Consider the following 115,343-nt stretch of genomic DNA (forward strand, 5'->3'; position numbering starts at 1 on the left):
AAATTTAAACTGGTACAACGAGCTTTCGCCGTGATAAACCGTCAAAGCCCATATGTAGTAAGCCATCAATTTGCCGCTTAATACCGTCCTATATTTTACTTGATTTTGTCATAGAATGCGCAAGCATCCGCTTAATCTCGTTCCGAAGGTAACCTTCGGAATGCAATGCAAGAAGCTCTGGCTTCTGTATATGATGATTCTGAGCTGAAGAACCCGGAGCTTCAGGTATGTATTCCCAATCAGGAGCTTGGGAACGAGTAAAAGGTTATACCATATATGATTTAGGTACAGGTCCTAAATCAAATAAAAAAGGATTATTTTATGGTATGGAAGCAAGAGAGGTTTTTGGTGATCAATAAATGAAATAAGATGAAATGAATCCAAAATATGCAAATACACAGATTATGAAACAAAGCTTTTCTTTTCTCGGAGATTTAGGTTTCGAGATTTCGAGAGAGGAAAATTTGAATTATGGCTCTTATCTAGAATTCATAGGTAATGGATTAAAGATTTATTTAGCCTTTGAATTCAAAAGCTATACATTTTCATTTGATATTTATAAAGGAGAAAACTCAAAATATAGTGACTCAGCTTATGGTAATGATATTATATCTTTTTGCTCTCTAGCAAAAAAATATAATTCTACATATGATTGCGAAACCCTACAACCAGATAATAGTGGTTATAAAAATGCTTTAATGAATAATGTCAATGTTCTTAGAAAATATATAGATAGAGTGCTTTTAGGAGAAATCTGGTTTTGAATAAAAAATTGGTCAATAATTATAACCTAGTACCGCAGCTCTGCTGCGGTACTGACGTTGCAGAACAAAAAATATTATAAGCATTAAGTCTAATAGCTAATAGTCAAGCGAAAATCTTTATTCATGAAAGCCTCAATTCTAACTCTAATAATTTTCTATCTATCAATTCATACACAAGCCCAGGACACTACTTTTGTCGAATTGAGGAATGGTGTGAAATATGAAGGAAAAATAGAGGTCGAGACTCCCTTCTTAAAAAAATCCAGGATTATCCTGAATGACACTACAGTCATTCTTTTGGAGCGTGTTCAACGGTATCAGTCTAAGGATGGATATTTTGTAAGAATAAGTTATGCCGACGGAGATGGCTTTGCCAAACTTATTGAAGAAGGGAATATTGATTTATACATCAGGGAACAGATGACCTATAGTGGGGGATCCTGGATGCCTGGGCCAAATGGTACCTCTACCTATATGCCTGGAGGCGCTGGAATCTCCTCTGTTCAATATTTTTCAAAGAATGGTAGTCGTCTTCAAAAAGCCAGTGCGAGAAATCTAAAAATAGCGTTAGCCGATAATCCCACCAGTATGAGTTATCTGAATAAAAGAGATGGGCTCACTGCAGTTCAGGTACTAGGAGCTATAGCAGGTGTTGCCATTGCTGCTGCTACTTTCTCAGGAGAAATAGATAAAGAGTCTCCGGATTTTACCGGTCTAGTAATAGGAGGGGTTGTCTTTACCGGCAGCATCTGGCTACCTTATTTTGCTAAGGAAGATTTAGTGGATAAAGCCATACAAGAATATAACCGGGTAGAATTACCGTCCAATTAATTCAATCTACGATTCCGAAATACGGAGTCTCGTTCTTTCATGTTAATAATCAACCAAGTAAACCAGAGAGAAGTTGGTCTTACGAATAATCTTAAATCAAAAAAAATCATGCTTAAGAAATCAATTCAGTTATTCTTCGCTATTAGCTTGAGTGTACTACTCATTCAATCCGTAAACGCCCAAAGTGTATGGGATTCCACCGGAACAACCATTTATTATAACGATGGTAAAGTGGGTATAGGCAGTACCTCTCCAACAGGCCATTTCAGTGTGGTAAAGACCGGGACTATTGGGGCCAACGGTAATTTTACGAATGCCTATATATACCTGGCTGATGGAACCAGGCAGTTAGGGCTCGATCCAAATCAAGTATATGCTTCTAATGAGTTAATATTATCAGCTGTTAGTGGCTACATAGGAATGCAAACAAATGGAACAGAAAGGTTAAGAATAAACAATACAGGAAGAGTTGGTATAGGAAACGATGCAGTAGATATTTCGGGTACAGCATTGGACCAACTGGTTGTGGGTAACGGGAGTTCATCACAAGGTATGGTTTTGTACCATGGCAACACTTCTGATGCAGGATATGCTTTTGCAAACACGAGTGGAGCACTTACCGGGCGCATTTTATACAGGGGAAGTAGTGACAGGATTGGTATCCAACACGGAGGGGTGGAAAAAATTACTATTGCAAGCAATCTGGTTAATATAATTCCAAATGCTGTTTTTGATGGAAATGTAGGAATTGGTGCATCCACTCCTGAAGAATTACTTCATGTAAGTTCAGGGACCTCTGGAGATGCTGTCTTAAGATTAGAAGCGGATACCGATAACAGCTTTGAAGGAGATAATACCCGTATTGAAATGTTCCAAGATGATGGAAGTATTGGAGTATATATTGGTTTTGACCAGGATTGGAATGGTGGAGGTACTCAATCAGATAACTTATTTCGAATAGTACCCAGGAGAGCGAATACTAATATAGAGGATGCATTTATCATTAAAACTGAAGGGTCGACAGGGGACGTACAAAGCTATATTGGAATTGGAACCACGGATCCTACCAATGCACTTGAAGTAAACGGCACTATTCGATCTAAAGAAGTGAGAGTAGAAGCCACGGGCTGGCCGGATTACGTATTTCATCCTGAGTATGAGTTGCGTTCATTAGAAGAGATTGAAGCTCATATCAAAGCTAAAGGGCATTTACCGGAAGTTCCTTCAGCCAAAGAAGTAGAAGAAGAAGGGCAGCATCTGGGAGAGATGCAACAACTTCTGCTTAAGAAGATTGAAGAACTAACTCTTCATGTGATCGAGCTGAAAAAGGAAAATGAAGCTCAACAAAAAGAAATTGAAAAATTGAAAGGGAATTGAATTAACGAATGTTTACCTACTACAAAACCGGGAACAATAAAAAGCTTTCCGGTATATAGGTAAGTACTTCAAAAATTTAGTATTCTGTCCCTAATTAATTATCCTGTTTAGTTATATATGAGAGTGATACTTCGTACAGTTTTATTTGTACTTCTGGGTATAGTGCCATTAGCAGTTGTTGGTCAGGAAGGGCCCGAACGTACAGACTCAGCCCTGGTAGCTGAGCGCACCCAATACCTGGAATATCTTTCCGGCATTATTGATAGCAATAGAGTACAGATAGATCTGCAAAATTTACCGGAAGTAGTTTTTCAGAATGTCGAGTCTATAAACCTTGGGGGGATAGACGCCCGGAATTTCTTTAGAGGTCTGAATCGAGAATATGAGGGCTTCAACGTCATTGTTGATAATAGATTGAGTCGGCAAATCACTGTAAGTCTTAGCAATATTCCCCTGCTTGAATTGCTCGTTGTGATATGTCAGGAATATGACTTATCACTCAGCCAAACAGGACAGTTATTCCGGATCAGGGAATACACTGCTCCGGAACCTGTTGAAGTTACTGTTGAACCTATTATTGCTTTTGAAAATGAGTTATTAACCCTGGACCTGGCAGATGTTGAACTGGCTACTTTTACCCGTCAACTTACCGAAGCAACCGGAAGGAATATCATTATAAGAAATGGTGTGCGCGGAGAAATTTCCGGTTACCTGAATCAGGTTGAATTCGAAAACGGGTTAAACCTGTTACTCTCTAATAACGGATTTTCGCTTCGTGAGAAAGACGGGGTATATATTATTGATCGGTTTGGGTTCTCCAGCGAGCAGGAGGGAGGCACATCCAACTTTTGGGTAACTATGGAAGATGGCTTGGTAAATCTGGATGTAGTTAATGCTCCCATCACCGATATAGTGAGAGAAATCGGGTATCAAAGTGATGTAAACATGGTAACCTATGGTCTTCCAACTACTACCATTACAGCCAAGGCCAGTAATCTGACGATCGATCAGGCGCTCACCTATATATTTCGGGGAACGGAATATACCTATAGGAAAGAAGGGGATATGTACGTGCTCGGTGACAAGAGTACAACCGGGATAGCTTCTAATAAACTGATTCGATTGAAGCATATTCGTGCAGATGTGATCGAACCTCTGATCCCGGAGACTATCAAGGCTAACGCGAGTGTACAGGTCATCAAAGAACAAAATGGCCTAATGGTCATAGGTACCAATGATATTATTGTTGAATTAGAAAGCTTTATTGGGCAGGTTGATTTCCCCACTCCGCAAATTATGATCGAGGCGTTGGTGGTGGATGTGAATACCACCGATTTATATCAATTGGGAGTTTCTTTATCGCAAGGTGCGGCTCCGGATAGTAGCTATTTCAATCCCTTTAGTGCAGTGTTCGGGCAAGGTTCTGATCAAATGGGTGGCTTCTCTGCACAAGGAAGTGGCACCGATTTGAATAACGCTTTTGCCGGAAGCGGGAGTTTATTTGGAATCCAAAACCTTGGACGATTACCCAGTAATTTCTTTTTCAAGATTAATGCGTTGGACCAGCAGGGATTGGTTACGGTTCGTTCGCGTCCTCAGATTTCAACCATAAATGGATATACAGCCAGTATTGAAATTGGTACCACTCAGTATTACCTGTTAACCTCAACTACTCCACTCCAATCCCCGAACCAAATTGTAACTCAGGAGTCACAACGTTTCGAAACCATTGAAGCGAATGTGTTACTGGAAATTACTCCGTGGGTAAGTGCTTCTGGTGATGTTACTGTTGAAGTACACCCGGAATTCAACACTCCGGTTGGAACAATTTCTTCTGAAGTTCCACCAACGATTAATAGCAGGGTATTAGATTCCACCGTTCGATTGAAAGACGGAGAAACCATTATTCTTGGGGGGCTGATCCAGGAAAGTGAGACAGAAAATATAAACAAGGTACCTATTCTGGGTAATATTCCGTTAGTGGGGAGATTGTTCAGAAATAAGAGTACAAATCTTATTAAATCCGAGTTGGTGATCTTCATTACTCCTCATGTGTTTTATGGTGATGGCACCGATAATGTGCGTTGGAACCAGCTCAGAGAAGACCTCAACATAGATAATTAAGTAGCTGAGCAATGCTTAAGCTTCCTTTTCTTGAACATACCGTTGTTGGCCTGGAGATTACTTCTGAATTAATCCGATGGGTTGAACTGGATAAGCTCGGGAGCAGAATTACGGAAAGTTCAAAAGGTGAGATACTCCACAATAATGGAGAAGTTTCTTATAAAGGAGCTGTTGAGGAAATGCTTCAGCAAATTAAAGCCGATGCCTTTGTACTAGCACTTTCCATTCCTGATGCTTTGGTGGATGTATTGATTGAGGAAGTACCTTATTCCGAAGAAGAGGAAGAAAATGAGCGATGGGTAGCTGAAAGGGAGAAAGGCCTGTTTCTTTCCTATGAAGATCCTGATGCCGTACTTCTTCAATATCATCTCATTCAAGTGGATGAAGAATCAAAGCGATGTCTGTTCCAGGTACTGGATCAAGGCATTTGCACAAAATATACCTCCGTACTTGAGGAACTCGGGCTATTCCCAAAATACCTGACCGCTGGAGTAGTTGATACTGGCTATGCCCAGATAGCGAATGCGCCGTTTTTAGAAGGGATGTCAGGCGTGGTATCCCGGTCAGGGGACCGGGCATTTTTGCTAAGCTATCAACACGGGTTGGTGCACAATGTATTTGAGTGTTCCGGTTCGTCCGATGAAGATTGGGCCCTGGTCATCCAGGAAGCGGACTCCTATCTAAAAACCGAAGAAGCTTCCTATGATTTAGGTATGGATAGCATCCCTCTCTTTATACCTGCCAGGAATCACCATCTGGATCAATGGGCAGGGCTTGTAAGTCGGTCTCTGGAAGGTTTTGTCATTCCTAAAAGAAAAGAAGCAGTATCTCCGTCCTATATGCCCATTGAAGGAGTGTGCAATAAGACCTTCTATCCCGAACTGGATGCTTTCAATTTTTCGTTGCCCGATCAGCAAAAGGAAGCAGTATTGGCAAATGATAAAAAGGAGACACTTAGACTTAGCATACTGCTTTTTGCTCCGCTCATATTTTTTGCTCTTGTTACTTATGCCTATGGTAAAGTATTGGATTATCGGTTAGTTGAAAGCAACCAGATCATGGGGCAAATCGGGGATAAAATTGAAGAAGTGACGGAGAAAAGAGAGCATCTTGTCGCGACCCGGGATGAATTCCTCAGAGCTCGGAATATGCTGGAAGAAAAAGAATCTTCTGCCTTTCTATTTGAATTGGTAAGCAAACAAATCCCCGATCAGGTATGGTTAACCAAACTGACCACTCAACCGGAATCTACTGGCAACCTGATTCAGTTAAACCTTATGGGTTATGCCCGTTCAGAGCAAGCGGTATCAGGTTTCTTACAGCAATTAGAGCGCGCAGATGAAGTCCGAAGGGCTGGTTTGGTAGTCTCCCAAAAAGAGGAAGAGAACCGAAATGGAAACAGGAACTCTGTTTCAGGACCTTCCACCATTCGATTTGAAATTCAGGTATTGGTAGGCTCATGAATAACCAGTTGCACATACATACCTGGAAGTATGTAGGACTAGCATCTCTACTCGTGTTCCTAGCGCTGACCATTTTTTTAGTGCTTCCTTTTGTAGTAAATACCTATGAAAAGCATGCTGTGTTGAGTACTCAAAATCAGCAAATCGACCTCATGGGGAACTGGCAAACGGAATTGGTGGATCTGAGCGAAAAGCAGACTATTCTGGATGAACGAATGAATGAGATGGTTGTGAATATGCCCGAAGACGACGATTTCTCAGTAGTTCTGGAACAGATCTTCGATAAAGCCAGATCAGCAAATATTACGATAAGCAGGGTTCAGCCCTTAAGCGGAGCAATCAGGGGAGCCTATTTTGAAAGGGAAATCGCGCTCGATTTTTCGGGCAGTTACCACAGTATTGCCAGATTCATAAACCAGGTTGAACAGGGCGGATTGGTTATTGAAACCAAACAACTTGAAATAGACTTGTCCGACTCAAATCAAGGAGCTCTGGAAGGCACCACCACATTAACCATAACCTTGTTGAGGAGTTAGCCTGATGAAAGAATTCCTGGAAACAATGTTTGGTAAAATACTTCTCGCAGTAATTGTAATTGGTGTATGGGGGGTGAATGTGGTGAATTTCTCAGAACTTACCTCTTCCAATACCAGTCCTATTGTACAGCAAGTGCAGTCTGTAGACTTGGATGAACTTACGGTACCCGAAAAAATCGGGTATTCGTACTCGGCCTCAGGAAGAGATCCATTTAGAATGTCAGGGACTGCTCCGCAGACTGTAGCAGCACCTGAACCAGAACCCATTCAGCCCGAGCCTGAAGCCCCTATGCCACGTCTTTCGTTAACGGGTATCATGGATCAAACGGCAGTGATATTAGATGACCAGGGACAGCCCTATTTTGTAGAATCCGGAGAAAGTTTTAGAAATGGTATCCTGGTCATGGCCGTGGTTCGCGACTCGGTACTATTGGAATACAACGATAAAAAATTTACACTGAAATTAAACGACAACTAGAAGAGCTATGAAACACGAAATCAATCAAATACTAAGAAAAGAAGACGGGTTTTCATTAACTGAACTACTTATTGTATTGGCCATTATTGGCATTCTTATCATGATTGCCGTGCCTTTATACCAAAACGTTACTACCCGGGCCAAAACAACCGAAGCCAAAACGCAACTAGCGTTTCTCCATACCTTGCAACGCGTGTACCATTTAGAGCACGACTCTTATGCTTCCGACTTCAGCGCCATCGATTTCCAACATGAGAAAATGATTACCGAAGGGGGAAGAGCTCGTTATCAGATCGAAATTGAAAGTGCCAGTACTACTGAATATGTTGCAACAGCAACTTCCATCATAGACTTCGATAACGATGGTGTTTTTAACAAATGGCAGGTAGATGAAGAAGGGAATGTAGAACAGGTGATCCCGGATTAAGGGTGATCGTTCAACTTTTAATAGCAGTTTTATTATCAGGGGTAGGAAGCTATCTAAGCTTTTTTAAGCCAATGATTTTGTCATCAAATATAGAGGCTAAACCCTCTCGAAACTGGCAATGGCTTGGCACTGTAGTTAGTATTGGGGGCAGTGCTGGAGCTGTTTTTTATTTCTCCCCGGAAACCGTGGTTGAATGGTGCTCATACCTGTTTGTACTGGTTTTCTTTTTTATCTCCGCTGTAGATCTGTATAGCAAAATCATCCCCAATCGACTTCTTAGTATACTTTTTGTTGCTGCTATCCCTTCTTTAGTGTATGAATTCGAAATCGAATGTATCATTTCGTCCATAACCATGTTCGGAGCATTCACCATTCTTAATCTTGGGGTAAACAGGTTTTATAATAAACTGGCTTTTGGCTGGGGAGATGTAAAACTCATTACTATGTTGGCTCTTTTCATGGGGTGGGGAGTGCTAGGGGTAATTTATCTGGGAATAATTATTGGAGGGGTATTCGCGGGGCTGGGACTTTTGACCAAAAAAATTACAAGAGATACCCATATCCCTATGGCTGGTTTTCTATTCCTGGCTTTTGTGTTAAAGGTATTTGGGGTGTACTTCGATTTCTTATAACCCAAAGATCTCTTAACCTCGTTTCGAAGGTCGATCTTCGGAATGCAGATGTTGAAGCTCTAGCTTCAGGCATGTATTCCCAAGCAGGAGCTTGGGAACTAGCTTAACATCGTCATCCCGCACCCCGATGCCCGCCAAAGATCTCTTAAGTCTGTGACTTAAGAGAACAAGCAATGCAAGTCTTTGACTTGCATTGAGCCCACATTACTAAATCATCCCGTACCACCCTCAACATCGTCATCCCGCGCCCCGATGCGGGATCTGTAAGGGAACCAACCGTTGATTTAGCAATAGCCATAGCAACGAATCACGCTTTACAGATCCCGGATCTAAGTCCGGGATGATCGTTAAAAAAAGAGAAGTATTATTTAACCCGATAAGATCCTTCGCAAGTATGCTCAGGATGACCTATAGAAAAGGCCAGCCAGGTCTATGCGCAAGAACAATAAAACCCTACGACTACTTTTAGTCTACGCGTTCTTATCCAAATGCCAGAATTCTCCGCTCATGATACCTTAAGTCCAATAAATCAGGCACATAAAAAATTATTGTTACCGAGTTGGGAGTTTGATTCAAATTGGTTAGTCTATTGCAGAACAAAAATCAAGAAGAAAGAGTAGCCTTTAAGTTTTAAGCGGATATATGTAGCCTCAGAAACGTGGTTAAGAAAGGTCCTGAACAAAAAAAAGTAGTTAAGTCAGGAAGTACTCTTCTTTAGGTTAATAGCAATACATAAAAAAATAGGTTTAAGAAATGAAGAAAGCTCTATTCGGGGTATGCATTGCCCTTTTCGGAATAACTACATCGGTTAATGCTCAAACTCCATTAGATAATTATATAACCAGAGAGCCTGTTACAACTCTGCCAAACAGCTACCCCAAAGGAGTTTATTTAATGAATTCCGAAAGTGATAGTGCCTGGAATTGGCCGATGGATGCAGGTACTATTTTAGGGTTGAAAGCAATGGATACGAACTCAAGACATATACAGCTATTATCTAACAATCTAGGTACCCAGTTTTGGTTAAGAAGTATTGATCAAGGTAATAACGCATGGACGGGTTGGAGAAAAATCCTGATGGATGTAGATGGCAACGTAGGTATAGGAACCACTACACCAGCTTCAAAATTAGATGTGGATGGAGGGGATGTGTACATAGGGAGTGAAGTAGCGGCCAATGGAACAAGAAGGCAGCTAAGAATCTATGGATATGATAATAATGCTCAATTCTATGGAAGGATACACTCAAATTATGATGATGTAAGAAGAACCTTCGACATCAGTACCAATGATGCCACACAGCAGCTCAAAATTGATGCTTCAGCAAATGAAGATGGAAAAATTACCCTAATGCCAGGAACCAATGTAGGAGTAGGTATAGGGACTCTAACAATGGGTTCTCATAAGCTAGCGGTAGAAGGTTCGATTGGTGCTCGAGAAGTAGTTGTGGAAGCAACCAGCTGGCCGGATTATGTATTCCATCCTGATTACGAACTCCGCTCTCTCTCAGAAATTGAAGCCCACATCAAAGCCAAGGGCCATTTACCCGAAGTACCTTCTGCCCGGCAAGTAGAAGAAGAAGGCCAGCACTTGGGGGAAATGCAGCAGCTTCTACTTAAAAAGATCGAAGAGTTGACCCTTCATACCATTGAGCAGCAAAAGCTGATACAGAAACAACAACAACTCCTTGAAGAACATGCTTCAAAAATCAAGCAACTAGAGAATGAGAATTGATATGAAAAATTTAACCCTATGTACACTAATAGTATTGGTAACGAGCAGTTTAGCATCAGCTCAGTGGACCACAAACGGAACTAAAATCTATTATGACGGTGGCAAAGTTGGAATAGGTATGACAGACCCCAATGTTGATTTTCAGGTGAATGGTACGGTAGGAGTTGGGACTCTGAGTTCCAGTTCGAGTGTAGCTGCGGGGCTTTCTATCAGCTACGTTGACGGAGGATCGGGAACCACAACATTCAGACATAGCAGGTGGGGCGGCAATATTTATTTTATCAGAAATAGCTCATCTGGAGATCGTAACCAAGTTTTCTTCGGGGGGAATCAGAACCATAGAATGGAAATATATAATGATACTAACGAGGTTAAAGTACAACTGCACTCTAATGGAGCTTCTTTTTTTACTGGAGGCGATGTAGGAATTGGAACAGAAAGCCCAACCTCACGATTCCATGTATTCTCGACTTCTTCAGCTCTTGCAGAATTTGTATCTGATGGTAGTCATGCCGTTGTAAAGCAAGAAGCTTATTCAGATGCTGCGTGGCAAAGCGGATTTCTTATTCAGCGACGAGCTCGTGGAACAGTAGACATCCCTGAGGCCGTACAATCTGGAGATAATTTGGGTGTTAATGATTATTGGGGATACGATGGAACTAATTTTATACGTACTGCTCAGCTTCGAGTATTTGCTGATGGAACTACTGATACAGAGATAATTCCTACTTCCTTTTCCATAAGGCTTCAAAATGACAATGGCGTACTTGGAGAACGTTTTCGAATTGCAAAAGATGGTAATGTAGGAATCGGTACTACTACTCCGGGCAACAAACTTGAAGTAAATGGAACAGCCCGCGCCAAAGAAATAATTGTAGAAGCTACGGGCTGGCCGGATTATGTATTTCATCCTGATTACGAGCTACGATCTCTTTCAGAAATTGAAGCTTATATCAAAGCTAAAGGGCATTTACCCGAAGTACCCTCGGCCAAACAAGTAGAAGAAGAAGGCCAGCACCTGGGAGAAATGCAGCAGTTGTTACTCAAGAAAATTGAAGAGATGACGCTCCATCTTATTGAACAAAACAAACTGGTTCAGAGGCAGCAAGAGAAGAACGAAAGCCTTGAACAACTCCTGGTTGAGTTGAAAAGGGAAAACGAGGCGTTGAAACAACGCATGGAAAAACTGGAGCATACCAACAACGAGGACTAAGGCTACTTCGGTCAACAACCATAAAAATTTGTCAAGCGGTTATAATTATGAACACACTATCTAAAACACTTAGCATTATCACTCTTTTTGTAGCTGTTAGTGCACATTCAGTACAAGCCCAGGGCACGGGGGAGAGCTCCGTAGATTATTCCGATAACCTGAATGTGGCCTTTCCGTCACCAACGGCTTCTTCCTTCCTGAAGGCAGAAGACATTCCCATAGATATGTACAATGGAACCAGTACGGTTACAATTCCCCTGTACACCTTCAGCAATGGAAAAACCGGGATTCCATTAAATCTGAGCTACTCATCCTCCGGGTTTAGGGTGCAGGAGCGGGCCAGCAGGATAGGCCTGGGCTGGAACCTTCAAATAGGAGGGGCCATTACACGAGTGATGGTCGGCCTGCCCGATGATAACACCGAAGGGACAGGGTATATGGCCAACTCCACGCATCTAAAAAATAACACCATTGATACCTCTCCCAGCAATCATCCCAATTTGACGCTGGCAGAGAAAGAGTTGATGGATGACATGGTTGACGGGGAATACGATACCCAGCCCGATAAATTCATTCTGTCCACGCCAACGGTAAGCGGTGAATTCTTTTACGTGGATTCCAATGAGGGCTTTGTCTTCAAATCCAGGCAGAAAGAGGTAAAGATCGAGTATCATACTTCGGCAGGTAATTCCAATGACATTGACTCCTGGACCATCACCGATGCCAGCGGGATCAAATATACCTTTGACATGACGGAAATTGCTAATAATGTAGCTTCATCCATGTCCAATCCTTCCTCGGGCTTCTACAACAGCGCCTGGTACCTCACAAAAATCGAGCACCCTCAAACCGATAATGACCTTATCATTGAATATGACACCACCAAGTATTCAAGTGATGAGACCTCCTATAATGAATCCATCATCATCTACACTTCATCGGGATTTTGTAGTACCCTGGACAATAATGTGAATACCACTACCTCTTATACCTACCGGGAGACTCCACTACCCAAAAAACTGAAATACGCCAATGACCCGAACAGCTATGTGGAATTCATTTGGGCCACCAGGCAGGATATTACCAGCGAGCGAAGGCTCAGCGAAATAAAAGTAGTCCGCAATTCCAACCTTCTAAAGAAATTCGCATTAACCCACAGCTATTTTACCAATGGTTCAACCCATAAACGGCTTAAGCTGGATGAAGTACAGGAATACGATGTAAACGAAACGAACACGCTCCCTCCATACACATTTACTTATCAGCATGGAGCCATTCCTGATTATGGTTCCAAATCCATGGACTACTGGGGTTATTATAATGGAGCAACACAAAATACCACCTATATCCCCACCACCAGCTATAATGGCTCGGTTATTTTTAACGGGGCCTATCGGGAACCGGACGCCGTCTATTCCAAAACCGGATTACTCACCAAGGTGGACTATCCCAGCGGCGGCTCGGCCAGCATCCAGTATGAAGCCAATAGCTACAGTTATGTAGCCAATACCCTGATCGATACCACCAAAACAGCCGGAGGAGTGAGGGTGTCATCCGTTACCTGGTTCGATGGTATTTCCACCGATAATAATGTGGTAAAAACCTACGAGTACACCATGACGGGTGGCTCGGGCTATTCGAGTGGGAACCTGAACCAGGAACCTACTTATCTGGAATCGGGAAACTATCATATATTTTATGATAGCTCCATTCCCATCAATGTGAACTGCGACTATGTGCAGGTAAAATCTTCGGCCGCTTACCAGATGACCAACCACACCTGGAACCACTTGGGCTACCAGGCAGTAACGGAATTCAATGCGTCCACCAACGAATTTGGGGAAACGATCTATCACTTCGAGAAGCAGCCCTTCCTGGACAAAGGAAACATGATCAAAACAGAGTCGCTGGATGATACCAATGCAAAAATGGCCCAGTCTGAAAACGACTACTTTTACCAAACACAAAGCACCTGGGTACAGGGAGCAACCCCTAATCGGGTGATCAATGTACATGGTTGCGGAGGCTGTTTAAATCCTCAGCGCGATACCATCTACACCTTTGGCGGCTACAGTATTTTCGAACAACTCTCTTACCTGGATGTAAGCAAAGAGCAGATCTACAACGGTACCGCCAATGCGATAACCAAAATCACCGATTACGACTATAACACCACCAGCATGCTGCTTACCAGCAAAACAGATAGCGTGGCTGGAGAAAGCACCTCCAGGTTGACCACCTATGCCTACTACTCCGATGGAAGTAAAAACATTTTTGATTACCCGAGCTCTGTGAGTGTGAAAGAAGGAGGTACTACCCTTAGTTCTATTAGTTACACGTGGGGTACCTTTAACGGAAATGTGCAGGTTGACGAGCAGAAAGTTTGGAATAGCGGAGCCAGCCACATGGTATATGATGCCCTTTCGTATGACAGCCAGGGTAATGTGCTCCAGGCCACCAACGCCCTGGGTGATACCACCCACTTCTACTACGGCAGTGCGACCAATCCCTATTCGCAAGACGGCCTGTACGGGGTGAATGGGGTATATCTAACCGGGATCCGGAAAGTCATGGATAGTTCCGGATGTACCGGTAATGACTTATGCAGCGAAGCCGAATACGACAGTCTTGGTATGATCACCAAAGTGATTGCTCAGGACGAGAAAGAGCAGACCTTTACCTACGACGACTTCAACCGTTTAACCGGGGTATATAATGACGCCGGGCAGCAGGTGAGCGCCCATAGCTACACCTACACCGGAACTAATTTCTCACCCACCAACCCCAATTGGGTAGAAACGACTGGTTACACCGGCAGCGATTCTCGTGTATCCCGCCAGTATGTGGATGGCATGGGAAGATCGGTGCAGACTGTATCCGCCGCGGGTAGCGAAGTGATTATAGCCGCAGAAAGTTTTAACGACCGCGGACTACCCTGGAAAAGCTATAAACCCTTCTCCCGCTCAGGTACGGGTATGAGCTTTGAAACCGTTACTGATTCGGCAGCCAAAGCCAAACATGCCAACCAGGATGCCTTCACCATTACTGAATATGAAGACAGTCCGATGAAGAGGCCGGTAAAGGCCATTCCCTTAGGAGGCGAAACTACCTACGGTTCCGTCACCACTTCCCATAGTATAGAAGCCATTAGTGGCACCTGGTACTCGGTCACCACCACCACCGACCAGGTAGGCAATATCACCAAAACTTATACCGATGGCTGGGGCCGGACCAAACGTACCGTATCCGATTCTTCGGGCATTAATGCCATCACCGACTTTGTGTACAACTCCCTGGATCAGCTTACCGAGGTACGTCCGCCCAATTATCACCATCCGCCCTCAGGCACGGTAGCCGGCGACTGGGTGATTAGCTATAGCTATGACAATGTGGGCAACCTGACCAGCAAAACCAGTAATGATTTTGGCACGGTGAATTATGCCTACGACAAAGCCTACCGGCTACGCTTCAGCCAGGATGCCAACCAGGCCGCGGATGGAGAGGTGGCCTATACCCGCTATGACGAGCTAGGTAGAGTGGTACAAACCGGGATTGCCGATTACTCAGGAAGCTTCTCCGCCTTAGACCCGGATAATACCTACAGTTTTGAAAGCACGGAAGACTACCAAAAAGGAGCCTTTGCCTACGATACCAAGCCTTCTACTTCTTCCTACCCATGGAGTGAATTCCCTACCGAAATCACCAACTTTAGTATGAACGCCACCCGTGCGCAGGGACAGCTCGTGGCCGACATGTATCGCTTTATGCCCGAACCTCTGGAAGCCAATGTAGACACCAGCGGGCTGGGGATTTCCGGAGCCGAAACCTATCGCGCCATTGATACCCTTACGGTTAGTAACACCGATGCCCTATCGGGCAGTGATGTACTGTTTGAAGCAGGACGTATGGTGCTGATCCAGGCAGACTTTACCGCTTTCGATGGATCAGAGGTGGTGATAGGGATTGATGAGAGCCTGGCTGGAACCGATTCGGTAGGGGTGAACGCCCAAACCGGGGCCAACCAGTGGCAGCTACAGCTCTACAGCTACGACAGCGAAGGAAGGCTGGCAGAGAAACAGATACTCACCGGGAGCCGCAGGGATTGGGATGCGACCATTAGCTATGAATACAACCGCCTGGGAGAGCTAACCCGTCGTGAAATAGAAATTGGAGAAGATGTCATCTATCACCATTACGACTATGACGAGTTGGGAAGATTAGCCAGTGTTACCCTGACCGCAGATGGAGTAGCCGATACTGAAATGGCTGAGATTACCTACAGCTATGAAGCAGACGGGAATATTGAAGAGAAACAGTACAAAGGGGGAACCACCTTTGATTACCAGTACGACATTCAAAGCAGGCTCACCCAAATCAATGACCCTGAGGTAAGTAGTCATGCGTTCTCGGCAGCCTACACCTATTTTGATAATGGAAACATTAACGAGGCTGAGTTTTACAATCCCCTAACCAGTTTAGGCTCCGATCATTACCGCTATAAATACACGCATACCTACGACAAGCTGAACCGCCTGACCTCGGCAATCTATAGTAATTATGCCAGCTCTTCCTGGGCAAGCACCGATGCCTTTAAGGTATATTCGCTGGAGTATGATGATCAGGGGAATATCACCAAACTGGGTCGTTATGATGAAACAAGTACCCAGGTCGATCTGCTGCTCTACAGTTATGGGGGAAATAACCGTCTGAGTTCCGTAATGGACCTCATGAGCACGACCAGCGAAACCTGGGATGCGGAAGACGCTACCTATGGCTACGATTCCAATGGGAATATGACCAGTCAGACCGGGAAATTCGACAACCTGATTTACAACGAGTTTAATCTACCTATTCAGATTGAAACCAATACAGGTAGTACCCTAAAAGCCAATTATAATGGGGAAGGAAACCGGGTATTCAAAGAATTTTCCGCAGGAACCTGGACCTATTACATCCGGGACGGAGGAGAAACCCTGGCTACCATTGATCAGGATGGAGATTTAAACCTCAATCTTATTGGAATGGGCACCGAAGGGCAATTACTAGGGGGCGTACTCGATCCGGTGATTGACCTGACCAATACTGTATCTAGCGAATCGGAACCTAACGGTAGTCAGGCTTCGGCAGACGGCCCCATTGGATTATCTGTGTATGCCAGTATTTCTGGTTCTGATTCAGATTGGTATTACTTTGAAGTATTGCGAAGCGGTACGGTAACTATAACCAAAGCTCGAACAACAGCCGAATACGAATCCACAGAATATGATTTAGATTGGGAAGTAGTTAAAAATAGCAGCACTGTTGCAACAGGTACCGGCTCAGGAAGCTTCAGCGTAACCCCAGGGACTTATTATATTAAAATAAACTACCTACAAGGAGTAGCCGACTACTATGACCTCGAACTTTCTGCACAAAGCTCAGCCGAATATGCCACCCGCTACTTCCTAAAAGATCACTTAGGAAGTACCCGGGCTATTGTGGATGAAATTGGTACACACCTGGATAGTTATGATTATTATCCGTTTGGCTTAGAGATGCCAGGAAGGAGTAGCAATAGTGCGAATCCAAATGATAATTACAAATACATTGGGGAGGAACTGGATGATGAGGCAGGATTGGATTTGATGCATCTGAATGCAAGAACCATGGATCCAGTACTAGGGGGGCGATTTTTGCAAATTGATCCATATGCAAGAGAGTTTCCAAACCTTTCTCCGTATAGTTACTCTTATAATAACCCAATTCTTTACAGTGATCCCACTGGAGAATATCCTGATTGTAGTACGAAACAGGAATGTTTAGATACTTATGTTCCTGGAACAATTATTGATAATACTATGGGGTTATTTGAGATTGCGGAAGATGGAAGTATTATTACTCATGAGTTATATGATTATGAGGTAACAACCACAGTTTATTATGCAAGGCCAAATCATTATGGAACAGTACGAGCTTCTGGCCCTGCTTTATTAGGAACTGCTTGTGCTGATACCTGTGTACCTGGTCCAGCCGATGTAGTAGCTACCGGTGTATTTTTAGGATTAGTTGCTGACGCTACCTACAACGCAATTACTTTTGATGCACAAGAGACTTTTTCTATTACCATTCATTCGTATCAGCCCCCTCCACAAGTATTACCTGGTTTCCCAGGAGCAAGAGACGTAGGACGGAGAGCAGGTAGAAAAAGATGGATTGATACAAATGGAGATATACTGGAATGGGATTCTCGGCATGGAGAAGTTGAGGTATATGATAAGACTGGTAAAAAGCATAAAGGGGCTTATGATCCAAACACAGGAGAGCAGAAAAAACCACCTAAAAAAGGGCGCACAACAAAAAAACAATAAATAGGGATCACTATAATGAAAGAAGTATTAAAACATGACGTCCCAATCATTCGAATGCTAGAAGCTTACGAAGGTGTTGGTAAAGATTTAGTATACAAGGAAGAACTCAAAGATATTAAAGAAGATGAATTAGTAGATTTATTTGGATATCAAGAAAACGATCCCCTGTTTTATGATCTTTATGAGGTAAACAGTAGTAATTATGTTTTTTTCCAAAAGAAGGTTACTAGAAAGATAGAACTAGACAAATATTTATATGTGATAGCCTGTTATCAGGCCCCCAACCTAGGGCAAGCATGTGCTTAAAGAACTGGCTCAATCGTTCTCGCTTGGGCCTTTTTTTGTTTAAGAGAGTTGCTGTTTAAGGTTGGCTTTTAGCAGGAAAGCGGAAAGCAGATCGATAACTGTTTGTTTTTGGTCTTCGGGAAGCTGTTGGGTTTTGCTGAACAGGGAAAGGAGTTCGGTATCGGTGATGCGGGCCAGGGCTTGTTCGTGGGGTTGCCCATGAACGAGCTCATCTAAGGATATATCTAAAGCGTTGGCCATCTTATTGGCAATCTCCAACGAGGGTACCGATTTGTTGCGTTCGTATTTGCTCAGATTGGTCACATGCACCCCGATCTGGGTGGCGAATGTGTCCTGTGAAAACCCTTTCTCGGTGCGTACTTGCTTTAAATTTGCTCCAAAATTCTCCATATCGAACATGCTGTTTATGATGCTGTATTTACTGAAAACACTGTGTTAAGATAGATTTTGCCCATCGAAAAAGCTAACAAGGGTACAAAACCAATGTAAATACGCTTGGATGATATAGGCAAAAAGACTAAGTTCACAAGCGAATACGCTAAGTAACTTTTTTTGTATGTCTAGTCTGCTCAATACCCAAAACCCCGAAGCCCCGGTCTTCCAAACTGAAGCACTCACCATTACTGTACTCGGTGGGGTGAAGCTGGGCGGGCTGGACAAGCTGAGGGTAACGTTGAAGATCGAGAAAGAAGGCAGTTCTCTCTGGTTCTGCGTCAGTAGGTATAGCCTTTGATGGGAATGGTGGTCTGGCAGTTTTTACTACAGGTACCTTTGGAGGAGGTCCAGGAAAAGGATATACTACAGGATTAGAAGGAAGCTATTATTATGGTTTAAACAGTGTGCAACAACTTAAAGGTTGGGGAGGACTGTATGGAGGAAGTGCTTACGTAGGAGATAAAGGATTCGGAGTGGAGTTTAATTTTCCAACTAAATTTTTCACAGATCCTTTTCCTGCAGAAAACTCAGGAGAACTCTTAAGAGAAATGGGTATTTCAATTGCTCCACCGAAATATAATCGTGGTAGGCACTTCGGAATATATGCTGAAGGGAGCTATACTTGGTTATATGAAAAAGAAGATTGGGATAATGTGGTTCTCTCTTTAACTTCGAATTTCGGTCTTACTAAGTCACAGGCAAATAGACTTATTAAGACGGCTAAGAAGTTCTATGAAGAGTTACAAAGGAAAGGCGATCTATTTGAGGAACAATTTTCTTCGGAAAATATTCAAAATTTAGAAGAAGGAACTTACATTTGGAACGGAAAAGAATGGGTGAAAGATGACACTGATTGATATTTCTCATTACTTTATTCTAAGTGGTTTTGCAATAACTCTAGTAGCAGGTTTACTACTATATGGGAGACTTTTAACAAAAGCTGGCTTCAAAAATTTAGAAAGTACTTTCAACGATACGTATATAAAGTCTAATTATCCTATACTAGATCGTTTAACAGCTATAGGTCCAATTATATTTTTAATTGGCGTTATAATATTTCTTACCGGTAAGTTTTTAGGGCTTTATTGATGTGCCTACCCCGCTCTAGCGCAAGCGTCCGCTTGTGCAATAAGAAGTTCTGTGGCGGCTTGTGATCCTCCTGAAGAAGATTGCGGGTGGCTTCAGTCAGTAATAAATTAGTCTCGTTTTCAGAACTCGAAGATTTCAAGGGTACTGAATATGAAGATTTATTTATAGAATATACTTATGAAAATGAAAGTGGGGATGAGGTAACTGTTATGGGGGTAGTTGTTCGAGCTGGTCCATTTGAAGATGACTTACAAGAAGGTTTTCTTGAGGCTCAAACCAACTTCAGAGACCATCCTTCTGATATAACAAGTTCAAATTTAATAACTTCGGATTTATCTGATACAGAGTTTATCACTAAAATTTTAGATAATCATAGTAACTATATCGATAGACAAGAAGTTTCAGGAAATAATGTACCTGTCTATTCTTTACCAACTTCTAGTAGGACTTTCGGCATTATCAATGAAGATCTTCCAAATATTTATAATAGTAATTCTTATATAAGTGGAATAATTCGAGCATCAGGAGCAAATCCAATTGAACCGGATGTCAGGACACCATTATATGCGAATCCAGTCCCAAGAATTTTCTTTACTCCCACTATAAACAGATAATTAAAACAATGGACAAAAATTATTTAAAAGTAGCATTGAAATTATATTCAATTTGTGCCCTATTACTTATAATTTTTTTAGGAGTTTATTTTCTTGAAACAGAAAAAGAAATCACTTTAGTAATTGGTAAAACTACTGTCATGATATTTTTTGATATATTATTTTATTTGAATTTAGGATTTTATTTATTCTCCCTAATTAGAACAATAAAGATATTTTACTTTACAATACCTTATTTAGCATCTTTGACTTTCTTATTGCTGAATTATTGGTTTGTTGGAACAATGGTTATTACAGATAAATTTTTATAGCCCTGTTCCTGCATTATTTTTTAGACCAGTAAATGGAAGATAAAATGAATAATGTATTTTCTTATAAATTGTGTTTAAAATATTTATTGAAAAGTTTTTCTTTACTTGCAATATTATATTTGTACATATATTTAGAATTAAATATAAATTTCACAAATATAATTGTTACTAATTTGTCAATTATTTTTTTAATATATTGATAATATTTTCTATTATATATTATATATATGTTATAAAGAAAACAATAAAAAAATATTATTGAATGGTGCTACGACATCAGCATATGGTTATACACTTACATTGAACCAGTTTTTAAAAGTAGCTGGTGCAGTACATCAAGGAAAATATAACGGTGCTAGTACAGTAGCTAAAGTAGTTCTGTTTGGCACTTCATATGGGCCTGCTCCATATTATGGTGAAATTCCATATGCAGGTCGAATGATAATTAATGGTTATAATGCCGGGAGGAATTAATGAGAAGAATGGGTTATATACTTTTAACGATAATCTTTATTGTGATTGGTGTTATAGCTTACTTTAGTTTTACTACACCAAAGCATGAACCAACAGTCCGCCAAATTACATTTACAAGTTCTACAGGGTTAAATGTTTATTTAGTTGAAAAAATTTGGGGTATTAGCTCAGATCATCGTCAAGTAGTATTGACGGAGGTTCCCCAAAAAGATAATGACATATCGAATATAAATTTTACTTACAGTGGTCAACTACCATTTTTGTATAAACAGGTTAAGGATACTTTGTTTATATATGTTCAAAAACCGCTGGAGCAAGAAAGTTCATTTAACGGAAATATTAAGCTAAAACAGGTTGTATTAAATAACCCTGAAATGATGGACTTGCTAATGGTATATGAACAGGAAGGACTTAAAAAATTGTAAGCCTATAACATCTACGATAGCCCCACCTAGTGCAAGCATGTAAGACAAAAAACTGGCGTCCCGAAGGCTTTCGGGATGCCTTTTTTGTTTGGGGCTACTGAATGGCTTTGAGCTTGGTAGCCTTGATGAAGTTGTCGAGGACGTGCAGGATGTGGGTTTTGTCCTCGGCGTCCATCTGGTCAATCTCGTGCAGGCGTTTGAGCATGGCCGGGTCTTTAAGCAGCCCGGAGGTTTGGGCTTCCCCGATCAGATAACCTACGGTGGTATCCAGCAAGGCAGCCACCTTCTTTGCCACCTCAATGGAAGGCACCATCTCGTCTCGTTCGTAGCGTCCGATCACTGAGGTAGAGGTGCTGAGCTGCTTGGCCAGCTCGTCCTGGGTGGTGGAGCGTTCCTTTCGAAGAGCGGCCATACGTTTACCAAAACTATCCATGCGTATTCCTTAAAAGGGTTATTTAAACCGTGCTTTTGCACATGGGGAGCAATGTAAGACACTTTTCCACTTGCTGGTGAATTTGCGGCTTGGACGCCATATCACTATGTCCACAATAATCCTTTGAATATGATTGATCCTGATGGAATGACAGCTGAAGCAGTATTTAATTGGTATGTTAATGAAGATGGAAATATGGTTTATGACTCTAATATTAAAAGCCAAGAAGATTTAGATAATGCAGGAATAAATGGCACATACATAGGAGAACAAGCTCTTGATGTAGATGAAGAAGGGAATTTGATATTTTTAAATTCTGATGGTACTAAAACTTCAACAGCCAAAGAACAATCTAAAGCCGGGGCTATAATGGTTGGAACTCTTGCTATCAGTGGAGCCTTATTAGCTGATGATGTTACTGTTATTGGTATTGCAGATGACCCAGCTATACCTTTCGTACTTGTTGGTGGAGCTTTAGCCGCTGGTGGAGCTTGGCTTTGGGCAAAAGCAAAAGACGCCGGAAAGAATGATCCTCATGGTGATGGGGGTAGAGCTTTTTGCTGGACCTTACTCTATTTACAGAGTAGCTGCCAGTATAAAGGAAGCTAGAGCTTCTGAGATGTATTCCCAAGCAGGAGCTTGGGAACGAGGTTCTTTCTTGATGCAGAGTATGAAGGTCTCAATGATGGTAGTTTGATTGAAGTTGACTATACACTAAAAGCAATTATTGATGATGATAAAATTGATATGCTGAACGTTATCGATGAAGTTTACGTAGAGTTAAAACGTACCAAAAAAAAGAAGGTTTTGCGTGAGTGTGAAAAGATGCGATCAACAGCTAATCAGGAGTGATGATAATGTGTTCTGGCTGTGTTTTAGCCTATGGTGATTCATGGAGTTCGACTGATTTTTAACCTAGTTCCGTAGCTCCGCTGCGGAACCGTTCTGTTCGGGCAGTGCTGAACTCCATTTAACCTCGTTCCGAATGTCCACATTCGGAATGCGGGCGGGAAGCTCCTGCTTCCGGTAGCTGTTTTTAGGAGGAATAAGCTTTGCGGGTTTTGGCATCGCGGAGCATGGCATCGAGGGTATACAGGATATGCTGTTTATCTTGCTCGGAGAGTTGTTGTAACTGGGAAACGCGATTGATCATGGCTTGATCGAGTTGCAGAGGGCTACGGCCTGTCAGCCAATCTAAAGATACGTTGAGGATATCCGCCATATTGGAAGCTACTTCTATAGAAGGCTTCATCTCATCCCGCTCATACCTTCCAATAGCTGGGCCTTTGGTTCCCAATATGGAGGCCAGTTCTTCCTGGCTCATGTTTTTGGTTTTACGGGCTTGGTTTAGGCGTTGTCCGAAACTCATACAGTCTATATAAAACAGGTAAATGCGATTCAATGCGAAAGTATAGAACAAAAAAGTTCAAAACAAAACTTAAGAGTATTTGCATTATAGACACTATCCGTTATCTTTGAAACGAATTAGTTCTATAAACTTTTTTGTATGCCTGATAAAAAAGCTGCTACTCTCGACACGACCAACCCCGAAGCTCCGGTATTTACTACGGAAGATATAACCATTACCATTTTAGGCGGAGTAAAATTAGGTGGACTGGACAAACTCAGAGTTACCTTGAAAATCGAGAAAGAAGAAGCACCCATTCGTCAGAACTTAGACCTCTACCATTCCAGCCAAGTCGGAAAACTCACTGAACAAATAGCAGGCTTATTCGAGTTGCCACAAGAACAGATCACCGAAACGCTGGAAACCTTAACGAGCCAATTAGAAAACTGGCGTATGTCCCAGTTAGAACTCCTTTCCAAATCCAAGACCAAGAAGTCTATCCTTACCGGAACCGAAAAGACGAAAGCGACCAAATGGCTCAAATCCCCGAAGCTGATGGAACGCACCCAGGAATTATTGGGACAAACCGGAATCGTAGGTGAAGAGATAAACCGGCTGCTGTTGTGGCTGGTGATGAGTTCGCGCAAGACCGCCCGCCCCTTACACGCCGTCAGTTTGGCCGCCAGCGGGATTGGAAAAACCCACCTGCAGCAGACCTTAGCGGGGCTGCTCCCGCCCGAAGATGTGCTGGAAGTAACCAGCCTGAGCGGGAATGCCCTCTACTACTTTAAAGGCGACCAGCTCAAACACAAACTCCTTTTGATCGAAGACCTGGATGGGGCCGAGGAAGTACTCTATCCCTTGCGGGAACTCCAAAGCAAAGGGCGCTTGAGCAAAACGGTAGCTGTGAAAGGCCCGAGGGGCACGCTCCGAACGGAGATCCTGGAAGTCGAAGGTCCGGTCAGTGTGGCAGCTGCCACCACCAAAGAGGCCATTTACTCCGACAATGCCAACCGTGCGTTGCTGCTCACCCTCGACGAATCCCCCGAACAAGACCAGCGCATCCTGGACTACCAACGGCGATTAGCTTCGGGAAAAATCGACGTGGACAAGCGAGAAGAAGCACAGCGTATTCTGCGGGCAAGCCAAAGAATGCTGGAGCCGGTGCGGGTAGAAAACCCGTTTGCTGAGAAGCTCGGGCTTCCCGGGCAGGTGTTTACCCAACGGAGGGCGAACCAGTTATACTTAGACCTGATCAACACCATTACCTTTTACCACCAGCACCAACGAGAGCGCAAAGACGAAGCCGTTCAAACGAACCTGGAAGATATTGAGTGGGCGAATCGGTTAGCGACTCCGGTGTTGCTTCGGAAAAGCGATGAACTGAGTGGAGCTTGCCGTTCTTTTTTGGAAGAACTCAAATTCCATTTGAAGCGGAACAAACTGGAGAGCTTCACCGCCAAAGACATCCGCCGTCCGATGCGCATGGCCTATTCCACCTTGAAAAGATACCTGCTCCAACTGCGCCAGTACGGGCTGGTGGAAGTAGCGGGCGGGGACAAGAAAAATGGCTTTGCCTACCAATTAACCGACATCGGCGAATATGAAGCGCTGAAAAATGGAGTGCAAAGCCTGCTGGACCAGGTATTGGAAACGCTCAGAAGTGGCTCGAAGTAGCTCACGGAGAAAATGAGCCACTTAACCCAAGCAATAACAAACAAAATAACCTCCTGAATCCCAAGTAGCTCAGTGGCTCACCAAAACGTGAGAGGGGTAGCAAAAACCATGAACGAATTAACTCCCATGTATAAGCACTCGTTAGAAGCCTTCACCGACTGGCTGGGCGTGTTAGGGTACTCGGAGGCCACCCAAACCGGGGCACCCACCCTGTTAGCGGAGTGTTTGCACTGGCTGCAGGAAAGGGAACTTACCACGCTCCACCACATCAGCCAGGCCCACATCAAAGCCTTTCTCGCCGAGCAGGAAACCCGCCCCAACAAGAAAAGAGGCGGAGGCCTCAGCGCGGCCTATCTGAACAAATACGTGCAGGCATTGAAGTTGTGGAATACGTTCCTGGCTCAGACAAACACCGCACATTTAGAACTCAGTTTAGAGTATTACCAAGCCAATCCCGAACTCCCCACCGTGTTAACTGAACAGGAAATTAAGCGATTGTATGAGGCGTGTTCGGACGATGAATATGGATTAAGAGACCGGGCCATGTTGGGCTTGTATTATGGCTGTGGCCTGAGAAGAAGCGAAGGCGTGGCCGTGGATGTGGCGGACGTGCAGTTTTCCCGTGGCCTGCTCTACGTGCGAAAAGGAAAGGGAAACAAGGAACGCTATGTTCCCCTGGCTGGGCAAGTGGCCGAGGATTTGCGCTGGTACCTGATCGAAGCCAGACCAAAACTCTTAAAAGAACACAAAAGTAGCTCGCTCCTGGTCAGCTATCGGAGCCGCCGACCGCAAGGACAAAGTATTGCCCTGCGTCTGGCTGGGCTGGTAGAGAAAGCGGGTATCCCCAAAGAAATCGGGTTGCACTCCCTGCGGCACTCTATCGCTACGCACCTGCTCCGCAATGGAATGCCTTTGGCCGAAATCCAACGCTTTTTGGGACATTCTTCCCTTGAATCCACCCAGATTTACACGCACCTAAAAGAAGAACTTACCTATGAACTTTGAAGAATTCCTGAGAGAAAAAGGATTGGCTAAAAAGACGGTTCAAACCTATGCGTTTAATGTGAGTTTGTTTACCGAATGGAAACAAGCGGAGCTTGTCGAGGAAATAACGTACTCCGAACTGTTGAAATTTATCCGCTCCCGAAGATCGTTGGGAGAAAGCCGGAACCTCATTGCTTCCCGGCTTACAGCGGTTCGTTGGTGGCTGCGCTGGCAAAAGAGCGAAGGAATGCGAGGCACCAACCCAGCCGAGAATTTGTTTTTAAAAGGACAAAAGAGGCGGCTTCCGCATGATCTGCTGGAAGCCGAACAGTTGGAAGTGTTAGTTGCGGAGTGTTCTTCGAACACTCCGGTTGAATCCAGAAACAAAACCATGCTTAGACTGCTCATTTATCAAGGCATTACCACGGGAGAATTAGAACGCTTGGAACCAGCACATTTAGACTTGGAAAAAGGAACCATTCGGATTCTCCCGACCAAACAAAGCAACGGGAGAACGCTGGAACTCAAACCGTTCCAGGTGTTGGAATTGTACCGTTACCAACTCGAAATCCGTCCCCAACTCCTCCAAGAAAAAGGGTTCGATATTCCAAAGTTATTTATCTCCGCCGGAAGCTCTGACAAACTCGGAAACACCTTCCAAAAGCTCTCCAAGCGACTCAAAAACCAACACGGGTTCTTTACCGGATTTCCCCAGATCAGAGCCAGCGTAATTGCGAACTGGCTCAAAACACACTCCCTTCGCCAGGTGCAATATTGGGCGGGGCACAAGTACGTTTCCTCTACGGAGCGATACTTGCTCGGCGGTTTGGAGTCGTTAAAACAATCCGTCGAACGCTTCCATCCGCTGAAATGAGGGGTTTTAAAAAAGACACTAATTAGTTACCTTTTGCCGTAGACATTATGAGAATACTTGAACCTTTTGAAGATCATTTTTGGGAATTTTACAACGCCCAGTCTGACCCCGTAAAGACGAAAATCGATTACGTGTTGCATCTGGTGATGAGCGTGGAGCGGATTCCCAAGAAGTTCTTTAAGCACATAGAAGACGGTATCTATGAAATACGCATTAAAGTGGGCAGCGATATTTATCGTGTGTTCTGCTTTTTTGACGAAGGTAAGTTGGTAATCCTGCTCCACGGGTTTACCAAGAAAACTCAGAAACTGCCTCGCAAGCAGATAGAAAAAGCCAAACAGTTACGAGGAGCCTATTATGAACACAAAGAATCCTAAGACCATTAACGAACACTTTGACCGCAAGTACGGGAAAGTGGGCACTCCAGGGCGCACTGATTTTGAGCAGAAGGCCGAAGCCTGGTTTATTGCCGAACTGATCCGTGGCAAACGCAAAGAAGCCAACATGACCCAGCAGCAGCTCGCCGAAAAATTGAATGTCAAACGTTCCTACATTTCCAAGCTGGAACGGGCCGTTGGAGATGTCCGAGTGTCTACGCTACGAAAAGTGGTGGAAGAAGGCCTGGGCGGTACGTTACACATTCAAGTAGAACTTTAGTCCTTTCCTAACTCAAAGCCAATACCCCGTCCAACTTTCCCGGATGGTTACATAATGGGTAATTATGGTCAAGGCTTCGCGTAGCTCTCTGACGGGCAGACTCCGCCGTGCCCATAACGCCATTATGTAAAGTTGCCCTGGTTCCTTGCCTTTCCGAACAGCGCCCCGATTTGCCCCAACTTTACATAACCGGCTTATAGGAGAGCGCAGTGAATGCGTGGCCGAGGAGGCCGCCCACCGAGCCAGCCGAGGCCCACATGAACGGATTTACTATAAGATGCGCACGGTTATGTAACAGTTGGAATCCCGACCACTGTCGGGGAGGAGCAATTCCACCCGGTAAGCTCATAAAAGATCAACCACTTTGGGAAAACCTAATTGCATGTAAAGGGCAGATCATCGACCTTGCTATATGCTTGTAAGAGAGGCACATATAAATTTCTCCACCGATTTTATCCCAGGAATGCAAGAGGGTAAAATTTTTTCCTCTTCCCCAAAAAAATGCTCCGACTATTATCCGTTTGGGCTAACTATGCCTGGCAGATCGAGTAACAGTGCAAACCCCAACGACAACTACAAATTCACCGGCTACGAACTCGATGACGAAGCCGGGCTGGATATCTATCATGCCAACGCCCGTGGCTATGACCTGGTAACGGGGAGGTTTAATCAGATTGATCCCTTAGCGGATCAGTATCCTCATCTGAGCCCATACAGTTATGTAGCCAACAACCCGCTCATATACATTGACCCGACCGGAGAGGAATGGTATTACTACCAGGCCGATGGTGCAGACGAAAAAGCATGGCATTACCACGAAGATACTCCACAAATGGATGTTTGGACGGGCGAGTATGATGATGATGGGAATAAAGTAATGGAAGAACAACATGGAATGATCGAGTTATTAGCTTATGATGGTGAAACGCTAAGCTGGCTACAAGAGGATGGATCGGATTTAAGCCTTTGGGCGGTTTCCGGGGTACTAGGGGAAGATGGTCAGACAAACCCGGACGAACAGGGGATCGAAAATGTAGGCCCTATTCCTGAAGGGTGGTATTTAGCTGACCCCAGTCAGATACAAAATTGGGCGGACTTGTCGGTTGCGCAAAAAGCAGCTGCACTTCTTCAGCGCGGACAATGGCCAGGAGGTAAAGTGGCTTGGGGAGAGAATCGCTTGTTTCTCAGTCCTGATCAGGTAGGAAACCGAAGTGGGTTCTCGATTCATGGTGGAACTTTTCCTGGATCAAGAGGTTGTATCGATTTATGTGCAAACGGTACTACGTTCTTTAACGCCTTTAGCAAGCACAACCGTCCTGTTTATCTAAAAGTGAATTACGAAAACTTGAGGAGGAAAAGAAAGAAATGAGTTTTAAAAGAGGGTTCTTAATAATCTTTGAGGTGTTTTTTGTAATTGTTGCAAGCACTCTATTTTATATTCTATTCATAAATTTTATAGGTTTAGGACCATCAAAAATTTACTCTGATAGATTAACTTTCTGGGTTACCTCGATCATTCCGATATTAGTTTTTTTAGGTTCGGCAGGAATGAGCTATTTATTACATAGAAAGCAGAAAAAGCTAGGTAACAAAGCTTAACCTCGTTCCGAATGTCCACATTCGGAATGCGGGCGGGAAGCTCCTGCTTCCGGTAGCTGTTTTTAGGAGGAATAAGCTTTGCGGGTTTTGGCATCGCGGAGCATGGCATCGAGGGTATACAGGATATGCTGTTTATCTTGCTCGGAGAGTTGTTGTAACTGGGAAACGCGATTGATCATGGCTTGATCGAGTTGCAGAGGGCTACGGCCTGTCAGCCAATCTAAAGATACGTTGAGGATATCCGCCATATTGGAAGCTACTTCTATAGAAGGCTTCATCTCATCCCGCTCATACCTTCCAATAGCTGGGCCTTTGGTTCCCAATATGGAGGCCAGTTCTTCCTGGCTCATGTTTTTGGTTTTACGGGCTTGGTTTAGGCGTTGTCCGAAACTCATACAGTCTATATAAAACAGGTAAATGCGATTCAATGCGAAAGTATAGAACAAAAAAGTTCAAAACAAAACTTAAGAGTATTTGCATTATAGACACTATCCGTTATCTTTGAAACGAATTAGTTCTATAAACTTTTTTGTATGCCTGATAAAAAAGCTGCTACTCTCGACACGACCAACCCCGAAGCTCCGGTATTTACTACGGAAGATATAACCATTACCATTTTAGGCGGAGTAAAATTAGGTGGACTGGACAAACTCAGAGTTACCTTGAAAATCGAGAAAGAAGAAGCACCCATTCGTCAGAACTTAGACCTCTACCATTCCAGCCAAGTCGGAAAACTCACTGAACAAATAGCAGGCTTATTCGAGTTGCCACAAGAACAGATCACCGAAACGCTGGAAACCTTAACGAGCCAATTAGAAAACTGGCGTATGTCCCAGTTAGAACTCCTTTCCAAATCCAAGACCAAGAAGTCTATCCTTACCGGAACCGAAAAGACGAAAGCGACCAAATGGCTCAAATCCCCGAAGCTGATGGAACGCACCCAGGAATTATTGGGACAAACCGGAATCGTAGGTGAAGAGATAAACCGGCTGCTGTTGTGGCTGGTGATGAGTTCGCGCAAGACCGCCCGCCCCTTACACGCCGTCAGTTTGGCCGCCAGCGGGATTGGAAAAACCCACCTGCAGCAGACCTTAGCGGGGCTGCTCCCGCCCGAAGATGTGCTGGAAGTAACCAGCCTGAGCGGGAATGCCCTCTACTACTTTAAAGGCGACCAGCTCAAACACAAACTCCTTTTGATCGAAGACCTGGATGGGGCCGAGGAAGTACTCTATCCCTTGCGGGAACTCCAAAGCAAAGGGCGCTTGAGCAAAACGGTAGCTGTGAAAGGCCCGAGGGGCACGCTCCGAACGGAGATCCTGGAAGTCGAAGGTCCGGTCAGTGTGGCAGCTGCCACCACCAAAGAGGCCATTTACTCCGACAATGCCAACCGTGCGTTGCTGCTCACCCTCGACGAATCCCCCGAACAAGACCAGCGCATCCTGGACTACCAACGGCGATTAGCTTCGGGAAAAATCGACGTGGACAAGCGAGAAGAAGCACAGCGTATTCTGCGGGCAAGCCAAAGAATGCTGGAGCCGGTGCGGGTAGAAAACCCGTTTGCTGAGAAGCTCGGGCTTCCCGGGCAGGTGTTTACCCAACGGAGGGCGAACCAGTTATACTTAGACCTGATCAACACCATTACCTTTTACCACCAGCACCAACGAGAGCGCAAAGACGAAGCCGTTCAAACGAACCTGGAAGATATTGAGTGGGCGAATCGGTTAGCGACTCCGGTGTTGCTTCGGAAAAGCGATGAACTGAGTGGAGCTTGCCGTTCTTTTTTGGAAGAACTCAAATTCCATTTGAAGCGGAACAAACTGGAGAGCTTCACCGCCAAAGACATCCGCCGTCCGATGCGCATGGCCTATTCCACCTTGAAAAGATACCTGCTCCAACTGCGCCAGTACGGGCTGGTGGAAGTAGCGGGCGGGGACAAGAAAAATGGCTTTGCCTACCAATTAACCGACATCGGCGAATATGAAGCGCTGAAAAATGGAGTGCAAAGCCTGCTGGACCAGGTATTGGAAACGCTCAGAAGTGGCTCGAAGTAGCTCACGGAGAAAATGAGCCACTTAACCCAAGCAATAACAAACAAAATAACCTCCTGAATCCCAAGTAGCTCAGTGGCTCACCAAAACGTGAGAGGGGTAGCAAAAACCATGAACGAATTAACTCCCATGTATAAGCACTCGTTAGAAGCCTTCACCGACTGGCTGGGCGTGTTAGGGTACTCGGAGGCCACCCAAACCGGGGCACCCACCCTGTTAGCGGAGTGTTTGCACTGGCTGCAGGAAAGGGAACTTACCACGCTCCACCACATCAGCCAGGCCCACATCAAAGCCTTTCTCGCCGAGCAGGAAACCCGCCCCAACAAGAAAAGAGGCAGCGCGCCAGATTATAGATTCGTTAACAAAAAGAAATAGAAGGATACTATTGAGCCAGATAAAGAAGGCACGGGTAACAAAAAAAGTAGAATCGGATTACCAGGTTTGGCAGGAAGGATCGTATCCAAAACAAATTGATACAGAAATAAAGATGACCAACTACCTGCAGTATATCCATTACAATCCAGTGAAAGCTGGTTTCGTTGATAGCCCTGAAGACTGGAGATACTCCTCAATGAGAAATTATTTAGGAATTGAAAGCGATTACCTAAATACGATATGGCTAGACAATCAGAACATGCTAGAGCAAATCCTGATTCTGATTTTAGTTTTAGAATTATTGATAGAGGAGATCCAGGTGGAGATTTCCCTACAGATTTAGACATTAAAGAGCAAAGAGCATTAGATTTAAGAGGTGGACCGAGAAATAAGTCAAACCCAAATGGACAAACTTCTAATAAAAAGAACGTGATTAGGAAAGAATAAAAAGGCTAATTCATGAAATTAATTATTGGTGATATTTTCGAATTTCATATAGGAAAAGGGAATCTAGCCTATGGGCAGATCATCAAGATCCCTGAAAAAAAAGCTTACACAATAGTAATCTTTGAAAAATTATATAAAGTTAGACCGTCAATCGACAAGATTATAAAAGATAAGATTTTGCTTTTCGGAAATACCTTTGATGCCAAATTTTATCATAAGCATTGGCAAGTTATTGCCAATAATTCTTCAAATATAAGTGACATTCAAATTCCATTTTATAAAATAGGAACTGAACCTGTTTATATAGAGAATTTTGACGGAGTAGTTATAAGAGAAGCATTAGAACACGAAGAAGAAATATTAACTTATAGGGAATTTGTTGCTCCAGTAAGATTTGAGTCAGCCATAAAAGCTTATTACAATAAATCAGATTGGGATATTAAGTACAATAGTCTACTATATTCTAATATTCAATATGCTAATAACCGAATAGATCTATGACTATAACCTAGTTGTAGTTGATGATGCAACTGATGCTGTTGATATAACCTAGTTCCGTAGCTCAGCTGCGGAACCGTTCTGTTCGGGCAGTGCTGAACTCTATTCAATGGAGCTCTGCTCCATTTCAGCTAAAAAAGATTGCAAGGACTCGGTCTGAGTTTGTTAACTCGTTCCTAAGGTTTAGGATTAGAGCTTAAAGACCAAATGATCATTGTGTTTAGCCCCCAACATATCCTCCATCTATTCAGCAGATGGACGTGTAACCTAGTTTCGTAGCTCAGCTGCGGAACCGTTCTGTTCGGGCAGTGCTGAACTCTATTCAATAGAGCTCTGCTCCATTTCAGCTAAAAAAGATTGCAAGGACTCGGTCTGAGTTTGGTCTTACCCCATAAAAGACTAATAAATGGGAAGAAGCCGATTTAAATTCCATGAAGAGTATTACCCGTACTTCATCACTTGTTCTATTGTAGACGGGATAATGCTTTTCCATGATCCTCAAGTTGCCTCTATCATTATCGAAGCAATGAACTATATGCAGGAACAATCTTCTGTACGCCTATATGGATTCGTCATTATGCCCAATCACCTACATCTTATTGTAGAATCAAATGACCTTTCCAACAAAATCAGAAAATTTAAATCCTATACAGCGCGCCAGATTATAGATTCGCTAACAAAAAGAAATAGAAGGATACTATTGAGCCAGATAAAGAAGGCACGGGTAACAAAAAAAGTAGAATCGGATTACCAGATTTGGCAGGAAGGATCGTATCCAAAACAAATTGATACAGAAATAAAGATGACCAACTACCTGAAGTATATCCATTACAATCCAGTGAAAGCTGGTTTCGTTGATAGCTCTGAAGACTGGAGATACTCCTCAATGAGAAATTATTTAGGAATTGAAAGCGACTACCTAAATGCGATATACAAGGGGTAGTATATTAGGAGCAGGGCTCCAAGTTGAGTTCCGCAGCGGAGCTACGGAACGAGGTTTAACGAGGTTAGAGTTTCTGAAATGTATTCCCAAGTAGGAGCTTGGGAACGAGGTTTAGTCTTTACATCCTCCATCGCTATCCCGAGCCCCGCTCGACATCGTCATCCCGCACCCCGATACTGAATCAAGTTCAGCACAGGTTGAGGGATCTGTAGGGGAAGCAGCCTTTGATCTAGCAATTGCTTCATCAACGAATCACACTTCACAGATCCCGGATCACGCCCTCCTATCGTCGGGCTGTCCGGGATGACTGGGAAATGGGTTCGAATTACATCGACTTTCCCCTTCAATAAAACCCTGTTAATGCCTATCATAAAAGGTGTTTAGCCCCCAACATATCCTCCATCAAGAACAAGGTTCTGCCCTGGCAACAGTGCTGGTTATCTCCGTCATCATTATGCTGTTTATTGGAGCCATCTTTTCAGGGATTATACTTCAAGGGAGGTTTATACAGCGGGGAGTAGATAACACCAAAGCCTGGTATGCTGCTGAAGAAGGGGTGTTCAGATACCTAAACCTGGAAGCCGAAACCCCGACTTATACATCGAAGGCATTAGTGTCACTTTCGTCTGGAAATACAGCTTCAATTACAGCTATTCCATTTGGAGGATTCTGGGACATCCAGTCGCAAGTATTTATATCCAATCAAACCAAGAAAGTAAGGATGCTCATTGGTGATGAATCCATTGGACTAACCGATGCAGCTATAGCACTAGGAGATAGCACTTCCTCTTTAACCGTAACCGGTACCACCAACGTATTTGGAAAGGTCTATTCCACGAACCAAACCATCAGGGAAGAAGACTTCAAGGGAGTACCGTTCAGGGGAGTAATGGATGCTCCCACTTCATCCCTAAAAGAAGAAGGAGGGATGCCGGAATTCAATACCGGTCTTTTTGAGCTTCAAGAAGAATATTTCGAATCCTTATTCACCAATACCAGGTTGCGTGGCTTCGATTCGTCATTTACCGGCATTAACCCACAAGTAATAACTCAGGATACCCTGTTTTTAGAAGGGGATATAGTGTGGGAATCCAATCAGGAGATCTCCTTAAAAAGAGAGCTTATGGTAATAGTAAAAGGAAACCTCACTATTAATGGACCCTATACTTTCGCTCCCTATTCAAAATTCATTGTGGAAGACACCCTCTTAGTTGGAGGAGTAACCAAAGGAACACACCTGCTATTTTATGCGGGAACATCGTTACAAATCGGAGGTAGTACCCGGTCAGCAGCTCAGGTACTTTCAAAAGGAGAAGTCACAATCAGAGATCAGGCCTATTTACTTTACCCAAGTATGGTGTATTCCTCAAAAGAATTTTCCAATGCCGGAAAAGCAGAAGTGATTGACATCCGTGATCAGTCTGTAGTAGATGGGATGCTTTTATATCCCTATCAACCCAATCCATTTAATCGAGAACAATTGCAGGTACGTATAGGCCAGCAGGCTACCGTTCGGGGAGGGCTTTATACCAGAGGACAAACGGAGCTACTGGGTACGGTGTATGGCAGCGTCTTTACAGATCAGTTCTACTTTTATGAATCCCCAACCAGTTACATCAACTGGTTGAAAGATGTAACCATAGATGTTACCGAACGGCCGGATGATTTTGTGCTTCCGATTGGATTTTCAGATACAACCCGATATTCAATACTGGATTGGAATGTGGTGGAATAAATTGTCACATAACGAAGAGGGCTACACCCTGGTAGAATCGCTTATCGCGATGGCTATTTTATTGGCTGTATTTGTTCCATCCGCGATGTTTTTAACTATGATAGGGAATAACACTTTGAGTAAGGATAAGATTGTAGCCCATAACCTGGCCAGGAATACTATGGAAAGCATCCTTGCTGTCGAAAATGATTCAACAAAAGTGATGGTTACGGAAAACAACTGGTGGGTTAAGCAGGAAGTAACAAAAAGGGATCATCTATATGAAATTAAGGTGGAGGTTTTCAAAAGAGATACCCTCGGCATTCCAAAGGTAACGCTACAAACAGCTCGACTATGGTATTAAAGCATCTGAAAAAAGAAGATGGGTTTACCATTGTGGAAATCCTGGTGTCTATCACCATAGTATCCATTGTTCTTGGAATAGCCGGATCCGTATTCTTTTTCATTAATAAGCAGATGATTGGCTGGAGAGCGAATACAGAGTTTTATTCCAGTTATTCAGCTATTGAGAACAGGGTATTTGAAGATGTCTTATCCGCAACCAATGTAGAGGTACAGGATACCTTGATTGTATTAAATACAGGACTTGAGACGCAGAGAACGTACCATAATCGGAGAAGCCCATTATTAATGAATGGGGCTAATGTGGAGATTTATCCAATGGATACTCTCTTTGTGAACTTTCAACCATCGGTGATACTTTCTGAACAACTTATAAGCTGGCAACTGGTTCAAAGTAAAGACCGGCGAAGTCTTACCCAGGACTATATGCTCTCGTCCAGAAAACCTGTATTATGGAAACCCCTTAAGTAATCATTAATGGCAGGACTTCCTAAAACCATAGCAAAACAACAAAAAGGAGCTACTTCAAAAGGGCTTATGTCCCGGGAGATAAAGCTGCCTTTTATAAAGGAAGTCCCCGAAAAGCTGGTTATTGAGTTTACCCGGAACCTGGCCGTAATGCTTAAAGCAAAGCTCCCGCTGCTCAAAGCGCTGGATACCAGTATTGAGCAGATCAGTCATAAGCGGTTTAAAGAAATTATTGGCCATGTCAGGAAGGAAGTGAAACGCGGAAGAAGCTTATCTCAGGGGATGAAGAACTATAGTTCGGTGTTTGATTCTATTTATATCCAGTTAACTGAAGTTGGCGAAGTTTCCGGGGTTTTGGATGATGTATTATTGCGCCTTTCTAGTTATCAGGAGAAAGCCTATAAGTTAAAGCAGAAGATCAGGATGGCCCTTGTTTATCCTTCTATCATTATCACAGTAGCTATTGCAGCGGTTAGCTTTTTGCTGGTCTTTGTAGTGCCAACTTTTGTAGATATGTACCGGGATTTTGATGCTCAACTTCCCGGGCCTACTCAAATCATCCTCACTGTAAGTGAATTTCTGACCCAAAACCTGATCATCATCCTGTTCATCCTGTTTGCACTGTTCATGCTGTTGCGGTTCCTGGTAAAAACAGAGAAAGGCAATCGTTTTGTAAACATTTTGAGGTTGAGAATTCCTTATTTCGGGACCATGTACTCCAAAGGTTTGGTAAGTCAATTTACCAGTACCCTGTCTACCTTACTTCATAGCGGGGTTACGTTATCAGAATCATTAGAGGTACTAAAGAAGTCCACGTCTAATAGCATTTTGAATCAGGAGATTGCGGAAATGGGTACATCAATCCGCAAAGGGAAGAGTCTTAACAAGTCACTTCATAAGAGTCTCATTTTTCCCATCATGGTAACCCAAATGATTAGTGTTGGAGAAGAAACAGCCAGTCTGGACGAAATGCTCCATCAAGTAGGTACCCTTTATGAAGAAGAAGTAGATATCATGGTTGAAGGCTTAACTTCGGTCATCGAACCCGTACTTATCGTTTTCATCGGGCTTATCCTGGGTGCCATTATAGTAGCGCTATACCTGCCTATTTTTGAGATGGTTAATGTAGTGGGGTAGTCAATGATTCAATGTTCAATTAAGAATGATCAATTAGGAATAGTTTTTCTGTCTTGTCATTTCGAACGAAATGACAAGTTTTTTTTATTCCTAATTGATCATTGAATAATTCTTAATTGAAAAATTGTCCAGCTCCGAACGCTTTTCTCTTTTTTGGTTTCTAAGTAAGTGAGGCGGCCTCAAATAAACTCAATCAAAAAAGAAAAAAAGAATAGGAACACGCTATGAAAAGAGTAGCCCAATTATTCATCATTGCAGTATTTGCGATTACAAGTACCCAGGCATTCGCCCAACAAAGGGGAGAACAACGACGAGCACTGGCACAACGTGCTATGCAGGCTCAGCAACAAAATGATCGTTTGGGTCTGGATTTGACCGACGAGCAAAAAGAACAGATGAAAGCTATCAAGATGGAAACTCAAAAATCCATCCTGCCCATCCAAAATGAACTCCGCGAAAAACAAGCGCAGCTAAGATCTCTTACTACTAGTGAGAATGCTAATTTTGGGAAAGCAGAAGATGTTGTACGTCAAATCGGTGATTTAAGAACCGAACTACAACTCATTCAGCTAAGCAGCCGGGAAGAAATAAGAAACCTCTTGACAGAAGAGCAGCAGCTTAAGTTTGATACTATGCAGGGACGTAAGAACAAAATGAAAAGAACCCAACAAGGACAACAGCTCCGAAAGGGGAACAGGTAAGGTAATTGGGATTATGCTTTTCCAGTCAAAAGCATACTTTCCAACCATGCAAATTAGTAATGCATTGGTAAACGATCAGGTATTAATCACCCGGTTAAAAAAAGGAGAACGGACGGCTTTTAAAGAGTTGGTGGAATCTCTGCAAGACCAGGTGTTTAATACCGCGATTGGCTTTGTACATAATGAAAAAGACGCTGAAGATGTAGCACAAGAAGTATTTATCGAGGTGTATAATTCGATAAACGATTTTCAGGAAGATTCAGCATTAACTACCTGGGTGTATCGGATTGCGATAAATAAATCATTGAATCTGCTCAGGTATAAAAAGCGCAAGAAACGAAGTTGGTTTTTTCAGGCTCTTTTTAATTCAGATGACGATGTAGATCAGCTCCAACAAGATCGTCCATTTTATCATCCGGGAGTAGATTTGGAGAACAAAGAACGATCAGCGATGTTGTTTGATGCAATAGGAAACTTGTCAGAAGCTCAAAGAGTTGCTTTTACATTGAACAAAGTGGAAGGTCTTAAATACGATGAAATTGCCGCTATTATGGAAAGGAGCGCTTCATCGGTTCAAGGCCTCATTCATCGAGCAAAAGAACAACTGAAAAAGGAATTGTACGAGGCATATACATCAGGAAGTATTTAATAGCGAAGTTAAACTTCAAATATAAAAGCTATGGAAAAGAAACATTCAGATATCGAAAAAGAAGTTCAGAAGACCTTAGAGTCACTTGATTCCGTGTCAAGAGCTACTCCTAAGCCATTCTTCTATACTCGTCTTGAAGCTCAACTTGATAAAGGACACCTTGGTGTAGGCAGGTTTTTTGATATGCTTACACAACCTAAATATGCATTAAGTACAGCAGCGTTATTAGTTCTGGCTGTACTCAATGTGACATTCATCATTCAACAAGTTAATCCACAGGACATAGCTGATACCAGTGATGACCTGGAGTCGGTAACAGTAAGTGAATATGAAGCATTGGCTTCACTCACTGTCTTTTATCCGGATGAAGGAGAAGATTATGAAGAATAGAAATAAACTGTTAATCATCGGACTGATTCTAATGATCTTGCTTAACCTGGCGCTTTTGGCCTCTATTAGGATGGGTGATTCGAAAGACGGCAGATCAAAACAGAGAGGGCATAATCGTACTACTCAACCATTCGAAAAAGAGCTAGGCCTTACAGCAGAACAAATTGAGCAGTTTAAAACCTCCAGAGTAGAATATAGAAAACAGGTAGCTGAAGTAAGTAAAACTATTTACAGAACTCGTGGTGAACTGTACAAAAACCTAAAAGCTGGTAATACTGAAAATGTAGATTCATTGGTATCGGTAATTGGTGACGGACATGAGCAGCTGGAAGTATTAAACTACCAGCATTTTACAGAATTAGGTTCGATCCTTACGGAAGAACAGAAACCCGAATTCGCCCAGATTATCAGAAAAATGATGATGTCTGGCCCTGGCAGAAACATGGAAGGTGGACCTCAGCTACAACGAAGACGCGGGAATTGATTTTTTTTGTCATCCTGAGCATACCTGCGAAGGATCTATTGGGGGTTATTACTCAACAAGATTCTTCGGCGGTAGCCTCAGAATGACTTTTTAGTTTTTACTCAGGGAAAGAATTCTAGTATGTTTGGCCAAGTTTTAAAGTAGTAACTCACGTTGATCGATCGTTCACTTCTTACCAGGCAATTATATTCAACGGATGCCTCCATGTACGAGGAGCTACCCGAAGGGGTGGCATTCCCATCAACAATCGAAGACATTCAAAACCTGGTACGTTTAGCAAATGAAAAAGACCTCTCCATAACCGCAAGAAGTGCCGGAACCAGTTTGGCAGGTCAGGCTACCGGAGGTGGGATCATTATGGATGTATCAAGGCATATGACTCACATTCAGTCGATTGATCCCATAGAAAGGACAGCAAAAGTACAACCTGGGGTTATCAGAGACAGTTTAAACCGGAAAACACTTCAGCATAAGCTATTTTTTGGCCCGGATACTTCTACTACCAGTCGATGTATGCTAGGCGGGATGCTTGGGAATAATTCTGCAGGTTCATTTTCCATTAAGTACAAGACGACCAGAGATCATGTAATAGAAATGAATGTAGTATTAAGTGATGGAAGGACTGCTCATTTCTGTCCGCTATCTAACGAGGAGCTTGAAGCGAAATGCAACCTCGATTCTTTGGAAGGGCACATTTATCGCTCGATGGTTGAGCTTTTGAATACACACAAAGAGGACATCAAAAAGTCCTATCCTCACCCCGAAATAATCCGAAGAAATACAGGATATGCCTTAGATAAATTGCTGGAGATGGAGCCTTTTACAGAAGGAGGGCGGCCATTTAATTTAAGTGAGTTATTATGTGGGAGTGAAGGAACCCTTGCTTTAACTACTTCTGCCACACTTAATTTGGTAGAGAAGCCAACCTATCAATTACTCATTATTCCTCAATTTGAGCATCTAAATGATGCCATGGAAGCCACCAAGATTGCGGTGGGATTCAATCCTTCCGCAGTTGAATTGGTTGATCATATTATTCTAGACGCTACTAAGGAAAACTTGGAACAGCAGAAGAATCGATTCTTTCTGGAAGGTTCACCTAAGTATATACTCATCATCCAATTTGATGGGGAGACAAAGAAAGAATTGATCGAGAAGGCTGCTAAGTTTCGGACCTCATTAAAAGCTGAGAATTTGGGGCAGGCATATCCGGTTATTTCGGAACCAGAAATGATGAATAGGGTTTGGGAGCTAAGAAAGGCAGGGCTAGGCCTGCTAATGGGATTAGGAACAGAGTCTCGAACCCCTGCATTTTGCGAGGATACTTCGGTTAGAGTAGAAGATTTGCCAGCTTATGTGAGCGATTTCAAATCATTGCTTGAAAAATATGATACCGATTGTGTGTTTTACGCACACGCTTCTGTAGGTGAGCTTCACTTTAGGCCAATGATTGATACCACTACCAAAGAAGGTATCCAAATGATGAAAGAAATGGCTCTGGAAGTAGCCGATTTGGTCAAAAAATATAGAGGGTCGCTTTCAGGGGAACATGGTGATGGAAGGGCACGATCTCCTTATATAGAAAAGGTACTTGGGAAAGATATGATGCTGGTACTTCAACAGGTGAAAGAAATTTGGGATCCTGATTATATATTCAATCCTGGCAAAATCGTAGATCCGGCGCCCATAGAAAAAGGATTGAGATATTCACCAAAGTATAAGCGGGCAGAAGTTGAAACTTCATTTAGATATAGAAAAGAGGGTAGTTTTGGAAATGCAATCGAGCTATGTAATGGAGCAGGCGTATGCCGAAAACTAGCTGAAAGCGAGGGCACTATGTGTCCATCTTACCAGGTTACAAAAGAAGAAAGAGATTCAACTCGTGGAAGGGCTAATGTGTTTAGACAGGTTTTTTCCGGGGAAGATCCGAATACATTTGCATCCGAAGAGTTAAAAGAGGCTTTGGATTTGTGCCTTAGTTGCAAAGCCTGCAAAAGTGAATGTCCAGCCAATGTAGACATGGCTAAAATGAAAGCAGAATTCATGAATGGCTGGCATAAGACAAACGGAAGTGATAGAAGCGAACGATTCTTTGCGTCAGCGTCATCTCTGTATGCTATTGGATCTGCTTTCCCGGCGATAACAAACTTCTTATTAGGCACTTCTTTATCAAAATTAATGCTAAGTAGTTTTTTTGGAGTAGATAAAAGGAGGGATTTACCCAAATTGGCTAAACAGCCGCTTCATAGCTGGTATAAAAAGCATCAATCTAAGAAAGGTGGAAGCCCGGTAGCATTATTTGTAGATGTGTTCACTAATTATCATGAGCCTGAGATCGCTAAATCGGCCGTTAGTGTTCTTGAGAGCATGGGCTTTCAGGTAGAGTTATGCCCGGTTATGGAATCTGGACGTCCCCAGTTTTCAAAAGGCTTTCTGGATGAAGCTAAAGAAATTGCACATCGCTGTATCTCAGAGTTGGAAGTTTTTTACTCAAATGAGATCCCAATTATTGGACTAGAACCTTCCGAGATTTTAACCTTTAGAGATGAGTTTCCGGATATTTGTGACGATATATATCATGAAAATGCAAAGCGCCTAGCCAACAGCTCATTTACTTTTGAAGAGTTTATTGTAAGCAATTCTGGTTTGGTGCCAACTAAGAATCAGGATAGGAAAATTATTCTTCATGGTCATTGCTATACAAAAGCACTTACTGGAAATACCTCTACCATAGAAGCGCTACAATTGGTAGGCTACGAAGTAGAGGACTTGAAAACGGGTTGTTGCGGGATGGCCGGAAGCTTCGGGTATGAGAAAAACCATTACGATGTTTCTATGGAAATTGGGGAATTGACGGTATTTCCATCTATTCGGGATAAAGAAGAAAGTTCAGTTGTTTGTGCTCCAGGTTTTTCATGCAGGCACCAAATCAAAGATGGTATAGAAGAAGAGGCTTTACATCCGGCCATTCTAATTGCAAGGGCGCTATCACTTTCGTAGTTACTATTTTATGTCTCACCTATGATTTCACATACCCTTGTCATTTCTGTAGATGTTAGGCTCGCCTTCAGTAGCATACTTGCGAAGGACAGGTAATTCATTGACAACCCTGAATACTGGGATTTCATGAATCTATACAACATGACCTCATTAAAAAGCGGTTAGAAATGAATCATGACTCACTGAGTTTAACCAAAACGGTCATCGAATGATCTCACATATACAGAAATGACGAATGCTGTAGTCTAATAAGTTGCCTTTCTACTCAGCTTAACCACAGGTATTTACAACTTCTTTCAGCATCAATGAATTGGCTTTGGTTTATTAATTTTGAACCAATACAGGACAAAATGAAAAAGACTATTTCTTTATTGATACTAACTGCATGCTTTTGGGGAACTGCAAACGCACAATCCCCTGAAATGGAAGTCCAAAAAGTAATCGAAACTCTCTTTGATGGGATGCGCGCGGGCGACAGCTCTATGGTAGCTTCGGCATTTACTCGAGATGCTATTATGCAAACCGTTTTTAAAAACCCTCAAGGAGAAGTGATAAAACAGGATGGAGATTTAGCTGGATTTCTAAATACCATTGCAACACCTCGCGAAGAGATATTGGACGAAAAAATTCTGGATTATCAAATCAAAATCGATGCGGATTTAGCTTCAGCCTGGACTCCATATCAGTTTTATATAGGGGATAACTTCTCTCATTGTGGTGTAAATTCTTTCCAGTTGGCAAAATTGGATGGGGAATGGAAGATTATTTTTATCGTCGATACCAGGAGAAGAGCAGGTTGCCTCGACGAATAGTTGTAAACTAAAGGAAACAAAAAAGGCTTCAATGTTTATTGAAGCCTTTAAACAAACTTAGTAGAAATTAACCAGCATTCTTTTGTGCTTGAATTTCAAGACGAATATCTTGAGCTAATTTCTTAAGATCTTGAAGCCCCTTTCTAGCTCTGGTTCCAGCAGCTTTATTTCCTTTATCGTAAAATTTTTCCATTTCAGATGATACGCTTTCTACTAATGCTTGTAGTTCGCTTACTCTACTCATTATATAACTCCGTTTGTTTGTGTTTATATGAATTTCATAATTAGAAACTGCGATGAAGCTATTGATTCATCTAATCTGAGTCAAATTAAAAAGCGCATTTTTAGCATAAAAAACGAAGTTTTTTTAAAAAAGAAGCACTTTTTGGGCTTGATTTCTTAAAAAATGCTCAAACTTGAGGGTAAAGAGTGCTAATGCTTAAGTGATTGGGAGGTAAAGCTAAAGGGGAGGAGGTCTATTGATAAATGCTCAGAAAGGCTTCCATCAGCATGATAAAGGCTGAACTTATTCATAGGTAGATGTTCAATAAGTACCTGGCGACAAGCACCACATGGACTGCTTACCTCTCCTCGTTTAGTATGAACTGCAATCCGTTCAAAGTTGGTTTTTCCTGCAGCCAAAGCCTTAGAAAGTGCCACTCGTTCCGCACATAAACCCATTGCCCAATCAGATACCTCAATATTAACTCCTTCAAAAAGAGAATTTGCTGTATATAACAAAGACGATACCGGAAAATTGGAATGTTTGGGTACAGCTTTGTCCAATAATGTCATAAGGTGATCCTTTTCAGGGATAGAAAAGGGAGCTTCAATCTCAAGATCGGAGAGTGTAGTAGGGCAGTCGGTTTTGTTAACCTCTAACCCAAACTCATTTTGCCAGAACTGAAATTGGTCAAAAGCTTCATCTGGAATAAAAAGAATTGAGGGTGTTTCTCCCTCACTTAAGCAAATACAGCATGCAGATTGTATTGCAGTGATGGTAAGTGGAAAAGAAACATTCTCTATACGAACACCGGTAAATAGTCCACCTTTATCCCCCTGTACTACACAGGCTTTTGGATTCCCTGAATAAGGAACGTACGAACGGTCTTTTAGAATGCTCCAAATCATTGAGGAGAAATAAAGGAAGAAAATGCTGCATCAGCAACTACTGCTCTGATTCTGCTTATTCGTCTTCCGTATGATCGATTTGGATAAGTTCGGTTAGTAAGTAAAATGATAGTCATATTTTTCTCACGGTCTACCCAAAAACTGGTACCTGTAAAACCAAGATGTCCAAAAGTATCAGAACTGGCGAGCTGGCCTGCTGTAGTAAACCCTTCCGGGCTTTTTCTATCGAAGCCCAGACCTCTTCCGCTTAATTCAGATTGCTTTGTAGTGAATTCGTGTATTATCTCTTTAGATAAAAAGCGTTGGTTAGCATAAACCCCATCATTGAGAAGGAGTGTGGCAAATTTAGCCAGATCGTCCACCGAGGCAAATAACCCTGCATGTCCCGCAACCCCATCTAAGAAATAGGCCCGCTCATCATGAACATTAGCCTGTACCAGCCCTCGATCAAATACAGTATCAATTTCTGTAGGTGGGATTCGGTTAACATACCAACGACTCACATTCCTTGGATTGAAATACGCGCCATACATTCCCATCGGGTAATAGAATTCTCTTCTCATATATCCATCAATACCCTGATCCACGATTAGAGAGACAATTTCAGCGAGCAGTATCATCCCGAGATCGCTATACACATATTGAGTTCCGGGCATGTAAGTAAGAGGTTCATTCTTGATAGCTCGAATTATATCTCTTCTGCTTTTCAAAGAATCTACATAAACCCGGAAAGGAGGGAGGCCGGATTGGTGTAAAAGCATATCCCGAATTGTGATTTCCCTTTTCTCATCAGTGTCAAACTCAGGGATAAACCTCCAAACTTCATCGTCAAGTGAAAGCTTATTTTCATCAACCAGCTTCATTACTGCAGTAGATGTTGATACTATCTTGGTGATAGAGGCGAGGTCGTACACATCGGTATCTTTAACTTCTTTGAGTTTATCATAATCGTGGTAGCCGATCTCTTTCTTATAAACCATTACCCCATCTTTAATAACAGCAGCAACAGCTCCGGGGAATACTGAATCTCGAACAGCATCAAGGAGGATGTCATCTATCTTGAAAAGCTCTTTGGATATCAAACCTACATCCTCAGGTTTGCCATAACGTAGTGTAGTATGATCTATATCTATTCCATCACCCAGATTATACATCTCAGGTATTTGTATGGAAAGCTTTCCCGAAATAGGACTGGCTCCGAAAAGACCTGGGGCAGTATTTCTCATTTGAAGTGAATTATTTGACCATGCCATGATATGAGCATTGGTTTCTTTCAATTCAGAAACCAGGTAAGGATTGCCAAACATAACCAATACAGATGGCTTGTTGATGCTCATTAATCGGTTGAGGAAGGATGATTGTTTGCGAGAAAGCTGGATCGACTCTTGGAAGCTTAATCCAACAAATGAGCCGATAATAATGAGATCGGTTGCTCTGGCTTCATCAAGAATTTCTTGTTCATCGTTGGCATTACTTCGGGTATCATGAACCCTGAATGTGACATCCGGGTGATAGTCTCGAAGTGTTCTCACAAAAGCAGAACCGGTATTGCCATAGTCTTCATCTGAAATTGAAACCAATAGCACTTTCCGGTGAACGGTAGGGTCAATGGGGATGATATCGCCTTCATTCTTCAATAAGGTGATGGATTCACGCGCAATCTTGTCAGCTACTGACTGGTGATAGTTAGTGCTAATGCGGTTATCAAGGTTGTTTAGATCTACCTGATTATCCTGATCAAATAAACCATGCTCCTGTTTCCAGGCTATGATCTTTCGGTACGACTCTTCAATTCTTTTTTCCGAAATCTCATTTCGTTCTACAGCGTCTACCACTTCATTAATTGCAGTGTAGATGTCCGGACTGATGAGCATAATGTCAGCCCCTGCTTTTAATGCCTGAACAACCGCTCTTCCGGGAGAAAATTTTGAAGTAATGCCCTGCATTTCGAGTCCATCTGTAACTACAACACCATCAAAGTCGAGAGAGTCTTTGAGTATTCTTCCCAGGATAGATTCATCCAGTGTTCCGGGGAGATCAGGGTGCTCGCTGATCTGAGGAAAAGAAATATGGGCACTCATGATGCTTGGAATTCCCATATCTATAGCTGCTTTAAAGGGGATTAATTCTACAGAATCTAACCTTGTGTAGCTATGGTCAAGAACAGGGAGTGCTAGATGTGAATCAGTATCAGTATCACCATGTCCGGGAAAATGTTTTGCAGTAGATACGACCCCTTCACTATGAACACCTTGCATAAAGGCGATTCCATAATCAGAGACGATTTCAGGATCTCCCGCAAAAGACCGAACATTAATAACAGGGTTGTCAGGATTGTTATTTACATCCAGAACTGGTGCAAAAATCTGGTGCACACCCAAAGCCTTTGCTTCAATAGCGGTTATTTTACCCATCATAAAGGCATTTCGCTTATCTCCGGTTGCTGCTACTCCCATAGCCGGTGTAAATCGGGTAGTTCCCGAAATCCTCATTGCAGCTCCATATTCCATATCCTGTGTAATCCAAAGTGGGATATGACTAAGTTTTTGGAGCTTGTTGGTTAGCATTGCCTGCCCGTAAATATCACCTCTCATAAAGATAATGCCGCCAATATGCTCACGGGTTACAAGGTCTGAGAGTTCTTTAAATCGATGACTGTCATGATTAAGAAAGCGTCCTTCAACAGGAACAAAAAAGAGTTGTCCTATTTTTTCTCTTAAGCTCGCATTTGCTACCAGCGAGTCAATAAAAGAATCCTCAGAAGAGGAGAGTGTTGTTACTCTGTCATTTGGGTTAGATGCGGTAAGTAATACAGTAAGCCCCATTAAGAAGCCAAGAAAACCTATTTTTTTCATGTAAGAAGTCTGTACGATAAAGAATGCCTGCGAGAATGTACATTCTCAAACTAAACCAACCAATCAATATTGGTTAAAAGTTCAAAAAAAATAGAGAAAAGCGGGAGTTGGTGATTGGTTATCAACCATTAACTAAAGTTGTTTAGCGATGGTCTTACCTTTCGGAGCTCCTTCTCTAATCGCTAGTTGTCCACAACCTGCATCAATATCGTCTCCCCGGCTTCTTCGAACAGTAGCTCTCACATCATTCCTGATCAAGGCCTTTAAGAAATTATCTAAGCGTTCTTCTCGTGCCCTTTTCAATTCAACACCAGCCACGTTATTGTACATGATTATGTTAACCTTACTAGGAGCCCATTTAACAATTCTTGCAAGATTTCGAGCGTCTTCTTTCGTGTCATTAAAGCCATCGAAAAGAAGATATTCATAGGTTATAGGTCGCTCTGTTTTTCTGTAATAGTATCGTACGGCTTCTTCCAGGGCTTCCAGGTCCATAGAATTATTGATGGGCATAATCTTATCTCTTTTCTCGTCACTTGGAGCGTGTAAAGAAATAGCCAGATAAAAAGGCTCAGCATCGTCAGCCAGTTTTTTTATCTGTTTGGTAAGCCCTACGGTTGAAACCGTGATTCTTTTAGGAGATAATTCAATACTGAGCGGATCGGAAATTATGCTCGCTGAATCTACTACTGCCTTGTAATTATGAAGCGGTTCTCCCATCCCCATATACACGATGTTGGTGATCTTTTTACCAAAGCGGTCTTCCGAAATAGTGTTGATATACTGTACCTGGTCAACGATTTCTCCATGTGAGAGATTTCGAAATAAGCCCATTTTCCCGGTTGCACAAAAAGAGCATCCAAATACACATCCAACCTGTGAAGACACACAAACCGTTAAGCGTTTAGCAACACCATCAGGGTAAAAATCAGGAATCAGGACTGCTTCTACTTTATAATCTTTGTCTTCATCATTCAGTTTAAACAGAAACTTAATAGTGCCGTCTTTGGATTCTTGCTGATTGGAAACCTGAATTCTATTTATAGATGCGACTTCTTCCAGCTTTGCTCTAAGCTCTTTAGAAAGGTTAGTCATTTCCTCGAAAGAGGAAGCACCCTTTTGGTAAAGCCACTGGAAGATTTGATTCGCTCTGAACCTGGGCAGACCTAAGCCTTCACAAAATTCCAGGAGCTGAGATTTAGTGAGGGATTTTATATCAGTTTTTGCAGAAGTAGAAATGTTGCTCATATTGCATCAAAGATACAGATATGAGCAACTAAGAGCATGAATTACTTGAACGCGTTAGCGGCTGCTAACAGAATATCGCCGTTTATTCGCTCACGGTGATCAGGGTTAACATATTGGAATTTAACTGTTCCTTCAGTGTCGATAAGAAAAACAGCTGGAGCAGGTAAAATATGGTGATCGTATCCTGAATCCTTTTCTAGGTCTATTCCATATGCTTTGTAGCGCTCCACGGTTTGAGAATCGAGGGTATAAGCAACTCCAAAACCTTTTAGAGCGTCTGCAGGACTATCAGAAAGAAGGGTATAAGTTAGCTCGACATCTGTAAGAGTCTTTTTTAGAGCCTCTGGTCTGTCCACACTAATAGCTAGGATTTGGTATCCCATTTCAACAATTTCTTCTTCGATTTGCTGAAGCTCACCCATATGCCGGGTGCAATATGGACACCAACCGCCTCTGTAAAACACGATCATGGTTGGTTGCTGTGCTGCTAGTTCTCTGAGATTTACATCTTCGCCATCAATATTTTTAAGCGATACATCAGGAATAGTAGAATTGATAAGGATGGGGTTCACTTTTGTAGGAGAATCCGGAATGGTTTGAGCAATACTACTGGAACTCAATAAAAGCGAAAGGATAGTTAGTAAAAGTAATTGGCTAGGTAATTTTATTTTCATTGCCTAAAAGAGTTTATTGATTAATAATAAGTTGCCAAGTTAACCAATACTTAGCTTTACTTCGCTCTCAGAAGGCAAATGTGATAAAAATGTTAGAATTGAGCCGAGGTATATCGACTCAACCTAACTTCATTTGATTAAGCTGCCGCAGCCAGTCGCTCAAGGATTGCAGTCCACCCGTTGGTATGATTGGTCTGCATTTGTTCATTGGGCATGAAATCATGTACTAATTTTACTTCCGTACCACCATCTACCGAATTAAGGGTAATGGTAACCAGTGTATCTTCTACGGCTTGTGAATTCCACGTGAACACAATTTTCTCATTCTCAATTACTTCTTTGTATTCACCGGTATGAGTGTAGGTCTCCTCATCACCAATCATATCAATTTTGAAGCTTCCACCGGTTTTAACATCTGCATCAACAGAAGCACTCCAGCCATCTGGCCCGGCGTAAAACCACTTCTCCATAATATTATTGTCGATTAGTGCTTTAAAAATTGCTGGTTTGTCCGCATTAATCACTTTTGATACTTCAATGGCATGGTCGTTTGGTCGGCTCATAATTATTCCTTTTTTGATTGTTCAATAAATTGTTGGAGCTCAGTCAAACGTGTATCCCAGAATCGTTTATACTCTTTTATCAATGACTCTACTTCATCAAGAGGAGAGACATTCATACTACAGGTGATTGTTCTACCCTTTTTCTTTTTAGTTATGAGGTTTGCTTTCTCCAGTACCTTTAGATGTTTTGAGACGGCAGCTAATGACATATCATAGGGCTCTGCTATTTCATTTACCGTTCTCTCTTTTTCTGCAAGAGACATTAAAATAGAGCGACGGGTGGAATCGGATAAAGCGTATAGTGTTGAATCAAGCATAACATTTAACTGATTGGTTAAATATAAAGGATAGATGCAGAGATATTCAACCAACTGGTTAAATACTTTTCTTAGTATAGAATGTAAAGGTTTTAGAGCCTGGGATTAATCACATTATTGTAGATTGACCCAAACGTAAACTCGATGCCAACGCTGCCACCAAAGCTGTAGGAAGTAGCCTGGTTTCGAAGATTTAATAAGACTTCTTCCTCGGTAGATCCTCCCGCAGGTAGAGATAATTGATCGTTTATAAATGAATATCTTCCGGAGAAGAAGACATTCAAACCTCGAAAAATTCTCATATCTATCCGTGCATCAAATCGGATATTATTTTTTGATAAATCATGGGTGTATGCTTCTGTACGAATGCTACCTTCAACACCTCCCCAGGGCTGGGTAAACTCAGAATCGATTCTAAACTCGTGCTGAAGCAGAAGTTCTTCATCTTTTCCAAAAATTGTGGTTTCTGTATAGTCGAGAGAGGCTATTGTAAACCCATACCGAACGAGTATTTGTCGGCGTGTAAATTCATCATAAGGGAATAGACTAAATTCTACTGCTGGTGCAAATGATAGTCTAAGGTCGATATTATCTTGTGTTGAAGTTCTTGCAGTAGTCCAAAAACCTGCTGACCAATGATCACCAAAACTTTTCACAAGTTGGGTGAAGAAAAACTGACTTTCATTAATGAATAAGTCTTTTGTATCAACTTCTACTCTCACACTATCTCCGGACATTTCGTCCACTACGGTTACGCTATCTTCTCCAAATACAGTTCTTCGGTTGGTGTTGTATCGGTAACCGGATTCAAATTTCCATTCTTCCGTTATTCTATCTGCAGAGACATAGGTGTTAATATTGATCCTGTTTTGTGATTCTTCTCCACTGAAATTTGTGCTGCCACCAATTTCAAATAACCATTTATTCCAGGGATCGTTTTCTGGTGCTTGGGTAGGTTCAATTGTAACAGAGTTATCAAAGTTTAAATCTAATTGGTTAATGATATCTGTATTGAACAGGTAACCGACTAGTCCAAGCTTAATGTGGCTCACTAACTTATTTCGACGCTCTTCCTGGGTATCCGACTCGGGTGAAATGATCTTCATAGTCTCATCATCACCTTCAAAGTTTTTCTGCCCGATGAATTCAATAGTATACTCAACCCCACCGCTACCCGTTCGTTGGTTCACGATGAAAATATGTACATCAGCATCTTCCTGGTCGCGAACAAAGTTTACAAATTCGATCTCTGTTTGAATGAAACTCTCACTACATCCCCGGCAATCAATGAATGCATAAATGGTTTCTTTGTTTGTTTGGGAATATGTGCTTTGAGTAAAGGCTAAAATGAATAAAGCACAGAGTGCGGCTAATGGTAATGATTTACGTTGCAAGACTATAGATGACCAATTAATAGTTAGGAACAGAACTAAAAATTAGCCTTTTTCGATTAGTCAGCTTGTAAAAAGATATTCAATGATTTAGAGTAGCATTTGGAAGGCAGTCATACCCATAATGGCCATTGTTATCCAGAAGCCAATTTTATGAGGTTCACATTTCTGTAGAGCTTCAGGAATCAATTCAGCGAAAACCATCCAGATCATAGCCCCGGCTGCAAGTCCGAGTCCAAAAGGAAGGTATTCTCTAAATGCTTCCACAAAAAGGAAAGCCGGGATAGCCATAATTGGCTGAGGTAAGCTGGAAAAAATACTCCATCCTACAGCTTTTAACGGAGAGGTACCTTTTGGAACCATAACAAGACTGATTGCAAGGCCTTCCGGGATATTATGAACAGCAATAGCAATAGCTATAAAAATTCCGAACTCTAGAGTATTGGCAAAGGAAACTCCGACACTTACCCCTTCAGCGAAAGAGTGAACGGTCATTATCCCCAAAAAGAGTAGCATTTTCTTACTTCCGGCGCCCATTAGGTTTGCCATATCTACTTCAAAATGTTTGTTCATCCATTTATCGGCGCCAATGACGAGAAAGATACCTGCAAGCATTCCTGTCAGGGTCATCCAGTCATTTTCCTGAAACCCTTCAAAAATGAGGCTGTAACTTGCAGATAGCATCAACCCAGCGGCTACAGCATTGGCTTTTCCAAGGAAGGAATCTGAGATATTCTTAATGAAAAAGAAGGGTATGGCACCCAGACCGGTTGCAATGGCTGTGGCAAGCGAATAGATGAATACCTTAAATACGAGTGAGTCTAGAAATTCCATGAGATAGTATCCCATGAATATAGGGGAGTGCAGCGGTAGTTACTATGAGAGCCATGTATTTAGAATCGTATTAAATAGACATAGCCTGTTCGGCAGGAATGTTTAAGCATTACCAGGTCATTCCGCATCTGCTCGTCATGCCGAACTTGTTTCGGCATCTTTGTGAAGCCTATAAAGACAATTATTGACTGGATAATTAGTCAACGTCCTACCATAAGATCCTGAAACAAGTTCAGGATGACCTCAAAACTTGTTTGGGGTACTAGATGGTACCATTATAAAAGAAAATTCCTAACCAAAATTATGCAGCCAAATACCTATACTTGGACACACTCTAAATCTCCAAAATAAACGCTTTGTTAGACGACCGTCGATTTGCGCGCCCTCGAAATAAACTGGTTGAAGAATTAAAAGAAAAAGGGATCAAAGATCATCGAGTGCTTATGGCCATTGGGAAAATTCCCAGGCATGAGCTTATTGATACCGCACTTCATTCGAAGGCATATAATGATACCGCACTTCCGATCGGAATGGGGCAGACTATTTCCCAACCTTATACTGTAGCCCGACAGACTGAGCTTCTTGAGATTGAGAAAGGAAATAAGATACTCGAAATTGGAACCGGATCGGGATATCAGTGTATGGTACTATGTGAAATGGGAGCTAAGGTGTATAGTGTAGAACGACACAACGAATTATATCATCGGGCAAAAGACGCATTAAAAAAACAGAGGTATGCTGCTATGCTAAAATCAGGAGATGGAACCCTGGGTTGGTCGACGTACGCTCCTTATGATGGTATAGTAGTAACTGCGGGTGCACCAGTAGTCCCTGACGACCTTATCAAACAGCTATCTATAGGAGGGCGCCTGGTTATCCCAGTAGGAGACAGCGAAAAACAAATGATGATCAAGATTACTCGCGTAAGTGAGACGGAATATCAACAAGAAGAACTGGATAATTTTAAGTTCGTCCCTTTGATTGGGGAAAAAGGATGGGATAACTAGTGATAGACGAGCATAAGACTGGAAATCAGGACGAGACGACATTTAAGGAAGCCCCCATATTAGCTATAAAAGGCTTTTTAATGGGATCTGCCGATATTGTACCCGGGGTAAGCGGGGGCACTATGGCTCTGATATTAGGAATTTACGAACGGTTGCTGAACGCGATAAAAAGTGTGAATCTGGAGGTCATAAAAAACCTCATCACTTTTAAATGGAAATCTGCTTTTTCAAAAATGCACCTCCTTTTTCTGGTAGTTCTTTTTTCAGGCATTCTTAGTGCGGTGGCTTTTTTCACCAAAGTTGTACCCCTTCAGATTTATATGTTTACACATCCCGAAATTGTATACGGGCTTTTTTTTGGCCTCATTGTTGGGTCTATTTATGTGTTAATTAAAGAACAAACTCAGTTTAGGCTAAAGGAGAGCATTTTTTTATTGGTTGGGATAGGCATAGGCTTATGGGTAGTAAACATGGTTCCATCCGATACGCCCGATCATCCTGCTTTTGTATTCCTGACCGGGGTCATTTCCATTAGTGCTATGATCCTACCAGGAATTTCAGGTTCGTATTTGCTTCTTATTATGAGGAAATATGAATACGTGCTGAGTAATATCAGTCTCATGTGGGGAGAAGATCCAATAACCGGCTTCCTGAATATTCTTCCATTCTTGCTCGGAGCACTTACGGGTATTACTTTTTTCTCAAGATTTCTATCCTGGCTATTAAGTAAGTATAAATCTCAGACTATCTCTGTACTTATTGGTTTTTTGATCGGCTCTCTTTTTGTGATATGGCCATTTCAGCACAGGGAGTTCGTAGAACAAATAAGAGAAGTAGAAGTACTTTCCCTTACGGATGAAAAAGTTATAGAACTGCGCAATAATACTAACGAAAACCTTCCCGAGTTTTCCCGCTTGGGAAACCAGGTTTCAGAATCAACGATCGAAGTTCAAACGGTTAAAAAGAAGTTAATCAAATCAAACCCATACCTTCCGGGAAGTATCGGATCGGACGGTACAGAAACACCAAATGTTTGGGGTGGAATTGTCGGTATGATACTAGGAGGAGTACTGGTTATAGGTATAGACTATCTTAGAAAAAAGGAGACCTAGCATGAAAAAACTAATCTTACCGGTACTATTACTTCTACTAGTATCATTTGAGCTAAAAAGTCAGGATACAGAGCCAGATTCATTAGATGAATATCATCAGTTTTTGTTCAGTCTGATAGATGAAGTGAATGTAGGGATGTATGATAATTTCGTGGAAGCGGTAGATTTTGGTGCCATAGCAGATTTTGCCATTGCTGACTTAAATGTACCTGACTTTGAGAAGCAAGAATTCAGGAGAGGTTTGGTAGATGGGGCGTCACGAGAATTCGCAGAAAATATGTTCGAGGGGGCAGGTCTGGTAGAGTATATCAACTACTTTGAAGAAGAAGGCGATTATTTCATGTTGGTGCGAATATTTGGAGAAGGTGGCCTTAACTACATCAACTTTCAAGTGAACAAAAATGAAGCGGGAGAGTTGAAGATCATTGATTTCTATCCTTATATGTCTGGAGAGTATATCAGTACAACTCTAAATAGGACTGCCAAGATGTTTTTTAGTCAGTCTTCTTTCTTTGAAGCTATTATTGAAAACCTAATTGGGAGTGAGAAAGAGGTTGTACAGAATTTACCTGTCTTGATGAAAATTGGTAATCTTATTGCGAATCAGGCATTCGAAGATGCAAGGCGTGAATATGATGCTTTGCCAGAGGCTGCAAAAAACGATAAGCTTTTTATACTTACCATGATTCAGGCCGCCACGATGCTGGATGATCAATATTACCTCGCACTTCTGGATCGGTATGAAGAAAACTATGCAGATGACCCAAGCTACCCGCTGGTTATGCTCGATTCATATCTACTAAGAGGTAGGATTGAAGAATCACTTGTACTTGTTGATCAATTAGATGAAGCGGTGGGCGGGGATAATTTCTTGAACTACCTAAGGGGTAATGTTGCGATGATTGGAGAGGATACCACTGCTGCTATAAAGTATTATGAGCTAGCCGTTGAAAATGATTTATACTTTGAAGAACCGTACTGGGAACTGGCAGGCTTAGAGGTTGAATTAGGCAATTACGAACAGGCAGTAAAGTATCTAGGTCGATTAAACTTTGTATTCGGGTACTTTTTTTCGGAAGAAGATTTTGATCCGGAAGTAGACAAAGAGTTTATTGAATCAAAAGCCTTCAAAGACTGGGTGGAGACTCAGGAACAATACTAGGCCGGTTATTAGCTAAAATAATTCTGTCCTTCATTTAACCTTCATGTTGTTTGTGCATATATAAATGGATCACAAACAGTACCTAAAGCATGGAGGTAAAAATGAAGATTAGCCGAATACTTGTCCCAACCGATTTTTCAGAAAATTCTGAAGTAGCATTAAAAACAGCAGCCAATTTTGTCGATACCTTTGGCAGTACTGTTGATTTAATACATGTGGTACCTGTGATGCGATATTTCCATGAAAGTATGGAAGCATTGGGAGCACCATTCTCTATTGAAAATAAACTCTATCCTCATACACTTGAAGTGGCTCATGCCAAGATGGAAGCTCTTGCTACAAAGTACATACCCAAAGAGCATAGAGGCCGGTTGCTTACCGTTATCGATCGTAAGCCATCAGAAGCAATTGCCCGGCAAACTGAAGAAGACGATTACGATTTAGTGATTATAGCTGGAAGGGGAGAACATAGCTCTCCTCATATATTAGGTGGCACAACCGAAAAGGTTATTCGTTTTAGCAAGGTTCCGGTGTTCAGAGTGAATGATTCCTTCGACTTTACTGGTACTTCAAACATTGTGGTACCGCTGGATTTCTCAGAAACGTCCTATTCATCCATCATTCCCGCATTTGAAGTAGCCAGAGTTTTGAAAGCTGATTTAAGTATAGTGCACGTGATTGAGCTTTATGCTTCAGATTCTTATATGATTCCGTATGTTCCGGCTGGTGTTGATAATCAACCAGTCTATGAGTCTTTGATCCAAAACCTGGATCAGTATTTGAAAGATCATAACAGGTTGTTATCCATCAAACGGACTGGTACTGTTTTTAAAGATGCATTGATATTGAATGAAGGCGCTAATCAAACGTTAATTTCAATGGAAACCACCATACTTAAAGGAATTACGGTATACCAGGAAATTGTGGATCACATGAATGAACATGGTGATTTGTTAGTAATGAGTACACACGGCCGTACAGGTGCTGCACGCTTCTTGCTCGGCTCTACCGCAGAACGACTTTCTAAGTCTATTGAAAAGCCGGTTTGGTTTACTAAGAAATAGTTATTGTTTGTTCTTTTGAACTTTTGATTTGAGCTTTAAAACTAAAAAAAGTCTTGGGCAGCATTTTCTGAGCGATAATAATATTATCGCCAAGATTCTGAATTCCATTCAAGCTGAAGAATCGGATCGAATTATAGAGATAGGCCCTGGAACCGGAGCGCTTACTAGATGGCTGGTTCAAAAATATAATGATGTTCATGTGATTGAGGTTGATGAACGAGCTGTTGCCATCCTTGAGAGAGAATTCCCAGACTTATCTATCCACAACAAGGATGTACTTAAGGTGGATTGGCAAGAACTTGTTTTAGAGGCCGGTAGGAATTACGTGATCGGAAATCTCCCCTATTATATAACCAGCCCCATTCTGTTCAGCTTGTTCGAATCGCGAACTCACTTTAACGAAGCCATTGTGATGATGCAGAAAGAAGTGGCCCAACGTCTGGTAGCTTCACCATCCACCAAAGATTATGGCATACTTTCAGTGCAAACCCAGTTAATGAGCACGCCAGAATTGCTTTTTGATGTTTCTCCTAATTCATTCAGTCCTCCACCAAAGGTGATGAGTTCGGTAGTACGGCTTACATTTGATAAGCAGTCACTGTCATGTTCAGATGCCATGCTCAAAAGAGTGGTTCGTACTGCATTCAATCAGCGACGAAAGAAACTCAGCAACTCCTTAAAGCCGCTTTTGGGGGATTCTTTCCCTGTAGGATTCAACTATAACCAAAGGGCAGAGGACTGGGCGCCTGACATTTATGCAGAATTGGCTTCTCAATTAGAAAAGTGAACAGGTTGGAATGATTTGGTACGGTACTTGCTTTAAAGGTGCTGAAACTAAAGGGCAATGCCCATCAATTTTAAACACTAACTAAAAATCAAAAGGAGTCATACACATGGCTAGCATCAAACCTTTAGGCGACCGTGTTCTAGTGAAAGCGGACGTAGCTGAAGAAGTAACCAGCTCTGGTCTGTACATACCTGATACAGCTAAAGAAAAACCACAACAAGGTACAGTTGTTGCGGTAGGACCCGGAAAAGTTGAAAACGGGAATAAAATTGACCTAACCGTGAAAGAAGGGGATAAAGTCCTTTACGGTAAATACGCTGGAACTGAAGTAACTCTCGATGGAGAAGAGTTCTTAATCATGCGTGAATCTGATATTGTGGGAATACTTGCCTAACCCAACCCACCCAACGAAATTAAATCAATAACTTAAAACTGAATTAAGAAAACTATGTCAAAGTTAGTTCACTACGATATGGAGGCACGTGACGCTTTAAAGCGCGGTGTTGATAAACTTGCTGACGCGGTAAAAGTTACCTTAGGGCCTCGTGGACGTAATGTTGTAATTGAAAAATCATTTGGAGCACCAAACGTAACTAAAGACGGTGTTACTGTAGCTAAAGAAATCGAGCTTTCCGATAAAGTGGAAAACATGGGAGCTCAGATGGTAAAAGAAGTTGCTTCCAGAACCTCTGATAACGCAGGTGACGGTACTACCACAGCTACCGTACTTGCTCAGGCGATTGTAAGCGCAGGGTTGAAAAACGTTACTGCCGGCGCTAACCCAATGGATCTCAAAAGAGGAATCGACAAAGCAGTTGATGCTATTGTAGCTTCTCTTAAAGAATTGAGCAAAGAAATTGACGACAGAAACGAAATTGCTCAGGTAGGTACCATTTCTGCAAACAATGATGAGTTCATTGGAAACCTAATCGCTGATGCGATGGAAAAAGTAGGTAAAGATGGTGTTATTACTGTTGAGGAAGCAAAAGGAACGGATACTACTCTTGATACTGTAGAAGGTATGCAGTTCGATCGCGGATACCTTTCTCCGTACTTCGTTACTGATTCTGAAAAGATGACTACTGTACTTGAAACTCCTTACATCCTGATCTTCGACAAGAAGATTTCAAACATGAAGGATCTACTTCCGGTACTCGAAAAAGTAGTTCAAACTGGTAAGCCACTTCTTATCATCGCTGAAGACGTAGAAGGTGAAGCACTTGCTACCTTAGTAGTTAACAAGCTTCGAGGTTCTCTTAAAATTGCAGCTGTTAAAGCTCCAGGATTTGGTGACCGAAGAAAAGCAATGTTGGAAGACATCGCTATCCTTACTGGCGGTACTGTTATCTCTGAAGAGCGTGGTTACAAGCTTGAGAATGCAACTCTTGACTACTTAGGTCAGGCTGCGAGCGTAACTATCGACAAAGACAACACTACCGTTGTTGATGGTGCTGGAAATGCAGATGACATCACAGCTCGTGTTAACCAAATCAGATCTCAAATCGAAACTACTACTTCTGACTACGATCGTGAGAAGCTACAGGAGCGACTTGCTAAACTTAGCGGCGGTGTTGCGGTACTTTATATTGGTGCGGCTTCTGAAGTAGAGATGAAAGAAAAGAAAGCTCGTGTGGAAGATGCACTTCACGCTACCAGAGCTGCAGTTGAAGAAGGTATCGTACCTGGTGGTGGGGTAGCTCTTCTGAGAACTGTTTCTGCGCTGGATGGTGTCGAAGCAGCAAATGCAGATGAAAAAGTAGGATTTGATATCGTAAGAACTGCGGTAGAAGCTCCACTAAGAACCATTGCAAATAACGCAGGTGTTGAAGGTGCAATCGTGATTCAAAAAGTATTGGAAGGCAAAGATGCTTTCGGATACAATGCCAGAACTGAAGTTTACGAAGACCTGATTAAAGCTGGTGTAATTGATCCTACTAAAGTGACCAGAAATGCACTTCAAAATGCAGCTTCTGTTGCTGGACTATTACTTACTACTGAAGCAGTAGTATCTGAAAAGCCAGAAGAAAGTGCTCCAGCTCCGGCTATGCCAGACATGGGCGGAATGGGAGGTATGGGTGGAATGATGTAAGATCATTTTCCTATCTAATTCAAAAACCCGGTTCACAATGTGGATCGGGTTTTTTTATTAATTTTTGTTTAAAAAAGAACTATTGAGTAGGTAGTTAATCAAAGTCACATCGTAAGATTCCGATCCCGAATGCTTTCGGGATGGAATGACCCAGCAAAAAAAGGGGAGTCACCCTGCGCTCCTACCCAACGTCACCCTATGTTTTGTAAAGGAATAGGAGATCGTAGATCTTAGCTATCCAAAGGCGGTGGAAGGGCAGGTATCCAGTTAATAGTCATTGAGCCCAATGAGCTCGTGCGGGATGATTGACCTGCCTGTCTCCACACCATGATCATGAACAGTTCAGTAGGCCCGTTGAGCTTGTATGTAGGATGGATATGACCATACGCCTTTGCCGCGCTAAAACAGATGCCAAGGATGCCCGGCTGATTGCGGACTTGGAACCTTAGCCGCTGCTGGTGGTGCATATGCCCTCAAAAAGTTTCGGGATAAGAATAAAGAAGAGGAGATGGAATAAAAGGATAGACATAGAGAGGCTAACCATAGACCTAAAAACAGAGCCCTTCATAGAAATAATGAAGGGCTTTTTTCTATATCCCCTGAGTACTTTTGACATATTGGGATTCGCTAAGTAGGGACGTTGCAATGCGCTAGGCCTCTAAATCCGTCAAATATCTTTTTATATTGTATTCCGGTCCAAGATTGAGCTTTTTCTTAAGTCTCCTCTTGGCTTGTTTTACACTGGTAAGCTCGATATGTAACACACTGGCAATATCTTTATTGGAAAGCCCCATTTGAATGAGGGAAGCAAGCCGTTCATCTTTTTTAGTGATACTGGAGGATTTCTTTCTCAGTTCGTGAAAGAAACCTGCATTCACCTGGTCGATTCGCTTGAAAAGCTTGTCTTCTTCTTCAGAGAGTTGAAGGTTTTGGCTTAACGAGTCAACTACTTTGTTCAATTCTCTCTTAGTTTCAAAACCTTTGACTTCTGTTTTCACTTCTTCAAGTCTATCCTGTAGCTGAGTCATGAACTTGTCTTTTTCCATGATTAGCGTTCCAAAATTCTCCAGTTCCATCTTCAGTGATCTTAACTCTCTTTTTTTAAGTTCAGCTCGTCGTTTTTGTTGCTTTCTAAATCCAAGAACTGTTGCAATCAAAACAAACAAGGCAATAATACTTATCAGATACATCCTCATTGTTTTGGTTTCACTTTCGGCTTGGAGTAGCAGAATCTGATTTTCTTTTTTTTCCGTTTCGTAAATGGTCTCAAGCTCAGCTATTTTTTTTGTGTTCTCTTCTTTTAATAAGCTATCTGAAAGCGTTTTTGAGATATCCAAATAACGAAAAGCATCTTCCGAATTCCCTAATAATAATTCTACTCTTGCAAGACGTTCATATGAACTGTTTTTGAGTACATCCATACCTGTATGATTGTCTAATTCTAAAACGGTGTCTTCTAAATATTTTTTTGCGGAAGAATAATTTTCTAGTTCAAATTCAATCTTACTTAAGTCATACCACACATCAATCATTCTTCTTTTGGATTCTAATTGCTCATATATTTTCAGCGTTATTCCAAAAAATCTTTGTGCTTCTTCATATTCTGATTTTTCAAACTGAATTTTTCCAGCCATATGGTTTAACTGTGCTTTCGTAAGCAAGCCAGTCGATTCTTCCACTTCTTCTAAACCTTTTTGTACAAATTCTATAGCTTCATCAAGACGATCTAATGTTATTAAAGCTTGAGCCAGATTTGTGTATATAGGAAGGTATCTACTTTTAGGTTGTACATCCTCTTGAATATAGAGAGATAAAGCCTTTTGGAAATATTCTAACCCTTTTTCTGTTTCTTGCTGCTGTATATATATGTTGCCAATATTTACATAAATTGCTCCCATTTCATAATGACTTTCTAGCTCTTCATATACTTTTAATACATTGAGAAAGTAGGATACCGCAATATCTACTTCATTTTGAATCGCATACATAGTTGCAATAGATGAATTGGCATTAGCAATCCCTCTCAAATCATCTATAGAAGTATATAGTTCTAAAGATCGTTGAAAGATTGTTAAAGCAGTATCCGGAGCACCCTGTATCCAATATGTGAATCCATTATACCGATTTGCTATAGCTTCCCTTCTCGTTTCATTTAATTCTGCTGCAAGTGAAATAGCTTGTTCAGAGTATTGCCTTGCTAAGTCAGGATCAGATCTGTATAGCAATCGTGCTACATTGATTAGGCGATCAGCTTGAGCAGTATCCTGTGTCTGATTTATTCTAATTTCATTCCTCAGTGAATCTATCAATGCTTGTTGAGCTAATAGTGGGTCTTCAAAGAAGAAGGTGATTACTAATACTACATAAAAATACTTCCGTGTTGAACTGATTATAGGTCTGCTGTTCCTTAACAAATTGATAAGCATATTAGTCATTTTAATTAATCTGCCATGCGAAGTGTAAGATTCGAATGCATATATATGGATATAATCTTTGGTAATTAGTTTGTATACAATTAGTCTACATCAGGATACATGTATTCAAATTTAGTTTTCTTGTTACATCTGACTAGATGACCTTTTTCTCTATTCAGTTATATCAAGAGAAATTGCTAACCCAGATCAAGTAAAAAACCCCGCATCAACAGCACGGGGTTTTTTATTTAAAATACCTCTATCTATCTCCTTCATAAACACCGGCAGCAATAAAGTATTCGGTGCCTGGAATAGTCATCACGAAAGATTTTTTTTGCTCATCCTCTCCAGTGGTTGGGTTCGGCCAGTAGTATTCATAGAACCCACTTCCAGCATTGCTTTGAGCAATAGAAGACATATCCCGAACAATGTATGCTCCCTGAGAGTCCTGCAGATCCCAGTTATCTACTCCTTCCAGCTCTTCATCATTCCCATGTGCGATTACCAGTCCTTCAAACTCAACAATAAAGAAGTACCCCGATTGATCATCAAAAAAGGTAATGTCATCCACAAAAGCCTGGCTAAATGCAATTCGGTCTTGTTCATCCGTATAGATTGAACTAAATACTTCGCTAAAACCTCGGGCGTTGGTTTCTACTAAATCTTGCACCACGATTTCATTGGCTTCATCAATGCTGTACATAGTGTTTTGTGTTTCATCGGTGTAGTAGAAGCCGGCGCCAATGAACCAATCAGTGGGAGGGAGGGAGGTTACATAAGAGAGTTTGTCTTCACCGTTTCCTGAAGCGGGATTAGTGAAGTAGTATTCAACAAATCCCGAACCAGAGGTATTGACGGTGTTAATAATTTCCTGAACGTGATATTTACCGTTCAGGTCTTGTGCGTAATATCTGATAGTTCCGATTAAGCTCTCGTTCAAGTGCGCAATAACCAATGCACTATCCAATGTCTCAATGAAAAAATAGCCTGACTCATCGGGAAAAAAGGTACTCTCACTTACATAGGCCTGGCTTAATTGTACTCTGGATGCACTATCAGTAGCCATAGAGGTGAATACACTACCCAGTCCTGTAGAGGTACTGGTTACATTGAATTCGACAATCTCTTTATTCAGGTCGAAAAGAGAGATCATTTCTTCATCGTCATCGCTGTCATTTACATTACATGCTGCAAAAAAAACAAATGCAGCTAAAAACAGAAAGGAAGTTAGGTTTTGAATGGTGGGCATAGTTGTGCTTGTGATATTGTGTGTTTACAAAATCATACCCAACCGCTGGAAAAATAGAGATTATTTCACCTTAAAGAAAAAAGAGAAATCGAGATTGACCAATTTCTTAACCTAACCGCGAATTTGAGATATCGAACTTCTTCAAATATCGAAAAGGTCATTCCGCTGCGCATGCCGGAATCTAGAATTTTGTTAAAGGCGGGATTCTAACCATTTCTTAAGATCCGGAAACAAGCCTGCCTGTCGGTAGACAGGTTCGGGATGACTAAAAAGCGAGCTATAGAGCTATGCGTGGGGTTTTTTATCCCGAATCCAGATTAACTCTTAATCCCGGTAATGCTGAGCTGCATTAACATTTAGATAATCCATTCTCAAAAAGTGAGATTGTAGCCTAATAAGGAAACGCTCCCATTCTTTGTCTGATTTAGGTGTCCAAAGCACCTCGGATAGTCCTATAACCCTCGGAAAAGCCATGTACTCTACCTTGGCACCTGTATGCATATACTCAGTCCACACGTTACCTTGTGCTCCAAGTACATACCTGGATTCTTCTTCATTTAATTCAGCAGGGACAGGTTCATAGCCATATATATCTTCAAGAGTCGTTAAACAGCATATTGCGATGGGCTCACGTTCATTTTCCGCCTGGTAATGATCAAAGTAATTAGAGCCATTGGGAGTCATGATCACATTATGGCCCATTTTTGCGGCTTCAATTCCTCCTTGTTCTCCCCGCCAACTCATTACAGTAGCTCTTGGAGCGAGGCCTCCTTCCAGGATTTCATCCCAACCAATAATTTGTCTTCCTTTGCTGTTTAGATAGCTCTCAATTCGGGTGATGAAATAGCTTTGGAGTTCGTGTTCATCCGCAAGTCCTTCTCTTTGGATCACTTCCTGGGCTACCTCGCTTTCTTCCCATTGCTTTTTTGGTGCTTCATCTCCACCAATATGAATATAGGTACTTGGAAAAAGTTCAATCACTTCATCCAGAACATTTTCGAGGAACTCAAAGGTCTCTTCTTTAGGGCAGTAAATATCTTCGAAAACCCCCCAGGTAGTAGCCACATCAATATCCTGGTTAAAACAACCAAGCTCCGGATAGGCTGCAATTGCAGCAGTAGAATGGCCGGGTAATTCTATCTCCGGAATTACGGTGACATAGCGTTCTTTAGCATATGCCACAATTTCCCGGATTTCATCCTGGGTATAGTATCCTCCATACCGGATTCCGTCATATTTCCCGGTTCCATAATTCCCAATCAGGGTGGAATCCCGCCATGCTCCGATTTCAGTGAGCAGGGGATATTGCTTTATCTCAATTCGCCAGCCTTGATCTTCAGTTAAATGCCAGTGAAAACGATTGTATTTGTACATAGCAATGAGATCGATGTACCTCTTCACAAACTCAACCGGGAAAAAATGGCGAGCAACATCCAAATGCATGCCTCTGTATTGAAAACGAGGAAAGTCCTGAATTTCAACAACAGGGATATTCCATGCTACATCCCTTGTAACTAAAGAGGGGTCGGTATGTTCAATTTGTTCCGGAAGAAGTTGTCGCAGCGTTTGTATCCCATAGAAAACACCTGCAGCGGTAGAGCCTTTAATTGTAATCTTGCTTTCAGATACTTCAAGCTCATAACCTTCCGGATGGATATCCTCACTATCCATTAAAGACAAATAAATTCCTTTATCGTTGCTTTCAGTACCCGAAATAACTTCATAGCCCTTCCAGTTAGTTACAAATAGCAGATCATTAAGTTGGGTTGATATTCCTTCAAGAGAGGGATCGGAATAAAAAATGGTGATACCATCTTCTATACTAAAACTCCCTTGTCCTTCTTCCATGTGTACGGGTTTAGGAATAATGGAAATTTCAGAGCTTTGGTAAGCAGATAAAAATTGAGCGTTCAGCAAAAGAATGCAGAACAAAAGTAGATGGCGCATATCCCGATTGATTAGTTAGCGTGGTGATGATACTAAAGTGACATCATTTAAAAAATTCTGCTCACCTTCTCATCAGAAAAATCCGCATCTTTAGGTATATGACCATTTTACTATTCATCCTCGGACTTATCGGCTTAATAGCGGGTGCAGAACTCTTTTTAAAAGCCGTAGATCATTTTGGACTCAAGTGGGGAGTTTCACCGCTTATTATGGGTCTGACGGTTGTGGCATTTGCTACCGGCGCTCCTGAGTTAGCGATTAGTATCAAAGCGGCAGCTAGCGGAAGTGCCGATCTGGTATTAGGGAATATCATTGGAAGTAACATCGCGAATATCCTGTTGATTCTTGGGATTACCTCAGTAATTGCAACGCTCAATATCACCCTTCGGGTTATCCGGATTGACGTTCCTATTGTGATAGGGGTTAGCGCGGTACTTTTCTTTCTTGCCTGGGATGGTGTGCTCACCACCCTTGATGGGATAATTCTACTGGCCGGATTTATAGCCTATTCCATTTTTACTTTTTTTCAGATAAGAAAAGGAAAGGAAGAAGACAGTGTAGACGAAGTTTTTCAATATGAAAAATCGATAGATGAACTGGCCCAGGGGTCATGGTTCTATATTAAGAATGGAGGTTTTCTTCTGGTTGGTCTTGCCTTGATTGTACTCGGCTCAAACTGGATGGTAGAAAGTGCGGTGAAAATTGCTACTATTTTAGGCATTTCAGAACTGGTGATTGGTTTGACCATTGTTTCTATAGGAACCTCTTTACCGGAAATAGCTACTTCCCTGGCTTCGGCCCGAAAAGGGAATGCTGACATTGCCGTGGCAAATGTGTTGGGAAGTAACTTATACAATGTATTGCTTACACTTGGACTTACGCTGATTATTGCCCCAACTGTATTAACTGTTTCTACTGATGCTATTAACCTGGATCTGCCATTTATGGTAGCCGTTTCTATTGTGTGTATTCCAATCTTTATTGCTGGGTTCAATCTGACCAGGATGGACGGTACAATTTTCTTGTTTTATTACATTACGTACATGGCCTATTTGGTAATGAAGTCGCTGGAGTCGCCGGGAGTAGAATTAATTGAACAGGGGATGGCTTTTGTCGTGATTCCACTTACTATTGCATACATGATTTGGAAAATCTATTTGTACCGCAAACAATTAGCGGAAACTTTTGGTGCAGATTGAGAACGATTTTATAGACTAAGTTGGTTCTATGGTCGATTCATTACTATGCTTACGCAATCATTACATATCACACTTTATCTTTCCAGGTGGTTACTCGGCTTGAAAAGAGTAGTTTTGCCAATAGTAATTGGGTGTCCGCAGCATCACTTTGAAGAACGGTAGTCTTTTTTCCGTCTTTCTCGTAGCTCGCGCTGCCTCAATCCAAAAAAACTAACTCGAATCTAATCATGGCTAACAAATCTTCAACTAAACCTTTATCTCCGGTAATGGAGTTTATCCAGGCGGAATCCTTTTCCGGGATTTTGTTAATGATCTCCGCGGTTCTGGCATTAATCGTTGCAAATTCACCTCTATCGGACTGGTACATCCAATTATTTCAACAAAAACTTACTGTTGGATTTGATGGAGCCAATATCTCTAAACCTCTCATTTTATGGATCAATGATGGCTTGATGGCCATTTTCTTTTTACTCATTGGTCTTGAGATTAAGAGAGAAATTAAGTTCGGGGAGCTTTCAACCATGCAGAAGGCATTGCTTCCTGTAATCGCAGCTTTTGGTGGGGCACTAATTCCAGGGTTAATCTTTTTTGGCTTTAATGCTGGTAGCGAATACCTGGATGGCTGGGCGATAGCTATTGCAACTGATATTGCATTTGCGATAGGGGTACTGGCTTTATTAGGAAGCAGGGTACCGGTTTGGGCTAAAGTATTTTTAACCGCAGTAGCAGTAGTGGATGATTTGATTGCGGTATTAGTAATCGCGCTATTTTATACCAGTAAGATTTCTGTTACTGCTCTTGCTGTAGCCGGAGTTACTTTTGTCATCCTATTGATTATGAATCTCTCCAACATTCGAAATATGATGTTGTATCTGTTTTTTGGATTGGTGCTTTGGGTGGCCGTACTTAAATCAGGAGTGCATGCAACGATTGCCGGAGTGTTACTTGGGTTCTTAATTCCTGCTACTTCACCAAGGAATAAGGGTGAGCTATTGGATAACATTGAAGAAGGAATCAATATGTTGAGGGCCGCTCAAACCTCAGAAGGGAAGGAGGATGGACAAACTGCGATGCACCATATTGAAGATAATGTGGAAGAACTGGAAAGCCCCTTGCATAAGCTGGAACATAAACTGCATCCCTGGGTGGCTTATTTCATAATGCCTGTATTCGCCTTTGCTAATGCCGGAGTGGCTTTATCTGCGGAACAGGCCGTAGCTGCGTTCTCATCTACCTTAACGCTTGGTATCCTGTTTGGTCTATTTCTCGGAAAACAGATTGGAATTATGCTTTCGGTCTGGATATCGAGCAAGCTGGGCATTGTTAAACTGCCCGATTCAAACCAGGTTTGGACAGTATTCTATGGAATCGCCTGTTTAACTGGTATCGGTTTTACCATGTCTCTCTTCATCGGTGGACTGGCGTTTACTGATCCAGCTACTATCGAGTATTCAAAAGTAGGGATCTTTGTAGGCTCGCTGCTTAGTGGTTTGCTTGGATATATGTTCCTTAAAGTGAAGCTGAAGCCGGAAGCGGGATAAGAAGTAAGAATATCGATTAAAGAATATCAAAGGAAGAAGTGAGGACAATGATCAATTTTTCAATGTTCTTCCTTCTTAACTCTTACTTCATCTTATTAAAGTAATCCTGAGGATATTTCAGAAGGATCAAACCGAATATTTACTCAATTAGATTCTTCGGCGGTAGCCTCAGAATGACAACAAAAAGAAGGGATTACTTTGCTTTTCTCTTCTGGGCTAGCTTCTCTTTTTCTGTTAGAATCCAATTCACATACAAGAACTCCAGTGCAGAACTTTCATAGCCTTTCCAGTTTTTGATGTACTCCTGGAATTCTTCTTCGGTTGTGTGATTTGGATCACCTCCATAACTCCAGATAATCCATCTTCTAAGGCCTTTTTCTTCCCCTTTCTGAAAGTTGGAAGGGAAGGAAGCATCGGTTCGGGCTCGCATCATTACTAAATCCTGGGCAGCAGTAGGGCCAATTCCTTTAATAGCACAAAACTCATCATACGCAGTATCCGGATCAACATTAGAAATATGATCCATATCCGTTACTCTACCCACAATATTTGTAGCAAGCTCAACCAGGTACTGGCCTTTTCGAAGTGTTGGTCCAAGTTTACGGATATTAGCCGGATCTGCTTTCATGAGCTGATGAGCTCGTGGCCAGGCAGGAAGTGTTCCTCCCTGATGTTCAATAGCAGAACCATAAGTCTCCCTAACCCGGTACATCATTTTTTTTGCGGTTGGCTTGTGGTTCATTTGCATTTCCACAATCCGGTTTTGAATATCCTCAAATAGGTTTGCCCGGGTCATTCGCTTAAGTCCGTATAAGTTGCCCAGCTTATCTCCTAAGAGCGGATCACTTGCAGCCTGATCATACAAAGGCCGAACATCCATATCCGTACCAAAGATTTTAGCCAGGCTTATGTTAGCCATCTCAATTTCCTCTTTGCTCAGCGATTCTTTCGACTCAATATTGAACTCCGGTTGATCAGGGTCACCGTTAAAAAAAGAAGTAATAATGACATCCCGGTCTCCAACAGGAATAGGACGGGTGAATCCTTCTTCAAAAATGGTTTCCGGGTTATGTTCGTGATCGAAATAGGATTGTACATCCAGGCAAAGAAACCAATCGTGGGGAGGGGTGGATTTGAGGGTCCAGCTACTCATGCAATTAACAATTAAGAATGTTTCAATTAGGAATTAATGTGTGAACATAGGAAGTATTCAACTAATTCCTAATTGATCATTGAAACATTCTTAATTGATTATTTAATAAGCATCATTTTCTTGGTACTGGTAAAGTCGTTTACTTCAAGCGTGTAGAAGTAGAAGCCTGATGCAAGTCCGGATGCATCGAAACGTGCGTTATAAGTTCCATTTACCTTATACTCATCTACTAACACCTGTACTGCTTGTCCCAGTATATTGAATACCGTCAATGTTACATTTCCGGCGTCTCTTACCTGATAGCTAATGGTAGTATTAGGGTTAAATGGATTCGGGTAATTTTGATCGAGTTTGTACTCGATAACTTCACCAAGCGGTTCATCGGTAGACAAAAGTTCATAGGCATAAAACTCTACATGCCCCACGTTTTCTAAGCCATCAACGGTAGTAAAGGGGGATGAAATTAAAATATCACCACTTTGCCCGGTAGAAACCCTGGTTCCGTAATATTCAGAGTTTTCGCTGTTTCCCGGGAAACTAAAGACCTCGAAATCATTTGGGAATCCGTCGGTTTCATAAATCCCGTAGTGATGTATTTTCCCTTCGTTTTCGAAGCCTGATCGGTTTGCTCCGATAAGAAGCCCGGCCAGGTCACTTTGTGCTATAGAAATACCGAAGTGATCATTGGCGCCTGAGGTTTCATCAAAAAATTCGGTAGACATAAACCATTGCTCATTGTCCTTGTTGAAAAAGTATACCGATCCGGTTTGAACACCCTCCGGATTATTTGATCCCGGGGTACCAACAAATAAGGCACCATGAAAATCGTGTACTGCATCTTTTACAAGAACAAAGACTTGAAGTTGTTTAGCCAGACTATAACCGAATAAATCACTGGAAGAACCATTTGGGTCATAAAGCTTGGCAGCCTGACTCCAGTTACCTTCCATATCTTTTTCGAAGATATAAACGGCACCACTTCTTTCAGAGGCTCCGGTAGCATTATAGGCTCCAACTGCGACCAGGTTCTCACTTAGTAGCAGTACAGAATGACCGAAGAAATCATTGGCTTCTCCGTCAGAGGCTACAAGTTTAGCCGTTTGGATCCACTCATTGTTCTCTAATTCAAAAATGTATGCAGCTCCTGATTTTGAGTCATTACCATCTGCCTGATAAGCGCCAATTACCGAGAGATCGTAAATGCGATTCATGTCCAGGGCACTGCCAAAGCGACTCCCCATTTTTGCATCATTTGGACGAAGCGTTTGAGTATGTATCCAGGAAGTATCATTTGGCTGGTATACAAATACCGATTCCTGCATAAGGATTCCGTTTTCACTACCTAATGATCCAATAAAGGCCTGGTCAAAGCTTATTTTGGAACTTAATCCAAAATTAGAAGAAGACGGAAGCCCATCCGGGCTCACTTCCTGTTGGATTTCCCAGTTTTCACCCATTCTTATATAAAAGAAGGCCGAGCCAACGGCTTTTTTATCCCCAATATCTTTTTGAGGAGCTGTGGCTATGGCATTCCACTCTCCAACTGAAACCGAGAAACCAAAGAGCTGGTTTTCGACAGCTTCGGGTTGTTCTGAAGAGAGAAAATCCTGGCTGAATCCGGAAACGGTTAGTAGAGAGAGGAGTAGAAGGGTACAGAGTGTTTTAAGCGTTTTCATTATTCTGCCTCCGTATAAGCTTCAATTTCTAAGTCTAGTTCAATTGGATCGCCGGTATATTCAATCAAAGTGTGAGATTTATGATCTGTTCCCCCAGTAAATCGATATCCTTTAGGAAGGACAATACGGAGTTCATATTCCCCTTCTTCAATGTTGTGAATGGCAAACTTTCCATCTTTACTGGTTATTGCAAAATATTCCAATCCTCCTGTTGATTCGGTGTCAAAACTACCATCTTGATCTTGATCAAGAAATACGCGGAGGCCTGATTTCAAGGAATCAGCATTTTCTGGAAATGTAACGGTTCCATAGACATTCGGAGAGAAAGAAAAACCAGTTGTAGTAAATGTTCTTTCAGGAGGGTTTATACCATCATCAATCATCACATAAAAGTATACAGAATCGCTCTCGGAGATATTCTCCGGGGAAATAGTGATTGATTCTGTTCCATATCCATCCTCATCAAAATTAGATGCTTCAACGTGGGTAATAATTTGAGCCAATTCAAAAGAACGAATAGAATTCACGTAAAAAGTAAGGTGAGTTGAGTCTGGTAAAACGGTCCAGTAATCGGCATCTAATTGAAATGAGTTTTCATTCTGTGTGACTTCCAAATCAATGAGTGGATATTGATAGATATCAGTCACATCAAGAGATACAGAGTCGGGAGCCTGATCTCTGGGAAGAGAAATAAGTACCTGATAACGTCCATCCACTAGCTTGGAATGTCCGATTTCCTCTTCGCTCATGGCTGATGCTGAATGAACAATGAATACAGCTCCGGTGTCATTGGTTACCCAAGTCATATTTTCTTCATAATCAAACGTCGGCTGTCCGGTGGAATCATCCTGAGAAACCATAATGGCCCGTGAGAGCTCATGGATCCCTTCTGGTCCAACAACAGTAACCAGCACGCTATCAATCTCAGAATCCCAGTCAGCAATGAATTGTAGGTAATTAGGGGTCACCGGATCGGCATATACTTCAAAGGTGTGAGAGCTTATAATGTAGGGAGAGTGATCGCTTAACGCCTTTTCGCTTTCATCATCTTCAATATCGTCTTCAATATCACTGATGTTACTTTTACCAGAGAACGTGCTTATACTTTGCTTACTAAATTTATACTTGGCACCTAGATAATACTTGGTCCAAAGTATTTTGATTTTTGTCCAAGCTGCGGCATAGCTATCAGAGAGATCATCATATTTATAACGAATGGCACCATCTACACTTCCTAGTTTATCCCCTCCAATAAAAGGAATAGAGCTAGGGACATAGAAGGTCACATCAACCAAAGCATCAAAATCTTTATTGGAGTTCACATACACCGAGGCATCTAATTCAACCATAGGATCAGAAGGGATACTTACATCTATTTCTGCTAATACTCCAGCAGAATAAGTAGTAGTAGTATAGGTATACTTATCAATGCCATCAGTTGAGTAGCCTAGAAGTTTGTATATGCGATAAAGAATACTTATTGCAGAACTTGTTGTATCAACGTAATCCTGGAAAATCACGTCAAGAGTAAAATCTCCTTCTCCAAGGAGACTATTCCAATCATCACCATCCTTGTAGGCACCTACATTTACGTCCCCACTCATGGTAAATTCGTTCTTATCTATGGTTACTGCGTCATACATTTCCAAAAGGGTTGCCGACTCTCCCCCTAAGGTGAATCCGCCTCCATAAATGGTCGTGATGTCCGCATCTACATATAAATTAGATGTATTGGTCAGGTTTCCAACTGTTCCACTCATTTCCGCTATCTGGATTCCTTCAAAGAGTTCTAAGGCTTCCTCCAGATTATCAGCAGTGTAAGTAATAGATATTTCATCAATAGAAGCTGGATCTCCGGTAAATTTTAAAACGGCATCTATTTCTGTACCTGAGGTAAATACTACATCTACTTCTGATTCTGTAATCCCATTTTCATCAAAGGATAAGACGAAGTTCTTTAGGTCCATGGTACCTAAATCTGCATTTTCAATTTCGATGGTTAAGTCTTCCACCTTAAAGGAAGGCTCGCTTCCGCTAACATCAATTTCAAGGCCAGGATTGTCATCATCGCCCAGGGTTACAGAAAGGGAGAATACTTCGGTAATCTCGAGTTCTCCTGTTACTTCGAAGACTCCATCCGAGTAAGCGATGTCAAGGTCTTTAGCTTCTACTTCAAGATTTCCGAGGGTCAAATCACTGTTTACATCTACTTCAAAGGAATGTAGTTCTCCATCCTTTATTACCAGGCCCGGATCGCTTGATGTTCCAAAATCAGTATCAATGGTTTCGTTGTCTACACTTAAATTCGCGTCTCCGTAAAGGTAGAATTCACCATCACTTTTCCATTCAACACCTAAATCATCTGTTTTTACACTCAATCCTGAAAATGTGAAGTCTTCGGTTATGCCGATATTTATTTGTGTAAGTGATCCGTTATCAATGATAAGTCCCGGGTCATCAGAATCTCCTAAAGTGGCAACAACGGCATCATCTCCAATATCAAACTCGATGTCCCCGTACATCTCGAAATAATCTTCTCCGGAATCATATTCAAAGGTTAGCCCGGTCGGGGCGATGGTCAGGGATTCAACCTCGAAATCGGCGGTTACCTCAAAGTTGATGTGGGTAATGGTTCCGTCTTCAATAATAAGCCCCGGATCATCGGCATCGCCCAGGCTCACATCCATTTCTTCATCGTCGAAGGTAATGGTTACATCCCCGTACATTTCCATATAGTCCTCTGCGGAATCATACTCAAAGGTTAAGTCGTCAGGAGAGATACTAATGGACTTTATTTCAAAATCTGCACTTACCGAAATTGAAAAGCTTGTTATGGTACCATCTTCTATAACTACTCCTGGATCATCTGAATCACCTAATGAAACAGTCATAGTTTCATCGTCAAAGGTAATCTCCACATCGCCAAATATTCCAAAAGTTGTACCTCCTAACCATTCGAAGCCAAGATCGGTAGGGGTTATTGTTAACGATTTAAGATCAAAATCTGTGCTTACTGAAAGGACAATCGACTCCAGTTCTTCATCTGAAATATCCAAATCAAGGGTAGCATCAATGGTTTCTCCATCAAAAGAAACTTCAACCGTACCGTCCAGCTCAAAAAGGTTATCTGCAGAGGAATAGGAGAAGGTAAGTGATTGAGGGCTCACAGTAATACCAAATACAGTTATATCATCAGTATAACTGATAGAAAAATCTCCGTCAGAGGTATCAAATTCGATACCAGAAATACCACTTATGGTAAATGACTGTGCGTTAGCTTTTGAAGGTAAGATTAGAAAGGAACAAATAGGGATGAGAAGAAAGCCACACCGAATAAAAAAGGATTCCATAGTCTTCAGTAATTTTTACTGATTTTAGGAATTTGAAGTAACTTTTAAAAATGTGTAGACTTCTCATAGATGTCTTTTTTGGAAAGAAAATTCGGAAGGATTAGGCATTTAACAATTAAGAATGTTCCAATTAGGAATTAGATTGCGATCGTGGGTCTATCCAAATAATTCCTAATTGATTATTGAAACATTCTTAATTGCTTATTTAATAAGCATCATCTTCTTAGTACTGGTGAAGTCATTGACTTCCAGCGTATAAAAATAAAAGCCTGATGCCAGTGAGGAAGCATTGAATGTAGCAGTGTATGTACCTGAAGTTTGCTGCTCATTCACAAGTACTTGTACAGCCTGACCCAATAGGTTGAATACCGTTAAACGTACCATTCCTGCATCCTTAACCTGGTAATTAATGGTGGTAGTAGGATTGAACGGATTCGGATAGTTTTGCTCAAGCCTGTATTCAATAATTTCTTCGCCTGGTGTTTCTTCATTGGAAACGAACCTGTAATCAAAGAAATAAACCGATCCGGAATTCGTAGCGTCATCCACATCAGCATGAGGAGAAGAAACAAGTAATGTTAGTTCATCAGCAGCTACTTGATACCCAAAATTGTCGAATTCTCCAGATTCAGTGATGCTAATTATGTTTGCCTCTGAATCAGGAGTTTCTTCAAAGAAAGGCCAAATGCTATACTGATATACGGTTCCTGTTTTACTAACGGTACTTTGTGAAGACCGACTGGCACCTACATAAAAACCACCAAAATCATTAGCCGCTACAGAAATCCCAAAATGATCATTGTGCTCGCTGCTTGCTTCGATTAATTCTTCGTTTAACTCCCAGCTGTCTTCGCTTGTTTTTTGGTATAAGTATACCGAACCCGTTTTTCCGTTTTCATTAATAGTTCCCGGAGCACCTATATAGAGGAATCCACCGAAATACTGAAGAGAACTACTTTTTTGAACATATACCTGAGACGCGGTAACACTATACCCAAAAAGGTCACTGGAGGCACCAGCTACATCGAAAAGTTTAGCGTTTTGTATCCATTCTTCACCTTCTTTTTCGAAGATATATACAACCCCGGTTCTTTCAGTCGCACCATCGGCGTTATAGGCTCCAATTGCAATAATCGATTCGGTAACCATGACAACCGAATGGCCAAAAGAATCGTGTGAAGAACCATCTTCTGCCATGAGTTTATACGTTTGCTGCCAGCTGCCATCAACTTTTTCAAATAGATAGGCAGCTCCGGATTTGATTTCAGTACCAGTAGCCTGACTCGCTCCTACAACTGCAATAGATCCATGGATATCTACTGATACTCCAAACCTGGAGCCTGCTTTTGTATCAGAAGCTTTCAGCTTTTGAGTTTGTATCCAGGTCGTGTCATTGTATTCATATGCATAAATAGCTCCTGAATGTATTCCTCCTTCATGATCGCCCGTAGCTCCAATAAGAGCATCATCGTATCCAAAGCTTACACTTGCACCAAAATTGGCAAAATCAGTTAATCCAAGTGGCGATGCTTCTAACACTATGTTCCACTCGTTATTGGTTTTTTGATAGAACAAAACGGATCCGGCAGACTGGTAGTTGCCGATATCCTTTTGAGGAGCGCCCACCATGGCCCAATCTCCTACAAGGGCAGAAGACCATCCATAAAGGGCATGTTCCACAGTTTCGGGCTGTTCAGATTCCAGTAAGTCCTGTGCATTTGTCGAAATTGCCAGGAAACAAAGTAAAAGTGTCGATAAGATATATTTCAGAAACTTCATGATTAGTCCTCCTCAGTGTAAGCTTCCATGGTTATTACAATAGTTTGAGGAGTTCCATCAAACTGTATGATTTCAGAACCAAATCGGTCGGTTTCTCCAACGATTCGATACCCTTCGGGCAATACGATTCGTAGTTCATATTCTTCATCTGAAGTCAATCCGCTTATGGCAAAGAAGCCACTGGAATCGGTTATTGCAAAGAGCTCCAAGCCTCCGGTAGATTCCACATCAAAACTGCCGTCAACGTCTTCATCAATAAATACACGCTGCCTTTCTTTTAGTGAATCAGCTCCTGTAGGGAATACTAACTGTCCGATGATATCCGGTTGATAAGCAAAGCCTTGAGTAACTTCTGTTTTCACAGGTGGATTCTCACCATCCTCGATAATTCCGTAGAAATAGAGTGTATCAGCTCCGGTTACAAAATCAGGGATTAGTTCATAAGTTTCTGTTCCATAACCCTCTTCATCAAAGTTACTTGCATCTACATGATCAATTAATTTCCCATCGGTAGTTTCTGCTGAAGAAGCTACATAGAAAGAAAGGATTGTAGAATCGGGTAGTGTACTCCAATAGTCCATTTCCAGTTCAAAGCGATTGTCATCTGTTTTCGATGCGGAAATCGATACATCTGGTGCCTGCCATAACGGAGTAAAGGTTACTGAATCGATGGCTGTTGCTTGATCGAAAAATGAAATCACCAATTGATACCGACCATCTAACAGTTTAGCTTTGGCCATACTCGAATCTTCATTGAACGCTGAGGGCGAGGTATACAAGAAAATGGAAGAGGTATCACCGAATACTACATCCATGTTCTCTTCATAAGTAAGAGTTGGTGTTGTGGTACTGTCATTTTCCGATAAAACTACCCCTTTAGTTAACTCATAATTTCCTCCGGGACCAATTACCGAGATTAGGGCAGAATCTGATGCCTCAGCCCAGTCAATCTCAATAAGCATTGTGTTTGGCATTGGATCGGTTACATCAAAGGTATGTATGACCATTTGAGGAGCAGTACCATCGGCAACAGCTTTACTTTGGTCGTCATTTATTTCCCTTTGAATACTGCTGATGGTGCCACTACCAATTTTTGATACCTTTCTACTACCAAAGTTGTACTCAGCACCTACATGGTAAGTGTGCCAGAAGGTTTTGATACGAACCCAGCCAGCGCCATAGCTATGGTGCAGATCGCCATGTTTGTATCGAACAGCACCATCTACACTACCATAGTGTTTGCCACCGATAAACGGAACCCAATGTGGTACAATGAATTCTACATCTACAAGGGCATCGAAATTTCGGTGCGTATCAAGGGTAACTGTTGCACTTGCCTCAATAAGAGGGTCACCTGGTATTTTAATATTAGCACTTGCCTTTACACCACTCCACTCTCTTACCAAACAAGAGCCTGCAGGTAATCTGTTGCAGAAAGACTCTCCAAATGGCAGATAGTAAGTAATTGTACCAATAGACAGGTCAATGTCCCCACTTCCTATCAATGAATGCCATGAATCGGATCCGGAACGGTAGGCTCCAACGTTTACATCGCCATTTATTTCAAAGAAATTCGGCTCAATGGTTACATCATCTCTCATCTGGAGCAGGGTAGCTGATTTGCCATCAAGGGTGAACCCACCCCCATAAATGGTTTCAATTGAGCCCGTAACTGTTAGTTCTGAAGGTTTGGTAAGGTTATCTACCGATGCTCCTAACAAGGTTAGCTGAACTCCTTCGAAGATTTCAATGGCTTCGCCAATGTTATCTGCACGGTAATCAATTTCAATACTGTTCAGTTTAGCAGGATTACCTGTGAACTTCATAACAGCATCAATTTCCCATCCCTGAGGGAATACCACACTAACATCTGATTCTTCAATCCCGCTACTGTTAAACTTGAGATCGAGTTTTTTTAGGTCAATCGCACCAAGGTTAGCATGTTCGATGTCGATTTCCAGGGCTTCTACTTTGAAGCGAGGTTCAGAACCACTTACGTCAATCTCAAGACCTCCCTGACTTCCTTCACCAAGAGTAACAGAAAGGGAGAATACTTCGGTAATCGACATTTCACCGGTTACTTCGTATTTACTACTGGAGTATTTGATATCCAGATCTTTGGTCTCTACCTCCAGGTTGCCCAGCTTCAGGTCGCTATTAACATCTACTTCGAAGGAGTGGAGGTTCCCATTTCGAACTACAATTCCGGGGTCACTGAAAGTACCAAAGTCTACGTCTATGTTTTCGCTATCAATGCTCAGATCTGCATCTCCGTAAATGTGATAGTCTGATCCGCTATTCCATTCAGCACCCAGATCAGTGGTCTTTATTTTGAGTCCTTCCAGGGAAAAATCAGCGGTTACACCAATGTTCACATGTTGTATGCTGTTGTTATCATAAGTTAAACCTGGATCGTCAGCATCACCCATATTGGCGGTTAGTTCATCACTACCAATTTTGAAGGTAAGATCACCATACATCTCGAAATAATCGTTTCCTGAGTCATATTCAAAGGTGAGATCGGTAGGAACAATAGCCAGGCTCTTAATTTCGAAATCAGCAGTAAGGCTAAAGTTTACATGATTGATGCTTCCGTTTTCATAAACCAATCCGGGATCATCTGCATCGCCAAATGTCGCATCAATTTCTTCGCTATCAAATTTAACAGAAACCGAACCATACATTTCGAAGTAGTCATTTCCGGAATCATACTCGAATGTCATTCCATCAGGAGAAACAGTTACTCCTTTTACATCGAAATCGGCTGTAACGCCAATGTTGAGATGTGTTAAATCTCCATTCTCAATTAAAAAACCGGGATCATCTTCATCACCTAAAGCACCCTCAACCTGGGTGCCATCAAAATTAGCAGTAACATTTCCATAAATCTCATATTGGGAATCTGCTTCGGAGTAGATGAATGTCAATTCATCTGGAGTGATTGATAGCTGCTTGATAGAAAATTCTCCGGAGATACTCATATCAATCTGTATTATATCCCCATTTTCTATCACTATGCCAGGATCAGATAGATCTCCCACATCGGCATCAAAGGTGTCGTCTCCCAACTCGGCAGTAAGGCCGCCATATATAGCAAAGTTGGTACTTCCTGTCCATTCAAAGCCCAGGCCTTCGGGAGTTACCGACAGAGACCGAAGGGTAAATTCGTCAGTAATTGATAATGCAACTTCTGTAAGACTCCCGTTGGTTATTACCAGGCCGGGAGTGTCGGCATCTCCAAAACCAACGTCCATACTTTCTCCGTCAAAAGATGCGGAAGCTGTTCCATAAAGAGAGAGTATTTCATCAACGTCATTATAACTTAGAGTTAACCCAGACGAAGTAATATCTATTCCATGAACATTAAAGTTCGTGGAAAAAGAAATGGTATAGCTTCCTCCCGTTGTATCGAAATCGACGCCCGTAATTCCCGGAATGGAAATATTTTGAGCGAATAGCGGGGTGGAAAACATCAAAAAAGAAAAAATCGCAACGTTACGCGCGACGTATTTTGAAAAATAACTCATAATACCCTGTATTAATTGATAAGCTAATTCAAAGATGATAATAGAATGAATTGTTACAAATAATTAGAAATGTAGGGTATATGTAGGGTAACTAAATCATATCCTAGAGAAGGTAAATGATGGATTTTTACCTTGTCGATCTCGTTCCTGACTTATTTTTTCTTGATACAGGCGTTCCACTTCTTTAAGAGTATCTGCGTCAGAAGGGGATAGATCCCACCGTATGGCTTTGAACCGTGGGAAACGCAATGTGTACTTAGCCTTTGTTCTTTTATTAACTTGTATATCTTCGAATTCGAGTTCTATTACTAAATGCGGTTTTAACAAAAGGGTGGGGCCAAAGCGCTCTAGAGTAATTTCTTTAATGAGGGCGTTCATCTTTTTAAGCTCTTTATCAGAGTACCCACCATAAGCTTTTCCTATGGGAATGAATTCTTCTTCGTAACGTTCATCATCTTTTACTGAAATACCCAATGTGAAATCAGAATAGGTTCCACCTCGCTTTCCACTTCCTGCATGAGCATAAAGCATTACGGTATCCAATGAACCACTAGGCTTCTTTACTTTTAACCAGGACTTTTTTCTTTGTCCATATTCATAAGTTGAATCTTTTCGTTTCAGCATGAGCCCTTCATTACCATGGTTCAATGCTCGTTGGAAAAGCTCTTCTACATCATCTTCATCACTTATTAGCATTTGTGAAGTGAGCGGAAGTGTATGTGTAACTGATAGATGTTCTAATTTCTTTCTTCTTTCGGATAGTGTTTCGTCAAACAAAGGTTGTCCGTCTAAAAACAGTATATCATAAGCGATGAAAAGCACTGGGTATTCCTCAAGGAGTATTGCAGACGGTTTCTTAACTCCCATTCGTTTTTGGAGCATCTGAAAAGGCATGATGGTGTCTTCTTTGAATACACAGATTTCTCCATCCAATACTATAGGAGGTACATTTCGTTGTTCGAAGAACTCAAGAATCTCGGGGAAGGAGCCGGTAATTTCATTCAGATCTCTGGAGAATAATTTCACTTTGCCATTGGCTATATGAGCCTGGCATCGCATACCATCAAACTTTTCTTCAGCGATATATTCGGAAAGATTCTCTACTGCTCTGCTTTCGATAGGAGAAGCGAGCATAAAGGCTATGGGACTGAACATCTCAAAAGTGGCGTCACCCAAGCGATCATTTTTTGCCATGAGTGCAGTTTCTTCAATGCTGCCGGTGATCATTCGGGCGTATCGAACTTGCTCCAGGGGTTGACTAAAGGCCTTGGAGATGGCGTTTTCTACACTCTTCGTTTCAAACCCGATGCGGAGGGAACCCTGTCCCAGTATTCGAAGGAAGTATTTGACTTCAAGAGGTGTCAGTTTGGTCCAGGTTTCCCAAAGAATCTGATTCTTGAACTCTCTTTTAGAAGTGATATAAAGTTGCTCGAAGATGGAATCGACTTCTTGAAGGCCCAGTTCAGTATTAGACCACTTTTCTCTAGCTTCAGGAATATTTTCGAATAAACGTTGAATTGTTTCTGAAGAACTTCCGGTAGCCGTTCGACTAGGTTTGAATACCAGTTCATAATCAATTTCACAGAACTCGGCTGCCAGAGTAGCAATAGTTCTATAGCCTACAGAAGCTCGTTTTCCAGAAACGGAAGAGAAAGCTCCTTCGCTTAGGTAGCGGACTGCAAGTCTCAAATCCTCATCAGCTTGAATAGAACGGAAGTAGTCAGCACCCAGTTTAATCTTTGCATTATTTCCCCGGGTGTTCGAAATGGTTTGGGCAATTTCAGCAAGCCTCCGGAAAGTATTAGCTTTTTGCATTACTGACACACCCCTTGTTCCCCTCTAAAGAGGGGAGACTTAATAAGTTTGTTCGATTTTAGGTCGAAGAGCGTTCCCTCCCATGGAGGGGATTGAGGGGTGGGTTTTTTAGGTTTCGAAATGGCAAATTGCTTATTCATTATCCACTGCCTCCAAATCCAGAAAACCGGAGTTAATTCCCAAACCATCCAGATAATGCTGTACTACCCTGGGATTAGGAGTATGAGTGATAAGCACTTTTTTTGGGCTTAGTTGCTTGCAAAGGGAAATCAGTTCAAAGAAGTCCAGGTGATCAGAAATGGGAATGAGTTCATCTACCGTAAGCTGTGTTTGTCGTGATTCATTGGCTGCCCATCCGGAACAGTATGCCACTTTCTTTTTCTTCACATTGCTGGCAAAGCCGGTACCAAGTGCTGAACTTGGACAAATTAGTATCTTGCCTTCACAGCTTTCCCGGTCATAGGTTTCATAGTTTCCTAATGAGAATCCATGTTCTTCATAAACAGAACACAACTTATATCCGGCTCCATGAATTTGCATCGGATGATTTAACTCTTTCAGAATGAACATCAGTTCTTGTGCTTTCCCAAGGTTATATGCAGTAAAAATGGGAGTAATGCCTTGTTCCAGATTTTTAGAAGCGAAACTCCTGATCTGGTTTGCCAGCTCTTTCTCAGCCTTCCATTTATAAATCGGTAAGCTAAATGTGGCTTCGGTGATAAAGGTATCAATTTGAGCTTCAGGTAGTTCGAAGCCTTCGGTAGCAGGGGATGGAGGTGTTCGATAATCTCCGGTATACAGTACATTGCCATAATCACTTTCAACAAAAGTCATAGCTGAACCCAGGATATGGCCGGCTGGATAGAAAGTGATGCGCGCTGTATCTGTTTCAAGTGGCTTCCCAAAAGGAAGGGGAGTGACTGTACCTCTGAATCCTCTCAGTTTCATAAAGCTGGCAGTGGGAGGGGTAGCGTAAACGCTTAATTTTTTGTTTTGAGGAACATGATCGGCATGAGCATGGGAGATGAAGATATGCTGGGCTTTGGTTCCCGAATAGTCTAGTCCAACTCCCACTTCCGGGAGTAGTATGCCGTGATATCCTGCTTTTCTGATTTTGAGCATAGTCTAGTAGTCATTCTGAGCATAGCGAAGAATCAGCAATTCTAAGAAGTAAGCTGATCCTTCGGCGGTAGCCTCAGGATGACGTTATAAATTGATAAACAATATCCAACAAAGAACATTCGATTTTGGAAAGAAAAGATAGAGAAGCAGACTGACAACATTATGTCATAGGGATCAAAAAAGATTTTTTATGACCATAAAGAATTAAAAATTGCTAGATATATTAAGTGTATCAATATCTATCATTTATCACACACATTAAGTATAATTATAAGAACTGTAAATATATTGGCAAAGAGAAATGAGCATCAACTTACCTTATCTACCAACTCCAGGATCACTACCAAAAATTTTAGAAAAAATTGTTTCTGCTACTGTACCGGTATCATTTAATAGTGATTTCTTGGGCACTAAGCTCGGATTCCCTGGAGGAAATCAGAGGAGATTTATTTCTTGGGCAAAAAAATGTGGGATGTTAAATGATGATGGTACTCCAACACAAATATATAAGAACTTTAGGAATCCAGATTACCGGGGTTCTGCAATGGCAAGAGCACTCAGAATTGGTTATTCCGAATTGTATACAAGGAACGAGTATGCCCACGATTTAGATGATAAGGAATTAACCAAATTAATTGGTGAGATTACAAGTAAGGCCCACGATGACGCTGTGCTTAAGTATATCGTTAGGACATATAAGTATGCAAAAGATTTTGCCAATTTTGAAAGCAGTGTTTCTGGTCTTCCTGATGAAGAAGAAAATGATTCTGAAAGCCCACCTCCTACAGGATCAACACAAAAAAAAGCACCAATTCAAATAATTTAAATCTAGGATTAAACTATACAATTAATCTTGTACTCCCCAAAACAGATGATCCGGCAATCTATAATGCAATATTTAAATCATTGAAGGAAAACTTGTTAGATGAGTAATATCGATAAGATAAAATTATTTACTGTTGCAAATTCTTTAACCGAACATCACCTGGATAAGGTTGAACAAGAGTTTGACTTAGATCTTCAAAGAGAAAAAAAAGCTGAAGTTCAAAGAAAAGATTATTATCTGCAATTTGGCTCAGACCTAAGAATAGAAGCTAAATTAATGGCTGAGCATTACGAGGTTTTTTATTGTCTTGAGAAATCTATAAGGACTTTAATCTCAGAATTGATGTATGAAAAATACGGAGAGGACTGGTGGGAAAATCAAGTTGACGAGACTATAAAAACCAACGTAACTACTAATATAAAAAGAGATGAAGATTCAGGTTTTACTATTAGGTCAGATGAAAAAATTGATTACACTACTTTTGGGGAATTAAGTCAAATAGTTATTGGTAATTGGGAAGCATTCGATGAATTATTCCAACGTGGAAAAAGATCTTTTCAACGAATTATGACAAATCTAAATCAACTTCGCGGACCAATTGCACATTGCAGTCCATTAGCAGATGATGAAGTCGTGAGATTGGAGCTTACAGTAAAAGATTGGTTTAGGCTAATGGATTAGAATTCCTAAGCTGGCGTAAGCGTCCTAGTATGCTTGCCTCTAAAGTCATCCCGAATTTATTTCGGGATCTTTGTGGAGTTTAAAAGCTGTTTATCACTTATGTCTTGACCACAGCCGTTTCTTAAGATGCTGAAACAAGCCAGCCTCCCGAAGAATATATTCGGAGGGCAGGTTCAGCATGGCATTTAAAGTAGCGTAACTCTTTATTCCGTTGTTTCAGAGATGTAACTTCTACCAATAAAACTATTTTCATGAAAAAACTAGCTCTCTTTTTAGTACTTCTTTTTACTGTGTATTCTTGCGATAACGAAGATCCCGTCGCACCCGATACCTCTTTAAATCAGATTCTTCCTATTGGAGATTCAAGAGTAGATGGTGCACGTCCAGCTTTTGAGAGCTATCGCTATGAACTTTGGAAATTATTGGTTGATTCTGAACTAGAGTTCGACATGGTTGGGCCGTACACAGATGCAGATCATGTAGGTGGTTATGCAGATTACCAGGGAAGGTCATTTGATGATGATCATGCTGGAGTTGTTGGGTTTGAGACAGAGGATGTTCTTAGAACAATGAACTTCATCTTACTTTCTGTTCCTCAACCGGATATTGTTTTATTGGGTATAGGAGGTAATGACTTATTGGCTGAAGACCCTATTTCTGAAGTAATAGAAAATATTAATGAGATTATTGACCAATTACAGGCTACAAATGAAAATCTGGTAATTGTACTTGAACAAATTGCTCCAGCTCGTTCTGATGCTATAACTCCAGAACAAGAGCAACTCCTCAATGAATTTAATGCTACTATTACTACTGTAGCAGAACAACAGAGCACAAACTCATCTCCTGTGATAGTAGTAGATATGTCTGCTAACTGGAGCGATGAATATATGGCTGATGCATTACACTATAATGAAGAAGGAGCCCGAGTAGTGGCGCAACGCTATTTTGATGCTTTTGTCCAATATTTAGATGAGTAGCCCAAGTCATCCAGAATTTATTCCGGGATCTTTGTAGGGCTTATAAATTATTCATAACTAGGCTCTTAATCAGAGCCGTTTCTTAAGATGCTGAAACAAGTTCAGCATGACTTATTTGTTGAATATTCATTATCTCCTTGACTCTAACCTTACGTCAGTTCCTATCTTGGTGATGAACAAACAACATTGTCATGGAAAAGTATTCAGTAAGTCGACTGGCTAGTCTGGCTGGAATTACCATTCGAACCCTGCATCATTACGATAAAATCGGGTTGTTAAAACCAGCTAATCGTAGTGCCTATTCAAACTATAGGTACTATGGAGAAAAAGAGCTCCATAGGCTTCAACAGATATTGTTTTTCAAGGAACTTGGATTTCCATTAAAGGAAATCAAACCAGTGCTTGACGATCCAAATTTTGATCAACTAAGAGCGCTCAAATTCCAACGAATTCAATTATTGAAGCAAACTGATCGACTTCAAACCTTAATTCAAACCATCGACAAAACCATAAATAACCTGGAAGAGGACATAACAATGAACATACAAGATCTATATGATGGTTTCTCTAAAGAAGAGGTAGTAGCCATGTATAAAGAAGTAGAAGAGAGTTATGACAAAGAGGTCGTGACTGAATCGTGGAATAACATAAAAGCGATGGGAGTGGAAGGCACCAGAGCGGTTTCTCAGGAGATGGAGACTATCGCCAAAGAAATGTCGACGTTAATCGGTAGTCCTTTAGACTCTGAGGGTGTCATTGCTCTCATGAAGAGACAGCACCGGGCTAATGAGATGTTTTATAAAACTTCCGCTGAGATATTTAAAGGACTGGGAGATATGTATGTCTCTGATCCTAAATTCAGTGAATTTTATGACAAACATGCGAAAGGAACGGCTCAATTCATGCGGGATGCAATGTATCATTATGCAGAGCATAGATTGAATGGGTAAGAGAAAGAAGAGAGGTGATGAGTGAAAGTATCTGACCTTTCACCTCTCACTTCATATTACTCCACTACCAGTTCTTCTTTCTGAACTTTCAATGATTCAGGAATGGAATTCTTTATGGAAGTACCTAAAGCATCTATCAGATTCTTCTTTAAAAACTCCCGGCTGTAAACCAGTCGAATTTTGCGGGTAGGTACTGGATCATTGAACTCTTTGATTATACCATTCGCACATCGAGTATCATGATCTTCCATAGATAGGTAAGGCATAAGCGTGATACCGAAATCCTGTTCAACCAATCGCTTTAAGGTTTCAAGATTTCCACTTTGGAATTGGATATTGCCTTTATTCTGCTTCTCGTTATCCTTTCGGCAAATCTTAATCGCCTGATCCCGGAAGCAATGGCCTTCGTTGAGCAACCAAAGGTTTTCTTTATACAGATCTTTTAAGTCTAGTTTATCCTTGGAAGCAAATTTATGCATGTTGGAGATATAGCCAAGAAAGGGCTCAAGGAATAGTTCTTCCTCAAAAAGATGTTGATCAGTTGCAGTTGCGATAATCCCTACATCGATATGATCGTCATGTAAATTCTCCAGTAATTCAGAAGTAAGCATCTCCTGGAAAGTAAGTTCTACTTTAGGATGCTGCTCTGAGAAATTTTTTAAGAATAAAGGCACTAGGTAAGGAGCAACAGTCGGGATGATACCCACTTTGAAGGAACCTTGTAATTCGTCTCCTCGAAGTGCAGCTACATCTTCGATTTCTTTGGAATCTCGAAGTATGATTTTAGCTTTCTCAATAATCTCTTCACCAATTTGAGTAGGAATTACTGGTGTTTTAGATCGATCAAAAATCAAAACCCCTAATTCATCTTCCAGCTTCTGGATTTGCATACTAAGTGTAGGCTGAGTGATATAGATTTTTTGAGCTGCAGTTGCAAAATGCCGGTATTTATCAACTGCTACTATATATGAAAGCTGGGTAAGAGTCATGGATGGATAGTTGTGCTAGTTATTTTCGAATGTAGTAATAAGTTTCTCCCAAGTACAGTTTGCGATAATTTGTGCTCCTTCTTCATTTGGGTGCGAATCGCCGGGGATTTTTATTTCATCCAAACTTGAAATAATTTTGTCTTGAACACAAGCATAGTTATCAAAAAAGTTTTCCTTCTGATCAGAGGAGAGTTGATACCACTTGTAAAATTGCTGGTCATACATCGACATTTTCTTTTCCTCAAAGAAACCAGTCGTTATTACAATAAACTCACATCCATTTTGGGTACACCAGTTTTCTATTTTATCTAGAATAGCAGTGCCAAGAAGAGTGGAATAGTCTGATTCTTCAGAAAACGAATCCAAATCAGGGATTCTCACGGTACTTTTTTGAGGGTCAAAATTTTTAGTCAGATCTTTGAAATATAAGTTCCTCCAGAGGAGCTTAATTACGATGTTGCCAAGCTGAGAATTTGCCTGTATCCAACGATACCATTTCTTATGGGCTAGATAGGGTAGTATAGCTCGAGGAGTCCAGCGCTGAGATTTTTCTAGTGAATCCGGTAATGATTCATCATATACATATAAATTTTTCGACAGAGCTCGATTTATATCATCACTATTCATGAAATAAACCAGGTAATCGATATCGAGGTCGATTCCATGAGTATCAAGCCACCCAGGCCAGTCTCCTAGGCCTGAACCACCAATGCCTCCGTTTAAAAACTGAAGAGAGTCAGGGAAGTATTCATCGGCTTTTTCCTGCAGAAGGTGGACATAGGTTTGCTCTTCGTTCAAAAGTAGCCCAAAAGTAAAGGAATCTCCTATGGTTAAAACGTTAACCTTTCCTAAATTAATTTCTTTTCCCCGGAGCCTGTGTTTATTGAATCTGTAATCTGCTTTTCGGTCATCAAATTCTTGAAATGCTTCTCCTCCCGATTGATTCATCATGAATCCGGTTTCATGCATTTCAAGCCAGGTCACCATTTTATTTTGGGGAATGATAATCCGAACAGCTAGTTCACAAATTAAGATTGCGAATATTGAACTAATAAGAACTAGTAATAGAGGTTTAAGAAGATTTAAGAACCTGGCCATTGATTCACTTAGTATTAGAGCCTTTAATGTAGTCCTTTCCACTCATTTTTAAATCGTTCTACATATTCAACCATAAAGTGGTGACGTTCTTCAGCCATCTTCTTTCCTGAGCTTGTGTTCATTCGGTCTTTGAGTAGAAAGAGCTTTTCGTAGAAATGATTAATAGTATGCCCTTTACTGTTCTTATAAGCTTCAAAAGAAGAATGCATAACAGGAGGGATGTCTGGATTGTACATCTCGCGATGCCTGAAACCACCATAAGAAAACGCTCTTGCAATACCGATGGCTCCAATGGCATCCAGCCGATCGGCATCCTGAACTATTTGTCCTTCAATAGTTTCCATTGGGGTGGAAACACCAGCTCCCTTAAAGGATATATGGGCAATAATCTCACAAATATGGTTTGTAGTTGTTTCTGGGATGGGGAAATTTCTAAGCCATTTCTTTGCTACTCTAGCTCCTAATAACTCATCGCCTCCATGAAATTTATGATCTGCTATATCATGTAGGAGGGCAGCTAGCTCGACGACAAGTTCATTTACACCTTCCTCTTTGGCTAGAGTAAGAGCTGTATTCCTTACTCTATGGATATGCCACCAATCATGCCCACTATCCCCTTCAAGAGAGTCTTTTACAAACTCTTCTGTTTTTTGAATAACTAACTCTGCTAAAAGTTCAGACATGTACAGAGGTCTTCGATTACATCTTTTTTTAGCTTGGCAACCCTTGCAAGTGCAGCATCAATCGTTTCTTCACTTATCTTGTCTTCTGCAATAAGCTTCTGAATGGTATTAACAGCCTTTTTTACGATGTCTTCTTCATAGACCAAATTGTTCCCAAAGATTAATATATCAACTCCTGCATTCAGCGCCTGTTCAATAGCAGTTTCAAGGCCATACTCTGCTCGTATTGCTTCCATCTGCATATCGTCGGAGAATACAACTCCTTCAAAACCTAAAGAATCTCTCAATAGTCCATTAATTGTAGCAGGAGACATTGTGGCTGGCCAATCAGGATCGAGGTTAGCATTGTAAATATGGGCAGTCATTACTGCATTAATATTTTTTTCTTCGAATAGCTTTCGATAGGGAATAAGTTCGTCAGGGCTCCAGCTATTTGTAACATCAGTAACTCCCAGGTGGGAGTCCTCTGAAGAGCTGCCATGTCCCGGAAAGTGTTTTAATACGGTTAATATTCCTTCTACATCAAACTCATCAATCATATAGCCCGCATGCTCCGCTACTTTGTAAGGGTCGTCGGAAAAGCTTCGCTCGTATTTTGCTATAACAGGGTTATCCGGATTTGTATTTACATCAAGTACCGGGGCAAAATTAGTGTTTACACCAACTACCATGAATTCCTGAGCCATGCTTCGGGCATAAAAGCGGGTTGAATCTTCATTATCTATTTCCCCCAGGTATTGTGCAGAAACTGTTTTAGGAAATCCCATGCTCGGTTTTAATCGGGCAACTTTTCCTCCTTCCTGATCAATAGAAATAATAGGAGGGGTGGAAGAGTAAGCTACAAGAGCGCTGGCAAGCTTAAGAAGTTGATCGTCAGATTCTATATTTCTTCCATAAGTCTTGGATTCAACATCGTAATCAAACAAAACAACACCGCCAAGGTTGTAATTTTTGATATCCTGAACGATGCTACTTTCCGAATCAATCTCTGTACCTCTGAATCCTACAACCAGGAGCTGGCCTAATTCTTGATCACTGTATGAGGTTTCATAGGCTTCTTCAACGGGTTTGGCAGAGCAACCCAGTAGAATGGTAGAGAGGACAATTAGTGCTTTAAGTCTCATTATGGAGTAGAAGATGAATTGTTGTATTGCTCTATTAAGTTATCAAGTACTTCGGTAAAATTGAAAGAGGGACGAATATCATTATATCTTGAGATATTTCCATCAGGATCTACCAAAATATAAAAAGGAATTCCTCCTCCTTTATACGCTTTGAAAGTTTCTTGCTGCATACCATCGCCACCATAAAGTTGAGGCCATGGATTTTTAAAACGAGTGATGTCTTGTACCCAAACCAAACTATCTACTTCTGTGGATATTGCTACTATTTCAAAATCGTCTCTACTGTAGCTACTATATATTTCTCTCATGTGCGGAAATTCTTCCAGGCAAGGTTGACACCATCCTGCCCAAAAATCAAGAAGTACAAATTTTCCTTTATAATCTGAAAGCGTGTGGATGTTACCTTCCAGATCTGAAATAGAAAAGGGTACGGCAGGTTGACCTGGGGAAACGGATTTAATTTCATTGTAAAACCAACCAAGAAATTCTGTGTATTCTTCAAATTCAGCGTAATCTTCCAAGTAGGCTAAATAACTAGGCTCTGAAATGCTGAATGGCTGCTCTCCAATTCTCTCTGCAACTAAAAACATTTCTGCATAAGCTTTTGTATCCTGATCTTCAATGTGTTCAATCACCTGCATTCTTTTTTCGTCCAGCTCAGGATAGGCAACTTGCTTGATATCATATTCAGCAAGATTCATTTGGAAAGCATTTACTACACTATCATACACTCCAAAAGTCCTGGAGTAATAATGCGTAAAGTCCCTTATTCCGGCTCGTTGAGACTCAAGCACATCAAGACTGAAGAAGTCTTTAGAAACGGCCTCCTGAATAACTTTTTGTCGAGCAGTATCTACATCATAATTTCCAATATGGCGGTCGGAGTATTCAACAGCTCTTAGTTTTAATACTAAATCTTCGCCAACTACTTTTTGATAGAGTGGATCAAAGAGCGTTCCTTTTAGGTATTTTTCTGCACGACTTAGCTTTTCTTTACTGTAAGCAAGAGCTGAGTTTTTTTGACCAACTTTAAACTTATCCATCTCTAATTTAATAGCTGCGTCTAAGCCATTTATTTCCTCAAGGTACTCCTGATAGTTCAGATTTAAATTCTCATGATCTCCTGAAATGGCTACTTCAAATGGAAATGCCGCTCGTTTAATAGTAATTGAAGAAGATTTTCCGGGTTCTATATAAATAGGATACGACTCGTCCTGAATCGATAACCAGACAATCATAGGTTTATCAGCTGGGATAGAAAGCTCAAAGTTTCCTCCTTCCAACTCCAGATTGTACTGTTCTTTAATTGAATATTTATAGTGGAGAGGAGGGATTTCTACATATGCATTAGTATTTCCAATATAATCGATCGAGCCTGAGAGATAAGCTTCGTTTGAAGAACTACAGTTAATAAGTAAAATGGAGATAAGAAGAGCGGGTATTCTTAAGTGTAATAATTTTATTTTCATTGATAGTTAGGTAATAAAGTATTGAGAGAATAGGTTTATTAGAAAATCTTAAAGTTTGTCATTTTATCGAATTAACCATCTCTTTTAGTTCAGTTAATAGTTAAAAAATAATTTCAATTATTGGTGTAACAATTAGTTAACATCTTTCTCTTAAAGTTGAAGCAATCAAATTAACGAGCAAATAATTCGATTGCTGAATTTTATAGGGAATAGATATTGTAGAGAAGTGAACAAAAAAAGACGGTATTTTTTGCTCAATCAAAAAAATCCCAATAAATGAGATAAATACAATAAACCAATATCTAACGATCAGATAATGATAGAAAGTAATGTCAAAAAAGACTTGGAGCATAAAATTGACTTATATGTTAATGGAAAGCTAAGCCAAGACCAAGTCGACGAACTTTGGGCTGAGTTAATACAAGACGGTTACTATTTGGATTACACTAAAAGTGTTGCCAACATTAAAGCAGTTATTGAATCACAAAGGCTTAATAAGAATACAGCTCCGGTATACAAACTGCGTAAAATTGCCAGCTATGGAACAGCAGCAGCAATAGCAATTATAATTGGAGTTATAAGTGTTATCAATTTCTCTGGTAATGACCAAACCTTCTCTCTTCAGGCCGTGAATGAACTTGATTTGGGGGAGGTTCGTGGAGATAGCGAATTATTCACCCCGACTGAAGTTATTGCCGAGGCTATTGAACTAGCTAATAATGGAAATGTAGAACAAGCAGTAACTTTACTCGAGAGAGAAATAGACCGCACTGAAGATCCGGATTTAGTAGCAGAGATTTCTCTTACTCTCGGATCAATTCAATATAATTACGGTGAATATGACGCAGCTCTCTTGAGTTTTGAAAGAGTTATAAGTCAAAATACTATTGACGTAAAAAATCTGGATAAAGGATATTGGTATTTAGCCAATACTTATCTTCAATTAGGTATGCTAGATAAAGCAGAATCTGCATTTAGAAATGTATATGAGCTTGATCAGGGATATAGCAGGATCGCTAAGACTTACCTGGATGCTTTTGAAGAAAGCCGATAATCCTAAAACGAGTTTTCTCTGATTAAAAAGATTCCTCCAATAATTATTACAAAGAATATTGGATACAATAAGCCAGCACTAGCTGGCTTTTTTGTTAGAGGAGAAGGATTTCCTATAAGCATGTATGCTCCCCAATAATAAGGGTTAGCATTTCCGGTTTTTAATAAGTTCAATTTGGCAGACCTAATTGCGTCCTCCTTTGAAATACCATCATTTACATCAGAATAGAATACGGAAGCAAACTCGGAAGCCGACTTGTCATTAACTGACCATAAATTAAGTGCCAGACTCTTGGCTCCTGCATATCTTAATGCTCTGCTAACTCCTACAACTCCGGCACCTTGTATATAGCTACCTGAGCCCGAGCTACAAGAATTCAGCATAATAAATTGATTGTTCATATTTGCATCAAAGAGCTCATAAGCATATAAAGGAGAAAATCCGTCATTAGAATCATCTCGTAAATAAATGGTAGAAAATAAAGGGTCTTGTTCGGAAACTTCACTATGAGTGGCGACATGAATGATTTCCGAGTTTGATACCATATTTAAGAATGAAGATTTGGTAGCGTTCCTCTCGAGGAAAATTTCCTGATCTTCAAAATTTACCATATGCGAACTTATTTCTCTCACTTCTTTAGTTGCAAAGGGAAGGGAACCTAAGCGATCATTTCCAGAAGCTTCAAAATTGGAAAGTGCAAACGCAGAAAAGCTGATTCCATGACTAGTTTTTTTCTTTCTGGTGTTATCCTGAAATTCATTTAAAGAAGTGAAATACTTAATAGTGTACTCCTCAATTAAGTATCTGGTAGAGCCATAGCTAGTTGCTGATTCTGGCTTTTTGATCGGGAGAACCTCTAATGGAATTCTATATAGATAGTTGTCAGGTATAACAGTAAGCTTAGAAATGCCTTCAGGAATTTCTTGCTCAAGGCGAAGTGTATTATAAATTTGATGAAGTTCATTTAAATCAGTTTCTGCTGAAGCAAGGTTATCAGCGCCAGAAATAAATAGTTGTTTTGCTTCAGAACTAAATTCAATTGGTACAATCTTTATATCATTTCTGGAGATATAGCTTGTATACAATACATTACCTACCTCAGCAAAATGTATTATGAGTTCTTCATCCGAAAGTTTGCGCTGTGCTGCCCATATTGATGGGGGCTCAAGTGAAGTATTCCTCCTGATTTTATTTAAGATCTGTTCTCGTTGAGCCTGTAACTGATCAATTTCTGCTTTCAGTTCCAGTTTTTTAGAATTCGATGACACATTTAGATACTGAGTTCTAAGATCGAGAACACGGTTGTTTAACATTTGATCCTGAGCAAGGTCTAGCTCGGATAATCTCTTGGCCCTCAGAATTGGACTGTTATATAAGGCAGCATCGTTTATTGTTTTAATTTCATCTAACAACTGTACTGCCTTAGCGAATTGACCAGACTCCAGAGCCATATTGATGAGCGCGTTGAAGGCCTCCAAATATTCTGGCTGTATAGACCAGAACCCTGTTTGTGAATTGATATTCGTTCGTTCTCGATTAACAATTTGATCAATTACAGGTTCTAACTGCAAAAAAGCGCCTCTTAAATCGCCTTGTTTTTGAAGGTATCTTGCCTCAATGGTTCGGTAATCCACCAAAAGCTCAAACTCAATATTGTCGAGGGGGTATATTTTGATTTCAGATAGTAATTCGGATGTCTCTGTTAAATTTTCCTGTTCAAAAGCAATTTTAGTAAGCCCTATTAATGCCTCCAGATAGAAAGAGGTATTTGAACTTCGAATGGAAAGTTCTTTTAAGTTATGGTATTTCTGAGAAGCTTTATCCCATTGCTTGATTGAGGCTAGAATTTCTGCTTCCTGTTTCAGAACCCTTACATAGTCACTGAAATGATTGACAGAATCTAATTCAGTTTGAGCCAATTGAAGTTCTTGTAAGGCTTTTTTTGCATCACTAAAAAAATCCCAATAAAAACTGCCAGAAAAGAAATGAAGCATGGCTAATTCATAACGATCGTGGTTATCACTTGCAATTTTCTCTGCTTGATTTAGGTAGCTAATAGCTGTTTGAACATCTTTTATTTCGGTATAGTAACTGAACAGGTTTTGAATTATGATAAGCTCGTGTTTATACACCGAATCTTGTTGGGCTTGTATTAATGCATCGAACTGCATATTTAAATATTTATTCTTTTGGCCAAGTTTTCTATAGCAGAGACTGAGGTTATTGAATAACTCAGATTTGGAAATGGAGCTGTTTGGATCATTGTACAGCTTTTCATACTCAACCCTGGCTTCATCAAACTTTCCTAATGAATAAAGGCTAAATGCTTTCCTAGATATAGCTTGTTCATACATTTGTGTGAAGCCTAGGTATGTTGATAATGGAATAAGTTGTTCTCTCAAGATCCGGAGTGACTCATCATATCTTCCAATTATGATAAGAGAATAGTTGGCTATGTTTAAATACCGAGATAGATTAGTTGAAATTGGGAAAAGCTCTTCTGTACTTATGAAAGGTAAGAGATATTGCAAATCCTCATAGCGGTCAATCTCAAAAAAAATAGTCATAAGATTGATGAGGCGGATAGAATCAATAAGATCATTGTTAAATCCCTCTTTCCTAAAGTATTCAATCCAGGTTTCAGCAAGAGAGTTTAAAAAATCAGAATCGAGAAGATAACTGGTATTATTTGTGAACAGAATACTATTTATGATTAAATCTATATCCGGATTTAGAAGAACATTGATATCTAGTTTAACTTTGTTATTAATACTACTAAGTAATCCTAGTTCTCTCTGATCAATACTTTCAGACCAACTACTGTCAAAATTTTGAAAAAACTCGGTTCTTTGAACTTCAGATGGTTCTAACAGGATATATAGACTTGCAATTTTGACGTCACCATGGTTTAGGGCAAAATTACTTAACCTCAAAAGTCTATTAGTGTTATTAGAAGCTTCATCTTCTCCGCACCCATATTCAGAAAAAAAATATCTAATACTACTAGTCGATCCGAAAATAGCTCGTGAAACAGAATTATGTATCTGGCATGTTGAGCTAAAAATCTCATTTAAGGCCCAGAAATTTTCCGTGAGATTTTCTTCCTTCTCTATTGCTTCAATATACTTATAGGTTTGGTTAATGAGCTGCTCATCTAAACTTGCTTCTGTACCTAAAAATAACCCAAATAATAGAATTATGAATTTCATTAAAGAATGTACACCACACAGATCATTCTTTCACACCAAAAAAAGAAAAAATTAAAGGACGGGTTTAGTGAGGATAGGTCGGGTAGGGCCGCCAGCAAAAGCAGCGTCATCATCGGTGATGGTGATTTCTACTTCCGGTTGCGTTGCTTCGGTGGTAGCCGGGGTTTGGTTGGCCGGAGCACAGGCGAAAGAGATAGCAACGAGAGTAAGTAGGGTAAATAGAGACTTAAGCGATTTCATGATGATTGTTGGATTTTATAATTAGGATTAAATAAAGGTTAAAATTAAAGGACGGGTTTAGTGAGGATAGGTCGGGTAGGACCGCCAGCGAAAGCTGCATCATCGTCGGTGATGGTGATTTCTACTTCAGGTTGCGTTGCTTCGGTGGTAGCCGGGGTTTGGTTGGCCGGAGCACAGGCGAAAGAGATAGCAACGAGAGTAAGTAGGGTAAATAGAGACTTAAGCGATTTCATGATGATTGTTGGATTTTATAATTAGGATTAAATAAAGGTTAAAATTAAAGGACGGGTTTAGTGAGGATAGGTCGGGTAGGACCGCCAGCGAAAGCTGCATCATCGTCGGTGATGGTGATTTCTACTTCAGGTTGCGTTGCTTCGGTGGTAGCCGGGGTTTGGTTGGCCGGAGCACAGGCGAAAGAGATAGCAACGAGAGTAAGTAGGGTAAATAGAGACTTAAGCGATTTCATAATAAATTGTATTTGATTTTAGATTGTAATTTTAGTCCAGATAAAGAGTTTTTTATATCGAATTTGTTACGAAAAAAATGATCTTTACTTAGATTTTAAAATTTATATTTATAGTCCAGATAAAGAGATTTTTTCACCTCTTTTGTTACACTTTTAACCTACCCTAAAAAACTCAAACACACCAAATTTTTGTTAAGATTTCTTAATCTAAGCTCTAAAAAGAGCCAAATTTGAATCATATAATAGTTTTTAAGTATCAAGTAGAGTTTTATATTCTCTGCGAAATAGCTATTCAGAATTTGAGTTTGAAGTAGTACTTAACAATAACTTTTAGTCGTTTCTTTTGACAAAAAACAGAGTTGATTATTCTGAGTTAGTTGTAGCTCTTCAGAAAGGAGACGAAACTACATCTGCGAGGCTAATAAAAGAACTTACACCAAGGTTAGAGGATTATCTGGTGGTAGTAATGAATGCCGAGCGTTATTCAGCAGAAGAATGTGTTCAACAAGCCTTTCTTGATGTTTTTGAACAGATTAGAAAAGATAACATTAAGGAGAAAAAATATATTTTTAGTTATCTGATAAAATCATGCAGACATGAGTATTTACGATATAGTAAAAGAGAGCATAAATTTAAGTATGAAGAAGAAGCTCTGAATGTACTTTATGAACCAGAAGAGCAAATAAAAAACCTATTAGATCAAGAAAGACAGCGAATTCTTGAAGATTGTTTAAACGAACTCAAAGCTAAATCAAGACGGTTTATTGAATATTTTATTGATAAGCCAGATGCAACTACAGATGAAGCTACAGAGGAATTTGGGCTAAGCAGTGCAAATGTTCGAACCAGAAAATCAAGGATTCTCAGTCGCCTTCATCATTGCTATAAGCGTAAATCTAATGAGTAAAAGCTTACAAGAGAGAGTGTAACAAGTCTTGTAATTTACTATTCAATAAGGGTTTAAAAAGCGATAAGATTATTTTCTTTTAGGATGTAACAAATTTAGATCATTCTGACAATTTCCTGATTTACGATTCCATAGACTTGTTCACCGGATTTAGGTGTAATTGGATGAGTACCTGTAAATCCACCAAAAGCAGGTAGTAATCCAAATTGTTCTCCAAAATAGAAACAGGGTATTCTAAGCTTTTGACGTGCTTTCCCTTTAAGAATAACCGAAGGATGGATATGCCCGGATATCGTATAATTTTTGTTGGAAGAATCAATCAAAGTATAATCGTGACAAAATGTAAATGGAACGCTATCAATTATAGATGTACAAATGAGCCCTAATGCCTCATATTCTTCAGGGGAATAAAAATCATGGTTACCCATAGCTAAAATCATCTCAAGAGAAGAGTAGTTGGTACGCCAATTTTTGAATAGTTCCCATTCAATGTTCTTGTCGCTATGAAAAAGATCACCAAGGAAAAGTACTTGGTTCGGTTTAAATCGCTCTATAAGTGAATCAATTCGATTAAGATTTTCATTATTTACCCCACTTGGAACTGGTATCCCCGATTTTTGAAAATGTCCTGTTTTTCCAAGATGTAAATCTGAAAGAATTAAGGTCCTTTGATTTATCCAGAACATTGCTTTTTCGGGAGTGAGAATAAACTCTTGACCGATAAGTTCTATTTGAAAGTCTTTTTTAGATATCATTTAACGTGTTTCCCAAGTTGCACCTGCATCCTTTTAATTCGATCGATTAGTTTTTCAGAACTAAGTTTGCCCCTCAATCTATCTACCATTATGGGAAATGCATAAGGTGTAAATCGTTCAGTATGATTTAACACAATTTCTTGTTTCTGAATTTTCATCATCACCTTTCTTAACCTGATTTCATCAAGTTGAAAAAACATGACCTCATCAAAAGCTTGCCGAATTAGTAGATGATCAGGTTCATACTGCGTGAATACATCAAAAAGAAGGCTTGAATTCATTCTTAAGTGTTTCGTTTTGCGCTGCTCTCCCGGGAAACCATGAAAGATTAATCCAGCTACCTGCCCAACTTCCCAGAATTTTCTTTTAGCCAACTCACTATTGTTAAGGCTTGCTCGAATATCCTCAGTTAGATGATCCACAGAGAGTACATCACTTTTTAATGCTTCTTCTATGGGGATATCCTGATCTGATAATAACTCAAATCCATAATCATTCATGGCTATCGAAAAAGTAATAGGAGTCATCTTTGAGATCCTGTGAGCAATAACAGCCGACATTCCCTCATGTACATATCTTCCTTCGAAAGGATAGAAGAATACATGGCAACCTTCTCTTGAAAAACTCTTCTCTATTAGAAATTGATTTTCACTCGGGAGAATAGACCAGGCTTTTTGTACATCAAGAATAGGGGCGATGGTATCTAGCTCAACCATACCTGTATTACCCGAAATAGCCTTTTGCATAGTCCTGCGAAGAATTCTGGACATATTCGAAGAAAGGGACATGCGCCCGCCTTGCCAGCTCGGTACTTTTGATTTTGAACCCTTAGCCCTTTTAACAAAAGCGGTGTTTTCTTTGATTTGTATCAATTCCAGATTCCGTCCGGCAAACCAGAACTTATCGCCAATGTTAAGGCTGGCAATAAAAGTCTCTTCAATAGAACCCAAAGACCCACCGCTCAGGTACCGAACCCTAAGTGAGGAATCGCTTGTAATTGTTCCTATGCTCATCCTGTGTCTTCTGGCAATTTTCCTGTCTTCAACCGTATAGAGATTATCATCATTGATAATTGCTTTCGAATATTCTGGATAGCTACTCAGTGATTTTCCACCAGTAGTAATAAAGCGTAAAGCCCATTCCCATTCTTCGTTGGTTAAAGTCTGATATGCAAATGTGGATGTAAGTTCCGGGAACAGATACTCTGGATTAAAACCATCAGAAACTGCCAATGTCACTAAATATTGAACAAGTACATCCATTGGTTTAAGGATGGGTTCACGGCTTTCCATTTCAGATTCATCCACAGCATTTTTGAGTGCAGCTGCTTCAATCAGCTCCAGTGCGTGGGTGGGTACAAAGTGAATAGAACTGGTTGCACCAGGCTTATGACCGCTTCTTCCTGCACGTTGTAGGAAACGAGCAATTCCTTTCGGACTCCCTATTTGAATCACCGTATCAACCGGGCTAAAATCTACTCCTAAATCTAAACTTGAAGTACATACAACGGCTTTAAGTATTCCTTCATGAAGAGATTTCTCAACCCAATCCCTCACGTCTCTATCCAGAGAGCCATGGTGTAAAGCAATAGTACCGGCATAATCAGGACTAGTATCAAGAATTCGTTGGAACCATGCTTCTGATTGTCCTCTTGTATTAGTAAAAATTAGTGTAGAAGTATGATTGTCAATAATGGGAAGGATTTTAGGAAGTAGGTTTAATCCCAAGTGCCCGTGCCATGGAAAAGTTTCGATTTCATCGGGTAAAACAGATTTGATGACTATATTCTTTTTTATATCTGCTTTAACAATTACCGAATTTGAAGAAGAATACTCATTCCCTATAAGTACTTCCAATGCCTGCTCTAAATTTCCAATAGTAGCAGAGATTCCCCAAATAGAAAGATGAGGTCTTAATGCTTTTAAACGTGACAATCCAAGTTCTACCTGGATCCCTCTTTTAGAACCAAGTAGCTCATGCCATTCATCAATAATAATGGCATCAAGGTTTTTAAAATGTCTTGCATAGTTTTTTTGTGCAAGAAGTATGTGAATACTTTCCGGAGTGGTGATTAAAACTTCAGGCATTTTGCGGTTTTGCTTTTGCTTAACCGATTGAGAAACATCACCAGTTCTTCTTTCAACCTCCCAGGGTATTTCCATTTCATCTAAAGAAGTTTGGAGAGCGCTTTCAATATCTTTTGCTAAGGCCCTTAAAGGAGTAATCCACAGAACCCTAAGCCCATTTGATGCCTTCTCTTTATAATCCTCAGGATGTTCATTAATCCATTTGATAATGTTAGGAATCCAAAGAGCAAAAGTTTTACCACTTCCTGTAGGTGCGTTCAGGAGTCCTTTTTTCCCATTCAGGAAATGGCGCCATACTTTCTTTTGAAAAGGGAAGATGGTCCAGCCTTTTGAATGGAACCATTCTTCTACTATTCGTTCGCCATTAGATACCTGTTTTTTCAATAGAATTTATTCTTGCTTCTACGCTTAAAAAACGTCAACATTGATCACTTCGAAACCTAACCAATTTGACGGAAAATGTGGCTGAATATAAAATCATTCAATAATTATCAGGAAACTTTTAACGCTAGTGAAAAAGATCGTCTAGCCTTCTGGGAGCACGAGGCCGGAACTTTTTACTGGAGGAAGCGATGGCACACAGTTCAAAGCGGGGGCTTTGAAACAGCCGATATCAAATGGTTCGAAGGGGGTAAGCTAAATATAACCGAGAACGCACTTGATCGTCATTTAAATACGATAGGAAATAAGACTGCCTTTATATTTGAGCCTAACCATCCTGATTCTTTTCGAAGAACGATTACCTACCGCCAACTTCACGAAGATGTATGCCGGTTTTCGAATGTACTTCAAAGCAAGGGAGTACATAAAGGAGATCGTGTTTGTATCTATATGGCAATGACCCCTGAATTAATTATTACGGCACTCGCATGCGCTCGAATTGGAGCTGTTCACTCTATTGTATTTGCCGGGTTCTCCGCACAATCATTGAGTGAACGAATTAATGATTGTGAAGCAAAAATGTTAATCACCAATGACGGATTAAGAAGAGGGGATAAGCATGTTCCGCTAAAGGATATTTCAGACGAAGCACTTAAAACCAGTCCTTCAATTAAAAATGTGATTGTATGTCAACGTACTAACAGGGATGTAGATTGGGTAGAAGGAAGAGACGAATGGTGGCACAATCTAATTCGCAATGCATCAAAACAGCACGAAGCTGTAGAAATGGATTCCGAAGATCCATTATTCATACTCTACACCTCAGGTTCTACAGGTAAGCCAAAAGGTGTGGTTCACACTTGTGGCGGATATATGGTGTATACCAGCTATTCATTCAGAAATGTGTTTCAGGTTGGTGCTGATGATGTGTACTGGTGTACGGCTGATGCAGGATGGATAACCGGTCATAGCTATATCATTTATGGGCCACTTTTTACAGGCACAACAGGTATTATTTTTGAAGGGACTCCAACCTACCCAGATGCGGGCCGTTTTTGGGAAGTGGTCGAGAAGTATAAAGTCACTCATTTCTATACCGCTCCAACGGCTATCCGTGCGTTAATGAGTTTTGATTTGGATTTTGTTCGAAAATACGATCTAAGCTCTCTTAAAATTTTGGGATCAGTGGGAGAGCCCATTAATGAAGAGGCATGGCATTGGTATCATACCCATATAGGAAATAATCAATGCTCCATAGTAGATACCTGGTGGCAAACAGAAACAGGAGGAATAATGATCTCTCCTCTAGGAGGAATTACCCCGACAAAACCAGGCTTCGCTACCTTACCACTCCCAGGAATTTTTCCTGTTTTAATGGACGAAACCGGAAAAGAAATTGAAGGCAATGGAGTAGAAGGAAATTTATGTATCAAACATCCCTGGCCTTCGATAGCCCGAACAGTATATGGTGATCACGAGCGATATAAGCAGACTTATCTCTCAGCTTATAAAGGTTATTACTTTACTGGAGATGGATGCCGGAGGGATGAGGATGGATATTATCGGATCACCGGAAGGGTTGATGATGTACTCAATGTTTCCGGGCATCGCCTAGGGACTGCGGAGATAGAAAATGCGTTAGATGAGCATCCTAAAGTTGTAGAAACAGCGGTGGTTGGATACCCCCATGATATTAAAGGACAGGGAGTGTTCGCATTTATGATTTGTGATGAAGAAATAGCAGATGTTGCTGCCTTCAAAAAAGAACTTCTTGAGTTGGTAGTAAAGATTATTGGGCCTATCGCCAAGCCAGATAAAATTCAGGTAGTGCCCGGTCTTCCTAAAACCCGGTCGGGAAAAATTATGCGCAGAATACTCAGAAAAGTAGCTGCCCAGGATTTAGATAATTTGGGTGACACTTCAACTCTGCTAGATCCAAGCGTGGTTGAGGCTATTAAGAATGGAGAGGCTGTTTAGAAACTCAGCAAATACCCAGCTGGTAAAAATATCAGGCTAAGTATAAGCAATACCAGTCTAAACCTGGTCTTTATCATCATTTGATGAAAAAATAGTCCGAAAGTATACGGGTGGTCAATGAGCCAATCGTAGTAGTGAATGCGATGGGATGAGCCTAAAGCCATAGTAACATGTCCATGGATGATGGTTATCATAAAAGGAACGGCAAACATAAAAGCTCCTAAATACCTCAGTATTTCCATCATGCCCAATAATTTAGCGGCGTAATAGTAGGGCCACGCAAACAGGACAATCAATGGTACACTAAGGATCCAGTTGATCAGACTTATTCGTACATAATTTGAATGGGAAAGCTCGGACAATAGAAATTTTGAATTATAGATTTTGAATTAGGCTGTTGGAATATCTGACCAGCTTACTTCAAAATCCATAAATTAATCATTCAAAATTATATTTGGGAGGCAATCAGCATCTCAATACCACGATAGGGGATATCAAACATTTCGCTGATGGATTTTTTGGTGATATGTTTTTTATAGGCATAGGTACCATTTCGTAAGGCTACATTTTCCCATAAACACTCTTTTACTCCCCCTGCATCACCTATAGCTAACACATAAGGCACCAGGACGTTATTCAGTGCATAAGTAGCAGTTCGGGCTACATTCGCAGGAATGTTAGGTACACAATAATGAGTCACATTATGCACACTAAAAATTGGGTTAGAATGTGTAGTGGGTTGGCTCGTAGCCACACAACCACCCTGGTCAATGACTGTATCTACGATTACACTTCCTGCTTTCATAGATGCTACCATTTCTTCAGTAACCAAACATGGAGAACGTTCTCCTTCGGCCATTGCAGCGCCTATAATTACATCAGCAAATTTGAGTGCATTACTCAGATATTGTTGGTTTGCAACAGCAGTAATGATTCTCCGGTCAAGCGCATTCTCTAAGCGGCGTAAAGCAGTAAGATCATTATCCATCACAAAAACTTGAGCACCATATCCTAAAGCAGTGCGCGCGGCATATTCTCCGGTAATTCCAGCTCCAAGTATGACAACTGTTGCAGGAGGAACTCCTGAAATCCCACCAAGCATAATACCTTGACCGCTACTCTGACTCTCCAAATAATGAGCAGCTATCTGCACTGCGATAGAACCTGTAATCTCATGCATCATACGAACAATCGGAAATTCCTTATCGGTTCCCTGGATAAACTCATAACCGATGCCTGTTACATTTTTCTCAGCCAATGCATCAAAATATTCTTTGGTTTGGCTTCCGAGGTGTAAAGCAGAAATTAGAGTGTGATTAGGTTCTAAATACTCAGATTCCTCAGGTGAGAGGGGAGCAATCTTTAGTAATAATTCAGATTTCTTATACACATCATCGGTACTAAGTGCTATTTCTGCTCCTGCCTCAGCATAATCTCTATCTGAGAAATTGGCTTCTTCGCCAGCACCCTTTTCGATTAATACTTCATGCCCGTTGGCTCGTAGTATAGAAACACCTCCGGGAGTGAGAGAGACTCTTTTTTCGTCAACCGAACGTTCTTTGGGGATACCGATTTTTAGTGATACTTCGCTTTTTGTGCGTATCAAATGTTTTTCAAGGGTTTTGATCCCTATTTGTTCGGTATCTAAAGGATTAATATCCATAATCTATGATTCAGCTATCATTGAAAGAAACTCACTCTCGTCCAAAATCTCAATTCCTAGATTCTGAGCTTTGGTAAGCTTGCTACCTGCAGATTCTCCTGCAAGTACAAAATCGGTTTTCTTACTTACTGAAGAAGAAGTTTTACCACCATTTTGTTCAATCATATTAGCGGCTTCCTTTCTAGATAGAGTAGGAAGAGTGCCTGTTAACACAATAGTTTTCCCTTCAAACACATTAGATGTTAATTCAACCTCTTCAATTTCGAACTGTAATCCATAGGCAATGAGCCTTTCTGTAAGAGCTTTATAGGTCTCATGATTAAAAAACTCTACAACCGACTCGGCTATTCTGGGACCGATGGAGTCTACTGCTAATAGTTCTTCTTCAGTGGCATTTCGAAGGTTTTCAATACTCTTGAATGCTTTCGCTAAATCCTTAGCTACCGTTTTACCTACAAATCGGATACCCAGAGCATATAAGACCCTTTCAAAAGGCTGGGTTTTGCTTTTATTAATCCCATTGATAAGGTTTTGAGCGCTCTTTTCAGCCATGCGTTCAAGCGGGACAATCTGCTCGATATCAAGTTCATATAAGTCCGCATAATTGGAAATCAATCCCTCTGTTACCAATTGATCCACTACTGATTCACCAAGTCCTTCTATATCAAGGGCGTCCCGTGAAGCAAAATGTTCGATTTTTATTCGCACTTGAGGAGGGCATAATGGGTTTACACATCTCCAGGCTACTTCGCCTTCGTATTTGATGAGCTCAGCATCGCAAGCCGGACAATTACCAGGAAAGTTGAATGATGGAGATCGATTCTCACGATCCGGATTTACTACACTAACGACCTGGGGTATAATTTCTCCTGCTTTCTCGACTACTACGGTATCACCAATACGGATATCCTTTCGATGAATTTCTTCTTCATTATGAAGCGAAGCGCGTTTTACTGTAGTTCCAGCTAACAAAACGGGTTCAAGTTCTGCTACAGGAGTTATCGTTCCTAGTCGCCCTACCTGAAGGGTAATATCATTGATGATAGTTGTAGCTTGTTCCGCTTCAAATTTGTAGGCAATCGCCCAGCGAGGGAATTTAGAAGTACTTCCAAGTTGAGCCCTCAGGTTGGTTTGGTTTACCTTGATTACCACCCCGTCAGTTTCATAGGGTAAGGTATGCCTAAGTTCATCAAATTCTTTGATCGTATTATGAACCTCTTCTATAGTTTCGCAAACTTTTGGGTATTCATTTGCAGGAAGTCCATATTCACTTAGTAGTTCGACTTTACGAGATTGAGTTATGGAGTCGTATTCATCTTCAAATAGAAGATCGAAAGCAAAAAAGCGAATTGGGCGTTGTGCAACAGCTCTTGGGTCTTGCATCTTCAAAGATCCTGCTGTTGAATTCCTTGGATTTGCAAAAACGGATAAACCTTCTTCCTGCCTTTTCTGGTTCATTCGAGCAAATGCTTCCCGTTCCATAAATGCCTCACCTCGAACCTCAACAACAGAGGGGTAACTACCCGTTAATTTTAGAGGGATATCCCTGACGGTCTTAACATTCCTGGTAATATCATCACCTTGTTGTCCATTCCCGCGTGTTGCACCAAGCACCAGCTCTCCGTTTTCATAACGTAGTCGGAGGGAGGCACCATCAAATTTCAGCTCTACAAGGTAATTATAGTCAGAGTGTTCCAGGATTCTCTGAACCCGGCCATTAAAATCATTTAGTTCCTGCTCATTATAAGTATTATCTAAACTGAGGAGAGGCGCAGGGTGAACTACAGTCTCAAATTCCGAGGAAGCTTCTCCACCTACCCGTTGTGTAGGAGAATCTTCGGTAACTAGATCATATTCTTTTTCAAGTATATCTAGTTCTTTGAGTTTTTCATCAAACTCTTTGTCACTCATAAAAGGTTGAGCATCCTGATAATAGGCGTCATTGGCTTTTCTGAGTAGCTCCTTAAGGACAAGTACTCTTTGTTCAGCTTGTTTCTTGTCCATTTAGTAGCGAGCTAGAAGTTGATTCGATATATAATGCTGTCAGGAGCTCCTTCAGCATAAGGGAATTGTGCCGGAGGAGAAGATTGATAAATCGGGTTTTCTAATGCTTCTTTAGTGATCAACAAAGAGTTGTATTCACTATCAAAATATAATTGGCGAGCGTTTTCAATTACATGGCCGTTGTATAGAATCAACATTCTGGAATATTGGCCTCGCACAAGCAAAGTATCATTAAAATCGAAGTAAAAGGCCTCACCCTGTTCCATCCAAAAGGGATTAGTTCTCCAATTTAAATCACTCGTTACACGCACAGGCTCTAGCTTGTCAAAAGCGGCATATACTGCAACGGTATTTACTTCACTAGGTGGAGTTGATATAAATTGTGGAGTTTCCGTTTGAAGAGTGGAGGTTGGAGGAAGAATGGGATCAATGGTGTTTTGAGTAGTAGAATTCCTTGTGGTATCAATAGCCTCTGCTTCTGCTTCTGGTTCAGGTGCTTCCGGGATTGGGGCTACCTCGCTGGTCTCGGGTTCATTACTTCCAAAAAAACCAATTATTTCATTCCTGAAGAAGATAGCAGTGGCAAGAAGAGCGAGTACGAAGAAAGCAACCAATATAATGACCCGAGTCTTAGAGCTGGCTTCCTCTGAGGAGAATTTTTTCCCCATATCAGCCCAATTTACATTTTCAACGGTTGGTTTTTTAGCTTCTTTAGCCTCTTCTTTTTGTATGACTGGAGCAACTTCTTCTTTGGGTTCTTCTTCCTTCTCTTCGACTGAGGGAGTAACCCTGACATCTTCCCTAGAGAGTAGTTCTCCATCATAGATGCCAGCTTCATAGGCATCTAATGCATCAACAACTTTTTGTTCATCTAACTTAAGTGCCCTTGCATAACTGCGGATGAAATTTCTTATATAGGTTTTGTTATGCTCCGTAGATGAAAAGATGGAATCATTTTCGATGCTCTTTAATGTGAGCAAAGGAATTTTGATGGAGCTCTGTATCTCTTCGAGACTGAGCCCTAATCCTTTACGGATGATTGAGAGGTCTTTCCCAAGGGACATGCGCAAAAAAGTTGATTGTTGCGTTTATTAATTTCCGCAAACTAAGTAATTAATGTGGACTGCAAAAGCAAGCGTTAGATTTTAATTTGAAAATGTTTGAGATCGCAAAATATCTGAGCAAAGGAGTAGGAGAATTACTTTTTCCTAGCACGTGTTTGGTGTGCGGAAACATACTTCCTAAAGAGGTAAACCATCTTTGCTCTCACTGTATCACAAGCAGTTTCGAAAAAGCTAATCTAGAGAATAAACAAGTTTCCAGCGATGCCATGCTCCCTGAAGGTGTTTATTTACAGCACGCGCTTTGGAACTTCGATAAAGGTGGTTACTTGCAGGAACTTCTGCATGCGCTTAAATATCAACGGTTAAAAGGTCTCGGCATTGAAATGGGTAAGGTACTAGGTAAGGATGTTTTAGAGAACTCTTTTTTGTCTTTGGACAATCAAACGATATTAGTTCCGGTTCCTCTTCATCCCAAAAAAAGGAGAATGAGGGGTTATAATCAGGCAAGATTTATTGCAAAAGGAGTAAGTGAAGTTACAGGCATAAGAATATGCGATCAGGAGGATGTACTTCGAATAAAGAATACCTCAAGCCAAACCGGATTTACATTAGCAAAGCGTAGAAAAAATATTGATCAGGCTTTTCTGGTTCGGAACAAAGAAATATTTCAGCAAGCCGAATGTATTTTGGTAGACGATGTATTTACCACCGGGGCTACTACGTTTGAGCTTGCAAAATCTCTGATCGAATCTGGTGCTAAAAAAACAATGATAATAACAGTAGCTCAGGCCTGATTCATTGTAAGATTAGGGGTATCTTAAGTTATGGCTTCACAACGTACAGATGGTTTTAAGTGGCAGATGATGGAGTTGCCTGATGGCATTACTACTTCTAACGGGAATTGGTATCACATCAATTCAGAACAAATTGAAGATTACGCACCTGGTTTATTGAAGAGGATACCTCTGGAGCGGCTAATAAAGGAAGCAGATGCATGGGTTAAAAGCTCAGATGGCTTATCGCTTTTTTTGTACTTCTTACTGGTATATGTAACTGTTAGTCCCCTCATCGCATGCCTTATTTCTTTAGCTTTTTTTATGCTTTGGTATTTTAATACCAGTGCGTTTCTAAATCTAGTTTCAAGTCCAATTGTCAAGCTTCTTACTACAGATGGTTTTGTATATGTGGCTTCTTCTATTTTATTAATGGGCTTTGCTTTTAATACATCCATTGCTTCATGGGGCATCAACGTTGAGTTCGACGCACTTTGGTATGGATTAGGGTTATTCTTCCTTTTTAAGGTAGGTTTGATGCGCTTGTTGATTCGGTTTATTCAAAGTAAAGCTGGTAAAGCTGCTATCGAAATGCCGGATAGGATTTTGAATATGTTGATAATCCGCTATGGGATGAGGCATGGAATATTGACTGGAAAAGTGAATGAAATGCAGGATAAATTGATTGAAATTGCCAACTATCATAAGACCAGGAAAAAGAAATGAATACCAGGCTAATTCTTGTAGTTGCTTTCTTGACGGTAGGTTGCGCTTCTTCTTCGCCTCTTATCGGATTTAAAGGAGATGTGAATGTTACAGCCGATAATGTCTCTCTTAAATCCAATAATCCGTTTTTTGGTAATCAGGCTATTGAAGTAATAAAGACAAATGAGATAGTAGATGATAGAGCAGATTACTTCCTGAACGTTATTTTGGATGCGTATTGGAATCAGCTGACAGGAATTGAACCAACAGAGAGCGAAACAGCAGGTCTAAGGTTTGATATTCGCACTATTACAGTAAAAAAGGGGACCACTATTAATTTTGTTGATCCGGGTCCTATATACATTATGACTATGAAAGTAGATGTATATGAGGATGGAGTTTTTTCATTCGATGATAGATATCGCGTAAAAGTAAATATGGCTGAGGTAGTAAGTCCGAACAAGTTTTTTAACTGGTTAAGCAATGCAGAAAAGGAAAACACAGAAAACCAGATAGCTACTTTTAACATGGGTTTAAGGTATTTGTACAGAAATATGCTTTTCGAACATTTTGATATATCGCTTCAGCTATGAAACAAGTCTATTTTATCCGTCATGGAGAGACCGACAACAATAAAAACCGATTGCTTCAGGGTAGGAAAATAAATGCCTCCATTAATGAAAAAGGGAGGGAGCAGGCGAAAGCTATAGCAGATGCTCTTGCTGATGTTCCTATTAAAAAGATTGTCACAAGTAGTCTTGTTCGGGCAATTGAAACAGCAGAACCCCTGATGATTTCTAAAAACCTGGATTCTGATCAATACGAAGAATTGGATGAAATGAGTTTTGGTGATTGGGATGGCAGGCCTTTTTCTGAAGTTATTAGCCCTATAAAAGCGGTTCAGGAAGCATGGATTGCCGGTGAAACCAATACTCAGATTCCAGGTGGAGAATCACCTGAGGAAGTATTTGAAAGAGCTGGGAAAAAAGTGATTCATATTTTGAATACCGCAGAAGAGCAGTATTTGGCATTTATTGTTCACGGTCGTTTAATCAGGATACTGCTTTCCAAATTTCTTGGCTTCGGCCTTCAGAATATGCATCTGATAAAACATAGTAACGGAGCTATCAATCACCTTACCTGGGATGGAGATAAATTCGAAGCAGTAAAGTTAAATAGTACGGAACACCTCCCTGAAGAAGAGATTGCATAAAGTGAGGATTCTGGCGAATTAAACTCTTATTTTTTGAGTTTGTTGGTGGAATAAATAAAAGGTTTTAAATGAGCGAAAAAGTACGGTCGATGTTTGCAGATATAGCAGATGATTATGACCGAGTAAATACAGTTCTCTCTTTTGGTGTACATCATCAATGGAGGAAAAAGACTATTCAAGCCAGTGGAGTAGAACTAGGTGATCATGTGTTGGATTGTGCTACCGGAACTGGCGATTTAGCTATCGAATTTAAAAGGGCAGTAGGAAGAGAAGGCTATGTACTAGGCACTGATTTTTGTGCTCCTATGATCCAATCAGCGCCTGGAAAGGCTAAGAAAAAAGGATTAGATGTAGACTTTGAAGTTGCTGATGCTATGGATCTACCATACAAAGACAACAGGTTTGATATAGCTAGTATTTCTTTTGGCATCCGAAATGTTGATGAGCCAGTTACAGCACTCAGGGAAATGGCACGAGTAGTAAAGTCTGGAGGTAGGGTTGTTGTACTGGAATTTGGTCAACCAGAGGGTTTATTGAAACATCCATATAATCTTTACAGTCAGCATATAATGCCTGCTGTAGGTGGACTTATAAGTGGAAATCGTGATGCTTATACTTACCTGCCACGAACCAGTGCTATGTTTCCTGCAGGAGAGAAGTTTTTAAAGCTTATGGATGAGGCCGATTCTTTTTCCGAAACAAGAAAGGTGAAATTAACAGGCGGAATTGCATACATCTATGTGGGTATAGTGCAATAATTGTATATTCACGCCGAAATTGTTTAAACAGCTATATACATGCAAATCGAAGACATAAAGAAAGTAATTCCGCACCGTTATCCGTTTTTACTTGTAGACAGAGTGCTAGAGATGGGAGATGACAAGATTAAAGCCATCAAAAATGTAACCGGTAATGAAGATTTTTTTAACGGGCATTTTCCGGGGCAGCCAATTATGCCGGGAGTATTACAGGTCGAGGCATTAGCACAAGCAGGAGCTATTATGCTAATGAAGACTAAAGTAGAGGATCCCGATAATAACATCATGGTTTTTACCGGAATTAAGAACTGCAAGTTTAGACGTCAGGTAATCCCTGGAGATCAGTTAGTGCTCGAGGTTGAGTTGGGCGCTATGAGAAGGAATTTCGTTACTATGACAGGAAAAGCACTGGTTGATGGAGAAGTGACCTGTGAGCTGGAAGCATCGGCTGCAGTAGTACCCAAGGAAGGGTAATGAGCACCCAGACCGGAACAAATCGCCCTGCAAAAATAACCACGCAAACAGTGGTTGACATGAAAAAGAATGGAGAAAAAATCTCTATGCTTACCGCCTACGACTATACTATGGCTAAAATAGTAGATCAAGCGGGAATTGATGTTATTCTGGTAGGGGATTCTGCAAGTAATGTGATGGCAGGTTTTGAAACTACGGTGCCCATCACGCTAGATAATATGATTTATCATACTTCTTGTGTGGTTAGAGGTGTTGAAAGAGCACTTGTTATTGCTGATTTGCCATTTATGAGCTATCAGATTACGGCTAAGGAAGCACTTATAAGTGCAGGGCGTATGATGAAAGAAGCGGGGGCTCACGCTGTAAAGATGGAAGGTGGTAAGGTCATCTTAAACACGGTTAAAAAAATAGTTGATGCTGGCATTCCAGTAATGGGGCATTTAGGTCTTACTCCACAAAGTATTTATAAATTTGGTACCTATAAGGTGCGTGCTCAGGAAGAGCAAGAAGCCAGTTTACTAATTGAAGAAGCTAAACTGCTTGAAGAAGCAGGTTGTTTTTCAATTGTACTCGAAAAAATACCTGCTCAACTTGCAAAAAAGGTTTCAGAGGAGCTTTCAATTCCTACTATTGGAATAGGAGCAGGAGTACATTGTGATGGTCAGGTTCTTGTAATTCATGATATGCTCGGGATGAATAAAGGATTTAATCCACGGTTTTTGAGAAGGTACGCGGATGTTCATAGTGTAATGACTGATGCGGTTCAAAACTATATGAAGGATGTAAAAGGTGAAGATTTTCCTAATAAAGAGGAGCAATACGGAGGATGAATAAAAACAAGAAACCACTCATTCTTGTTAGCAACGATGATGGGATTTACTCAAAGGGAATAAAAGCACTAGCCGAGGTAGCTTCAGAATTTGGCGATGTGATTATAGTTGCTCCTGATAGGCAACAGAGTGCTGTTGGTCACGCGATTACAATTGAATTGCCACTAAGAGCACAAGAGATTGAAGTGGCTAGCAAGTTTAAGGGACAGGCCATCAATGGAACTCCTGCTGATTGTGTAAAATTAGCACATGACCAGCTATTAGATATTAAGCCCGATTTAGTGTTGAGTGGGATTAATCACGGTAGTAATGCAGGAATCAATATCCTCTATTCCGGTACAGTAAGTGCCGCAACAGAAGGTACTGTTTTAGGTTACCCTTCAATCGCGGTTAGCTGTATAAATTATGACGGTGATGCAGACTTAAGCGGAAGCAAGGAAGCTGCACGAAGAGTCACTCGTTTTGTACTTGATAACGGACTACCTAAAGGAGTTACTTTAAATGTAAATGCGCCTTCAGGTGAATTTAAAGGAATTAAATGGGCCCGAATGGCTGATAGTAGATACGTTGAAGAGTATGAAGCTCGTCAAGACCCTTCAAATCGTCCATATTACTGGCTTACCGGTAGATTTGAACTACTTGATGATGGAAGTGACGCCGATATTCACGTGTTAAATGAAGGATATGCTTCTGTTACTCCCATTCAATATGACTTGACCGACTACTCTCTTCTTGATAAAGCAAAAGAGGATCTTTTATAGACCTACTTCGCAAGTAACATCTTTCGGGTAATACTGCCAAAAGAAGAAGTTACAGTATAGAAATAGACCCCAGTAGCTAACCCATCTCCGTTAAAGGAAACTGAATGTGTTCCTGACGAATAAAAATCTCTGGTCAGGGTTTGAACAAGACTTCCTCTAATATCGAATATAGTAATGGATATCTCACTTGCTTTTGGTATATTGAACCTTATTAAAGTACTGGGGTTGAAGGGATTCGGATAATTCTGAGGAACATCAAACTTTTTTGGATGATCTTCCTCAGTTCCGTTTCCCACAGATACTTTTTGGGTAATGATCAATTCATAGTTAGAAGTAGTGAGTTCATTTCCAATAATTTTTCCGGGAGAAAAGCCCTCTCTATTAGCTTTGGATACTATAGTAGGTTCGAAATTAAACGGTATGGATTGATATTTTTCCAGATCAATTAGTGTTCCATTTTTATGATCAACTAACTCAAAAGTAAATGAATGGGTCAGTTCTTCATCTATATCCCATTCTAGTTCCAAGAGTTCGTCTACATTTTTTGATTCAATAAAGAAGTCTACATGATAAGCAGACTGCATGTCGAAAGGGATGGATTCGGCAGACTTTATTATATCTCCCGATTGACAACCTAAAATAGCATAGGTTTCGGTAGCAGGGCTGAGTTTTGAAGCGTCGAGCAAGTCCCATCCAAAAACAGCATCTGAGGAGAAAGTGATCTTGCAACCCTTGTCGAATGATGAACTTGAACGGAGGTTAAACTTAGCATCAAATGTTTGATGGGGATCTTTGGAAAACGAATGTATGGTAGCTGATGAATTCACCTTGCCACTAGTTGGAAAGGTAATTGAGGTTGCAGGAGTTGTAGTTCCTGATTCTACCCAGAATCCTTGCCATGGACTTATAATGGTTGAACTTGCTGTTTCTGGTGAATAAAGTCCGCCTTCAAGGAAGTGAATATTTGTTTGAAGAGGATTATCCGGTGTAATGGAGTTTGCATCATAATTGCTTTGAAAAGGATTACCCACTAAGGTAAAATAGGATCCTGATTCAGCGGTACTTGTATTCAAGTTTACCGATACATCTGATGAGGGTTCATCTCCTGAAACGTCAAACTTAATAGGTAAAGAAGAGCTACCTAGCGTATCGTTGTCAAAGAAATATAGTACTAAGCCTTCTCCATTTGTAAGGGTTGTACTCGTTGAGGCTGGGGTTTCAAAAGAACCTGAGCTATTATAGGTAAAGACATTAGCCTCCGCACTGTCATCAACACCCTGAATTGCTGTATCATCTGAAATTTCAGAAAGGGTGGCGTTATCCATAGGGATCGAGAGTAATCGCCACCCTATAGATCCTGAAATTATCGTTTCGGGCATAACCGTAGCTTCAATACCTCTATTATAGCCGGGAGTAGCTACAAGCCTTGCATTAGCATTGCTTGAACTAATATCAAAGACTACCCAATAGCCAGAAGAAACAGTATCCCCATCATTGGAGATTGAAGTTTGCCCAAATGAACCGTCATTCGGTAAAGCTGATTCGATTCTGTAAGCTACCTGGTTTGTCGCAAAGCTTGAACTATTTCCAATATTATCTCTAGCAAATGAGTCAATGGTATCAGGAGTGGAGGTAGCATTTTTCACCAATACATATTTATCGTTCCCATTATGGTTTATTGATGAAGTATTGATATCAACGAAGCCTTCTCCAAATACTGTTTGAACTCCATTCGTACTATTATCATCGCCAACTACCAAAAAGCTTTTAGGAGACATTTCTCCGGTAAGGGAGATTGTAGAAGATGGGCTTGTATTTGCATTAGTATATCTAAGTAAGGCCCAATCACTGGTAGATAGATTTATAGTTGAATCGGAATTATTGAATAGCTCCAGATACTTTACGGTTCCTCCATTAGCTTCATACACTTCCGAAATGTATATATCATTTGAGGAAGAAGAACTTTCGGCATTGAAGTAGGCTCTTCTAACCAATGTGGTATCGTGAATAAAAGGATTTCGATTTCCCTGTATTTCTTCTATATGTAAACTGCGTGCTACCTCGGCTGCATTTACAGGGTCATCCTGATGCCACTGATACAGAGTCTGCTTCATCCCTTCGAAAAAGGCTTCATTATCGAAATCATCATTTATGATATCCGAGTTTGTTTGATATATCGTCCAGAAATAAAACATCGCTCGTGCTACGTTTCCTTTATGGTCCTCTCTTGGTTCGAAGGTGTCATTATAGTATTCACTATACTCATCAATATTGGAAGAGGGGATGGAGGATACGCTGGCTCCATTTTCCCAGAACCACCAGGATGTTGTTAGATTATCATCAATCTCAGCAAAAGGGTGATTGCTCCTTGACTGATTAGGTGAACTCCATGTTGGGTAAAGATGATGGATATCTCCTCGCATAGGTTCATTATTATCATAAAAACTTTGAGGCCAGCTATGCTCAGTATTAAAACTAAGAGATCCGTTACTTGGGGTTCGTGTACCATCGGCTTCGGCCCTTAAGCCTGAATACACACATGTAAGACTATCTGTAGCATCTACATCTATGGATGTATACATAGAATCTCTCGCTTCATCATAGTCTTTAGGAGAGGATGCGGTATAATTTGTCCGAAGAAAAACGGTTAACAATGAATCGTTCAGAGTAGGTGCAATAGAGTCAGTTTGAGCCCAAGCAACTTCACCTCCAAGAAATAACATTAGGAGTACAACTACCCTTCTGATAAACATAATTCTATTTAAATAACACCCTTTAATTCACCGCAAAATTACAGCTAATTAGTGGTTTATCAATTTTATTTTTAAGAATTGGTATTAAAAAAAAGGATGATCTTCATTAGGAAGACCACCCTGATATTTGCCGGGTAGCAAGTGTCAATACCGCACAGATGAATCTATCATCAGCACTATCACATTTACTATTATTTAGCTAGTAACATTTGTTTTGTCTGAGTACCAAATGCTGATTTAATAGTATAGAAGTAACTTCCACTCGCCAATCCTTCGCTTTTG

At 40.9% G+C, this 115,343-nt stretch carries 106 protein-coding genes and 1 pseudogene (1 of these 107 running past the window's edge); 67 read left to right on the forward strand and 40 right to left on the reverse strand.

Going from position 1 to position 115,343, the window contains the following annotated elements; all coding sequences use genetic code 11:
* The first annotated feature begins 374 nt into the window (after window positions 1-374).
* The 13 genes from ED557_11960 to ED557_12020 all read left to right on the forward strand — a co-directional run bounded on the left by ED557_11960 (window position 375) and on the right by ED557_12020 (window position 18,232).
* Window positions 375-764 carry a hypothetical protein gene (locus ED557_11960; protein RNC79846.1) on the forward strand — a complete coding sequence of 130 codons (390 nt, stop codon included), beginning with the start codon at window positions 375-377 and terminating at the stop codon, window positions 762-764.
* A gap of 123 nt (window positions 765-887) precedes the next feature.
* The gene (locus ED557_11965; protein ID RNC79847.1) at window positions 888-1,595 is read left to right on the forward strand and encodes a hypothetical protein; all 708 of its coding nucleotides are present in this window, start codon (window positions 888-890) and stop codon (window positions 1,593-1,595) included.
* Window positions 1,596-1,634: 39 nt separating this feature from the next.
* The gene (locus ED557_11970) at window positions 1,635-2,972 is read left to right on the forward strand and encodes a hypothetical protein (protein ID RNC79848.1); all 1,338 of its coding nucleotides are present in this window, start codon (window positions 1,635-1,637) and stop codon (window positions 2,970-2,972) included.
* A gap of 117 nt (window positions 2,973-3,089) precedes the next feature.
* Window positions 3,090-5,096, forward strand: a complete 2,007-nt coding sequence (locus ED557_11975) for a hypothetical protein (GenBank protein RNC79849.1) — start codon at window positions 3,090-3,092, stop codon at window positions 5,094-5,096.
* Between the two features lie 11 nt (window positions 5,097-5,107).
* A complete protein-coding gene (locus tag ED557_11980) occupies window positions 5,108-6,559 on the forward strand; it encodes a hypothetical protein (GenBank protein ID RNC79850.1) in 1,452 nt (483 codons plus the stop codon).
* Window positions 6,556-7,095: a hypothetical protein gene (locus tag ED557_11985; protein ID RNC79851.1), complete on the forward strand. Its 540-nt coding sequence runs from the start codon at window positions 6,556-6,558 to the stop codon at window positions 7,093-7,095. Before ED557_11980 ends, ED557_11985 begins: the two co-directional genes overlap by 4 nt.
* A 4-nt stretch (window positions 7,096-7,099) precedes the next feature.
* On the forward strand, window positions 7,100-7,573 hold the full coding sequence (locus ED557_11990; GenBank protein ID RNC79852.1) for a hypothetical protein: 474 nt from the start codon (window positions 7,100-7,102) through the stop codon (window positions 7,571-7,573).
* Between the two features lie 7 nt (window positions 7,574-7,580).
* Window positions 7,581-8,000 carry a prepilin-type N-terminal cleavage/methylation domain-containing protein gene (locus ED557_11995; protein RNC79853.1) on the forward strand — a complete coding sequence of 140 codons (420 nt, stop codon included), beginning with the start codon at window positions 7,581-7,583 and terminating at the stop codon, window positions 7,998-8,000.
* Between the two features lie 2 nt (window positions 8,001-8,002).
* Window positions 8,003-8,632 carry a prepilin peptidase gene (locus tag ED557_12000; protein ID RNC79854.1) on the forward strand — a complete coding sequence of 210 codons (630 nt, stop codon included), beginning with the start codon at window positions 8,003-8,005 and terminating at the stop codon, window positions 8,630-8,632.
* Between the two features lie 753 nt (window positions 8,633-9,385).
* Window positions 9,386-10,366: a hypothetical protein gene (locus ED557_12005; GenBank protein RNC79855.1), complete on the forward strand. Its 981-nt coding sequence runs from the start codon at window positions 9,386-9,388 to the stop codon at window positions 10,364-10,366.
* Window positions 10,356-11,579: a hypothetical protein gene (locus ED557_12010; GenBank protein ID RNC79856.1), complete on the forward strand. Its 1,224-nt coding sequence runs from the start codon at window positions 10,356-10,358 to the stop codon at window positions 11,577-11,579. Before ED557_12005 ends, ED557_12010 begins: the two co-directional genes overlap by 11 nt.
* A 47-nt stretch (window positions 11,580-11,626) precedes the next feature.
* Window positions 11,627-17,926, forward strand: a complete 6,300-nt coding sequence (locus ED557_12015; protein ID RNC79857.1) for a hypothetical protein — start codon at window positions 11,627-11,629, stop codon at window positions 17,924-17,926.
* 15 nt (window positions 17,927-17,941) lie between these two features.
* Window positions 17,942-18,232 (forward strand): hypothetical protein, encoded by a 291-nt coding sequence (locus ED557_12020; GenBank protein ID RNC79858.1) that lies wholly within the window; start codon window positions 17,942-17,944, stop codon window positions 18,230-18,232.
* A gap of 39 nt (window positions 18,233-18,271) precedes the next feature.
* On the opposite strand, the gene ED557_12025 is transcribed toward ED557_12020, so the two are convergent.
* Window positions 18,272-18,631 (reverse strand): XRE family transcriptional regulator, encoded by a 360-nt coding sequence (locus ED557_12025; GenBank protein RNC79859.1) that lies wholly within the window; start codon window positions 18,629-18,631, stop codon window positions 18,272-18,274.
* A 440-nt stretch (window positions 18,632-19,071) separates the two neighbouring features.
* On the opposite strand from ED557_12025, the gene ED557_12030 reads away from it, so the two are divergent.
* From ED557_12030 to ED557_12055, 6 genes are all read left to right on the forward strand, one after another.
* On the forward strand, window positions 19,072-19,524 hold the full coding sequence (locus ED557_12030; protein ID RNC79860.1) for a hypothetical protein: 453 nt from the start codon (window positions 19,072-19,074) through the stop codon (window positions 19,522-19,524).
* Entirely contained in the window at window positions 19,511-19,756 is a 246-nt protein-coding gene (locus ED557_12035; protein ID RNC79861.1) for a hypothetical protein, read from the forward strand. The genes ED557_12030 and ED557_12035 overlap by 14 nt, the downstream gene beginning before the upstream one ends.
* 86 nt (window positions 19,757-19,842) lie before the next feature.
* Window positions 19,843-20,370 carry a hypothetical protein gene (locus ED557_12040; protein RNC79862.1) on the forward strand — a complete coding sequence of 176 codons (528 nt, stop codon included), beginning with the start codon at window positions 19,843-19,845 and terminating at the stop codon, window positions 20,368-20,370.
* Window positions 20,371-20,378: 8 nt separating this feature from the next.
* Entirely contained in the window at window positions 20,379-20,681 is a 303-nt protein-coding gene (locus tag ED557_12045; GenBank protein RNC79863.1) for a hypothetical protein, read from the forward strand.
* A gap of 258 nt (window positions 20,682-20,939) precedes the next feature.
* On the forward strand, window positions 20,940-21,155 hold the full coding sequence (locus tag ED557_12050; GenBank protein ID RNC79864.1) for a hypothetical protein: 216 nt from the start codon (window positions 20,940-20,942) through the stop codon (window positions 21,153-21,155).
* The gene (locus ED557_12055) at window positions 21,155-21,580 is read left to right on the forward strand and encodes a hypothetical protein (GenBank protein RNC79865.1); all 426 of its coding nucleotides are present in this window, start codon (window positions 21,155-21,157) and stop codon (window positions 21,578-21,580) included. The genes ED557_12050 and ED557_12055 overlap by 1 nt, the downstream gene beginning before the upstream one ends.
* Window positions 21,581-21,674: 94 nt before the next feature.
* On the opposite strand, the gene ED557_12060 is transcribed toward ED557_12055, so the two are convergent.
* Window positions 21,675-22,013 carry an XRE family transcriptional regulator gene (locus ED557_12060; GenBank protein ID RNC79866.1) on the reverse strand — a complete coding sequence of 113 codons (339 nt, stop codon included), beginning with the start codon at window positions 22,011-22,013 and terminating at the stop codon, window positions 21,675-21,677.
* Between the two features lie 123 nt (window positions 22,014-22,136).
* On the opposite strand from ED557_12060, the gene ED557_12065 reads away from it, so the two are divergent.
* A complete protein-coding gene (locus tag ED557_12065; GenBank protein ID RNC79867.1) occupies window positions 22,137-22,622 on the forward strand; it encodes a hypothetical protein in 486 nt (161 codons plus the stop codon).
* Window positions 22,623-22,652: 30 nt separating this feature from the next.
* The gene (locus ED557_12070; GenBank protein ID RNC79868.1) at window positions 22,653-22,865 is read left to right on the forward strand and encodes a hypothetical protein; all 213 of its coding nucleotides are present in this window, start codon (window positions 22,653-22,655) and stop codon (window positions 22,863-22,865) included.
* A gap of 184 nt (window positions 22,866-23,049) precedes the next feature.
* On the opposite strand, the gene ED557_12075 is transcribed toward ED557_12070, so the two are convergent.
* On the reverse strand, window positions 23,050-23,382 hold the full coding sequence (locus ED557_12075; GenBank protein RNC79869.1) for an XRE family transcriptional regulator: 333 nt from the start codon (window positions 23,380-23,382) through the stop codon (window positions 23,050-23,052).
* Between the two features lie 138 nt (window positions 23,383-23,520).
* Here ED557_12075 and ED557_12080 point away from each other — a divergent pair, with 138 nt between their 5' ends.
* From ED557_12080 to ED557_12110, 7 genes are all read left to right on the forward strand, one after another.
* On the forward strand, window positions 23,521-25,038 hold the full coding sequence (locus ED557_12080) for a hypothetical protein (protein ID RNC79870.1): 1,518 nt from the start codon (window positions 23,521-23,523) through the stop codon (window positions 25,036-25,038).
* Between the two features lie 72 nt (window positions 25,039-25,110).
* The gene (locus ED557_12085; GenBank protein ID RNC79871.1) at window positions 25,111-26,043 is read left to right on the forward strand and encodes a hypothetical protein; all 933 of its coding nucleotides are present in this window, start codon (window positions 25,111-25,113) and stop codon (window positions 26,041-26,043) included.
* On the forward strand, window positions 26,033-26,896 hold the full coding sequence (locus tag ED557_12090; protein ID RNC79872.1) for a hypothetical protein: 864 nt from the start codon (window positions 26,033-26,035) through the stop codon (window positions 26,894-26,896). Before ED557_12085 ends, ED557_12090 begins: the two co-directional genes overlap by 11 nt.
* Before the next feature lie 44 nt (window positions 26,897-26,940).
* On the forward strand, window positions 26,941-27,273 hold the full coding sequence (locus tag ED557_12095) for a type II toxin-antitoxin system RelE/ParE family toxin (protein RNC79873.1): 333 nt from the start codon (window positions 26,941-26,943) through the stop codon (window positions 27,271-27,273).
* Window positions 27,254-27,553 carry an XRE family transcriptional regulator gene (locus ED557_12100; protein RNC79874.1) on the forward strand — a complete coding sequence of 100 codons (300 nt, stop codon included), beginning with the start codon at window positions 27,254-27,256 and terminating at the stop codon, window positions 27,551-27,553. Before ED557_12095 ends, ED557_12100 begins: the two co-directional genes overlap by 20 nt.
* Before the next feature lie 412 nt (window positions 27,554-27,965).
* Window positions 27,966-28,922: an RHS repeat-associated core domain-containing protein gene (locus tag ED557_12105; GenBank protein RNC79875.1), complete on the forward strand. Its 957-nt coding sequence runs from the start codon at window positions 27,966-27,968 to the stop codon at window positions 28,920-28,922.
* The gene (locus tag ED557_12110; GenBank protein RNC79876.1) at window positions 28,919-29,152 is read left to right on the forward strand and encodes a hypothetical protein; all 234 of its coding nucleotides are present in this window, start codon (window positions 28,919-28,921) and stop codon (window positions 29,150-29,152) included. Before ED557_12105 ends, ED557_12110 begins: the two co-directional genes overlap by 4 nt.
* A 62-nt stretch (window positions 29,153-29,214) precedes the next feature.
* Here ED557_12110 and ED557_12115 read toward each other — a convergent pair whose 3' ends face one another.
* Window positions 29,215-29,547: an XRE family transcriptional regulator gene (locus tag ED557_12115; protein RNC79877.1), complete on the reverse strand. Its 333-nt coding sequence runs from the start codon at window positions 29,545-29,547 to the stop codon at window positions 29,215-29,217.
* Window positions 29,548-29,685: 138 nt separating this feature from the next.
* Here ED557_12115 and ED557_12120 point away from each other — a divergent pair, with 138 nt between their 5' ends.
* The 15 genes from ED557_12120 (at window position 29,686) to ED557_12190 (ending at window position 43,181) form a co-directional block, all read left to right on the forward strand.
* Window positions 29,686-31,203, forward strand: a complete 1,518-nt coding sequence (locus tag ED557_12120) for a hypothetical protein (protein ID RNC79878.1) — start codon at window positions 29,686-29,688, stop codon at window positions 31,201-31,203.
* Window positions 31,204-31,275: 72 nt separating this feature from the next.
* The gene (locus tag ED557_12125; protein RNC79879.1) at window positions 31,276-31,575 is read left to right on the forward strand and encodes a hypothetical protein; all 300 of its coding nucleotides are present in this window, start codon (window positions 31,276-31,278) and stop codon (window positions 31,573-31,575) included.
* Window positions 31,576-31,585: 10 nt separating this feature from the next.
* Window positions 31,586-31,918 (forward strand): hypothetical protein, encoded by a 333-nt coding sequence (locus tag ED557_12130; GenBank protein ID RNC79880.1) that lies wholly within the window; start codon window positions 31,586-31,588, stop codon window positions 31,916-31,918.
* A gap of 116 nt (window positions 31,919-32,034) precedes the next feature.
* Window positions 32,035-32,523: a hypothetical protein gene (locus tag ED557_12135; protein ID RNC79881.1), complete on the forward strand. Its 489-nt coding sequence runs from the start codon at window positions 32,035-32,037 to the stop codon at window positions 32,521-32,523.
* Between the two features lie 403 nt (window positions 32,524-32,926).
* Window positions 32,927-33,463, forward strand: a complete 537-nt coding sequence (locus ED557_12140) for a transposase (protein ID RNC79882.1) — start codon at window positions 32,927-32,929, stop codon at window positions 33,461-33,463.
* 376 nt (window positions 33,464-33,839) lie between these two features.
* Window positions 33,840-35,198: a hypothetical protein gene (locus ED557_12145; GenBank protein ID RNC79883.1), complete on the forward strand. Its 1,359-nt coding sequence runs from the start codon at window positions 33,840-33,842 to the stop codon at window positions 35,196-35,198.
* On the forward strand, window positions 35,107-35,541 hold the full coding sequence (locus tag ED557_12150; GenBank protein RNC79884.1) for a type II secretion system protein: 435 nt from the start codon (window positions 35,107-35,109) through the stop codon (window positions 35,539-35,541). Before ED557_12145 ends, ED557_12150 begins: the two co-directional genes overlap by 92 nt.
* Window positions 35,532-36,011: a type II secretion system protein gene (locus ED557_12155; GenBank protein ID RNC79885.1), complete on the forward strand. Its 480-nt coding sequence runs from the start codon at window positions 35,532-35,534 to the stop codon at window positions 36,009-36,011. The genes ED557_12150 and ED557_12155 overlap by 10 nt, the downstream gene beginning before the upstream one ends.
* 6 nt (window positions 36,012-36,017) lie before the next feature.
* Complete coding sequence (locus tag ED557_12160) at window positions 36,018-37,145, forward strand: type II secretion system F family protein (GenBank protein RNC79886.1); 1,128 nt, start codon at window positions 36,018-36,020, stop codon at window positions 37,143-37,145.
* A gap of 224 nt (window positions 37,146-37,369) precedes the next feature.
* On the forward strand, window positions 37,370-37,846 hold the full coding sequence (locus tag ED557_12165) for a periplasmic heavy metal sensor (protein ID RNC79887.1): 477 nt from the start codon (window positions 37,370-37,372) through the stop codon (window positions 37,844-37,846).
* 46 nt (window positions 37,847-37,892) lie between these two features.
* Window positions 37,893-38,495 carry an RNA polymerase sigma factor gene (locus ED557_12170; protein ID RNC80127.1) on the forward strand — a complete coding sequence of 201 codons (603 nt, stop codon included), beginning with the start codon at window positions 37,893-37,895 and terminating at the stop codon, window positions 38,493-38,495.
* Between the two features lie 30 nt (window positions 38,496-38,525).
* On the forward strand, window positions 38,526-38,885 hold the full coding sequence (locus tag ED557_12175; GenBank protein RNC79888.1) for a hypothetical protein: 360 nt from the start codon (window positions 38,526-38,528) through the stop codon (window positions 38,883-38,885).
* A complete protein-coding gene (locus tag ED557_12180; protein RNC79889.1) occupies window positions 38,860-39,369 on the forward strand; it encodes a hypothetical protein in 510 nt (169 codons plus the stop codon). Before ED557_12175 ends, ED557_12180 begins: the two co-directional genes overlap by 26 nt.
* Before the next feature lie 204 nt (window positions 39,370-39,573).
* Window positions 39,574-42,369: an FAD-binding oxidoreductase gene (locus ED557_12185; protein RNC80128.1), complete on the forward strand. Its 2,796-nt coding sequence runs from the start codon at window positions 39,574-39,576 to the stop codon at window positions 42,367-42,369.
* Window positions 42,370-42,719: 350 nt separating this feature from the next.
* Window positions 42,720-43,181, forward strand: a complete 462-nt coding sequence (locus ED557_12190) for a DUF4440 domain-containing protein (protein ID RNC79890.1) — start codon at window positions 42,720-42,722, stop codon at window positions 43,179-43,181.
* Between the two features lie 67 nt (window positions 43,182-43,248).
* Here the strand turns inward: ED557_12190 and ED557_12195 are convergent, their stop codons facing one another.
* The 9 genes from ED557_12195 to ED557_12235 form a co-directional block, all read right to left on the reverse strand.
* Entirely contained in the window at window positions 43,249-43,425 is a 177-nt protein-coding gene (locus ED557_12195; protein ID RNC79891.1) for a histone H1, read from the reverse strand.
* A 188-nt stretch (window positions 43,426-43,613) separates the two neighbouring features.
* Window positions 43,614-44,312, reverse strand: a complete 699-nt coding sequence (locus ED557_12200; protein ID RNC79892.1) for a cytidine deaminase — start codon at window positions 44,310-44,312, stop codon at window positions 43,614-43,616.
* Complete coding sequence (locus ED557_12205) at window positions 44,309-47,167, reverse strand: hypothetical protein (protein ID RNC79893.1); 2,859 nt, start codon at window positions 47,165-47,167, stop codon at window positions 44,309-44,311. The genes ED557_12200 and ED557_12205 overlap by 4 nt, the downstream gene beginning before the upstream one ends.
* Window positions 47,168-47,299: 132 nt before the next feature.
* Window positions 47,300-48,415 (reverse strand): 23S rRNA (adenine(2503)-C(2))-methyltransferase RlmN, encoded by a 1,116-nt coding sequence (gene rlmN / locus ED557_12210; protein ID RNC79894.1) that lies wholly within the window; start codon window positions 48,413-48,415, stop codon window positions 47,300-47,302.
* A 41-nt stretch (window positions 48,416-48,456) separates the two neighbouring features.
* Window positions 48,457-49,089, reverse strand: coding sequence for an AhpC/TSA family protein (locus tag ED557_12215; protein ID RNC79895.1), 633 nt, complete (start codon window positions 49,087-49,089; stop codon window positions 48,457-48,459).
* A 137-nt stretch (window positions 49,090-49,226) separates the two neighbouring features.
* Entirely contained in the window at window positions 49,227-49,652 is a 426-nt protein-coding gene (locus ED557_12220) for an SRPBCC domain-containing protein (protein ID RNC79896.1), read from the reverse strand.
* A 2-nt stretch (window positions 49,653-49,654) separates the two neighbouring features.
* Entirely contained in the window at window positions 49,655-49,969 is a 315-nt protein-coding gene (locus tag ED557_12225) for an ArsR family transcriptional regulator (GenBank protein ID RNC79897.1), read from the reverse strand.
* Between the two features lie 92 nt (window positions 49,970-50,061).
* On the reverse strand, window positions 50,062-51,363 hold the full coding sequence (locus tag ED557_12230) for a hypothetical protein (GenBank protein RNC79898.1): 1,302 nt from the start codon (window positions 51,361-51,363) through the stop codon (window positions 50,062-50,064).
* Window positions 51,364-51,450: 87 nt separating this feature from the next.
* Window positions 51,451-52,194 carry a ZIP family metal transporter gene (locus ED557_12235; protein RNC80129.1) on the reverse strand — a complete coding sequence of 248 codons (744 nt, stop codon included), beginning with the start codon at window positions 52,192-52,194 and terminating at the stop codon, window positions 51,451-51,453.
* A 347-nt stretch (window positions 52,195-52,541) separates the two neighbouring features.
* Between ED557_12235 and ED557_12240 the strand changes: the two genes are divergently transcribed.
* The 7 genes from ED557_12240 to groL all read left to right on the forward strand — a co-directional run bounded on the left by ED557_12240 (window position 52,542) and on the right by groL (window position 59,415).
* Window positions 52,542-53,201, forward strand: coding sequence for a protein-L-isoaspartate(D-aspartate) O-methyltransferase (locus tag ED557_12240; protein RNC79899.1), 660 nt, complete (start codon window positions 52,542-52,544; stop codon window positions 53,199-53,201).
* A gap of 80 nt (window positions 53,202-53,281) precedes the next feature.
* Window positions 53,282-54,313, forward strand: a complete 1,032-nt coding sequence (locus ED557_12245; GenBank protein RNC80130.1) for a DUF368 domain-containing protein — start codon at window positions 53,282-53,284, stop codon at window positions 54,311-54,313.
* Window position 54,314: 1 nt separating this feature from the next.
* Window positions 54,315-55,475, forward strand: coding sequence for a hypothetical protein (locus ED557_12250; protein RNC79900.1), 1,161 nt, complete (start codon window positions 54,315-54,317; stop codon window positions 55,473-55,475).
* A gap of 89 nt (window positions 55,476-55,564) precedes the next feature.
* Window positions 55,565-56,539, forward strand: coding sequence for a universal stress protein (locus tag ED557_12255; GenBank protein RNC79901.1), 975 nt, complete (start codon window positions 55,565-55,567; stop codon window positions 56,537-56,539).
* Window positions 56,540-56,567: 28 nt separating this feature from the next.
* Window positions 56,568-57,326: a ribosomal RNA small subunit methyltransferase A gene (rsmA, locus tag ED557_12260; GenBank protein RNC79902.1), complete on the forward strand. Its 759-nt coding sequence runs from the start codon at window positions 56,568-56,570 to the stop codon at window positions 57,324-57,326.
* Window positions 57,327-57,432: 106 nt separating this feature from the next.
* Window positions 57,433-57,720 carry a co-chaperone GroES gene (locus ED557_12265; GenBank protein RNC79903.1) on the forward strand — a complete coding sequence of 96 codons (288 nt, stop codon included), beginning with the start codon at window positions 57,433-57,435 and terminating at the stop codon, window positions 57,718-57,720.
* 54 nt (window positions 57,721-57,774) lie between these two features.
* On the forward strand, window positions 57,775-59,415 hold the full coding sequence (groL, locus tag ED557_12270) for a chaperonin GroEL (protein ID RNC79904.1): 1,641 nt from the start codon (window positions 57,775-57,777) through the stop codon (window positions 59,413-59,415).
* 650 nt (window positions 59,416-60,065) lie between these two features.
* Here the strand turns inward: groL and ED557_12275 are convergent.
* The 3 genes from ED557_12275 to ED557_12285 all read right to left on the reverse strand — a co-directional run bounded on the left by ED557_12275 (window position 60,066) and on the right by ED557_12285 (window position 65,025).
* Window positions 60,066-61,850, reverse strand: coding sequence for a hypothetical protein (locus tag ED557_12275; protein RNC79905.1), 1,785 nt, complete (start codon window positions 61,848-61,850; stop codon window positions 60,066-60,068).
* Between the two features lie 238 nt (window positions 61,851-62,088).
* Window positions 62,089-63,078 carry a hypothetical protein gene (locus ED557_12280; GenBank protein RNC79906.1) on the reverse strand — a complete coding sequence of 330 codons (990 nt, stop codon included), beginning with the start codon at window positions 63,076-63,078 and terminating at the stop codon, window positions 62,089-62,091.
* A 324-nt stretch (window positions 63,079-63,402) separates the two neighbouring features.
* Window positions 63,403-65,025 (reverse strand): beta-N-acetylglucosaminidase, encoded by a 1,623-nt coding sequence (locus ED557_12285; GenBank protein RNC79907.1) that lies wholly within the window; start codon window positions 65,023-65,025, stop codon window positions 63,403-63,405.
* Between the two features lie 98 nt (window positions 65,026-65,123).
* Here ED557_12285 and ED557_12290 point away from each other — a divergent pair, with 98 nt between their 5' ends.
* Window positions 65,124-66,224 (forward strand): calcium/sodium antiporter, encoded by a 1,101-nt coding sequence (locus ED557_12290; GenBank protein RNC79908.1) that lies wholly within the window; start codon window positions 65,124-65,126, stop codon window positions 66,222-66,224.
* Window positions 66,225-66,451: 227 nt separating this feature from the next.
* The gene (gene nhaA, locus ED557_12295; protein RNC79909.1) at window positions 66,452-67,765 is read left to right on the forward strand and encodes a Na+/H+ antiporter NhaA; all 1,314 of its coding nucleotides are present in this window, start codon (window positions 66,452-66,454) and stop codon (window positions 67,763-67,765) included.
* Between the two features lie 193 nt (window positions 67,766-67,958).
* On the opposite strand, the gene ED557_12300 is transcribed toward nhaA, so the two are convergent.
* The 7 genes from ED557_12300 to ED557_12330 form a co-directional block, all read right to left on the reverse strand.
* Entirely contained in the window at window positions 67,959-68,918 is a 960-nt protein-coding gene (locus ED557_12300; GenBank protein ID RNC79910.1) for a hypothetical protein, read from the reverse strand.
* A 98-nt stretch (window positions 68,919-69,016) separates the two neighbouring features.
* Entirely contained in the window at window positions 69,017-70,594 is a 1,578-nt protein-coding gene (locus tag ED557_12305; protein RNC79911.1) for a T9SS C-terminal target domain-containing protein, read from the reverse strand.
* Window positions 70,594-73,944, reverse strand: coding sequence for a hypothetical protein (locus ED557_12310; protein ID RNC79912.1), 3,351 nt, complete (start codon window positions 73,942-73,944; stop codon window positions 70,594-70,596). Before ED557_12310 ends, ED557_12305 begins: the two co-directional genes overlap by 1 nt.
* 201 nt (window positions 73,945-74,145) lie before the next feature.
* Window positions 74,146-75,723: a T9SS C-terminal target domain-containing protein gene (locus ED557_12315; GenBank protein ID RNC79913.1), complete on the reverse strand. Its 1,578-nt coding sequence runs from the start codon at window positions 75,721-75,723 to the stop codon at window positions 74,146-74,148.
* Window positions 75,724-75,725: 2 nt separating this feature from the next.
* Window positions 75,726-79,196, reverse strand: coding sequence for a hypothetical protein (locus ED557_12320; protein ID RNC79914.1), 3,471 nt, complete (start codon window positions 79,194-79,196; stop codon window positions 75,726-75,728).
* 150 nt (window positions 79,197-79,346) lie between these two features.
* On the reverse strand, window positions 79,347-81,065 hold the full coding sequence (locus ED557_12325; GenBank protein RNC79915.1) for an ATP-dependent DNA ligase: 1,719 nt from the start codon (window positions 81,063-81,065) through the stop codon (window positions 79,347-79,349).
* 132 nt (window positions 81,066-81,197) lie between these two features.
* Entirely contained in the window at window positions 81,198-82,187 is a 990-nt protein-coding gene (locus tag ED557_12330; protein ID RNC79916.1) for a hypothetical protein, read from the reverse strand.
* 301 nt (window positions 82,188-82,488) lie between these two features.
* Between ED557_12330 and ED557_12335 the strand changes: the two are divergent.
* The 4 genes and pseudogenes from ED557_12335 (at window position 82,489) to ED557_12350 (ending at window position 85,624) form a co-directional block, all read left to right on the forward strand.
* A pseudogene (locus ED557_12335) lies at window positions 82,489-83,120 on the forward strand (hypothetical protein).
* Window positions 83,113-83,694, forward strand: coding sequence for a hypothetical protein (locus tag ED557_12340; GenBank protein RNC79917.1), 582 nt, complete (start codon window positions 83,113-83,115; stop codon window positions 83,692-83,694). Before ED557_12335 ends, ED557_12340 begins: the two are co-directional and overlap by 8 nt.
* Before the next feature lie 251 nt (window positions 83,695-83,945).
* Entirely contained in the window at window positions 83,946-84,674 is a 729-nt protein-coding gene (locus tag ED557_12345) for a hypothetical protein (GenBank protein RNC79918.1), read from the forward strand.
* A 191-nt stretch (window positions 84,675-84,865) separates the two neighbouring features.
* Window positions 84,866-85,624: a MerR family transcriptional regulator gene (locus ED557_12350; protein RNC79919.1), complete on the forward strand. Its 759-nt coding sequence runs from the start codon at window positions 84,866-84,868 to the stop codon at window positions 85,622-85,624.
* A gap of 56 nt (window positions 85,625-85,680) precedes the next feature.
* On the opposite strand, the gene ED557_12355 is transcribed toward ED557_12350, so the two are convergent.
* From ED557_12355 to ED557_12375, 5 genes are all read right to left on the reverse strand, one after another.
* A complete protein-coding gene (locus tag ED557_12355; GenBank protein RNC79920.1) occupies window positions 85,681-86,613 on the reverse strand; it encodes a LysR family transcriptional regulator in 933 nt (310 codons plus the stop codon).
* Between the two features lie 15 nt (window positions 86,614-86,628).
* Window positions 86,629-87,600 carry a hypothetical protein gene (locus ED557_12360; protein ID RNC79921.1) on the reverse strand — a complete coding sequence of 324 codons (972 nt, stop codon included), beginning with the start codon at window positions 87,598-87,600 and terminating at the stop codon, window positions 86,629-86,631.
* A 134-nt stretch (window positions 87,601-87,734) separates the two neighbouring features.
* Window positions 87,735-88,394, reverse strand: coding sequence for an HD domain-containing protein (locus ED557_12365; protein RNC79922.1), 660 nt, complete (start codon window positions 88,392-88,394; stop codon window positions 87,735-87,737).
* Window positions 88,379-89,518 (reverse strand): glycoside hydrolase family 3 protein, encoded by a 1,140-nt coding sequence (locus ED557_12370; protein ID RNC79923.1) that lies wholly within the window; start codon window positions 89,516-89,518, stop codon window positions 88,379-88,381. Before ED557_12370 ends, ED557_12365 begins: the two co-directional genes overlap by 16 nt.
* Window positions 89,518-90,987 (reverse strand): TlpA family protein disulfide reductase, encoded by a 1,470-nt coding sequence (locus tag ED557_12375; GenBank protein ID RNC79924.1) that lies wholly within the window; start codon window positions 90,985-90,987, stop codon window positions 89,518-89,520. Before ED557_12375 ends, ED557_12370 begins: the two co-directional genes overlap by 1 nt.
* A gap of 316 nt (window positions 90,988-91,303) precedes the next feature.
* Here ED557_12375 and ED557_12380 point away from each other — a divergent pair, with 316 nt between their 5' ends.
* Window positions 91,304-92,041 carry a tetratricopeptide repeat protein gene (locus tag ED557_12380; protein ID RNC79925.1) on the forward strand — a complete coding sequence of 246 codons (738 nt, stop codon included), beginning with the start codon at window positions 91,304-91,306 and terminating at the stop codon, window positions 92,039-92,041.
* 2 nt (window positions 92,042-92,043) lie between these two features.
* Here ED557_12380 and ED557_12385 read toward each other — a convergent pair whose 3' ends face one another.
* The 4 genes from ED557_12385 to ED557_12400 are packed head-to-tail and all read right to left on the reverse strand — an operon-like array spanning window position 92,044 to window position 95,956.
* Window positions 92,044-95,250: a CHAT domain-containing protein gene (locus ED557_12385; GenBank protein RNC79926.1), complete on the reverse strand. Its 3,207-nt coding sequence runs from the start codon at window positions 95,248-95,250 to the stop codon at window positions 92,044-92,046.
* Window positions 95,251-95,301: 51 nt separating this feature from the next.
* The gene (locus tag ED557_12390) at window positions 95,302-95,490 is read right to left on the reverse strand and encodes a hypothetical protein (GenBank protein ID RNC79927.1); all 189 of its coding nucleotides are present in this window, start codon (window positions 95,488-95,490) and stop codon (window positions 95,302-95,304) included.
* 44 nt (window positions 95,491-95,534) lie between these two features.
* Window positions 95,535-95,723, reverse strand: a complete 189-nt coding sequence (locus ED557_12395) for a hypothetical protein (GenBank protein ID RNC79928.1) — start codon at window positions 95,721-95,723, stop codon at window positions 95,535-95,537.
* 44 nt (window positions 95,724-95,767) lie between these two features.
* On the reverse strand, window positions 95,768-95,956 hold the full coding sequence (locus ED557_12400; protein RNC79929.1) for a hypothetical protein: 189 nt from the start codon (window positions 95,954-95,956) through the stop codon (window positions 95,768-95,770).
* A 343-nt stretch (window positions 95,957-96,299) separates the two neighbouring features.
* Here ED557_12400 and ED557_12405 point away from each other — a divergent pair, with 343 nt between their 5' ends.
* The gene (locus tag ED557_12405; GenBank protein ID RNC79930.1) at window positions 96,300-96,863 is read left to right on the forward strand and encodes a sigma-70 family RNA polymerase sigma factor; all 564 of its coding nucleotides are present in this window, start codon (window positions 96,300-96,302) and stop codon (window positions 96,861-96,863) included.
* 95 nt (window positions 96,864-96,958) lie between these two features.
* Here ED557_12405 and pdeM read toward each other — a convergent pair whose 3' ends face one another.
* Both pdeM and ED557_12415 read right to left on the reverse strand, forming a co-directional pair.
* Entirely contained in the window at window positions 96,959-97,618 is a 660-nt protein-coding gene (gene pdeM / locus ED557_12410) for a ligase-associated DNA damage response endonuclease PdeM (GenBank protein RNC79931.1), read from the reverse strand.
* The gene (locus tag ED557_12415) at window positions 97,615-100,089 is read right to left on the reverse strand and encodes a ligase-associated DNA damage response DEXH box helicase (protein RNC79932.1); all 2,475 of its coding nucleotides are present in this window, start codon (window positions 100,087-100,089) and stop codon (window positions 97,615-97,617) included. Before ED557_12415 ends, pdeM begins: the two co-directional genes overlap by 4 nt.
* Window positions 100,090-100,164: 75 nt before the next feature.
* Here ED557_12415 and acs point away from each other — a divergent pair, with 75 nt between their 5' ends.
* Complete coding sequence (gene acs, locus ED557_12420) at window positions 100,165-102,063, forward strand: acetate--CoA ligase (GenBank protein ID RNC79933.1); 1,899 nt, start codon at window positions 100,165-100,167, stop codon at window positions 102,061-102,063.
* Here the strand turns inward: acs and ED557_12425 are convergent.
* The 4 genes from ED557_12425 to ED557_12440 all read right to left on the reverse strand — a co-directional run bounded on the left by ED557_12425 (window position 102,060) and on the right by ED557_12440 (window position 106,794).
* A complete protein-coding gene (locus ED557_12425; protein RNC79934.1) occupies window positions 102,060-102,425 on the reverse strand; it encodes a hypothetical protein in 366 nt (121 codons plus the stop codon). The two genes, acs and ED557_12425, sit on opposite strands and share 4 nt — an antisense overlap.
* A gap of 86 nt (window positions 102,426-102,511) precedes the next feature.
* On the reverse strand, window positions 102,512-103,726 hold the full coding sequence (locus ED557_12430; protein ID RNC79935.1) for an alanine dehydrogenase: 1,215 nt from the start codon (window positions 103,724-103,726) through the stop codon (window positions 102,512-102,514).
* 3 nt (window positions 103,727-103,729) lie between these two features.
* Window positions 103,730-105,730 (reverse strand): NAD-dependent DNA ligase LigA, encoded by a 2,001-nt coding sequence (gene ligA / locus ED557_12435; protein RNC79936.1) that lies wholly within the window; start codon window positions 105,728-105,730, stop codon window positions 103,730-103,732.
* 11 nt (window positions 105,731-105,741) lie between these two features.
* Complete coding sequence (locus ED557_12440; protein ID RNC79937.1) at window positions 105,742-106,794, reverse strand: hypothetical protein; 1,053 nt, start codon at window positions 106,792-106,794, stop codon at window positions 105,742-105,744.
* Between the two features lie 209 nt (window positions 106,795-107,003).
* On the opposite strand from ED557_12440, the gene ED557_12445 reads away from it, so the two are divergent.
* The 8 genes from ED557_12445 to surE all read left to right on the forward strand — a co-directional run bounded on the left by ED557_12445 (window position 107,004) and on the right by surE (window position 112,308).
* Window positions 107,004-107,588: a ComF family protein gene (locus ED557_12445; GenBank protein ID RNC80131.1), complete on the forward strand. Its 585-nt coding sequence runs from the start codon at window positions 107,004-107,006 to the stop codon at window positions 107,586-107,588.
* Window positions 107,589-107,618: 30 nt separating this feature from the next.
* Entirely contained in the window at window positions 107,619-108,293 is a 675-nt protein-coding gene (locus ED557_12450) for a hypothetical protein (GenBank protein RNC79938.1), read from the forward strand.
* Window positions 108,290-108,865 (forward strand): hypothetical protein, encoded by a 576-nt coding sequence (locus tag ED557_12455; GenBank protein ID RNC79939.1) that lies wholly within the window; start codon window positions 108,290-108,292, stop codon window positions 108,863-108,865. Before ED557_12450 ends, ED557_12455 begins: the two co-directional genes overlap by 4 nt.
* Window positions 108,862-109,485: a histidine phosphatase family protein gene (locus ED557_12460; protein RNC79940.1), complete on the forward strand. Its 624-nt coding sequence runs from the start codon at window positions 108,862-108,864 to the stop codon at window positions 109,483-109,485. Before ED557_12455 ends, ED557_12460 begins: the two co-directional genes overlap by 4 nt.
* Window positions 109,486-109,553: 68 nt before the next feature.
* Entirely contained in the window at window positions 109,554-110,243 is a 690-nt protein-coding gene (gene ubiE / locus ED557_12465) for a bifunctional demethylmenaquinone methyltransferase/2-methoxy-6-polyprenyl-1,4-benzoquinol methylase UbiE (protein ID RNC79941.1), read from the forward strand.
* Between the two features lie 39 nt (window positions 110,244-110,282).
* Complete coding sequence (gene fabZ / locus ED557_12470; GenBank protein ID RNC79942.1) at window positions 110,283-110,717, forward strand: 3-hydroxyacyl-[acyl-carrier-protein] dehydratase FabZ; 435 nt, start codon at window positions 110,283-110,285, stop codon at window positions 110,715-110,717.
* Window positions 110,717-111,547: a 3-methyl-2-oxobutanoate hydroxymethyltransferase gene (gene panB, locus ED557_12475; protein RNC79943.1), complete on the forward strand. Its 831-nt coding sequence runs from the start codon at window positions 110,717-110,719 to the stop codon at window positions 111,545-111,547. The genes fabZ and panB overlap by 1 nt, the downstream gene beginning before the upstream one ends.
* The gene (gene surE / locus ED557_12480; protein RNC79944.1) at window positions 111,544-112,308 is read left to right on the forward strand and encodes a 5'/3'-nucleotidase SurE; all 765 of its coding nucleotides are present in this window, start codon (window positions 111,544-111,546) and stop codon (window positions 112,306-112,308) included. Before panB ends, surE begins: the two co-directional genes overlap by 4 nt.
* 2 nt (window positions 112,309-112,310) lie before the next feature.
* Here the strand turns inward: surE and ED557_12485 are convergent, their stop codons facing one another.
* Window positions 112,311-115,061 (reverse strand): T9SS C-terminal target domain-containing protein, encoded by a 2,751-nt coding sequence (locus ED557_12485; protein RNC79945.1) that lies wholly within the window; start codon window positions 115,059-115,061, stop codon window positions 112,311-112,313.
* Between the two features lie 191 nt (window positions 115,062-115,252).
* A protein-coding gene (locus ED557_12490; protein ID RNC79946.1) for a T9SS C-terminal target domain-containing protein crosses the window boundary here: on the reverse strand, window positions 115,253-115,343 show its final stretch. Its footprint extends 2,468 nt past the window's final position; the window shows 91 of its 2,559 coding nt (coding positions 2,469-2,559); its start codon lies beyond the right edge, outside the window; it ends in the stop codon at window positions 115,253-115,255.

Origin of the sequence: Balneola sp., assembly GCA_003712055.1 — a bacterium.
Taxonomy (GTDB): Bacteria; Bacteroidota; Rhodothermia; order Balneolales; family Balneolaceae; genus RHLJ01.

Bases quoted from the DNA above. Each gene is read 5' to 3' on its own strand.
- ED557_12110 (RNC79876.1), top strand. From the start codon at position 28,919: ATGAGTTTTAAAAGAGGGTTCTTAATAATCTTTGAGGTGTTTTTTGTA.
- ED557_12370 (RNC79923.1), bottom strand. From the start codon at position 89,518: ATGAGACTTAAAGCACTAATTGTCCTCTCTACCATTCTACTGGGTTGC.
- ED557_12235 (RNC80129.1), bottom strand. From the start codon at position 52,194: ATGGAATTTCTAGACTCACTCGTATTTAAGGTATTCATCTATTCGCTT.
- ED557_12375 (RNC79924.1), bottom strand. From the start codon at position 90,987: ATGAAAATAAAATTATTACACTTAAGAATACCCGCTCTTCTTATCTCC.
- ED557_12205 (RNC79893.1), bottom strand. From the start codon at position 47,167: ATGAAAAAAATAGGTTTTCTTGGCTTCTTAATGGGGCTTACTGTATTA.
- ED557_12060 (RNC79866.1), bottom strand. From the start codon at position 22,013: ATGGATAGTTTTGGTAAACGTATGGCCGCTCTTCGAAAGGAACGCTCC.
- ED557_12285 (RNC79907.1), bottom strand. From the start codon at position 65,025: ATGCGCCATCTACTTTTGTTCTGCATTCTTTTGCTGAACGCTCAATTT.
- ED557_12075 (RNC79869.1), bottom strand. From the start codon at position 23,382: ATGAGTTTCGGACAACGCCTAAACCAAGCCCGTAAAACCAAAAACATG.
- pdeM (RNC79931.1), bottom strand. From the start codon at position 97,618: ATGATATCTAAAAAAGACTTTCAAATAGAACTTATCGGTCAAGAGTTT.
- ED557_12380 (RNC79925.1), top strand. From the start codon at position 91,304: ATGATAGAAAGTAATGTCAAAAAAGACTTGGAGCATAAAATTGACTTA.
- ED557_11970 (RNC79848.1), top strand. From the start codon at position 1,635: ATGTTAATAATCAACCAAGTAAACCAGAGAGAAGTTGGTCTTACGAAT.
- ED557_12325 (RNC79915.1), bottom strand. From the start codon at position 81,065: ATGCAAAAAGCTAATACTTTCCGGAGGCTTGCTGAAATTGCCCAAACC.
- ED557_12255 (RNC79901.1), top strand. From the start codon at position 55,565: ATGGAGGTAAAAATGAAGATTAGCCGAATACTTGTCCCAACCGATTTT.
- ED557_12005 (RNC79855.1), top strand. From the start codon at position 9,386: ATGAAGAAAGCTCTATTCGGGGTATGCATTGCCCTTTTCGGAATAACT.
- ED557_12340 (RNC79917.1), top strand. From the start codon at position 83,113: ATGAGTAATATCGATAAGATAAAATTATTTACTGTTGCAAATTCTTTA.
- ED557_12020 (RNC79858.1), top strand. From the start codon at position 17,942: ATGAAAGAAGTATTAAAACATGACGTCCCAATCATTCGAATGCTAGAA.
- ED557_12450 (RNC79938.1), top strand. From the start codon at position 107,619: ATGGCTTCACAACGTACAGATGGTTTTAAGTGGCAGATGATGGAGTTG.
- ED557_11965 (RNC79847.1), top strand. From the start codon at position 888: ATGAAAGCCTCAATTCTAACTCTAATAATTTTCTATCTATCAATTCAT.
- ED557_12290 (RNC79908.1), top strand. From the start codon at position 65,124: ATGACCATTTTACTATTCATCCTCGGACTTATCGGCTTAATAGCGGGT.
- ED557_12360 (RNC79921.1), bottom strand. From the start codon at position 87,600: ATGGTGACCTGGCTTGAAATGCATGAAACCGGATTCATGATGAATCAA.
- ED557_12460 (RNC79940.1), top strand. From the start codon at position 108,862: ATGAAACAAGTCTATTTTATCCGTCATGGAGAGACCGACAACAATAAA.
- ED557_12225 (RNC79897.1), bottom strand. From the start codon at position 49,969: ATGCTTGATTCAACACTATACGCTTTATCCGATTCCACCCGTCGCTCT.
- ED557_12365 (RNC79922.1), bottom strand. From the start codon at position 88,394: ATGTCTGAACTTTTAGCAGAGTTAGTTATTCAAAAAACAGAAGAGTTT.
- acs (RNC79933.1), top strand. From the start codon at position 100,165: ATGTGGCTGAATATAAAATCATTCAATAATTATCAGGAAACTTTTAAC.
- ED557_12120 (RNC79878.1), top strand. From the start codon at position 29,686: ATGCCTGATAAAAAAGCTGCTACTCTCGACACGACCAACCCCGAAGCT.
- ED557_12080 (RNC79870.1), top strand. From the start codon at position 23,521: ATGCCTGATAAAAAAGCTGCTACTCTCGACACGACCAACCCCGAAGCT.
- ED557_12305 (RNC79911.1), bottom strand. From the start codon at position 70,594: ATGAAAACGCTTAAAACACTCTGTACCCTTCTACTCCTCTCTCTACTA.
- ED557_12160 (RNC79886.1), top strand. From the start codon at position 36,018: ATGGCAGGACTTCCTAAAACCATAGCAAAACAACAAAAAGGAGCTACT.
- ED557_11990 (RNC79852.1), top strand. From the start codon at position 7,100: ATGAAAGAATTCCTGGAAACAATGTTTGGTAAAATACTTCTCGCAGTA.
- ED557_12180 (RNC79889.1), top strand. From the start codon at position 38,860: ATGAAGGAGAAGATTATGAAGAATAGAAATAAACTGTTAATCATCGGA.
- ED557_12220 (RNC79896.1), bottom strand. From the start codon at position 49,652: ATGAGCCGACCAAACGACCATGCCATTGAAGTATCAAAAGTGATTAAT.
- ED557_12440 (RNC79937.1), bottom strand. From the start codon at position 106,794: ATGTCCCTTGGGAAAGACCTCTCAATCATCCGTAAAGGATTAGGGCTC.
- ED557_12280 (RNC79906.1), bottom strand. From the start codon at position 63,078: ATGCCCACCATTCAAAACCTAACTTCCTTTCTGTTTTTAGCTGCATTT.
- ED557_12115 (RNC79877.1), bottom strand. From the start codon at position 29,547: ATGAGTTTCGGACAACGCCTAAACCAAGCCCGTAAAACCAAAAACATG.
- ED557_12025 (RNC79859.1), bottom strand. From the start codon at position 18,631: ATGTTCGATATGGAGAATTTTGGAGCAAATTTAAAGCAAGTACGCACC.
- ED557_12100 (RNC79874.1), top strand. From the start codon at position 27,254: ATGAACACAAAGAATCCTAAGACCATTAACGAACACTTTGACCGCAAG.
- ED557_11980 (RNC79850.1), top strand. From the start codon at position 5,108: ATGCTTAAGCTTCCTTTTCTTGAACATACCGTTGTTGGCCTGGAGATT.
- ED557_12140 (RNC79882.1), top strand. From the start codon at position 32,927: ATGGGAAGAAGCCGATTTAAATTCCATGAAGAGTATTACCCGTACTTC.
- ED557_12430 (RNC79935.1), bottom strand. From the start codon at position 103,726: ATGGATATTAATCCTTTAGATACCGAACAAATAGGGATCAAAACCCTT.
- ED557_11995 (RNC79853.1), top strand. From the start codon at position 7,581: ATGAAACACGAAATCAATCAAATACTAAGAAAAGAAGACGGGTTTTCA.
- ED557_12250 (RNC79900.1), top strand. From the start codon at position 54,315: ATGAAAAAACTAATCTTACCGGTACTATTACTTCTACTAGTATCATTT.
- ED557_12300 (RNC79910.1), bottom strand. From the start codon at position 68,918: ATGAGTAGCTGGACCCTCAAATCCACCCCTCCCCACGATTGGTTTCTT.
- ED557_12265 (RNC79903.1), top strand. From the start codon at position 57,433: ATGGCTAGCATCAAACCTTTAGGCGACCGTGTTCTAGTGAAAGCGGAC.
- panB (RNC79943.1), top strand. From the start codon at position 110,717: ATGAGCACCCAGACCGGAACAAATCGCCCTGCAAAAATAACCACGCAA.
- ED557_12175 (RNC79888.1), top strand. From the start codon at position 38,526: ATGGAAAAGAAACATTCAGATATCGAAAAAGAAGTTCAGAAGACCTTA.
- ED557_12455 (RNC79939.1), top strand. From the start codon at position 108,290: ATGAATACCAGGCTAATTCTTGTAGTTGCTTTCTTGACGGTAGGTTGC.
- ED557_12385 (RNC79926.1), bottom strand. From the start codon at position 95,250: ATGAAATTCATAATTCTATTATTTGGGTTATTTTTAGGTACAGAAGCA.
- ED557_12150 (RNC79884.1), top strand. From the start codon at position 35,107: ATGTTACCGAACGGCCGGATGATTTTGTGCTTCCGATTGGATTTTCAG.
- ED557_12390 (RNC79927.1), bottom strand. From the start codon at position 95,490: ATGAAATCGCTTAAGTCTCTATTTACCCTACTTACTCTCGTTGCTATC.
- ED557_12215 (RNC79895.1), bottom strand. From the start codon at position 49,089: ATGAAAATAAAATTACCTAGCCAATTACTTTTACTAACTATCCTTTCG.
- ED557_12485 (RNC79945.1), bottom strand. From the start codon at position 115,061: ATGTTTATCAGAAGGGTAGTTGTACTCCTAATGTTATTTCTTGGAGGT.
- ubiE (RNC79941.1), top strand. From the start codon at position 109,554: ATGAGCGAAAAAGTACGGTCGATGTTTGCAGATATAGCAGATGATTAT.
- ED557_12155 (RNC79885.1), top strand. From the start codon at position 35,532: ATGGTATTAAAGCATCTGAAAAAAGAAGATGGGTTTACCATTGTGGAA.
- nhaA (RNC79909.1), top strand. From the start codon at position 66,452: ATGGCTAACAAATCTTCAACTAAACCTTTATCTCCGGTAATGGAGTTT.
- ED557_11975 (RNC79849.1), top strand. From the start codon at position 3,090: ATGAGAGTGATACTTCGTACAGTTTTATTTGTACTTCTGGGTATAGTG.
- ligA (RNC79936.1), bottom strand. From the start codon at position 105,730: ATGGACAAGAAACAAGCTGAACAAAGAGTACTTGTCCTTAAGGAGCTA.
- ED557_12010 (RNC79856.1), top strand. From the start codon at position 10,356: ATGAGAATTGATATGAAAAATTTAACCCTATGTACACTAATAGTATTG.
- ED557_12355 (RNC79920.1), bottom strand. From the start codon at position 86,613: ATGACTCTTACCCAGCTTTCATATATAGTAGCAGTTGATAAATACCGG.
- surE (RNC79944.1), top strand. From the start codon at position 111,544: ATGAATAAAAACAAGAAACCACTCATTCTTGTTAGCAACGATGATGGG.
- ED557_12035 (RNC79861.1), top strand. From the start codon at position 19,511: ATGACACTGATTGATATTTCTCATTACTTTATTCTAAGTGGTTTTGCA.
- groL (RNC79904.1), top strand. From the start codon at position 57,775: ATGTCAAAGTTAGTTCACTACGATATGGAGGCACGTGACGCTTTAAAG.
- ED557_12055 (RNC79865.1), top strand. From the start codon at position 21,155: ATGAGAAGAATGGGTTATATACTTTTAACGATAATCTTTATTGTGATT.
- ED557_12165 (RNC79887.1), top strand. From the start codon at position 37,370: ATGAAAAGAGTAGCCCAATTATTCATCATTGCAGTATTTGCGATTACA.
- ED557_11985 (RNC79851.1), top strand. From the start codon at position 6,556: ATGAATAACCAGTTGCACATACATACCTGGAAGTATGTAGGACTAGCA.
- ED557_12330 (RNC79916.1), bottom strand. From the start codon at position 82,187: ATGCTCAAAATCAGAAAAGCAGGATATCACGGCATACTACTCCCGGAA.
- ED557_12245 (RNC80130.1), top strand. From the start codon at position 53,282: ATGGGATCTGCCGATATTGTACCCGGGGTAAGCGGGGGCACTATGGCT.
- ED557_12200 (RNC79892.1), bottom strand. From the start codon at position 44,312: ATGATTTGGAGCATTCTAAAAGACCGTTCGTACGTTCCTTATTCAGGG.
- ED557_12345 (RNC79918.1), top strand. From the start codon at position 83,946: ATGAAAAAACTAGCTCTCTTTTTAGTACTTCTTTTTACTGTGTATTCT.
- ED557_12275 (RNC79905.1), bottom strand. From the start codon at position 61,850: ATGACTAATATGCTTATCAATTTGTTAAGGAACAGCAGACCTATAATC.
- ED557_12310 (RNC79912.1), bottom strand. From the start codon at position 73,944: ATGGAATCCTTTTTTATTCGGTGTGGCTTTCTTCTCATCCCTATTTGT.
- ED557_12350 (RNC79919.1), top strand. From the start codon at position 84,866: ATGGAAAAGTATTCAGTAAGTCGACTGGCTAGTCTGGCTGGAATTACC.
- ED557_12090 (RNC79872.1), top strand. From the start codon at position 26,033: ATGAACTTTGAAGAATTCCTGAGAGAAAAAGGATTGGCTAAAAAGACG.
- ED557_12170 (RNC80127.1), top strand. From the start codon at position 37,893: ATGCAAATTAGTAATGCATTGGTAAACGATCAGGTATTAATCACCCGG.
- ED557_12190 (RNC79890.1), top strand. From the start codon at position 42,720: ATGAAAAAGACTATTTCTTTATTGATACTAACTGCATGCTTTTGGGGA.
- ED557_12105 (RNC79875.1), top strand. From the start codon at position 27,966: ATGCTTGTAAGAGAGGCACATATAAATTTCTCCACCGATTTTATCCCA.
- ED557_12135 (RNC79881.1), top strand. From the start codon at position 32,035: ATGAAATTAATTATTGGTGATATTTTCGAATTTCATATAGGAAAAGGG.
- ED557_12315 (RNC79913.1), bottom strand. From the start codon at position 75,723: ATGAAGTTTCTGAAATATATCTTATCGACACTTTTACTTTGTTTCCTG.
- fabZ (RNC79942.1), top strand. From the start codon at position 110,283: ATGCAAATCGAAGACATAAAGAAAGTAATTCCGCACCGTTATCCGTTT.
- ED557_12195 (RNC79891.1), bottom strand. From the start codon at position 43,425: ATGAGTAGAGTAAGCGAACTACAAGCATTAGTAGAAAGCGTATCATCT.
- ED557_11960 (RNC79846.1), top strand. From the start codon at position 375: ATGAATCCAAAATATGCAAATACACAGATTATGAAACAAAGCTTTTCT.
- rlmN (RNC79894.1), bottom strand. From the start codon at position 48,415: ATGAGCAACATTTCTACTTCTGCAAAAACTGATATAAAATCCCTCACT.
- ED557_12185 (RNC80128.1), top strand. From the start codon at position 39,574: ATGTACGAGGAGCTACCCGAAGGGGTGGCATTCCCATCAACAATCGAA.
- ED557_12320 (RNC79914.1), bottom strand. From the start codon at position 79,196: ATGTTTTCCACCCCGCTATTCGCTCAAAATATTTCCATTCCGGGAATT.
- ED557_12395 (RNC79928.1), bottom strand. From the start codon at position 95,723: ATGAAATCGCTTAAGTCTCTATTTACCCTACTTACTCTCGTTGCTATC.
- ED557_12400 (RNC79929.1), bottom strand. From the start codon at position 95,956: ATGAAATCGCTTAAGTCTCTATTTACCCTACTTACTCTCGTTGCTATC.
- ED557_12015 (RNC79857.1), top strand. From the start codon at position 11,627: ATGAACACACTATCTAAAACACTTAGCATTATCACTCTTTTTGTAGCT.
- ED557_12045 (RNC79863.1), top strand. From the start codon at position 20,379: ATGGACAAAAATTATTTAAAAGTAGCATTGAAATTATATTCAATTTGT.